Below are 109,179 nucleotides of genomic sequence, written 5' to 3' on the forward strand. Positions count from 1 at the left end.
TGGTCGTCCTCGACCACGAGCACACTGGGCATGGGCGGCACCGTACGCCATCCGGTCCGCCCGGGTGCCCCGTCCACCCGGTTCGTGGTGCAGGATGTTGATGATGCAACGAGGTCTGGTACACGCGCTGGCGTGGTCGCTCGCCACCGGCGCGGCGGTCACGGTCTCGTGGTGGGGTGTGCACTCCGTGCTCGCGGGCACGGTGTACGACCCGCCGCGCGCGGTGCCGGTCGCGGCGCCGACCACGGAGAGCCTGACGTCCTCGACGCACCGCCCGGCGCCCTCGGCCTCGCCGTCCCCCAGGCCCCGGGCCACCGCCCCGAAGCCGCCCGCGCCCTCTTCGCGTAAGCCGTCCCCGTCACACACCCCGGCTCCCAACACCCCGCGCCCGGCGTCCGGGACGACCGCCGCGGCCGGGAAGGCGCGGAGTTACGCGACCGACGGCGGCCGGGTCGTCTTCGAGATGGGGGCCGCCTCGGCGGAGCTGGTCTCGGCGACCCCGGAACCGGGCTGGTCGATGCAGGTGTGGTCCAACACGACGTGGATTCGGGTCAACTTCGCCCGGGACGACGGCACGACGGTCTCCGTCTTCTGCACCTGGAACGATCACGCGCCCCAAGTGGACATCGTCAACTCGTAGCCCGTACGGAGAAGAAGTCACCTGAAGGCGTCCGGGGGCGGCGGCGGCGACGGGCGCGCGTCCGCGTCGTGCACCGGGGCCGCGCCGCCGGTGAAGTCCGCGAGGGCGCGGCCGTGTTCGACGCGTCCGGGGTGCGGATCGGTCGCGACCCGCCGGGTCAGCTGGGCGATCTCCGGAGCGGTGTCGGAGGCGAGCAGGACGGCGTTGCCGAAGCGGCGGCCCCGCCACACCGTGGGGTCGGCGGCGAGGGCGAGTTCGGGGAAGACCGCGGCGGCGGTGGCGATCTGGGCGCGCAGGTGGGCCAGCGGCGGTCCGTCCGCGAGGTTGGCGACGTAACTCCCGCCGGGCTTCAGGACCCTGCGCACCTCGGCGAGGAATTCGGTGCTGGTCAGGTGGGCCGGGGTGCGGGCGCCGCTGAAGACGTCCGCGATGACGAGGTCGGCCCAGCCGTCCTGGATCTTCCCGAGCCCCGCGCGGGCGTCGGTGGACCTGACCCGGATCCTGGCCTGCGGGTCCAGCGGCAGTTCGCGGCGGACCAGTTGCACGAGCGCCGCGTCGACCTCGACGACCTGCTGGGTGGACCGGGGGCGGGTGGCGGCGATGTACCGGGCGAGCGTGAACGCCCCGCCACCCAGGTGCACCACGTGCAGCGGCTGCCCGGCGGGCGCGACGAGATCCGCGATGTGGCCGATGCGGCGCTGGTACTCGAAGGAGAGGTACGTCGGATCGTCGAGGTCCACGTGCGACTGCGGGGCCCCGTCGATCGTCAGGGTCCAGGCACGCCGGCGCTCCCGGTCGGGCACGAGCTCGGCGAGACCGCCGTCCACGGGCTCGGAGACATTGCTCTCCGGGGCCGCGCGGCCCGCGCGCCCCTTGCGGTCGCCGGCCGCTCCTCGACGTGCCACTGCTTCTCGCCCCTGCCCACTGCTCATCGTGTCCGGGACGGGCCGATCCGCGCGGCCCGCCGTCCGGCCATTATCGGTGCGGCGGGGGCGGCGCGGCTCAGCGGCAGTTGTCGGCGGCCTCGATCAGCCGGGCCGCCTGGTCGAGCGCGACGCGCAGCACGGCCGGGTCGGTGACCGGGGTGTCCGCGGCGGGCGGCAGCAGCCAGCCGCTGCCGGAGACCGGCGGCTCGGCGGGGATGCGCAGCCCCCGGCCGTCGGTCCGCGTACACGCGCTGCCGGGCACGTCCCAGCCCTGCGCGGTGCCCGGCGGCACCAGGAACCCGAGGGTGTCGCAGGTGCCGTCGTGGATGACCGGGCCCACGACGTCCCGCGCCGCGCCCCGGCGCAGGATGTCCACGGCTTCCAGGCCCTGCCGGGCGGGCACGGTCACCAGATCGCAGGGCTCTTCGGCGGCCGCGGTGCCGCCGTTTGGCAGATCGATGTGCAACAAGGGACCTCTCCTCTCATCGCCGGAGCCGTACTCCGTCTCCACAGGGACCAACGCCCCGACCGCGTCAAGGGCTACGGTGCGACACCGCCGCAAAGGGTGGCAGTTCATGGCGGATCGCGGCCGAGATGCCCGGTTCATCCGGAAACGCTGCGTGTGTGCTCCGTTACAGCAGGTACGTTCTTGCTCCGCCGGGACACCGGAAACAACGCCCGGCTCGCACCGAGAGGGCCATGCCATGGTGTCGACACGGGCAGTTCCCAACCTCGCCTTCCGGCGGCTGCGCGGCCCGCGCTCCGCCGGGGAGTTCGCTGCCGCGGTACGCAGGTCCGCTCGCGAGATCGGCGAGCAGGTCGCGTGCGACGCCCGCTACATCGGGCGCGTGGAATCCGGCGAGATCCGCTGTCCCAACTACGCCTACGAGCGGGTCTTCCTGCACATGTTCCCCGGGACGACCCTGGAGGACCTGGGCTTCTCGCCCCGCGCTTCGGTGCGCGGGCGGGCGGCCAGGTCCGCGGCGGACGCCCCGCCCCCCACTGCCCCGCCGCCGGACCCCGGTGGCGACGACGAGGAGAGCGACGTGCTGCGTCGCGTGTTCATGACGAGCGGCACCACCGCGGTGGCGGCCGTCTCCCTGGGGCTGGTCCCAGGCGGCCCGGCCGCCGCCCTGCCCCTGCAACGCCGGGTCGGCGATACGGAGGTGAGCGCCGTCGAACGGGCGGTGCGGCAGATCCGGGTGCTGGACGACCGGCACGGCGGCGACTGGCTCTACCGGCGCGCCTCGCAGCCCCTGCGGGCGGCGTACGCGCTGCTCGACGCGGGGACCGTGAGCCGGCGCTCCACGGCGGACCGGCTGCACTCCGGCGCCGGTGAGCTGGCCATCTCCGTGGGCTGGCTGGCCCACGACTCGGGCCGCTTCGAGGACGCCCGCTCGCATTACGCGGAGGCGCTGGCGACCGCGCGGGTCGCCGGTGATCCGGCGCTGGAGGCGCACGCGTTCTGCAATGTGTCGTTCCTGGCCCGCGACACGGGGCGGCCGCGTGAGGCGGTGCGCGCGGCGGAGGCCGGGCAACGGGCCGCCGAGCCGCTGGGCTCGCCCCGGCTGCGGGCGCTGCTCGCGCTGCGGGAGGCGGGGGGCCGGGCGGGGCTCGGGGACCGCACGGGCTGCGAACGGGCGCTCGGACGGGCGCACGCCGCGTTCTCGCTGGGACCTTCGGGGGCGGACCCGGAGTGGATGAGCTTCTTCCGCGAGGCGGAGCTGGAGATGCTGGAGGCCCAGTGCTGGGCCGCGCTCGGTGACTGGGCCCGGGCCGCGCGCCATGCGGACCTGGCGGTCCGGCTGCAGGATCCCCACTTCACCCGGAACCTCGCGCTGTACCGCGCCGAGCTCACCTGGGACCTGGCCCGCGGGGGCCGCCCCGAGGAGGCGGCCGCGGCCGGCCACGCGGTCCTGGACCTCCTGGACGACGTCCAGTCCTCCCGCATCCGCGCCATACTCCACGACACGGTGGGGGCCCTGGGGGGCCGGACGGGGGCGACTTCCCCGGTACGCGCCTTCCTGGACCGGGTCACCCCCAGCCTGTCCGGCGTGTGAGGACGGAACCCCGCGCCCCGGTCCGGGCCGACCGGTTCCGTCCTCAACCGCCGGACGGGCTGAAAGCCCTACTGCTCACCGCTCGAGGTGCCCCGTGTCGTTCCATTTCTGGATCGCCGGGGCGCCGTACGCCCAGCCCAGGACCGACAGCGACGTGGGCGCCAGCCAGATGCGCGCGCCGAAGGCGATGTCCTCGCCGAGCCAGCGCGCGCCGAGCGCCCGCAGGATGTGGCCGTGGGCGAAGACCAGGACGTCCCGGTCGGCGGAGCGCGCCCACTCCACGATCGCGTCGGCCCGGGCCGACACCTGAGCCGTGCTCTCCCCCTCCGGCACCCCGTCGCGCCAGATGAACCAGTCCGGACGGCCCGCCTTGATCTCGGCCGGCGTCATCCCCTCGTACGCCCCGTAGTCCCACTCCATCAGCGCGTCCCACCGCTCGGCACGGTCGCCGAAGCCCGCCAGCTCGCAGGTCTCGGCGGCGCGGACGAGCGGGCTGGTGCGGACCTCCAGGCCGTCGAGATCCGTCCACGGCCCCCGGTGCAGCCGCTCGCCGAGCAGCTTGGCCCCCTCGCGTCCGGCGTCGAGCAGCGGGATGTCCGTCCTGCCGGTGTGCCTGCCGTTGAGGGACCATTCCGTCTGTCCGTGCCGGGCGAGCAGGATGCGCGGTGCCATAAAAGGGTTCTCCCTGAAAAAGCTGGGACCTGGGATGCGGAATCTGAGACCTTGTTCCCATCATCCCGTATCTGCCCATGAGGCAACCCGGCGGGCCGCGACGGCGTCCCACTGAGCACAGACGAATCGACGCAGCTGAGGGGTGCCGACCACACCCCCGGGGGACACGCGCCCGACGCGCACCGTACGGTTGAACGCCCGCAGTCGGCCGCATGAACACGTGATGGAGAAGTTCCGGATGCCGCACGCCACCACCGCGCCCGCTCCGCGCCACCGGCCCCGCTGGTGGACGGAGCTGCCGCTCCTGGCCCTGGTGTACGCGGCGTACTCCGGCGGCCGCCTCCTCGCACGCGGTGACGTGTCCACCGCCGTGGACCACGGCCTGAGCATCCTGCGCCTGGAGAAGGCGCTGTTCCTGAACGCGGAGCACCCGCTCAACCGCCTCTTCACCGCGCACCCCTCCATAGGCATACCGTCCGACTTCGCGTACGCCTCCCTGCACTACGTGGTCACCCCGGCCGTCCTCATCTGGATGTTCCGCCGCCACTCGGCCGCGTACCGCAGGGCCCGCACCTGGCTGATGACCTCCACGATGCTCGGTCTGATCGGCTTCACGCTGATGCCGACCTGCCCGCCGCGGCTGCTGGACGCGAAGTACGGGTTCGTGGACACGATGGCGCAGTACAGCTCGTACGGCTGGTGGGGTGCGGAGGCGAGCGCCCCGCGCGGCATGGGCGGGATGACCAACCAGTACGCGGCGATGCCCAGCCTCCACGTGGGGTGGGCGCTGTGGTGCGGCATCCTGCTGTGGCGCCACGCCAAGCACCCCGCGCTGCGCGCCGCGGGCGTCGTGTACCCGCTGATCACCACGTTCGTCGTGATGGGCACCGCCAACCACTATCTGCTCGACGCGGTCGCCGGCTGCGCCGTGATGGGTGTCGGGGCGCTGCTCGCCCGGCCCGTGATGCGGCTCGCCGACCGGGTCAAGGCCGCGGTCCTGCCCCGCTTCTCGCGGGCTTCCGCGCCGACGGAGTCCCCGGATGTCAGTGCCGGGTGCGAGACTTCGGCGGGTGAGCGAATCCCCGGCCAGCGGACCTCCTCCGCAGAACCATCCGACGCGGCAGCAGCGGCCGGCCCGCCTGCCCGGGCCGACGGCGCCGACCGGACAGGACGCACCCCCGACGGGGACCCTGCGGCAGCGACTCGCTGAGCTGAGAGGCCCGGCGGTCGCCCCGCGTCCGCTGGATGCCCGCGCGCTCGCCGCCCTCGCCGCGAACCCGGGCTGCAAGCGCCGCGCCCTGCTCGACGGGGCCGGGGTCGACAAGGGCGCGCTCGCCTCCGCGCTGGGCTCACCGGCGCCGTTCGGCCAGTCCCAGTTCGCCTTCATGCGGGGCAACGCCTTCGAGGCCCGGGTGAAGGCCGACGGCGGTACGGAGCTGATGCGGCTGCTGCACGAGCGGCTCGGCGGCTCCGGTGAACCGCCGCGCGAGGTGGCGACGCCCGATCTGACGGCCGCCGGGCCCGAGGGCCGCGCGGCCAGGACCGCGCTGGCGCTGCGGGAGGCGACGCGGGCGGGCGGCTGGGCGCTGCTCGACCACCCGATGCTGGCCCTGGAGGTGGCGGGCTCCCCCGCCTATCTGGAGCCGGACGCGGTCGTGGTGCATCCGGACGGGACCTGGACGGTCGTCGAGATCAAGTCGTTCCCCATGATCGACGGCTCGGCGGACGCCGCGAAGGTGGGCGCGGCCGCCCGCCAGTCCGCGGTGTACGTGCTGGCGCTCGAACGGGTCGCGGAGGTCACGGACGGGGCGCGGGTGGGGCACCGGGTGCTGCTGGTGTGCCCGAAGGACTTCTCGAACCTGCCGGCCGCCTCCGTCGTGGACGTACGCAAGCAGCGCGCCGTCACCCGCCGCCAGCTGACCCGGCTCACCCGCGTCGAGGAGATCGCCGCCGCCCTCCCCGAGGGCGCCTCGTTCGACCCGGAGCGCTCCCCCGAGGACCTGGAGTCGGCGGTCGAGTCGGTCGCCGCGGCCTATGCGCCGGAGTGCCTGTCCGCCTGCGAGCTGGCCTTCCACTGCCGGGCCCGGGCCCGGTCCGAGGGCGCCGTGGAGGCGCTGGGGCGCGGGGTGCGGGGCGATCTCGGCGGCCTGACGACGGTCGCCGGGGTACTGGCGGCGGCCGCGGGCAAGGAGGGCGACCCGGCCGATCCCGCGGTCGCCGCCCTGCGCCGCGCGGCGGCCCTGCGCGCCGAGGCACTGGAGGGGCGCGCCGCATGTCGCTGATCACCACCCTGGCTCGGCTGGAGGCTGTGGAGAGCGGCCGGGCGCGGCCGACGGCCACCGTGCGCCACCGCCGGCTGACCGACCGGCCGCTCGTCCTGGTGCCGCTGACCACGGCGGGCGAGGCGGGCGCCCCGCTCGGCGCGCTCGTCGGCACGGACCGGGAGGCGCCCCGGCTGCTGGCCGTCGCCCAGCCGCGCGACCGGGACCTGCGGTTCGCGTTCCTCGCCGAGCTGGCCGAGGCGGTCCTGCCGCACATCGAGGCGTACGCGGACGTCGTCGAGCCCGCCGAGCGGGGCGAGACGGATCCGGCGACCGGGAAGCGGGTCAAGGTCGAGACGGAGCTGTGCGTGGACGCGGCGCAGATCGTCGTCCCGAGCCGGGCGGGCATCGAGTTCGTCCGGCTGCTCGGCCGCTCGATGCGCTTCCGGCGGACCGCCGAGGACGACCCGGACACGCCGTATCCGGCGCCCGCCCGGGTCCCGCTGCTCGGCCGCTGGCTGACGCATTACGGGGAGCGGGCCCGGGTCCCCGGCTCGTCCCTCCTGCAGGCCTGCACCGATCTCCTGAACCGGCACTGGGCGACCGGCCAGTCGAATCTGGAGGACCAGCACCTGGGCGCCCTGCTCGCCTGGATCGATCCGCCGGCCGGCGCGTCCGGTGCGGAGGCGGCGCTCCGGGCCGAGCTGGCCCGGGACGAGGCGGGTCAGCTGCTGTGCCCGCCGGCCGGCCCGGCCACCGACCCGGACTTCGACAACCGGCTGCTGGCCCCGGCGATCGAGAAGTACGACCGGGCGCGCGCCTCGTTCGCGGCGGCCGAGGACGGGCTCGCGGCCGATGCCCGGCTGGCCGAGCTGTCCGGGGCCGAGCGCGAGATCAGGGCGCTGCTCGCCGGGGTGCTGCTGCCGACCTGGGACGCGGTGTGGCGGGGCCTCGACCTGCTGCGGGAGCTGCCCGAGGGGTCCAGGACCGGGGACCGCTGGACCCGGGACCGCTGGTCGTTCACCGCCCAGCGCGACCGGGTGCGCTCCGGTGAGCCGCCCCAGCCGCGCCGGGACGACGCGGTGACGGCCGCCCGCAAGCTGGCCGCCCGGGAGACGGCCCAGGCGCAGCTGGAGGCGCAGGAGGCACTGGACGATCCGCTCGTGCTGGCGGGCCGGCGGCTCGCCGGTGAGGCGTTCATCGCCGAGGTCGGCGCGGTGGAGATGGCGTACAGCGAGTCGAAGCGGCCCTCGCCGCGCCCGCTGGTCACGGTCCAGACCGAGGAGCGGCCGCAGCTGGGCGCGGGGGTGAAGGTCTACCGCTCGCTCGACGGCAAACCGCAGACCGCCGAGTTCGTCGCGTACGGCCCGGCGGACGGGGAGGAGGGCGGCGCGCGCTCGCTGGTGCTGCGGATCACCGACCGGATGGGGCGCGGCAAGGAGCCGGCGCCCGGGTCGGTCCCGGAGCCGGGCGACCGGATCGCCTGGACCCTGTTCGAGCACGACCAGCGCGGCGGGCCGCAGCTGCCGGACGCGGAGGAGACGCCGTGGACCCACGGCGGTCCGCCGGGCGGCCTCGAAGCACCGGAGCTGCCCGATCCCGTGACCCCGGAGGACCTGCTGTGACGGCCGTATTCGACCCGGGCGCGGCGGCGGGCCTGGCCACCGCGAAGATCCTGGACGACACGCTGAACGGCACGGCCCGGGGCGTCGTGGTGGACTCCCCGCCGGGCGCGGGCAAGTCGACGCTGGTGGTGCGCGCGGCGCTGGAGCTGGCCGCGGCGGGCCGCCCGCTGATGGTGGTCGCGCAGACGAACGCGCAGGTGGACGACCTGGTGGTGCGGCTCGCTGAGAAGGAGCCCGAGCTGCCGGTGGGCCGGCTGCACAGCAGCGACTCCGATCCGTACGACAAAGTGCTCGACGGCCTGGCGAACGTACGGAAGTCGGCGAAGGCGGCGGATCTGGCCGGGCTCGACGTGGTCATCTCGACGGCGGCGAAGTGGGCCCACGTGAAGAACGTGGAGCCGTGGGGGCACGCGATCGTGGACGAGGCCTACCAGATGCGCTCGGACGCCCTGCTCGCCGTGGCCGGGCTCTTCGAGCGGGCGCTGTTCGTGGGCGATCCCGGCCAGCTGGACCCGTTCTCGATCGTCGGCGCGGACCAGTGGGCGGGGCTGAGCTACGACCCCTCGGCCAGTGCGGTGAGCACCCTGCTCGCGCACAATCCGGAGCTGCCGCAGCACCGGCTGCCGGTCTCCTGGCGGCTCCCCGCCTCGGCCGCGCCCCTGGTGTCGGACGCGTTCTACCCGTACACCCCCTTCCGCAGCGGCACGGACCACGGCGACCGGCGGCTGTCCTTCGGGGTCGCGTCGGACGGGTCGGCGGCGGACCGGGTGCTGGACGAGGCGGCGGAGTCCGGCTGGGGGCTGCTCGAACTCCCGGCCCGGCACACCCCGCGCACCGACCCGGAGGCGGTGCGGGCGGTCGCCCTGGTGGTGCGCCGGCTGCTGGACCGGGGCGGCGCGGCCACCAGTGAGCGGTCGCCCGGTCCGGCCCCGGTGACGGCGGACCGGGTGGCGGTCGGCACGGCCCACCGCGACCAGGCGGCGGCGGTGCGCGCGGCGCTCGCGGAGCTGGGCGTGACGGGGGTCGCGGTGGACACGGCGAACCGGCTCCAGGGCCGCGAGTTCGATGTGACGGTGGTGCTGCACCCGCTGTCGGGGCGGCCGGACGCCACCGCGTTCCACCTGGAGACGGGCCGCCTGTGCGTCCTGGCGTCCCGGCACCGGCACGCGTGCATCGTGGTCTGCCGGGAGGGCGTGGCGGACCTCCTGGACGAACACCCGTCGACGGAACCGGTCCAGCTGGGCGTCACGGTGAAGTTCCCGGACGGCTGGGAGGCCAACCACGCGGTGCTGGCGCATCTGGCGGAACACCGGGTGCCCTGGAGTTGTTGAGTGCGCCGGGGGCACGGCCGGGCGGGCACACGCCCTGGCGACGAGGACTTCTGCGCCCTTGCGGCGGACGGGACAATGAGGTGTGGCCGTCGGGCCGTCCGATGCACGACAGCCCCTAGGAGGAAGACCACATGGCACAACCCGAACAGGGCGAGCGGCGGCTGCGCCCCGCACCGCTGCTCTTCGAGCCGGCGGCCGCCGTCGCGGACCCGGAGCACTTCTTCGACCTGGAGTCGATGGACGATCCGCAGGAGCTGCTGGGCCGGGCGACGGAGCTGGCCCTGGCGTTCCGCGCCGCGACCGACCGCGCGGTCGAGTTCCAGGCGATAGCGGCGGCGCAGCTGGCGGATCCGCGCCGCTTCGACCGGCTGACCACGGCGGACATCGCGCGGCGCGCGGAGTGGACCGAGGACTACGCGAAGAAGATGGTCGAGTTCGGCCGCACCCTGATCCAGCCTGATCCAAACGAAAGGCCCTAGGGGGCGTCTTGCCGATCATGGCCGGGTCCGCGCGAGAGGCCCTGGGTACGGGCCCCGGGTACCACCGTCCGGCATATGCCCGGCGAACCATACTCCTCGCGCGGTTCTCCTGTCCCGATTTCCGGCAACTCTCGGAATCCGGTTGATCACTCCCGGTAGACCTGTGCACATGACCGCATGGCTGCCCGACGAAACGACCCTGCACCACGGCGACGGACCCTGCCTCCCCGCCGGCCACGAGGCGGACCTCTTCGCCGCCCTGCGCGAGCCCGCGCGGCACCAGACGGCTCAGGTCACGGCGGCCGGTGCCGCGTGGCTGGCCGGGGCGACGGCTTACCCGCGCAGCGCCCTGGCGCAGTGGGAGTCGCGCCCGACGGCGCCCGGGGTCCTGCCGTGCGGCACGGCGTTCGACGTGGTGAACGTGCCGACGCTGTTCGGGCGCCGGATGCTGGAGCACCTGTGGGCGGACGGTCCGGGCTCGGGCCCGGTCGCCGCGCACCGGGGCCGGATGCTGCTCTTCGCGTCCCCGGGCACGGCCCAGCGGCTGCCGTCGCTGCTGGACTGGGAGGAGTGGGGCGGCGGCCCGCAGAGCCGGAACGGCGGCGGTACGAAGGTGCCCCCGCTGCTCTGTCACGGCACCGGGGACGCGGTGACGGTCCCGCCCCTGACCTGCGACGAGAAGTACGCGGGGCCCCGCTGGCTGGTGGCCCCGGACACCCGGACGCCGTGGCTGCCGGGGCCGGACGTCCTGCTGTGGGCGTGCGTCCGGGTGGCCCGCTCGGCGCCCGCTCCGACGCCTCGTATTTCGATTTTTCCTCTCACCGATCCGGGTGCTAAGGTCTACGACGTCAGCAGGCGCCGCTAGCTCAGTTGGTTAGAGCAGCTGACTCTTAATCAGCGGGTCCGGGGTTCGAGTCCCTGGCGGCGCACAGACGGAAGAAGCCCCTCGCGCAAGCGGGGGGCTTCTTCGTGTCCCTGGGACAGGCCGGTCAGGTGCCCGTCGTGATCCGGACCGTGTACGCCCCCGAGGGGGTCCGGTCCGCGACCTCCACCGTGGCGTGCGCCCCGGGCACGGAGTACGTCTCGCCGACGCGCAGCGGTGCGTCCGCGAGCGGCGGGTAGACCGAGCGCTCCCAGCAGGCGTCGCTGTCCGGATGCGTGTCGAGCACCTCGACCGGGCCACCGCCGGACGGGGTCTCGTTGCGCACCCGGTAGAGCAGGACGCCCTCGGCGCAGGTCGAGAGGTCGTTGCCGGTGGAGCCGCGCGCCTCGACGGCCACCGCGCTGCCCTCGCCGGTCCTGATCACGGCGAGCCGGGTGCCGAGCGAGGCGCCGGGCACGGGCACGTCGGCCATCGGTTCGAGGGTCACCACGCGGTCGCTCTGGACGCAGACCACCTGCCGGTCGTCCAGCCAGCCCAGCTTCCACTTGTGCCAGCCGAAGAGGTCCGGCGCCAGGCCGAACTGGCTGCCCATGACGTCCCAGTCGCCGACATAGGTGTCCCAGTCGCCCTTGCCGTCGGTGGGCCGGTGGTAGAGGTCGGGCAGGTCGAAGACGTGTCCGGTCTCGTGGGCGAGCACGTTGTGGTCCGGCGGGTGCTGCTCGAAGACGGTGACGACGCGCCGGATGTCCGTACCGTCGGCGTGCAGCGGCCGGTCGAAGTTGACGACCTTGGTGGCGTCCGAGTCGACGCCGGGGGCGTCCGGGTCCGCGACGAGGTAGACGATGTCGTACCGCGAGAAGTCGACCCGCTTGTCGGCCACGCGGATCGCGTCGCGCGGATAGGCGCTGCGCCGGTCGCTGGCCCAGTCGCGCTGTATGCCGTACCAGGTCGAGGGCTTCGGCATCCGGATCCACTCCCGCTGCGGGTGCGGGCGCAGCGTGAACTTCCCGTACGAGGCCCGCTCGAAGAACTGCGTGGTGGCCGGGAAGTAGTCGGCGGTGAGCTCGGCGGGGGTGGTGGCCGGCCGGGCGTCCGGGAACGACAGGAAGACCATCACCGCGTCCAGGGCGCGGTCGGGGCGCGGGTAGGCGCCGTTCCAGCGGTCGACGCCGAGGGAGTGGTGCGCGGGGGTGCGGGGCAGGGCGCAGGGGGTGGCGTCCCCGGTGGCGGCGGCAGCGGGCCCTGCGACGAGGGAGGTGGCGACGAGCGCCAGCAGCGAGACGAGCCCGGCGGCCAGCCCGCGCGGACTGGGCCTCTCCACCCCTGGGGGCCCGGGCTGACGCGGCACATCGACCTCCGGTACGGGGAGCGGACACCTGGAACCCTCCCGTCCACCTTGTGGGGTTATGGCCGTTTCGTCACGCCGGACTACCCCAGTCGTGTCGGGCGCCTCGGCACCCACTCTCTTCACAGAAAGTCACAATCGATCACCTACGCAACGCGAGAGAACAGAGGTGCTCAGAATCAATCAGTCGGGGGCAAACCGGATCCGCGTCCGCATGGGCCGTGCGAGTCGTGAGCGGGGCGTCCGAGGGCCGGGCGCTGGATCGGCCCCGGGCGCTCCCTCTATGCTTCACCTCGCTTTCCCGCACGGTTTCCGCCTCCGACGACGGCACTCCACGCGGCGGGCAGTCCGGCCGGAGATGGCCGGGACAGAACTGCAGGGCGGAGCGAACGGTGAGCGCAACCTCCGAAGGGCCGGGGCCCGAGGCGCCCTCCGCACAGCGACCCGGCATCACGCAGAGTCACCGAATGGGGCCGCCCGGCGCGTCCGCCGCCGAGGCGCACGACTACCGGGCCGCGTTCCGCGCCGCGACCCTGCCGATGGCCGTGGTCGACCACGAGGGTCTGATCGTCACCGCCAACGAGGCGCTCGGCGCGCTCGCGGGCACCGGGGCGGCGGCGCTCGCCGCGCAGTCGGCGGCCGATCTGGTCGACCTCGCGGCGGACGCCCGCGCCTGGCACGCGTACCGCGAGGTGCTGCACGGCCGGCGCTCCCGCTTCCGCTGCACCCGCCGCCTCAAGCACCCCGACGGGCGCTCGCTGTGGGCCGAGATCACCGTCGTCCCGCTGTCCGACACCCGGCAGGCGCCCCGCGCCGAGGCGCCGGGCCAGGTGCTGCTCTCCGTCGCGGACGTCAGCGACCGGCGCGAACTCCAGAAGCGGCTGCGCCACCTCCAGATGCACGACCCGGTGACCCGGCTGCCCAACCGGGCGCTGTTCTTCGAGCGGCTGTCGGCGGCCCTGCGCACCCCGCCCCACGAGGACGGCGCCGGCTCCCGCGTCGGGCTGTGCTATCTGGACCTGGACGGCTTCAAGGCGGTCAACGACACGCTGGGGCACCGGATCGGCGACCGGCTCCTCGCGGCCGTCGCCGCCCGGCTCACGGACTGCGCGGAGCAGGAGGGGGCGTACCCGTCCGGTGCCCCGCTGGTGGCCCGGCTCGGTGGCGACGAATTCGCGGTCCTGGTCGAGGAGTCCACCGGCACCGAGCAGCTGACCGGCCTCGCGCGCACGGTGCTGGGCGCCCTCCAGCAGCCGTTCGACCTCGGCGGGCAGCGGCTCTCGGTGTCGGCGTCGATCGGGGTGGTGGAGCGGCCCGTCGCGGGCACGTCGGCCACCGGGCTCATGCAGGCCGCCGACACCACGCTGTACTGGGCGAAGGCGGACGGCAAGGCCCGCTGGACCCTGTTCGACCCGGAGCGCAACGCCCACCGGATGACCCGGCAGGCGCTGGCGTCCACGCTCCGACCGGCCGTGGAGCGCGGCGAGTTCACCATCGAGTACCAGCCGCTGGTGGGCCTGGCCGACGGGGTGGTGCGCGGGGTCGAGGCGCTGGTGCGCTGGAACCACCCGCAGTTCGGCATGCTCTCGCCGAATCGGTTCGTCGCGATCGCCGAGGAGGACGGCTCGATCGTGCAGCTCGGCCGCTGGGTGCTGCGCTCCGCCTGCCGCCAGGCCAGGCGCTGGCAGCTGGACCACCCGGAGCGGCCGCCGCTGTTCATCAGCGTCAATGTCGCGGTGCGCCAGGTCTGGGACTCCGACCTGGTCACCGATGTCGCGGAGATCCTGGCGGAGACCGGGCTCGACCCGGCGCTGCTCCAGCTGGAGCTGACCGAGTCGGCGGTGATGGGCTCGGCGGGCCGCCCGCTGCGGGCCCTCCAGGCGCTCAGCGACATGGGGGTGCGCATCGCCATCGACGACTTCGGCACCGGTTACTCGAACCTCGCCTACCTGAGCCGCCTCCCGGTGTCCGTGCTCAAGCTGGACGGCGCGTTCGTGCGCGGCTTCCGTTACGAGGACGGCACGCATCCCAGCCCCGCCGACGAGACGATCGTCGAGGCCATGGTCGAGCTGGCCCACCGGCTGGGCCTCACGGTCACGGCGGAGTGCGTGGAGACGGCGGGCCAGGCGGAGCGGCTGCGCCGGATCGGCTGCGACACCGGACAGGGCTGGCTCTACTCGCGCGCGGTGGCCCCGGAACGCATCGCCGAACTGATCGGAACCCGCGCCCCGGGGGCGTGATCCCTACAGCCGGGGCATGCCGTAGGCGTCGGCGATCAGGCCGTAGCTGCGCAGCCGGGCCTCGCCGCCGTGGGCGTTGGCGGTGATCATCAGCTCGTCGGCGCCGGTGCGCTTGGCCAGGTCGTCCAGGCCGGAGCGGACCTCGTCCGCGGTGCCGTGCACGATGTTGACCAGCCAGTTGTCCACGAATTCGCGCTCCATCGGCGAGAAGGCGTACGCCTCCGCCTCCTCGGGCGTCGGGACGAGACCGGGCCGCCCGGACCGCAGCCGGAGCATCGAGAGCGCGCCGGTCAGCACCTGGCGCCGGGCCTCGCGCTCGTCGTCGGCGGCCAGCGCGGCGACGCCGATCAGGGCGTACGGCGCGTCCAGCACCGTGGACGGCTTGAAGGAGTCCCGGTACAGCTCCAGGGCCGGCACGGTGTTCTGCGCCGAGAAGTGGTGCGCGAAGGCGAACGGCAGGCCGAGCACCCCGGCGAGCCGGGCGCTGAAGCCGGAGGAGCCGAGCAGCCAGATGGGCGGGCGCGCCGGGGACTGGACGCCGCCCTCGGCGGTGGCCTGGACGGGTCCGGGGACGGCGTGGATGCGGGCGTAGGGGTGCCCGTCGGGGAAGTCGTCGTCCAGGAACCGGGTCAGCTCCATGAGCTGCTGCGGGAAGTCGTCCGCGCCCTCGTTGAGCCGGTCCGTGCGCCGGAGCGCCGCCGCCGTGGCCCCGTCCGTGCCGGGCGCGCGCCCCAGGCCGAGGTCGACGCGGCCGGGGGCCATCGCCTCCAGGGTGCCGAACTGCTCGGCGATGACGAGCGGGGCGTGGTTGGGCAGCATGACGCCGCCCGAGCCGAGCCGGATGTGCTCGGTGCGGGCGGCGGTGTGGGCCAGGATCACGGCCGGGGACGAGGAGGCGACGCCGGGCATCGAGTGGTGCTCGGCGACCCAGTAGCGGTGGAAACCCCGGCGCTCGGCGAGCTGAGCGATCTCCACGCCGGTGCGCAGGGCCTGGGTCGCCGTGCGGCCCTGGCCGACGGTGACCAGGTCCAGCACGGACAGCGGCACGGGGGCGGTGCCCCGGGCCGTGCCCCGGATCTCGTCGCCCTGGATCTCGTCGCCTCGAATCTCGTCCACGTCTGGCCTCTCCGGTGGTGCGCGTCGCTGCTCGTATGTCCGGAGAGCACGAACAGGAGGATGGCTCCGTTTATTCCGGGCCCGCCCCGGCCACCGCTCCTACTGGCTCTTCTTCCCGTGCGCGTAAGCCCGTCCGCTCCCCCAGCTCACCGGGGCCGGCGGCTGCTCGCGGTGGGCGAAGAGCGCGCCGAGCCTCGGAGCCCAGGCGGGGCGGTCGGCCAGGCGCAGGGCCTCGCGGGCCGCCACCTGGTTCGCGGTGAGGACGGGCTTGCCGAGCGCCTCCTCCAGTTCGGTGAGGTGGGAGACCGTGTGCAGGGCCGTGTCGGGGATCAGCACGGCCTCCGCCTCGGGGCGGTCGGCGGCCCTGGCCAGGTCGAGCACCTGCTCCGCGCTCCAGGCGGCGGCCTCCGCGGCTTCGGTGACGCCCGCCGCGTGGGTGCCGGTCACCTCCATGCCGGTCTCCCGGAGGAACGCGGAGAACCGTTCGGCGACCGCTTCCGGGTAGGTCGCGGCGACCGCGACGCGCTCGGCACCCAGCTTCCGGACCGCGTGGACGAAGCCGATCGAGGTGCTGGAGGCGGGCACGCCCGCCGCCCGGGCGAGGGCCGCGACCTGGTCGTGGGCGCCCTGCCAGCCGTACAGGAAGCTGCCGCCGTCACACGCCCAGACGATGGACTGGACCCCGGAGCGCTGCAGCTCCTCGATGCCGGCGGCGAGCCGGCCTGGGGTGCCCAGGGCGCTCAGGGGCTCCTCGCGGTAGCCGGCGTCCGGGCTCTCGGTGTGGTGGACGACGAGTCTGATGGTGCTGTCGAGGAGGATCTCCATCCGCGGGTAGTCGTCCTCGGCGAAGTGGCCCGGGTAGAGGAATCCGACGGTCGTCATGTCCACCCTTTCTCTGCGCCTGCTGTGCGCCTGCGTCCGTGCCGCGCGGAACCGCGGCGGCACTGACCGGTTTCCCCGCTCCTGTTCCAGTATTCCGCCATCCGGCCCGGTTATCGCCCCGGGCGGCGGAGGCGCGCATGAACGGCGGCCGGACGGGCATCCGTCGCGGTACGGAGCCGGGATGCGGGACATCTCGCACAAACACTGCCTTCCGGCCCGCTCGCGGACACGGGAAGGTCACCCTCCGGCCACCGTTCGATTACATGCGCCTTCTTCCTGAATAGAAACCCCGGATCGGGCAGGCGCCAAGCCTGTCCGGACTGTTCGAACCCTTCAGGAGATTGCGAACCATGGCTGACTTCCCGAACCTGTCCCGCCGGGGATTTCTCAACCGATCGGCAGCCGTGGGCGGTCTGCTCGTCGTCCCCGGCCTCCTCGCCGCGTGCAGCAAGACCGGTGAGGGCTCCGCCGACGGCGAAGGCGCGCTGGAAAAGCTCCGCAAGCAGGGTTTCGTACGGGTCGCCTACGCGGACGAGGCGCCGTACGGCTACATGGAGGGCAAGGAACTCAAGGGCGAGGCGCCCACGTTGCACCGCGAGATCTTCAAGGCGCTGGGCGTGGACGAGCTGAAGCCCACCCTCTCCGAGTGGGACAGCCTGATCCCCGGTCTCCAGGCCGGCAAGTACGACGTGGTCAGCGCCGGTATGGCGATCACCCCGGAGCGGTGCGCCAACGCCCTCTTCTCGGAGCCGGAGTTCATCTCGCCGACCGCGATGATGGTGAAGAAGGGCAACCCGGAGAAGGTCACCGACCTCGCCTCCGCGAAGGAGGCCGGGATCACCATCGGGGTAATGGCGGGCGCGGTCGAGGGTTCGTACGCCAAGGGCGCCGGCATACCCGAGGAAAAGATCAAGACGCTGCAGAAGCCGCAGGACGGCGCGGACGCGGTCAAGGGCGGCCGGATCGACGCCTTCCTGCTGACCGGGATCTCACTGCGCTGGCTCGCCAAGACCAACGAGGGCACCGAGGTCACCGAGGCGTTCCTGCCCGAGCTGGACGGCGTCAAGCAGTACAGCCCCGGCGGCGCGGTCTTCCGCAAGGGCAACGAGGAGCTGCGCGACGCGTTCAACCGCGAGCTGAAGAAGATCGTCGCCGACAAGTCCCGCTATGTGGAGCTGCTGCGCGACTACGGCTTCGGGGCGACCGAGCTGCCCCCGGCCACGCTGAAGACGGCCGATCTGTGCAAGGGCTGACAGGGACGGTACCCACCGCATGAATGATTTCTTCTCGGCCTTCGCCGACGATCTGCCGCAGCTGCGGTCCGGCCTGTGGGTGACCCTGGAGGCGACGGTCCTCGGCGCCCTGGCGGCGCTCCTCCTGTCGTTCGTCCTCGGCCTGATGTCGCTCAGCCGGCTCATGCTGTCGCGCGGGGTCTCCCGGGTGGTCGTGGAGTTCTTCCGCGGCACCTCGCTGTACGTGCAGCTGTTCTGGCTGTACTACGCGATGCCGCAGCTGACCGGGTACGAACTGACCCCGGTGGTCTGCGGGGTGCTGGCGTTCGGCCTCAACTACGGTGCCTACGGCGCCGAGGTGGTGCGCGGCGCGGTCAACTCCGTACCGCGCGGGCAGTACGAGGCGGCGCTCGCGCTGAACATGTCGCCGCTGCACCGGATGCGCAAGGTGATCCTGCCGCAGGCGTGGGTGCAGATGATCCCGTCGTTCACCAACCTGCTGATCCAGCTGCTGAAGGCCACCCCGCTGCTCTGGCTGATCTCGGCGGCGGACCTGATGACCGCCATCGAGAAGCTCCGCAGCCGTACGGGCGAGACTCTCACCGCGTACGCGACGCTGCTGGTCTGCTACTTCGTCCTGGCCTACGCGCTGACCCTGCTCATGAACCTGCTGGAGCGGTCCGCCAAGCGGCGGCTCGGTCTGGCGGCGGGCGGGAAGAGCCTGCTGAAGAGCCGTAGCGCCGTGTCCGCCGCCCAGGCCGGAGGTACCCGGTGACCAAGGACTTCGACTGGGGCGCCGTCGGCGACGCGTTCCCCCTGCTCCTCGACGGGTTCTGGACGACCCTGCTGGCCACGGTGTTCGGCACCCTGGTCGCCGCGGTCCTGGGGCTGGCCATCGCGGTCGCCGGGCGGGCCCCGAGCCGGCTGGTGACCGTTCCGGTGAAGGCGGTGATGGAGTTCATCCGCTCCACTCCGCTGATCGTGCAACTCGTGGGCGCGGCGGCACTGTTCACCTCGGTGGAGCCGCTGACCGTCGGCATCGCGGTGCTGGGCGTCCACTACGCCACGTACACCTCCGAGGTGTACCGCGCCGGGATCGACGCGGTGCCGAAGGGGCAGTGGGAGGCGTGCCGGGCACTGTCGCTGACGCCCCGGCGGACCTGGCAGGCGGTGATCCTGCCGCAGGCCGTGCGCAACGTGGTGCCGGCGCTGGGCAACTACGCGATCTCGATGTTCAAGGAGACACCCTTCCTCGCCGTGATCACCGTGCACGAGATGGTCTTCCAGGCACGCGACTACGGCACCAAGCACTTCGTCTACACCGAGGTGTTCACGCTCGCCGGCCTGATCTTCCTGGTCGCGAGCTACCCCACGTCCCTCCTGATGAGGAAGCTGGAGAAGCGCCTTGGCCACTGAGCCCCTCCCCCTGCAGAAGAACGCGGCCACGGCCCCCGAGGACGTCGTGCCCGTCGACGCCTCCAAGGACGACGGCCATCCGCTCGTCCGCTTCGACAAGGTCGTCAAGCGCTACGGGGACCACACGGTCCTGGACGAGCTGGACTTCACCGTCGAGCGCGGCGAGCACGTCACCCTGATCGGGCCCAGCGGCTCGGGCAAGACGACGATCCTGCGCCTCCTGATGACGCTGGAGCGGGTCAGCGACGGAGTGATCTGGATCAACGGCGAACCGCTGACGCACCTGCGGGCGCCGGACGGCTCGCTGAAGCCCGCCTCCGAGAAGCACCTGCGCGCGGCCCGCCGGAAGATCGGCATGGTCTTCCAGCAGTTCAACCTCTTCCCCAACATGAAGGTGCTCCAGAACATCACCGAGGCGCCCGTCAACGTCCTCGGCATGGACCGGGACAAGGCGGAGGCCCGGGCACGGGAGCTGCTGGACCTCGTCGGGCTCTCCGGCAAGGTCGACGCGCACCCCTCGCAGCTGTCCGGCGGGCAGCAGCAGCGGGTCGCCATCGCCCGTGCGCTGGCGATGGAGCCGGAGATCCTGCTCCTGGACGAGGTGACCTCCGCGCTCGACCCGGAGCTGGTGGCGGGGGTGCTGGAGCTGCTGACCGACATCGCCAGGAACACCGACATCACGATGCTCTGCGTGACCCACGAGATGAGTTTCGCCCGGGACGTCTCGGAGAAGGTGCTGATGTTCGACGCGGGACGGGTCGTGGAGTCCGGTTCGCCGGAGAAAATATTCTCCGATCCCTCGCACGAACGCACGCGCGAATTTCTCAACGCAGTGCTGTGACCTCGGCATCCGTCGCTCGCGCATGACGCTGGCATATGCCGTACGGGTGCGCCCCTGCTGACAGCTCCGGGGCGCACCCACGAGTCCGCCGCACCCCGCCCTGAACGGCCCGTCGACGGCTATCGTGGTGGCGAGGCCGGGGCCCGCGAACCGGCCTCCGGTCCCGACTGGCAGGGGGAAGCCGTGGTGTTGAAGCCCGAACCGACCGCGCCGTTCCACTCGGTGCAGTACGCCCTTCGCGTTCTCGAAACGGTCTCCAAGCACGGCAGCGGGGTCACCGAGGCCCAGCTCTCGCGCGAGACGGGGCTGCCCGTCGGCCACCTCACCTCCCTGCTGCTGACCCTGCGCCGCGAGGGCTACGTCGAGCAGATCACCGACGGGGCGTACGTCATCGGCGCCTCGCTGCTGCTCCTCGGCTCGGGCGCGGCCCGCCGCCAGGCGCTGGAGTCCAAGCTCCAGCAGACCCTGGCCCAGCTCCGCGACTCGGTCGGCGCGGCGGTCTACATCAGCCGGTACGTCGACGGCGAGATCCGCGTGACGCAGTACGCCGACAGCCCGCTGACCCCGGCGGTCAACGAGTGGGTGGACTTCAGGTCGGCGGCGCACGCCTCGGCGATCGGCAAGTGCCTGCTGACCCAGCTCGACCAGAACGGCCGGCGCGACCACATCGCCCGGCACAAGACGCCCCGGCTGACCTCGCGGACGATCACCAGCGAGAAGGTCCTCTTCTCCAAGCTGGACAGCCAGCCGGCCACGGTCCCGGTGCTCGACCTCCAGGAGTACGCGGTCGGCACGGTGTGCGCGGCGGTGCCGCTGACCGCCGGGTCGTCGGCGGGCTGCCTGGCGCTGTCGATGCCGGTGAAGGACGCGCACCGGCTGCGCGCGGCGGCGGACACGCTGAACCGGCGCGCGGCCCCGATGCTGCTGTCGCTGGCCCTGTAGCGCGGCTGGTCATCAGCACCCCTTCGGACCAGGTATTATTTTCACGTCAGCACGCGCCGCTAGCTCAGTTGGTTAGAGCAGCTGACTCTTAATCAGCGGGTCCGGGGTTCGAGTCCCTGGCGGCGCACAGACAACGCACGAGGCGGTTTCCGTATCCACGGAGACCGCCTCGTGCGTTTTGTGCTGCCCGCAGCCATGTACGAACGTTTTACACAGACGTACTAGACAGATGTTTTAAACAGCCGTACATTCCTTGGCATGACGAACCCCACGAGCTCCACCGCCGCCCCCGGCGCACTCGCCGGCCGTCGGGAGTGGACCGCCTTCCTGGTCCTGCTCCTCCCTCTCCTGCTCGTCTCCATGGACGTCTCCGTCCTCTTCTTCGCGATCCCGTCCATCGACCGGGATCTCGCCCCCAGCGCGACCCAGCAGCTGTGGATCTTCGACGTGTACGCCTTCGCCCTGGCCGGCCTCCTCATCACGATGGGCTCGCTGGGCGACCGCATCGGCCGCCGGAAGCTGCTGATGATCGGGGCCCTCGCCTTCGGCGCCGCCTCGGTCTGCGCGGCGTACGCGAACAGCCCGGAGATGCTGATCGCGGCCCGGGCGGTCCTCGGGATCGGCGGGGCGACGCTGATGCCGTCCACCATCGGGCTCGTGCGCAACATGTTCCGGAACGAGCAGCAGCGCGCGAAGGCCATCGGCATCTGGTCGGGCGCCATGGCCGGCGGTGTGGCGCTCGGTTCGGTGCTCAGCGGCGTGATGCTGGAGCACTTCTGGTGGGGCTCGGTCTTCCTGATCAACGTGCCCGCGATGCTCCTGCTGCTGGTCCTCGTGCCGCTGCTGGTGCCGGAGTTCAAGGACCCGAACCCGGGCCGCTTCGACTTCCTCAGCGTCCCGCTGTCCATGGGTACGGTCCTGCCGGTGGTCTACGGCATCAAGGAGAGCGCCGCCCACGGGCTCGACGCCCGGCGGGCCCTGATCATCGCCGCCGGACTGGCCGTCGGCTGGGTCTTCGTCCGCCGCCAGCGCACCCGCCCCGACGCGATGATCAGCCGGGAGCTGTTCCGGGGCCGCGGCTTCGGCACCGGGATCGGGCTCAACGCGCTGGCCGCCTTCGCGATGATGGGCTCGGCCTTCTTCACCACCCAGTACCTCCAGTCGGTACTCGGCATGAGCACGATGGAGGCCGCGCTGTGGAGCCTGGCCCCGTCCCTGGCGGTGGGCGCGGCGGCGCCCACGGCGACCGCCCTCGCCCAGCGGGTCCAGCGGGCTTACGTGGTCTGCGGCGGGTTCACCGTCGGGGCGGCGGGCTTCGGGGTCTTCACGCTGGCCGGGACCGACTCGCTGGTCCTGCTGCTGATCGGCTCGGCCGTGATGAGCAGCGGCATCGTCGCGGTGATGGCGCTCGTCTCGGACATGGCGATGGCCGTCAGCCCGGCGGAGAAGGCCGGCTCGGCCGCCTCGCTCCTGGAGACCGGGCAGGAGTTCGGCGGTGCGCTGGGCATGGCCCTGCTGGGCGCCGTCGCCACCGCGGTCTACCGGGCGGACATGCCCGGCTCCGCCCCCGAGGCCGCCCGCAAGACCCTGCCGGGCGCGCTGACCACGGGCGACGACTCGCTGATCGCGATCGGCCGGGACGCCTTCGTGCACAGCATGCACTACGCCTCGGTGACCGGGTCCCTGATCCTGCTGACCGGTGCGGTGCTCGCGGCGACCCTGCTGCACCGGGCGACCCGGACGGCGCCGGCCGCCGGGGAGACGGCTGCGGCTCCGGTCCCGGCCCAGGCCTGACCGTGGCCCGGCCGGTACCGGCACAGCGAAACCCCGGAGAGTCCTCGGACTCCCCGGGGTTCGCCGTGCTGCCCGCCGGCAGCACGTCACTCACGCCGCACGGTCACCGGCGGACGCCGGAACCGCAGGTCAGAACTGCACGTCCGAGCACGCGTAGAACGCGTTGGCCGTGTCCGCGATGTTCCAGACGCTCAGGATGATGTGCTTCCCGGTCTTCTGGGTCGGGATGGTGCCCTGCTGGGTCAGCGTCGCCGGGGGCTGCTGGTTGTTGTACGGCACCGTCATGAAGGGCTGCGGCTCCAGGTCGGCCCGGGTGAGCGGCTTGGTGGGGTCCCAGCCGTTCTTGGTGATGTAGTAGCGGAAGTCCGTCGTGGCGTGCCGGGCGGTGAACTGCCAGCGGAAGCTGAAGCCCTGACCGGCGGTCACCTTGGTGGCGGGCCAGTTGCCGCCGCGCGGGTCGTCCAGCTGGGCGAACTCGCCGTGGCCGCCGGAGCAGATCTTGCCGTCGGCCGGTCCGGCGGACGGGAAGCCCTTGGGGCCCTCGACGCTCTGCGGCTCCCACTGGATGTTGCCGCAGCCGGTCACCGTGCCGTTGGCGCACAGCTTCTGACGGCTGATCGGGTTGTCCGTGTAGCCGTGGCTGCTGGCGCTGCTCGTGGCGAACATCGAGACGCCCGCTACCGCAAGACCGACCAGGGCCGCGCTTGCCTTCATACGCATGAGATGTCGCTCCTCGGATCGTGGGGGGAGTGGGGATTCCATGAGCACTGCCGCGTACACGCGTTCTGCGGTCTAGACCAAGGCTTAGATTATTGCCGTGCCTTGACCATGTCCAGACCAATGAGCGCGGTATTCCGGTTGCTCCGGAACCTCCCCCACGCCTCCTCAGTTGCCGTCGCCTCCGGTACGCCCGGTGCAGAAGGCCACCGTCAAGTCCTTGACCAGCGCCTTCCGTTCGTAGTCGTCCAGCTCCACGAGGCCCCGTTCGGTGAGCCGGCTGACGGTGTCGTCCACCGCGTCCACGACCGAGGTGAGGACGCTGTCCCGGTGCCGGGCGTCGATCGCCGCGATCCGGCGCCGCTGCATGGCCGCCGCCACCTCCGGCGCGTACTCGATCCCGGTCGGCTGGGCCGAGTACACCTCGACGCCGACCGGCTCGCAGTCCGCCTTCAGCATCCGGGTCAGCGCGTCCCCGACGGCCTCCGCGTTGCGCAGGGTGTGCGCGTCCTCGTGGAAGGCGTCGGCGGGCAGCTGGGACAGGACCCGGGCCATCGCGGCCTCGACCTGCTCACGCAGATACGCCTCGTGGTCCTCGATCCCGAGCGCCGCCCGCACGGTGTCCGTGACCCGCCACACCACCTGGACGACGACCCGCAGCGCCGTGCCGTTCGCGTCCACGGCGGGCAGCGGCTCGCTGCGCCAGTGCCGCAGCCGTACGTCGATCCGGCGGCGCAGCAGCAGCGGGCTGACCCACACCAGACCGGTGCGCCGCACGCTGCCCCGGTACTGCCCGAAGAGCGTGAGCACCCAGGCGTGCCCGACCCGCCCCCGGCCGAGGCCCCCGAGCGCGAAGAGCACGACGGCCGCCAGGAACACCAGCGCGGCCCAGGCACCGGTGGGCAGCCCTTCGTACGGGCGGGGACCGAGCCCGACCCGGGCGAGCACCGGGGCCGGGATCACGCCGGTCCACCACAGCACCGCGCCGGCCGCCGCGATCCCGCCGGATCCGGTGAGCAGCGCGGCCCAGCCGGGCAGCGCGGGCCCGGGCCGCTCGCGCAGCCGGGGGTCGGCGTCGGGGGCGGGCCGGGTGGCGGGCCGCACCTGCGGCGTCCTCGGCACGGGCGGCCGCCGCACCCCGGCCCCGGGGTCGCCACCGCCCGGCCGCACGACGGCGGGCGGCACGGCGGCGGCCCCGGTGCGCCGGTCCTCGCGGAAGAGCAGGTGCACGGGGATGGAGGCGGTGCGCTCGTTGGCGATGACCGCCTGATGCCGCCCGCTGTCCCGGACCGGGTCGGGCCCGGGCACGCGGGCCCCGGTGAGAGCGAGGACGGGCTCCGGCCGGGCAGCCTCCACCTCGGCCTCGGGCCGGGCAGCCTCCACGAGGGGAGCGGCGTCCTCGGGCCCGGCGTCCTCGGGCGCCGCGTCCTTGACGGGTTCCGGCGCGGGCGCCTTCGCAGGGCGCGCGTCCTCCGGCTCCTGCGCGTGGGTCCCGGCCGGCACCGACACCGAAGCCGAGGTGGCCCCGAGCGGGGCCCGGCGGTCCTCGTCCCCCGACGGAAGGTCGAGCACCAGATCGACGACGGAACCGGTGTCGTCACCGGCCTCCGGAGCAGCGGGCTCCAGCGGCCCCTCGACCTGCACCACCACCTCCTCCTCCGAGGGCACCGACACCGACACGGGCCTGAAGAGGGGAGGCGGCTCCGGCGCGCGGGGTGCGGCCGGGGTCGCGCCCCGCACCGGCAGCCCCTCGGCGACCGGCGGCTCGGCCGCCGCGGCCCCCGCCGCCCACGCGTCCGTGACGCTGCCCGCTCCGCCCGGGCCGACCCATTCCCGTACCGGGACCGTCCCGTACTCCGTCTCCTGGCCGTACTCCGGGTTTCCGGAGCTGTCCGACACCGTGGATCGCATTTCCGCCTCCGTCATGTCCGTCGTGTCACGCGAAGAGTCGCCGCCAGGTCTCCGGGCCCGGATAGCCGTCGGCCTCCGTCCCCCGCCAGCCCTGGGCCTTCTGGAAGGTCTCGACATTGCGCCGGTCCGCCTCGGTCCACCGGGGGCTGGGGCCCAGCCGGTAGTGCGCGCCGTACCCCTTCTTCACCAACTGTTTTCCGAGCCTGTCGACATGGCTGTTGGACTGACCCGGCCGGAAATAGCCCCGTCCGGGGAAGGCCGGAGCCGCCTTGGTGCCGCCCTGGCCCCTCGCGGCGGGGATGTCCCGGCCGGTTCCGGTCACCAGCAGCTTCCAGGTGTCGGGGCCGGGGATGCCGTCGGCCTCCGCGCCCTTCCACCCCTGGGCCTGCTGGAACGCCCGGGTGGCCCGGAGGTCGGCACCGGTCCAGACCGGGTCGGGGCCGATCTTGTAGAAGCGCTTGCCGCCCCGGGCGACGAGCATCGCGCCGAGCCGGGTCACGTACGCGTTCTTCGCGCGGGGACCGAACTTCGCCGCGCCGGGGAACGGGTCCTTCTCCGCCTCGCTGCCGGACTTCCCCGTGCTCAGGCCCTTGTAGCGGTAGGCGACATAGCTCGCGGAGTTGGTCCAGTACGCCATGGGCGTCGTCTGCCTGCGGGTGTGCGGCTTGGTCTGCTCGTACGCCGTGTAGTGGGTGTGCGCCGAGGTGGTCCAGCCGCCGAAGATCGTGACGTGGGAGCCGTTCCCGGGATCGGCGAGGTTGTGGAAGAGCAGGATGTCGCCGGGCTGGAGGTCCTCGCGGGCGATGCGGGTGCCGTACGCGGCGAGGCTGCCGGTCCACTCGTTGCCCGGCAGGTTCCAGGCCATCGACACATAGCCGGAGCAGTCCTGCCGGTATCCGTCCGTCCAGTACTTCGACATGCTGTACGGGACCTGCGCGTCCAGCCATTTCTTCGCGCGGTTGATGATCTCGGTCCGGGTCGTCGCCCGCGGCTCCGGCGCCGAAGCCTGGGCCGCCGAAGGTCCCGGCGAACCGGACCCGCGCAGCGGACCCGGCAGCCCCTGGGGGCTGTCCGGCAGCGGGCCGATGCCGGTCGGCACCCCCGTGCCAGGCGCCGGGGCGGGATCGGCGGGCGCCCCGGCGGACTCCGCGGCCCCGCCGCCGAGCACCACCCCGGCGGCGGTGACCAGCACCACCGCGCGCCGCGCGCCGTGCGCGGCCGGGTGTCCCCCGTACCGCACGGGAAGTCCCCCGGCGGCGGTCCGCCGCTGGGCGGCGCAGCCGGGACAGGGGCAGTCGATGGCGGGTACGTACTCCTCGAAGGCCGGCACAGTCATGCGATTCCCCTCCGCAGTCGTCAAGTTCCTCGGGCGCATCTGCTCGGGCGTCAGCGTGGCAAAGGCCATGACATACGTCATGACATACCGCAGTTTGACGGATAGAAGGGAAAAAACGACCATCCGACAGGCCGGGAAGGCGAGACGCCCCCTCGGGGATGGTCAGGAGCACCACTGGGGATCGGGTAGAGTTTTCCAGGTCAGCAGGCGCCGCTAGCTCAGTTGGTTAGAGCAGCTGACTCTTAATCAGCGGGTCCGGGGTTCGAGTCCCTGGCGGCGCACGCACAGCCAAGGCCCCCTCGCTTCGCGCGAGGGGGCCTTGGTCGTTCTTCCGCACCGTCCGCAACCGCTTCACCGCATGCGGAGGGTGACCGGTTATCGACGTAACGTCAGAAGGCGGCTGGGCGCACGGGGAGCGTCCCCCTACAGTGGGGGGTGCGGCGGGCCCGGACGCCACCGACCTCCCGTGTCCGCGCCGGGCCACTCCCGCGGCCCGCGCACCGCGGTCGAGGACCGGCCCGGCCGCCACCCGGGGAACGGGCGGCGGCCGGGCCGGGTACCGGGCCTCTCGTACGGATCAGGCCGCCTTCGCCGCGCCCTTCTCGGCGGTCAGGTAGGCCGAGACGACCACGTTCGCGGTGTACGAGTGGGACTTCTGGTCGTACGTGCCGCCGCAGGTGATCAGCCGCAGCTCCGCCCGCCCGTCCTTGCGGGGCCCGTACGCCTTCCGGGCGTCGAACCGGGCACGGGTGAGGACCTGCACGTCGTCGATGGTGAACTCGGCGACCGTGCCGTCCGTACGGGTCACGTCGACCTTCGCGCCGGGGCGGGCCGCGCTGAGCCCGTAGAAGACGGCGGGCTTGGTCTCGGTGTCGACATGGCCGACGAACAGGGCCGGCCCCTCGGCGCCGGGCCGGGTGCCGTCCCCGTACCAGCCGACCGTCTGGGGCGTGTCGAAGGACGGCGGCTCGATGGCGCCCTCCGCGTCCAGGCCCCGGGAGACGACGGGGGCCTCGACGCCGATGGAGGGGATGTCGACGCTCTTCGGGGCGACGCCCGCGATCGGCGCGTGTGCCGGGGGCAGCGGCACGCCGAGCGGGCGCCCGACCGCGGCGACGTCGCCGGTGGTCGGGGCCGAACCGATGCCCGAGCCGTCCGTGATCCCGCGGCCCCAGAGCCACAGGCCCAGCAGGATGACGGCCCAGGTCACTCCGGTGAGCAGCCTGCCGCGCCCCGCCGCCTCCTCCGGTGCGGACATGTCAGTCGGCCGCCGGACGGCGACGGCGCACGCTGCGGAAGGCGACGGCGACGGCCGCGACGGCGGCCAGTCCGAGGCCGATCACCTCGTGGGTGGTGCCGGGTCCGTCCTGATCGGCGGTCTCGCTCGCGAGTACGGCGGTGCCTCCGCCGCCCGCGTGGACCGGGGCGATGGGCACGGGGCGCTCGCGGTGCACGACGGTGAGGGTCGCGGTCACCCGGGTGCGCTTGTCGCAGATCGCCTGGACGTCGTAGTCGCCGGGCTCGGCGTCCGCGCGGACGCGGGCCTCGGCGTACAGCGTGCGGTCGCCGCCGGACGAGAACCGCGCCTCGGAGACGAAGGCGTCGGAGTTCGCCTTGGCTTCCTCGGCCTTGCAGCCGGTCAGCTCCAGCTCGACCTCGCTGCCCGGGGCGGCGGACGAGGGCGAGACCGACAGGGCGGCGCGGGACCGGGAGTCCTCGTGGCCGGAGCCGGATTCGGCCAGTGCCGAGGGGATCGGCACCAGGGTCGCCGCGGCCAGTGCGGCGGCACAGAACGTGAGCGGTATGGAACGCATCGTGAACCTCCTGATGGAAGGTTCACGCCTGCGGGCGCGTTCCGCATCCGCAGCGCGGGGGCGCTGGGCCGGTGGAGTGGGCCGCGCTCCCCCGCGCCGGGCGGTGTCAGCCCAGGTCGACGAGGTCGACCAGGTCCGCGATCGAGTCCACGACGGTGGACGGCCGGAACGGGTACTTGTCGATGTCGGCGACCGTGGTCAGCCCGGTGAGCACCAGGAAGGTCTGCATGCCCGCCTCCAGACCGGCCAGCACGTCGGTGTCCATGCGGTCGCCGATCATGGCGCTGGACTCGGAGTGCGCGCCGATCGCGTTCAGCCCGGTCCGCATCATCAGCGGGTTCGGCTTGCCCGCGAAGTACGGGGCCTTGCCGGTCGCCTTGGTGATCAGGGCGGCGACGGAGCCGGTCGCGGGCAGCGGGCCCTCGGCGGACGGGCCGGTCTCGTCCGGGTTGGTGCAGATGAACCGGGCGCCGGCGTTGATCAGCCGGATCGCCTTGGTGAGCGCCTCGAAGGAGTACGTACGCGTCTCGCCGAGCACCACGTAGTCCGGGTCGTGGTCGGTGAGGACGTACCCGATGTCGTGCAGCGCGGTGGTGAGCCCGGCCTCGCCGATGACGTACGCCGTGCCGCCGGGGCGCTGGTCGTCCAGGAACTGGGCGGTGGCGAGCGCGGAGGTCCAGATGTTCTCCACGGGCACGTCCAGGCCCATGCGGTTCAGCCGGGCGTGCAGGTCGCGGGCGGTGTAGATCGAGTTGTTGGTCAGGACCAGGAAGGGCAGCCCCGAGTCACGCAGCCGCTTGATGAAGGCGTCGGCGCCGGGGATCGGGGTGCCCTCGTGGATGAGGACCCCGTCCATGTCGGTCAGCCAGGACGAGATCGGCTTGCGCTCTGCCATGTGGGACTCCAGTTGCCGTACGCCAGGTGCGGGGACGCCGGCGGCACCGCGTTGTGCAGCGCCGACGCCCCCGAGTTTAGGCCGACTGTTCGACGTGGAGGTACTGGCTGACCACCTGTTGATCAGCGCTCGGCGCGGCGGGTCCGGCGGCCGGCGAGCACCATCGCGCCGCCGCCGATCAGGAATCCGGAGACGGTGAGGGCGGGCAGGGCCACGGGGACGGAGATGCCGGTGGCGGCGAGCTGCGGGACCCCCGCCGGGTCGGTGCCCGGTGGCACGGGGCGCCGGGTGGTGCCGGTCGTGCCCGGGTCCGCGTATCCCTCGTCGCCCTTGCCCTTCACCGTGCCGCTCCCCTCGTCCTCGTCCTCGCCGGTGCCGCCCACGTTCTCCCGGGCCGTTCCGTCCGCGCTCTCGCGGTCGCCGTCCGTCTCGCCGGTGCCGGTCGTGTCCTCGTCGGGCTCCTGCTCGACCACCGAGAACGGGTAGTCCCCGGACTCGCCGACCCACTCGCCGTCGCCGCCCGTGCCGCTCCCGCCGCCCCGGCGCTGGACGATCGCGGCGTTGGCCGTGATCCGGCCCGGGCTCGTGTCGGAGGTGAAGGCCAGCCGGACCTGGACGGTGACGGTACGTCCGGCGGGCACCGTGAATCCGGGAAAGGCGTCATCGCCCCTGCCGCCGAAGACGCCGATGTGCTCGTCCCGGTCGGTCGTCTCCCAGGTCACGCGGTGCTCGACCCCGGGGTGGGCGCGCTCCGAGAACTGGAGCTGGATCTGGTCCGAGGTCAGCGCCCGTTCCTCGTCGGTGAGGACGAGCACGGGGTGGATCGCCCGGCAGGACTCGGTGGTCGTGTTCGTCAGGTCCAGGAACCAGGTGCCGTAGCCGCCGCCGGACGCGTAGGTGTCCGGTCCGCCGTGGATCCGGGTGTCGATGGGGAAGTCGTCCGAAGCGGGGTTGGAGCAGGCGGGCTGCTGGTCGGCGGTGGCCGATCCGGGCGCGCCCGCCCGGATCGGCCCGCCGGCCGTCCCGGCGACCGCACTGCGCTGCGGGGCGGCGGACGCGGTCGCCCCGCCGAGGACCACGGGCATCACACTGGCGGCGGCAAGCCCGAGCGCGAGCCCGTGCCGGGTGCGCCCGGTCCCGGGGGTTTCGGTGGTCTCGCCGGGCTCGGCGGATTCGGGGGGCATGGCAGGGCAGCCTCCACTTCGTACGGCAAGGGCCGGCCGGGACGGGGCGCCGCGCACGGCACGGCTCCGGGCCCTCGGGGTGGCCGAGGCTGCCACGCGCGCGCGAGCGCCCGACGCAGGCGTGCCGGGGGGTCGCCCGGACAGCGGCGGGATTCGACCCGCCCGGCCCAGGTCTCAGGGGCCGTCCGACTCCCCGACCCGGCCGAACAACCGGCCCAGCACCAATTGCGCCGCGCCCTCCGCGACCGGGCGGTCGCCCTCGCGGTGGGCGGTGACCGGGACCGGGGTGCCCCGCACCCCCTCGCGGCGGGAGCGTTCGTCGAGGACGGCGCGCACGCCGCGTACGTACGTGTCGGGGTCGGCGGCGACCGTGCGGCCGCCCAGGACGACGCGGTCGATGTCGAGGAGCCCGACGAGGTTCGCGGCGCCGGTCCCGAGCACCCGCGCCGCCTCGGCCGCGTCGCCCCGGCGGGCGGCGGCGAGGCACAGCGCCTCCAGGCAGCCGCGGCCGCCGCAGCCGCAGCGGAGGCCGTCCAGCTGCACGGTCTGGTGCCCGAACTCGCCCGCCCCCGTCCGCTCCCCCCGGTGCACCGCGCCGCCGAGGACGAGCCCCGCGCCGAGGCCGGTGCCGAGGTGGAGGTAGGCGAAGTCGGCGGGGCCGTCCGCGCCGAGGGCGAGGCCGAGGGCGGCGGCGTTGGTGTCCTTGTCAAGGACCACGGGCAGCCCGGTCCGGCCGGCGAGCGCCGCGCGCAGCGGATAGCCGTCCCACTGCGGGAACCCCGTGACGCGGTGCAGCACCCCGCCCCGGTGGTCCAGCGGCCCCGGGGCCGCGACGCCCACCCCGAGCACCGGCAGCGCCCCGTCCCCCCGCACGGCGGCGACCGCCCCCGCGGCGGCGCTCAGCACCTCGTCCGCCGGGGCCCCGAAGTCCAGCGGAGCCGTGAGGCTTCCGGCCACGACGCCCGCGAGGTCCACGAGCACCACGGTCAGCCCGTCGCGGTCCAGGTGCAGCCCCACCGCGTGCCCCGCCTCGGGGACGAGCCGCAGCACGGTCCGGGGCTTGCCGCCCGTGGAAGCGCGGCGGCCCGCCTCGGCGGCCAGGCCCTCGGCGCGCAGCCGGGCGGTGATCTTGCTGACGGCCTGCGGGGTGAGCCCGGTGCGCTCGGCGAGTTCGAGCCTGCTGATGCCGCCCTCGCCGGCCACCCGCAGCAGGTCGAGGACGAGGGCCGCGTTGTGGCTGCGCAGGGCGGGAAGGTTCGCGCCGGTGGTGCTCCTGTTCACGGACCCATTGTGGCCCGCGCTTGCACTTTGGCAACAGCGTTGCCAAAGTGGAGGCATGACCTCCCACACCTCCGGCACCCCCTTGCGCGTCGGACTCGTCGGCTTCGGCCTGGCGGGGTCCGTCTTCCACGCCCCGCTGATCACGGCCAGCGAAGGCCTGGCTCTCGACACGGTCGTCACCCGCGACGAGCAGCGCCGCGCCGAGGCCCGTGCCGCCTGCCCCGGCGTACGGTTCGCGGATTCCCCCGACGAGCTGTGGCAGCGGGCGGACGAGCTGGACCTGATCGTCATCGCGTCCCCGAACAAGACCCACGTACCGCTCGCGCGGGCGGCGCTGGAGGCCGGGCTTCCGGTGGTCGTGGACAAGCCGGTCGCGGGCACGGCGGCCGAGGCCCGGGAGCTCGCGGCGCTCGCCGAGGAGCGCGGGCTGCTGCTCTCGGTCTTCCAGAACCGGCGCTGGGACAACGACTTCCTCACCCTGCGCGCGCTCCTCGCGGAGGGCGCCCTGGGCGAGGTCCAGCGCTTCGAGTCGCGTTACGAGCGGTGGCGCCCGCAGCTGAAGGGCGGCTGGCGCGAGTCCGGCGACCCGCGCGAGATCGGCGGGCTGCTCTACGACCTGGGCAGCCACGTCGTCGACCAGGCGCTGACCCTGTTCGGCCCGGCCGCCCAGGTGTACGCGGAGTCGGACCTGCGGCGCCCGGGCGCGGCGGCCGACGACGACACGTTCGTGGCGGTCACCCATACCTCGGGCGTCCGCTCGCACCTGTACGTGAGCGCCACGACGGCCCAGCTCGGCCCGCGCTTCCGGGTGCTCGGATCACAGGCGGGCTTCGTGAAGTACGGCCTCGACCCCCAGGAGGCCGCCCTGCGCGAGGGCGCCCGCCCGGCTCCGGGCGAGCCGTGGGGCGAGGAGGGCGAGGAGCTGTGGGGCCGGCTCGGCGCGGGCGAGTCCCCGCTCACGGGCGGCGGCACCCCGGTCCGTACGCTGCCGGGCGACTATCCGGCGTACTACGCGGCGGTCAACGACGCGCTGCGCGGGACGGGCGACAATCCGGTGACCGCGCTTCAGGCCGCCGAAACCCTTGACGTCCTGGAGGCGGCCCGCCGCTCGGCCCGCGAGGGGGTCACCGTCACCCTGCGGCCCCTCGGCGCCTCCGCCCACGTCACCGAGGAGCAGCCCGCATGAACCCCACCGCTCCGACCATCTCCGAGCTGATCGCCCAGGAGCGCCGGCTCACCCTGCCGCACTTCGGCTACGACGACGCCTACGCGCTCGGCGGGCTGCTGGTCTCGCTGGCCCGGGAGCGGCACGCCCCGGTCGCTATCGACATCCGGCGCGGGGCGCAGCAGCTGTTCCACGCGGCGCTGCCCGGTTCGAGCGCGGACAACGACGCGTGGATCGACCGCAAGCGCCGGGTCGTCGAGCGGTACGGCGAGAGCTCGTACCTGGTGGGGACGCGGTTCCGGGCCAAGGGGACGACGTTCGACGAGGCGTCCCGGCTGGACCCGGACGTGTACGCGGCGCACGGCGGCTCGTTCCCGATCGCGGTCGAGGGCGCGGGTGTCATCGGCTCGGTGACGGTCTCGGGGCTGCCGCAGGCGGAGGACCACGCGCTGGTGGTGGAGGCGCTGGAGCAGTTCGTGTCGCGGATCGACGGCTGACATACGGCGGAGGGGTGGGGTCCGTACGCGACGGCCCCCACCCCTCCGATGTATCGGGGCGCCTCTACGCGTCCTTCAGCTCCTGCCGCTGCCGGCCGAGGCCGTCGATCTCCAGCTCCACGACATCACCGGCCCGCAGATACGGCTTGGGCTCGGGCTGCCCCATGGCGACGCCGGCCGGGGTGCCGGTGTTGATGACGTCGCCCGGGTAGAGCGTCATGAACCGGCTCAGATAGCGGACGACCTCGCCGACCGGGAAGATCTGGTCGGCGGTGGTGCCGTCCTGCTTCAGCTCGCCGTTGACCCAGAGCTTCAGCGGGAGGGCCTGCGGGTCGGCCACCTCGTCGGCGGTGACCAGCCAGGGGCCCAGCGGGTTGAACGTCTCGCAGTTCTTGCCCTTGTCCCAGGTGCCGCCGCGCTCGATCTGGAACTCGCGCTCGGAGACGTCGTGCGCGACCGCGTAGCCGGCGACGTGGGCGAGCCCTTCCTCCGCCGTCTCCAGGTAGCGCGCGGTGCGTCCGACGACGACGGCGAGCTCGACCTCCCAGTCGGTCTTCACGCTCCCGCGCGGCACGAGCACGGGGTCCTCGGGCCCGACGACGGTGTCGGGGGCCTTGAAGAACAGGATCGGCTCGTCCGGGATCTGCGCCCCGGTCTCCGTGGCGTGGTCGTGGTAGTTCAGCCCGATGCACACGATCTTGCCGATGCGGGCGAGCGGCGGGCCCACCCGCAGCCCCTCGGCGTCGAGCGCCGGCAGCCCGCCGGGCGCGGCCGCGGCGGCGCGCACCCGGGCGAGCGCGTCCTCGTCGGCGAGCAGGGCGCTGTCGATGTCGGGGACGACGCCCGACAGGTCACGCAGGGTTCCGTCCTCGTCCAGCAGCGCCGGTCGTTCCGCGCCCGCCGTACCCACACGAAGCAGCTTCAAGAGTCGTTCTCCTCGGTCGGGATCAGGCCCGTCGGATGGGTGGCGGCCATCGCAGGCTTGTCCGATCCTCCAAGACGTCCGATCACTCCGCAAGACCCTGTTCACAACCTGGACCGGGCCGCCCGGTGCGGCCGTTACGCGGCCGTGGCGACCGCGGCCCCCGGCGCGGGCATGTCGCGGTACAGGAAGGCCCGCTCGATCGCGGTCCAGGTCGTGCTGGTGACCACGTACAGCGCGGCGGCCAACGGCACGAAGGCGACGGTGAAGAGGGTGAAGAAGGACATCAGCGGCATGAGCTGGTTCATCGCCCCCATGCCGGGCACCGGCTGCCCGTCCGGGCCGGCGGGCGGAGTGACCGGGTTGGCCGCCATCTGACGCTTCGTACGCCCGTAGTTGAAGGTGGCGACCGCGGCCACGATCGCGAAGAGCCCCAGGTAGACCAGGCCCTGCGCGCCGAAGAGCCCGCCGTGCGACAGGGCGTCGCGCCAGCGCTCGCCGAGGGGGGCGTCGAAGAGCTGGTGGCCGAGGAGCGAGTTGGCCTTGTCGCCGATCCTCTGGCTGGAGAAGAGGTGGTAGAGCAGGAAGAACGCCGGCATCTGGAGCAGGCTCGGCAGGCAGCCGGAGAACGGCGAGACCTTCTCCTCGCGGTGCAGCTCCATGAGCGCCTTCTGCATCCGCTCGCGGTCCTTGCCGTGCTTCTTGCGCAGCTCGGCGATCTGCGGCTGGAGCCGGCGCTGCGCCTTCTGCCCGCGTGCGGCGGCCCGCGAGAGCGGGTGCACGGCGAGCCGGACGAGCGCGGTGAACAGGACGATCGCGGCGGCGGTGGAGGCGTTCTGGAAGAGCGGGTGGAGCAGGTCGGCGAAGGCGCCGACCAGGCCGGCGAAAGCGGACATGAAGGCGGACATGGGTGAGCCCTCCGGGGTCTCGTCATGCGGGAAGCGAGGAGAACGTGCTTCGGCGTGACGGGTCCGCGTGAGGCTGGTGTGTCCCTACGCGGCCGTCGGGAGGGCGCGGCCCGGCGCTCGGGGACGGCGGCGCCCCTGGGCGTCCGGGTCCCGTTGCGGAAGGAACGCGGTGCGCTTCTCGCGGTCGCGCATGGCGGTGCGCACCCGGGTGCGGGGCACCGGGGCGGCGCAGCGGGCGCTGATGACCGAGCAGGCGACGAGCGCGGTGCCGGCGGCCGCCGTGGCGGCGAGCGCGACGGCGGCGGAGAGGCTTCCGCCCTCGGCGAGGAGGACCTCGGTGAGCAGGAAGAGGAGCAGCCCCGCGGGGCGCAGGACGCGGGAGAGACCGTCGCGTACGCGGCTCATGACGCCGGTGTCCATGGGCGGTGCCTCCCTTCCGTATCCGCTCCTGTCGGTCCATCCGTTATACACGACCGACCGAGGGGGTCAACGTACGTTGACAGCCATCCGTTCCGCCTCCACATCGTCCCGGGCCAGCACCTCGTCGTCCGGCCGCTCGTCGCGTTCGCGCGGACCGGCGTACGTCACCGCGAGCGCGACGGCCAGGTTGGCGGCGAGGGCGACGATGCCCGCGTTCACGCCCCACACCGGATCGTGTTCCGTGAAGACGAACGCGCACACCACGCCGACCCCGACGACGAGCCCGGACAGCGCCCCGAGCAGCGTCAGCCGCCGCCACATCAGCCCCAGCAGCACCATGGGGAGCAGCTGCGCCATTCCCTCGTACGAGATGAGCGAGAGGCGTACGAGGGTGTTGGGGGCGGTGTACGTGAGGAGCAGCGCCAGGGAGCCCGCGACCACGACGACCAGTTGCGCGGCGCCCTTCTGCCGGTGCTCCCAGCGGGGCACGAGCGAGAGCACGCTGCGGCCCCACATCGTGCCGATGACCAGCATGAACACGGCCATGGGCACGATCGAGGAGAGCGCGGCGGCGACCCCGATGACGCCGACGGACCAGGCGGGGAGCGAGTCCGTGACGAGCTTGAAGAGGGCGAGGTTGGACTCGGCGCCGACGAGCCCCGGCACGACGAACAGCGCCGCCATGCCGAGCAGCATGGGGACGAAGAGGAGGACGTTGTAGGCGGGCAGCCACATCGCGTTGCGGCGGAGTACGTCCGCGTTCTTCGCGCCGAGGTAGCCGGCGACGGTGGTCGGGAAGATCACGACGGTGAGCGAGTTCAGGAACGAGGTGGTGACGAACCACGCCTGCCCGAGGCCGCTGTCCCCGTGGCCGGGGAAGGTCAGCCACTCGCTCTTCTCGGTGACGAGCCGGTCGAGGAAGGGCCCGTAGCCGTCGAAGTAGTGCACGGGCACGTAGATCGCGAGGAAGCCGAGCGTCACGATGACCAGCAGGTCCTTCAGCACGGACACCCAGGCACTGCCGCGCAGCCCGCTGACCACGACGAAGCCGGTGGTGACGGCGAAGGCGATGAAGTACGCCCAGTTCAGGCTGATGGTGCCGTACGAGATCGTGGAGACGACGACGCCCATGCCGGTGATCTGGAGCTGGATGTACGGCAGCAGGAACACGGTCGCCAGGACGGCGACGAGCGCGCCGAGCCAGGGCCGCCCGAAGCGGTGCGCCACCATGTCGGTGATCCCGACGAGACCGTGCTTGCGCGCGTACGCCCACAGCATGGGCCCGACGACGTAGCCGACGGCGTACCCACAGGACATGTACGCGACGACGTAGAGGACGGGCGCCCCGTAGTTGTAGCCCCAGCCGGCGGCGCCGAGGTAGCTGAAGCTGGTGTAGCCCTCGCCGGCCATCAGCACCCAGATGAAGACCGTGCCGAGGCTGCGCCCGCCCACCGACCACTCGGCGAGCCCGCCCCCGCCGCGTCTGCCGCGCACGGCGAGCAGCCCCAGGGCGACGGTGGCGACCATGAAGACCCCGAAGACGGAGGTCGCGACGGCGGCTTTCACCGGCGGTCACCCCGCCGGGTCAGCCATACGGCGACGGGGGTCAGGAGGGTCGCCCCGAGCAGCCAGAAGAAGAGGAACGGCAGCCCGAGAACGACGGGCCGGACCCGGTTCACGAACGGCAGCACCCCGAGGTAGAGCACGTAGGGGACCAGCAACCACAACAACTGCGGACGTCGTCTGAGCACGTGGAGACACGTTAGAGGGTCGGCGGCGTGCGCAGGGCCTTGCCCGGGGAGTAGCCCCCGCCGCTCCCCCGCACAGCAGTACGGTGTGAGGCATGCGCCCCGAGACTCCTGCCGACCACATCTCCGAAGCCGAGCGCCTGCTCCGCACCGCGGCGCAGTACCCCGAGGACCACGAGCCGCTGCTCCTCCAGGCCGCGGCCCACCTGGAACTCGGCGGCGACCGCGCCCGCGCCACGACGCTCTACGACGACCTGCTCGGCGACTCCCGCACCGAGCACCCGCAGCTGGTGCGGGCGCTGAGCGCCGCGAACCTGTGGGAGTACGGCCACGAGGCGGAGGCCCGCGCGCTGATCGACGGCGTCCGCGTGGCGGCCCCGCAGGAGGCGGCCCCGTGGGAGATCGCGGCGGAGACGCTGGAGGCCCACGACGAGCTGGAGGCGGCCCACGACCTCTTCTCCACGGCCCTGCGACTGCTGATCGCGCCGGGCGAGGAGGTCCCGTACCAGACCCAGTCACTGCTGACCGGCCGGCACCGGGTGCGCCGCCTGATGGGCGTCGCGCACGACGCCTGGGACGAGCTGGCGGACACCCTGCACACGGCGGCGGTCCCGCTGGACGAGCTCCACGACCCGAAGCGGCTGTGGTCGCTCGGCTCGTCGGACCCGGGCGAGCTGCGCGCCGAGATCACCCGCCTGCGCGCCGAACTGGGCACGTACCGGACGGCGTTGTCGCGCCCGTTCCCGGTGGCGGTGCTGCACTGGCCGGCCGCCGAGTTCCGCGAACTCCTCACGGCGTATCCGAGCCTGGGCAGCGAGTACGCCTCCCACCCGGACCACCTGGCCCGCCTGGAGGCGGCGCTGCGCGACCTCCAGGCGGCGGGCACCCCGAACCTCGGCATCGTCCGCGGCACGGTCCCCTCCTACGAAGCCTTCGCCGCCTCCGAATCCGCGTCCCCGGCGGACCCGGACCTCCTCCCCCAGTACGCGACGACCCTGGCCGCACGGGGCCGCGCGGTGCCGTGGCCCCCGGCGAAGAGCGCGGAGTGCTGGTGCGGGTCGGGGGAGTCGTACCGGGGGTGCCACGGGGGGCGGGTGTAGGGGCTGAGGGGGGCTGCCCGAGCGACGAATTAGGGATGCCGGGGCGCGCCCCGGCTCCGTACTCTTCGCCCATGCCCGAACTCCAGCGCCTGCGCCCCGACCACGCCCCGGCCGTCCTCGCGTTCGAGAAGGCCAACCGCGCGTTCTTCGCGGCGTCGGTCCCGGACCGGGGCGACGCGTTCTTCGCCGACTACGCCCCTCGCCACGAGGCCCTGCTGGCCGAACAGGCCGCGGGGATCTGCCACTTCCACGTCCTGGTGGAGTCGGGCGAGATCCTGGGCCGCTTCAACCTGATGGACGCCACCGCCGGCACGGCCGAACTCGGCTTCCGCCTGGCGGAAAAGGCCACGGGCAAGGGCCTGGCGACCACCACGGTGCACCAGCTCTTCGACGTGTGCCGCACCCGGTACGCCCTGGCGACGCTCACGGCACGGGCAGCGGTACGGAACGCGGCGTCACGGGGGGTGCTGAGCCGGACGGGGTTCGTGGAGACGGGTGAGGCGGTGGCGTTGAACGGGGAGGCGGGGGTGGCGTTCGTTCGGGCGCTCGGCTAAACCTCCTGCACGCGAGCCACCCAGCGACTGCGGTGCTGCCGCACGCAGTCGGGGTCTATGTCGTGCCCGGGCAGCACATGCAGATCGCCCAACACCTTCTTGCTGAAGGCGTCGATGACCTTGAGGTCATCGGTGATGAGCCGCATGCCGTTGTCGAAGAGGACGTGACAGTTCGGACAGAGGCAGAGGATGTTGCTGCTCACGTCCTTGCCGTTGTGCGGCCGGCCCAGCGCGTGGATGTGTGCACCCTCGCTGTATCGTCCGCCCTCTGCGTCCACGACCAGGGGAATGCGGCACATCTGGCAGACACTCTTGTAAATGTTCTTAACGGCCCGAGCCTCAGCGGTGTTCCGCACGCGCCGCTGAACACTGACGTACTTCGCAGCGGCCTTCTCAAGCGGCGTGACTGGTCGAATCTCTGCGGCGCCTTGGCTCTCCGCCGGCTCCCAGGGCTCCACGGCCGTCGACTTAGCCAAACGAAACTGCCACATAAGAAAGCCACGGTCGGTGCGGACACTCCAGTAATCCTCAACGAGGTAGAGCCCGCGGTACTTGTAGCCCTCGGTCGCCTTGCGCCGCTTGATACCCAAGCCGTGTACGTATCGGATGGGCAGGCCCTCCCGATAGTTGACCAGCATTCCTTCGTTGACCTTGGTCAACTCCTGGTCTGCCGTGATGTGCCCGTCCTTGTCGGGCGATCCGCCTTGCGCGGTGTAAATGATGACGTCGCCGTGATCCTCGTCGGCAGCGTAGCCACCACTGGCCACGATCGAGTCCACGCCCTGGTATGACGTTCCGGAGATTCCCTGCCCTCGAAACCGATGCACGCCGGCAGCGTAAAGGTCATCGTGTGTACGGAACCGTGCCCCCTCCAACACATTCGGAGGGGGGCCAAAATAGATGGGCTTCGAGTTCGAGGGTGCCATGCGATCATTCTGTCAATGGCGGATGCCTTCGATCAATAGCTTTGCTGATCAGCGTCGACGTCACGAGCCTTCCCGACCGGCGGCTCCCCCGTGGTCCACACCGCCCGCACCGCCATCCCGCTGAACCGCCACCCCCGCTCCGTCCGCCGGAGCCGGCCCTCGTACACGCCGCCCACCGTGAAGAGCGGGTTGGCCCCCGCGCCCCGGGCCCGGAGGGTTGTGTCGCGGTGCACGTGGGTCATGTGGGCGTTCCACCTGACGTCGGCCGTGCGGGCGTCCGGGGCGGTGTGGACGAGGATGTCCGAGGAGATGTGGAGCGTGGCGGCGAAGCGGCCGACCGCCTCTTGCGCGAGGCGGATCGCTTCGGCGCCGTCGGCCTCGCCGACGGGGGTCGTCACGTGGAGGTCGTCGGTGAAGTAGGCGTCGGCCCAGCCCTCTTCGAAGTGGCGGTCGTCCAGCGCGCGGAAGAGGCCGCTGATGAGGGCGGCGATCTCCGCGTGGTCCTGGGGGTCCGGGGTGGTGTTCATCTGGTCCATGACCCGATCGTGCGACCTCAATCGGGCTTGAGGTCAAGCGACTTCGTCCGGGCGGTACGCTCACGCCACGCACCGCCCGCTCGCATCCGAGGGAGCCCCTTGGTGACCCGACCCCTTCTCTTCCTGGACGTCGACGGACCGCTGAACCCGTACGCCGCCAAGCCCGAACGGCGCCCCGTCGGCTACACCACCATCCGCGTCCCCCGGGACGGTCTCGCCGCCACGGAGCACGGCCTGCTCCGCTCCTCCGCGCCGCCGTTGCGGGTGTGGCTCAATCCCGCGCACGGCGAGGCCCTGTCGGCGCTCGGGTACGAGCTGTGCTGGGCCACCACCTGGATGAACGACGCGAACACCTGGATCGGGCCCGTTCTCGGGCTGCCGGAGCTGCCGTTCGTGGACTTCGGCGGCGGGCTGTTCCGGGAGCGCCCCGACGGTGTGCACTGGAAGTGCGAGGCGTTGATCGCGTACGCGGGCGGCCGGCCCTTCGCCTGGGTGGACGACGAGCAGAGCGACGCCGACCACGCCCACGTGAGCGCCCACCACCCGGGGCCGGCGCTCCTCCACCACGTGGATCCGCGCATCGGGCTGCGGGACGCCGACTTCGCCGCCCTGGCCGCCTTCGCCGCGTCCGCCGCCGGGCGCGGTCCCGCTTCCTCTTGAGCGCCGCACCAGCGACAATGCCTATGACAGTCGAGGGGTCGCGATCCGTGGCCCCTCCGGCGCAGTGGGGGAATCATGGTTCTGGTCATCGGTGTCGTCGTCGGTCTCGTCGTGGTCCTCGCCGCCATCCTCGTAGCGCTCCGCAAGCGCGGCGGATCCGGCGAGCGCGGCGCCTGGGAGCGTGGGGCGGCCGGGCAGGGGCAGGCGCAGGGCTTGGCGCACGGCCACGCGCAGAGCCAGAACATGGGGCCGTACGGCGGCTGAGCGCGGGCTAGCGGTTCACCGACACGACGAGGTACGCGAGCACGAAGACCGCCGCCAGGCACGCCACGGCGGCCACGACCGCGACGCAGCCGAGGGCGGTCACCGTGCCGCTGATCGCCGTCCAGCCGATCCGGGTCGCACGCCGCGCCCGCAGGACGGCGTCGTCGTAGGCGCTGTCGTCGTCCCAGTCGCTCTCGGCCACGCTTCCCCCGCCCCCGTGCGCCGCTCCCGGCGGCCAGGCCACTCGCCGCCACCCACCGCGCAGTCCGACCATATGCCTTCCGCACCGGTCGTCGGTCACGCCCCCGCGCCATACCCGGAGTCGGCGGAGACACCCTGCTCGCGGCGCTCCGCAACGCGGACCGGTCGCGTCACTGCCCCAGGGACGCGGCCAGCCGCTGCAGTGACCTCCGAGCGGGCGGCCCCCACGTCGGCTTCCCGTTGGGCAGCCCCCGGTCCCCGTCGTCCGCGATGAGCAGACCGCTCAGCGCGCGCAGGACCGCCCAGCCACGGGCGCGGCGAAGAGTCGCCACGTCCGGGGCCGGCCGATAGGCGGCGTGGAAGCGGTCGGCGGCGTTGTCCGGGAGCAGGATCCAGGCGGCGGCGAGGTCGCAGGCCGGGTCACCCGCGAAGAGGTCACCGAAGTCGATGACCCCACAGAACGTGCCGTCGGCAGTCAACACATTGGCGGGATGCAGATCGCCGTGGAGCCACAACGCGGGCCCGTCCCAGTCGGGGGCGGCGACGGCGTCCGCCCAGACGCGGCGAAGCGGCTCCGGATCGACGGGCAACCCCCGCTCGGCGACGGCCAGGAGCGCCCACTCGAAGTGCTGCCCGTAGGGCCCCAGGGGGCCGCCCCTCCTCCGCCCGGCGGGCGCCCCGTCCGGGGCGGGCCGGTGCAGAGCGCCGAGGAACCGGGCCAGCACGTCGGCCGCGTCCTCGGCGCGCGTGGCCGGAACCCGGTCAGCGGGCTCCCCGGCCACCCAGGTGGTGACCAGCCAGGGCCGCGGGAACCGCTCGGACGGCGCTCCGAGCCGCTGCGGCACGGGCACGGGCAGCGGAAGCCCCGGGGCAAGCCCGGGCACCCACGCGTGCTCCTTGAGCAACAGCTCATCGGCGGACTCGGTCGCCCACGGCAACCGCACGGCAAGTTCGTCCCCCAGCCGCCACAACTGGTTGTCCCAGCCGCGCGCGGCGAGGCCGAGGGGGAGGTCGGCAAGGTCGGGGTGCTGGTCGCGGAGCAGGGCGCGGATGAGACCGGGGGTCAGCTCGGCGGGGGCTCGGAGGTCGGTCATGCGAGGGGAGCGTAGCCGGGTGGGGGCGGGGCGGAGGCGGGCTCGGGTGGAGCGGCACCTGATGGTCGGTGTCCCCACGGAGGCGTGGGGGGGCCGCGCACGTCCCCGGCCCCCCGCGCCTCCGCGCATCGGGCGGCCCGCCTGGACGCGGACTACTGCGGCTGGCGTAGAACGGCAGCCGCTTCGCATGCGGGATCACCTTCCGGGCACCGGGCGCATACCTGACGTAACGGTTTCGGTTTGGGGAGGCTGCTGTGATGACGAATGTGAAGACCCGGGGGACCAGGGCGGCTGCGTACGGGGTGGCGGGGCTGCTGGCCGTTGCCGCGCTTGCCGGGTGCGGGTCGGACGACAAGGACGACGCGGCGAAGGACACGAAGCCCTCCGGGGCGGGCAGGACGGCCGACTCGTCGCCCTCGCAGGTCGTACAGGCGACCAACAAGAAGACCACCGAGGCCGGTTCCGCGCGCGTGAAGATCACGACCTCGGTCAGTGCCGGGGAGCAGAGCCAGACAGTCACCGGATCCGGTGTCATGGACTTCGAGGACGGGGAGAGCAAGCTGACCATGGAGCAGTCGGGTGAGCGGCTGGAGCAGCGGGTCGTGGACAAGATGATCTACCAGAAGCCGCCGAAGGGTGAGGGCGGCCTGCCGGGCGGCAAGAGCTGGATGAAGATCGACATGGAGAAACTGCGGACCTCCGGGGCCGCCGGAAGCAGCCAGGTGAGCGATCCGACCGATTCCTTCGCCTACTCCAAGTCGCTGTCCGAGAAGGACGTCAAGAAGGTCGGTACGGAGAGCCTGGGCGGTGTCGAGACGACCCACTACAAGGTCGGCCTGGACATCGACAAGCTGGCCAAGGGGGACGCCGCGCAAGCCAAGAAGCTGCGCGAACAGCTCGGCGAGACCGTGCCGGTGGACCTGTGGGTCGACGGCAAGGGGCTGATGCGCCGCCAGCAGATCGAGATCGCCGCGCAGCCGGCCGGGGGCGCGAAGGACTCCGGTTCGGCGAACCGGGGCAAGGCGAAGGTCGTCATGGACTTCAGCGACTTCGGAACCGACGTCGACGTCGACGCGCCCGCCGCCGGGGACACCGTCGATGTCACGGACAAGGTCGTCAAGCAGGCGGGCCGGCAGTCCTGACCGACGTGCCGCCCCGTGGAAGGGGCCCCACCGCGCTCGGGCGCGGTGGGGCCCCTTCCACGAACCGGGCGTCCCCGCAGGGTGCGGGGAGCGGGCGTCCCTCCCCCAAGCCCCGTCCCGCCCGCGTAAGGTGCCCGGATGATCGTCATCCCGGAGGAGTTCGCGCGGACCACCGTCGAGCGCGAGGGCAGCGCCGGGGCGGCCTGGCTCGCGGAACTGCCGCACATCGTCGCCGACTTGGCCGACACGTGGGGCTGCACGCCCGACGGCCCCCTCACGCACGGCGGTGTCGGCGTCATCGTCCCCGTCCGGCGCGACGGCACACCCCCCGCCGTGCTCAAGGTCTCCTTCCCGCACCCCGGAAACGACCACGAGCCCGACGCCTTCGCCGCCTGGGGTGGGCGTGGGGCCGTTTCCCTGTACGAGCGGGACGACAGCCGGTACGCGATGCTGCTGGAGCGGGCCTCTCCGGTGACCCTGGCCGAGGCCGTCGACGGGGACGACGTGGTCGTCGTCGCCGCGCGGCTGGGGCGGCGGCTTGCCGTGCCCGCGCCCGGCGGGCTGCGGCTGCCCCGGCTCAGTGAGCGGGCCGGGGAGTGGGAGGACGGACTGCGCACCGACGACGTCGAGTTCGCGCACCCCCTGCCGCGACCCGTCATCGATGCCGCCCTCGCCACCGTAAGGGAGTTGGGGCGAACGCAGCCCGACACGCTCGTCCACGGCGATCTGCACGGGCGGAACATCCTGCGGGCCGAGCGCGAGCCCTGGCTGGCCGTCGATCCCAAGGGGTACGTGGGCGACCCGGCGTACGACGCGGGGGCGTTGATGAAGTCCCGCGCGTACGCACTCGCGGGGGCGGGCGAGGACCTGGCTCGCGCCGCCCACCGCATCGTCGGCCTCTTCGCGGACGCCGCCGAACTGGATCGCGAACGCGTGCGCCGCTGGGCCCAGTTGCACGCCGTGCAGGCGGCATTCTGGGCCCGGCGGCACGGGTTCCGGGTCGCCCGGGGCGGGCCCGAGCTGGAATGGATCACCGCCTTCGCGGACCGGCTGGCGGTGTTGCTGACCGAGTCCGCCGGCTGACGCGGCCCCGCGCAGGGCGTCCCACCCCCCTGTCCGCCGGCTCGGACCCGTCCCCGGACCGCGGCGGCGCCGTCCGGCGGTGTCGTCATCTCGCCAGTGGCGTCGTATTGCTCCGGGCAGGCGCCAGGTCTAGCTTGAGGCACTGCGCGTGAGAGGCGCGGCAGTTGAGGCGTTGCAGCGGGACTCCACATTGGCCATGGTGTCGCACCCGACGAGGAGCGAGTAATGAGCGAAGTCCGCAAGATCGTGTCACGAATCGCCACAGCGAGCGCGGTTGCCGCGGGAGCGCTGGCCCTGACCGTCGCCTCCACGGGGGCGGCCAACGCGGCGAGCGGCGGCTGGTTCAAGACGTCCACCCAGTGCAACCAGTCCGGCAAGAACATCACCGCCACGAACCCCGCATACAGCTCCTGGACGTGCGTCCAGTCCTCGACGCACAACCCGCCGTGGCATCTGATCCTCAGCTAGGGCACCTCCGTGGGCGGGCCGCGCGAAATTCCGGGCGGCCCGCCCACTGCTGTCTCCACGATGCCCCCGGTTCACCGCACCCGGGCCATACAGAACAGGCGTGCCGATCGTCGGGTGGATGAGCAGCGCCCCTTTCCGGGGCGGCACCCCCTCAGAAGCGGAGAAGAACGCGTGCGCACCGCATACCTCACGGTCACCATCCTCGGCATCCTCTTCAACGGTGCCGCCGCCGTCACCTACCTCATCGGCCACGAATACCCCAAGTCCCAGGCCGACATGAAGGGCATCCCCCGCACGTACGTCCCCTGGCTCGGCATGTGCCTGGCCGCGGGGACCCTCGGACTGCTCGCCGGATTCGCCGTGCCCGCGCTCGGCACGCTCGCCGCGTGCGGGCTGATCCTCTACTTCATCGGCGCGATCATCGCCCATCTGCGCGTCGGATCGAGGAACATCGTCGGCGGGATCGTCTTCCTGGCGACGGCCGTCGCGGCCCTGATCCTGGGCGTGCGGTACCACGGGGCCTGGTGAGCGGGACGTCTACGCGCGGCTCGCGAGGTCCGCGTCCGTGACCGGCCGGACCACCCTGCACGGCGTACCGACCGCGACGCTCATCGGCGGGATGTCGCGGCTCACGACGCTGCCCGCGCCGATCACCGAGCCGTAGCCGATCCGGACGCCCGGCAGGACGACCACGTTGCTGCCGATCCACACCTTGTCCTCGATGACGATCGGCTCCGAGAAGCGGCCGAAATCCGCCCGGCGCGCGGGGTGCACGGGGTGGCCTGTCGTCGTGAGGGTCACGCTGGGGGCGATCATGACGTCGTCGCCGATGCGGATCTCCACGTCGTCCACGAACGTCAGGTTCACATTGCCGAAGAAGTCGTCGCCGATGTGCACGTTGCTGCCGAAGGCGGCGTGGAACGGCGCCTGGAGGACCGTGCGTTCGCCCACCGAGGCGAAGATCTCCGTCAGCAGCGAACGCCGTCTCTCCGTGTCACCCGGCGGGGTGTGGTTGTACGCGAAGATCTCGTCCTCGCGCCGGGACGGGGCCAGGAAGGCCGCCTCGGTCTCCGTGTAGACGAGGCCCTTCGCGATCCGGGCCCGTATCGCGTCCTCGTTCCGGTCGGTCTCAGCCATCGTGCGGTGCTCCCTTCGTCGGGCGCCCCAGGCCCGTGAGCCGGAGCGCGTATTCCGCCGCGATCGCCCCGTTGGGCGCCGCCGCCCGCGCGGCCTCGTACATCTCCGCCGCCTCCTCCGTGCGGCCGAGGCGGCGCAGCGCGTCCGCCCGGACGGCGGGGAAGGCGTGGTGGCCCGCGAGTTCCCTCGGCCTGCCCAGCGCGTCGACGGCCTCCAGCTGGGCCCCTGGCCCGTCCCGCATGCCCAGGGCCACCGCGCGGTTGAGGGCCACGACCGGGTTGGCGCGCAGGGCGAGGAGGCTGTCGTACAGGGTCACGACGGCCGCCCAGTCGGTGGCGGCGGCGTCCGGTGCCAGGGCGTGCTGGGCGGCGATCGCCGCCTGGAGGGCGTAGGGGCCGCCCGCCGGGAGCGCCCCGCGGGCCAGCGCGGCCCCCTCGGCGATCAGCGCACGGTCCCACAGCGAGCGGTCCTGGTGCTCCAGCGTGACCAGGCCGCCGTCGGCGTCGAGCCGGGCGGCGCTGCGGGAGTGCTGGAGCAGGAGCAGGGCCAGCAGGCCGCGGGCCTCCGGCTCGTCCGGAGCCTCGGCCACGACGAGGCGGGCGAGGCGGACGGCCTCCTCGGCCAGTTGATCGCGGGTGGCGCTGCCGTCGCTCGGCGCGTACCCCTCGGTGAAGATCAGGTAGAGCACGGCAAGGACCCCGCCGAGGCGTTCGGCGCGCGCACCCGGTGGCGGTACGCGGTACGGAATTCCGGCGGCCGCGATCTTCCGCTTGGCACGCAGGATGCGCTGCGACACGGTGTCTTCGCCGGCCAGGAACGCGCGGGCGATCTCGCGCGTGGTGAGGCCGCCGACCGCGCGCAGGGTGAGGGCCACCCGGGCGTCGAGCGGGAGCGCGGGGTGGCAGCAGGTGAAGATCAGCGCGAGCCGCTCGTCGCCGGGCGGCGCCGGTTCGTACGCCTCCTCCAGCGCCACCGCCTCCGCGATCTTGTCGCGCTCCGTCGTACGGCGGCGCAGCACGTCCACCGCGCGGCGCCGGGCCGCCGTCACCAGCCAGGCCCCCGGGCTGCGCGGCACTCCGTCGCGCTCCCAGGCCGGCAGGGCGCGGGCGAACGCGTCCTGCGCACAGTCCTCGGCCAGCTCCCAGTCACCGGTGAGGCGGACGAGCGTGCCGAACACGACGCCCCACTCGGCGCGGTGGGCGGCCGCGAGCGCCGCGCGCACGGCCGCCGGTGCGGTGTCACCGGCGGCCCCCGCCCCCGTACTCACCCGAAGTCCCGCCAGAACTCGCGCAGTTCCACGATCCCCCAACGGGCCATGGGGCACCGGCCCACGTACTCCAGCGCCTGTTCCCGGTCCCCGTCGACGAAGACGATCCCCGTGACCCACTCGGCCACGTCCGCGTACCCCCCGTCCGTGATCAGGAGTTCGCCCCCGCGTCGCCGTACGAGCGTCGCCTCCTCGACCCGGCTCAGGTGCTCGCCGCCCAGGTAGCGGCCGGACGCCAGGCCGTCCCGCACCCACGCGGCCACCGCCGCCGGGTCCGGGGTGTACGGCGGCGCGGCGGGGTCGGTCCGCATGATGGCGAGGAAGCGGGAGGCGGGGGCGTCGCCCTCGTGCGGGACGTCGTCCGTGTCCGGGCCGTGGTCGAGCGGTTCGACGGGGCGGATCTCGATGCGGCCCGCGGTCGCCATCGGGTGCGAGGCGGCGACCTCGATCGCCTCGTCCAGATCGGCCGCCTCCAGGAGGTCGTACCCGGCGATCCACTCGGCCGTCTCGGCGAACGGGCCGTCGGTGACCAGGACCTCGCCGGCGCGGACGCGCACCGTGGCCGTCTCCTCCACCGGCTTCAGCGGCATCCCCTCCAGCCGGACGCCGCGCCCGTTCCACTTCTCGACCCACGCCTGAGGGCTCTCGTCGGCGCGCTCCCCGGCGGGGTCCGTGGCGATGAACAACACGTACTTCATGAGCGTTCTCCTTGCTGCCGTGCCGAACGTTTCATGAAGACGACGAACGGTGTCCACCGAATCCGACAGTCCGACGAGAAAAGTTCGGGACCGGCCCCAGCAACCCGGGCCGCCGCATCTCTTGACGTGCTCCTGACTGAATGGCTTCATGGGAGCGCACATCGTGGGAGCGCTCCCATGTGAGCGTGGCCCCACCGTACGTCCGCACCTCTCCCCTCCTCCCCCCCTGGAGCCGCAGTGAGAACAGCGAGACACCCGGCGCAGCGCCCCGCCGCCGTCATCCTCACCGTCCTGGCCACCCTGCTCGGGTTCCTCGCGCTCGGCGGCCTCGCCCCCGCACAGGCCGCCGGTACCGGGCTGCACATCAGCGACGGACGGCTGGTCGAGGGCAACGGGAACGACTTCGTCATGCGCGGCGTCAATCACGCGCACACCTGGTATCCCGGCGAAACCCAGTCCCTCGCGGACATCAAGGCGACCGGTGCGAACACCGTCCGCGTCGTGCTGTCCGACGGCTTCCGGTGGACGAAGAACGGGCCGGACGACGTCGCCGCCGTCGTCGCCGACTGCAGGGCGAACCGGCTCATCTGCGTCCTGGAGGTGCACGACACCACCGGATACGGCGAGGACTCCGCCGCCGGGACGCTGGACCACGCGGCCGACTACTGGATCTCGCTGAAGAGCGTCCTCCAGGGCCAGGAGGACTACGTCGTCATCGACATCGGCAACGAGCCCTGGGGCAACACCGATCCGGCCGGCTGGACCGCCCCCACCACCGCCGCGATCAAGAAGCTGCGCGCCGCGGGCTTCGCGCACACGATCATGGTGGACGCGCCCAACTGGGGCCAGGACTGGCAGAACGTCATGCGGGACAACGCGCAGGCGGTGTACGACGCGGACTCGACCGGCAATCTGCTCTTCTCGATCCACATGTACAGCGTCTACAACACCGCCCAGAAGGTCACCGACTATCTGAACGCCTTCGTGGATGCCGGACTGCCTCTGGTCATAGGTGAGTTCGGCGGCCCCGCCGACCAGTACGGGGACCCGGACGAGGACACCATGATGTCCGAGGCGCAGCGGCTCGGGCTCGGCTGGATCGCCTGGTCGTGGAGCGGCAACACCGACCCGATCCTCGACCTGACCATCGGCTTCGACCCGGCGCGGCTCAGCTCCTGGGGCGAGCGCATCTTCCACGGCGCGAACGGCATCGCGGAGACCTCCCACGAGGCCACGGTGTACGGCGGGCCGGTCGAGCAGGACACCGAGGCCCCGACGGCCCCGGGCACCCCGGCCGCCTCCGCCGTGACCGACACCTCCGCCACGCTGACCTGGGCCGCGTCCTCCGACAACGTTGCCGTCGCGGGCTACGACGTGGTCCGCGTCAGCGGCGGTACGGAGACCAGGGTCGCCTCGTCCGCCACGACGGGCGCCACCGTGACGGGGCTCAGCGCCGACACGGCGTACTCCTTCGCGGTCTACGCGCGCGACGCGGCCGGCAACCGTTCGGCGCGGTCGGCCGCCGTGAGTGTGACCACGGACAAGGGCGCGACCACTCCGGCGGGCACGTGCTCCGTCGGTTACAAGGTGGTCGGCGAGTGGCAGGGCGGCTTCCAGGGCGAGATCACCATCCGCAACACGGGCAAGGCCGCGATCGACGGCTGGACGCTCGGTTTCGCCTTCGCCAACGGGCAGACGATCACGAACATGTGGGGCGGTACGCCCAAGCAGTCCGGCGGTTCGGTGACCGTCGCGCCGGCCTCGTACACCTCCACGATCGCCCCCAACTCCTCGGTGACCGTGGGCTTCACGGGCAACCGGACCGGTACGAACGCGGCCCCGGCCGCCTTCACCCTCAGCGGGGCGGCCTGCACGGCCGCGTGAGACGGGACCGGCCGGCGGGGGGTCACGCCTCCCGCCGGCCGGTGCCACCGGTTCAGCCTGCCGCCGGGGCACGCCGGTAGGTCAGATACGCCGCTCCGCTCCCCAGGACCGTGTGGTCGGTGAGCGTCCAGGCGGCCGGCTCGAAAGCCGCCTGCCGGCCGAAGAGCGGGATGCCCGCGCCGATCGTCGTCGGGCTGAGCTTCAGGATCAGCGTGTCGATCTCCGCGTGGAGCGAGGCGGCCATCGTCCCGCCGCCGACGAGCCAGATGTCCTTGCCGTCCTCCTGCTTCAGCTCCCTGACGCGCGCGGCGGGATCGGTCGCGACGACCTCCACCGCAGGGTCCGGACTCTCGCCCAGGGTGCGGGAGAACACCAGGTGCCGCAGATGCGGGTAGGCGTCCGTGACTCCGGCGTCGAGGCCGATCTCGTACGAGCGCCTGCCCTCCACCACCGTGTCGAAGTGCGTGCCCTCCGCCGTCACGCCGAGCGCGGCCCGTGCCGGGCCGGGCAGGGTCTCCGGGTACTCCGCGATCAGGTGCTTGAGGTAGTCCTCCGGGATGGGCCAGAAACCGCCGGGGCCGGTGGGATCGGCTCCGTCCGGGCCGGCGATGAAGCCGTCGAGGGTGGCGGCGATGAAGTACACCAGCTTGCGCACAAGGGACCCTTCGTCCGGGGGCGGCCTCCGGTACGTGGGGGCCGTCGGCCGTTCATGATCGGACGGACGCCCGTGGCAGGCAACGGGAATGACTGCGTCCGGCGTCTAGGAACCGTCCAGCGCCGGGGCGATCACCGCGAACGCGCGGTCCGCCAGCTCCGCCGGGGTCTCCGTCGAGCCGCCGGCGCTCCAGTGGTGCAGCACGGCGTCGAACGCGTCCAGCGCCATGCCCGCCGCCAGCCTCGGGTAGAGGTCCCGCTCGGCGTCCCGCCCCAGCCGCCCGGCCAGCTCCTGCGCGAGGTCGTCGCGCCACCGCGCCTGGCGCTCCAGGAAGCGGGCCAGCAGCGCGGGCGTGCGCAGGATCAGGCGTACGACGCGCAGCGCGCGCTCCCCGTGGTCCGCGCACTCACCGAGCGGCACCCAGACCGCGTGGCGCAGGGCGACGGAGGGCGGCTCGGCGGCGGGGCGGGCGGCCAGTCCGGCGCGGATGCCGGTGCCCATGTCCGCGAGGAACTGGACGACCACGTCCTCCTTGGACGCGAAGTAGCGGAAGAACGTCCGCTTGGAGACGCCCGCCGCCGCCGCGATCTCGTCCACCGTGACCGCGTCGAAGCCCTTGAGGGCCAGCAACTGCAGTGCGGACTCGGTCAGTTCGTCGGAGACCAGCCGACGCTTGCGCTCGGCCAGGGTCGTTCGGGGAATGGTCACCCTGCTCACGGTACTCCATGCCTCGCATGACACTGAATGACATGTTGACACTTGGTGTCACCCGGGGCAGCCTATGCCGTATGACACAGCGGGAGCGCTGGACCACCGAGCACATCCCCGACCAGACCGGACGCGTTGTCCTCGTCACCGGGGCCAACAGCGGCCTCGGCCTGGCCACGACGCGGGCCCTGGCCCGCCGGGGCGGGCACGTGATCCTCGCCGTACGCGACGAGGCGAAGGGGCGCCGTGCGGCGGCCGAGCTGACCGCCGCGCAGCCGGACGCCCGGCTGGAGGTGCGCCAGATCGACCTGGCCGACCTCGATTCCGTACGCGTGTTCGCGGAGAAGCTGCACGCGGACCACGCGCGCCTCGATGTGCTCGTCAACAACGCCGGGGTCATGGCGCCTCCCCGGACGCTGTCCCCGCAGGGTCACGAGGTGCAGTTCGCGGCGAACCACCTCGGCCACTTCGCGCTCACCGGGCTGCTGCTGGACCTCCTGGCGGCGGGCACCGGCCCCCGTGTCGTCACCGTCAGCTCGCCCAACCACCGCAAGGCGCACCTGTACTTCGACGACCTCACCGGCGAACGGCGGTACTCGCCGATGGGCTACTACAACCAGTCCAAGCTCGCCAATGCCGTCTTCGGCCACGAGCTGCACCGCCGGCTCACCGAGGCCGGCAGCCCGGTCCGCAGCCTGCTCGCCCACCCCGGCTACACCGCCACCCGCCTCCAGACCGGCGGCCCCGTCCCCCTGGTGTCGCTGCTGTTCGGCCGCGTGCTCAAGCCGCTCGCCCAGTCCCCCGGCCGGGGCGCGCTGCCGCAGTTGTACGCGGCGACCGAACCGGGCTTGAGCGGCGGGGAGTTCATCGGGCCGGACGGACGGGGCGAGCTGCGCGGGGCGCCGACCCGGGTGGAGCTGTCCGCCGGGGCGGCCGACGCCGCGACGGGGCGGCGGCTGTGGGAGGTGTCGGAGGAGGCGACGGGTGTGCGGTTCGCGTTCCCCGCGTCCGGCTGAACCCGGGCCCTCCCACCGCTCCGCAGCGCCCCGGGATTTGGATAAGGTGCCGTGTCTACAGCAGCGCTCTCCGGGGGAGTTACGAGTACATGAGCGGTCAGCAGCCAAGCAGAGGCGGCGCCTCGCAGGTCTTCCAGCCCCTCGCGGCAGACGACCCCACCACCATCGCCGGATACCGGCTGGCCGCCAAGCTCGGCGCGGGCGGCATGGGCAAGGTGTACCTGTCGTACACGCCCGGCGGCCGGCCCGTCGCGATCAAGGTGATCCGGCCCGAGTTCGGCGAGGACGCGGAGTTCCGGCGGCGGTTCGCGCAGGAGGTGCAGTCCGCGCAGCGCGTGCAGGGGCTGTTCACCGCGCCCGTGATCGACGCCGACACCCTGGGCGCGCAGCCGTGGCTCGCCACCGCGTACGTGCCGGGCCCGTCGCTCGCCGACGCGGTCGTCGAGCACGGCGCGCTGCCCGTCGAGGCGGTGCTGCTGCTGATCGCGGGCATGGCGGAGGCGCTGCACGTCATCCACGGCGCCGGGATCGTCCACCGCGACCTCAAGCCGTCCAACGTGCTGCTCGCGGCGGACGGGCCGCGCGTCATCGACTTCGGTATCGCCTACGCGGCCGACGCGACGTCGCTCACGGGGAGCGGGGTCACCATCGGCACCCCGTCCTTCATGGCGCCGGAGCAGGCCGCCGGGCGCAAGGTCACCGCCGCGACGGACATCTTCGCGCTCGGGCAGGTCGCGGTGTTCGCGTCGACCGGGACGCCCGCGTTCGGCGAGGGGACCTCGCACGGGGTGCTCTACCGGATCGTGCACGAGGAGCCGGACCTCGCGGGTGTGCCGGAGCGGCTGATGGAGCTCGTGGGGCGCTGCCTCGCGAAGAACCCGGAGGACCGGCCGTCGGTCGCCGAGGTGATCCGGCTCTGCCAGACCGCGAACGCGGAGACGGTGCTCCGGCGGCCGGAGGACTGGCTGCCGAAGCCGGTCGCGGCCGACATCACCGTACGGGCCGCCGCGCCGGCGCCCGTGCAGACGCCACCGCCGCCGTCGGCCGCCCCGGCGACGCCGCCGGTGGCCGCCGCGCCTGCGGCTCCGCCCACGCCGGCCGCGTACTCCCCCACCACTCCGGCGCCGAGCACCCCGCCGCCCGGATACGGGCCGCCGGTCACGCCCGCGCCCGGGCAGGGGCCCGCGCCGGTGGCGCCGAGCGCGTACGGTGCGCCCACGGCGCCCTCCGCGCAGACCCCGGCGTACGGGTATCCGGCCGCCCAGCAGCCGTCGTACGGGTATCCGGGGCCCGGGGCCGGGTACCCCGGCGGGGGCGTACCGCCGCAGCCGCACGTCACGCAGCCGGTGCCGCAGACGCCCGAGCCCCCCAAGCGGCGGCGGGGGCGGGTCGCGGCCATCGCGGTCGTGGCCGCGCTGCTGGTCGGTGTGGCGGGCGGCGGGACGGCGTACTTCCTGTCGCAGAAGGACGACGACAAGGGGTCGCAGAGCGACACCACCGCCGGGGACAAGAACTCGCCCGCGCCCAAGACGAGTTCCACGCCCAGTGCGGATCCCACCGGGGAGGCCGACGGCGGTGCCGGGCAGCCCGAGGGGCAGGCCCCCGCGACGTCGGACCCGACGCCGGAGGACTTCACCGGGATCAACCTCACCCAGGGGTACCACCTGACGTTCGGCGACGACGAGGTGCGGCCGCAGGACGGGGAGGACGACGGCTACGAGCTGACGTACGACTCCGGCGGGTACATCGAGGCGGAGAGCGAGGGCGGCAAGCTGATCCTGCTCGACCCGGGGCAGGCGGGGTCGCTGGATGTGTGCCGGGCGGAGACGCGGTTCGCGAGCAGCATCGAGACGAGCAAGCTGTCGAAGGGGCGGCAGGTGTGCGTGACGACGGGGACGGGGCATATGGCGCTGCTGACGTATCAGGGGCACTCGCCGGAGGATTCGCCGAGTGACTACATCACGCTCGACGTGACGGTCTGGCGCAACGCGCTGCGCTAGGCCGCGCCCCTTCCCGAAACCGGGGCTCCGCCCCGGCCCCCGCGCCTCAAACGCCGGCGAGGCCACAGCTGAGCCCCTCCGTCGATTGAGGGGCGGGGGTACGGGGGCAGCGCCACCGCAAGGCCTCAGCCCGTGATCAGCCGCTGGAGCACCGGCGCGTACAGGTCCGCGATGCGTTCCGGCGTCGCGGACGCCCCCGCGCCCTCCCGGTGGAGGCTCAACGTCGCGCCCAGGCCCAGCAGGTGGCCGGCCAGGAGCTCCGCGCGGAGGGCGGCGTCCTCCCCCGGGAGGCGGGCGGTCAGCGCGTCGGTGACCTGTTCGTGGAAGCGGTCGCGGAGCAGGGAGCGTTCGTCCTGGTTGCCCAGGGAGAAGACGACCCGGAGCAACGGGTCGGACTGGGCCGCGCGGCGGCGGGTCACCAGGGTGACCACCATGTGGCGGCCCAGCCCGTCGAGCGGCGCGTCGAACAGCTCAGCCGCGGCCGGCCCGAAGTCGGCCACCGTGTTGAACAGCTCCTCCTTGCGGCCGAAGTGCTTGACCACCAGCGACGCGCTGACCCCCGCGTCCGCCGCGATCCCCCGGATCGTCACCTCCGCGTACGGCCGCTGCGTGAACGCCCGCCGGGCGGCCCGCAGGATCGCGTCGCGGCCGGTCGCGGCGATGGCCTGGCCGCCGGTCATGCGCCCTCCTGGATCCCCGCCGGCCGCGCACCCCCCGTCAGGGTGCCCGGTGCCTTGCGGCTCGCCTCGACCGTACCCGCCCCGGCGGGCCCGCGGCCCGGCAGCATGAGCGTGACCAGCAGGGCGAGCAGCGCCGCCCCCGCCGCGATGACGAAGACCAGCTGGTACGCGTGCAGGGTCGGCGCGGTCCGGCCCCCCGCCCGGAAGGTGAGGCTGGCCAGCACGGCCGCCACCGTCGCGCTGCAGAACGCCTGGCCGATCGACCGCATCAGGGTGTTCAGGCCGTTCGCCGCGCCGGTCTCGCTGACCGGCACGCCGCGCATCACGAGGGCCGGCAGCGCCGAGTACGCGATGGCCGTGCCGGAGGCGACGACCGTGGCGCCCGCGACGATGAGCCACAGGCTGTGACTGGTGAAGTACCGCACCCCGTAGCCGGTGGCGATGATCCCGGCCGCGAGGGCCAGGCTGACCTTGGGGCCGTACGCGGCGGAGATCCGCGCGGACACCGGAGAGAGCGCCACCATCGACACGCCGCCCGGCAGCAGGCACAGACCGCTGACGACGAGGGACGCGCCGAGCCCGTATCCGGTCGCCTTCGGCTCCTGCACCATCTGGGCGGTGACCAGGGAGTTCGCGTAGAAGGCGAAGCCGATGAGCAGGGCCGCGATGTTGGTGAGCAGGACCGCCGGCCGGGCGGAGACCCGCAGGTCGACCATGGGCGTCGCGACGCGGAGCTCGTACGCCCCCCAGATCAGCGCCACCACGACGGCCGCCACGAGCAGGCCGACCGTGCGGCCGGAGGTCCAGCCCCAGTCGCCGCCCTGCGTCACCGCGAGCAGCAGGCAGACCAGCGCGCCGGACAGGCCGAGGGCGCCGAGTGCGTCGAAGCGGCCGCGGCTGCGCAGCGGGGACTCCGGTACGAAGGCGAGGACGAGCACGATGTCGATGAGACCGATGCCGCCGGAGACCCAGAACATCGTGTGCCAGTCGAAGTTCTCGACCACGAGCGCGGCGATCGGCAGGCCCACGGCGGCGCCGATGCCGAGCGTCGAGCTCATCAGCGCGACGGCGGACAGGACGCGTTCGGGCGGCAGTTCGTCGCGCAGGATGCTGATGCCCAGCGGTACGACGGCGATGGCGGCACCCTGGAGCGCGCGGCCGGTGATCAGCACGCCGATGTGGGAGCTCGCCCCGCAGAGCGCCGAGCCCACGACGAGCACCGTGAGCGAGGCGACGAGCACCCGCCGCTTGCCGTACATGTCGCCGACCCGGCCGAGCACCGGTGTGAACACCGCACCGGTCAGCAGCGTGACGGTCACCAGCCAGCTCGCGGCGGCCGGGGTGGCTCCGGTCAGCTCGGGGATGTGCGGGAGCAGCGGTACGACGATCGTCTGCATCACCGCGACGACCACCCCGCAGAAGGCCAGCACGCCCACCGCGAAACGCGGGTGCGGGGCCTGGGCCGCGGGGGTGGGCGGGGCGGCGGGGGCGGGTATGTCCGCGGGCATGGTTCTCCGTTGCTCGCTCGGGGGTGCACGGATGTTCACCCCCAGGGTAAACGCCTGTGCACCCCCTCCGCGACGGTGGGGCGGAAGCGCGCGTTAGCCTCGGTCCGGGCGCCGGTGCGGCGCCGGGCGCCGGGCGCGTACGAGTGCGCCGGGCGCACACCCCATGACGTGGACGAAGGCGGAGGTGACCGCGATGGCGAAGGTGCCGGCAGCGGCGATGGCGGCGGGCGGACTGGTCGGCGGTTACGCCGTCGCGCGGTGGACCCGCAAGCGTCCGCTGGGCGGGGTCGCGCTCGCGGCGGCGGGCGGCGTCGCCGCGTACGAGTGGAACCGGCAGGCGGGCCCGCGCGCGGCCGTCGCGCTGACCACCGCGTACGTGGCCGCGTTCGCGGGCTCCCACCCGCTGGCCAGGAAGGTCGGCGCCTGGCCCGCGGTCTTCACCGCGGCGGGCACGATGGCCGCCGCGTCCTGGGCGGTCACCCGCCGGTCGTCCTGAACGGGTGCGCCCTCCGGGCGCGATGACGGGGCGTCCTCGGCCCGGGCCCGCCCGAGCCAAGGCGCTCCTGGCCGGGGCGTCCTTGGCGCGGGCCTCCCATCCGGGCGCCCCTGACCCGGGCATCCTCGGGCCGGGCGTCCCGAGCCCGGGCGCCCCTGGCCCGGGCGCGAGCGCGGGCACCGCGTGGGCACCGCGGCAGCCCGCACCGAACGGCCGCCGCCCCGGGCCCCCGCCACCTCAGGCGGTCCGCCCAGGCCCCCTCACCCGGCCCCGCTCCGGGGCCCCCTCACCCCCACAGCGCCCACGACACCGTGTAGATCGCCAGCCCCGCCAGCGCTCCCACCACCGTGCCGTTGATGCGGATGAACTGCAGGTCGCGGCCGATGTGGGCCTCGATCTTGCGGGATGTCTGGTCCGCGTCCCAGCCGGCCACCGTGTCGCTGATCAGCGACGTGATCTCCGTCCGGTACGTCGTCACGACGTACGCCGCCGCGTCCTCCAGCCAGCCCTCCAGCTTTCCCTGGAGCCGTTCGTCCGTGGCCAGCCGGGCACCCAGCGACATCAGCGAGGCCCGGGCGCGCAGCCGCAGCTCGCTCTGCTCGTCCTCCGCCGCCGCGATCACCATCGCGCGCACCGACGCCCAGGCCGAGGCGATGACGTCCTGGACCTCGCCGCGCCCCAGGATCTCCGACTTCAGCCGCTCCACCCGGTCCCGGGTCTCCGAGTCGGTCTGCAGGTCGGCCGCGAAGTCCGCGAGGAACGTGTCGATGGAGCCGCGCGCCGGGTGCCCCGGCATGTCCCGCATCTCGGTGACGAAGCGCAGGAGCTCCTTGTAGACCCGCTCCCCGACCCGCTTGTCCACGAACCGGGGCGTCCAGCCCGGCGCCCCGCCCTGCACCGCGTCCATCACCGAATCGCCGTGCAGCACCAGCCAGTCGTGCGCGCGGGCGCAGACCAGGTCGACCAGCTTGCGGTGGCCGCCGTCCGCGACGACCTTCGCCAGCATCTTGCCGAGCCCCGGGCCGATCTCCGCCGCGTTGGCCCGCCGGGTGATCGCCTCGCCGACGACCGCCTGGACGTCCGCGTCCCGCAGAACGGTGAGCGCGCCGCGCAGCGCGGTCGACAGCTCGGCCGTGACCCGGTCCGCGTGGGCCGGGTCCGCGAGCCAGCCGCCGACCCGGCCACCGATGCCCAGCGAGTGAATCCGGTCACGTACGACGTCCCCTGAGAGAAAGTTCTCGCCGACGAAGGAACCGAGGGAGGCCCCCAGCTGGTCCTTCTTGGTGGGAATGATGGCGGTGTGCGGAATCGGCAGACCGAGCGGACGCTTGAAGAGGGCCGTGACGGCGAACCAGTCGGCCAGCGCACCCACCATGCCCGCCTCGGCGGCCGCCGCGACGAAGCCCGGCCAGCCGCTCACCCCCTCGTTCTTCGCCCAGGTGGCGAGGACGTACACCAGCGCGACCAGCAGAAGGAGGCCGGTGGCCGTGGTCTTCATCCGGCGTACGCCACGACGCTTCTCCTCGTCCGCCGCGGTGTACGCGAACGAGGCGAGCCCCCCGGGTCTCGCCCTCCCACCGGGCCCCGGAGGCAGTGCGCCCCGCTCGGTCCGCCCGGTCCCGTCGATCCGTTCCATCCGCTCCACCCGTCCGCGTACGCACAGCCCCAGGCGTCCGCTACGCATTGTGCCTACCTGACCTACTCCCGGCCCGCACTTCGAGTTCCCCGCGCCCTGCCGCATCATGGGAACCGGTCCACTTCCCCCGCTTTTCCTCATTTCCGCAAGGAGACACACCGCCCATGCCCAGGCGCCAGGGGTACGCCCTGCTCATAGCCCTCGTGGCGGGTACCGCCGCGCTCGCCGCAGCCGTGGCGTTCGCCGGTTCCCTGCTGTTCAACGGGGACAGGGCGACGGCCGCAGCCGCGACGGCCCCGCAGGGCGTGGCCCACAGCCCGGCCGCCCCGGCGCACTCCTCCGGGCACTGGCTCGCCACCTGGGCGGCCGCGCCCGTGGTGGGCGTGGCCGACCCGGCGCAGGCGGCGGACCAGAGCCGCCGCGTCATCCGCAACGTCGTGCACACCAGCATCGGCGGCACCGAGGCCCGCGTGACGCTGTCCAACCTGTTCGGCACGCGGCCCCTGCTCATCGACCGCGTCACCGTGAACACCCGCCCCGTGACGTTCCAGGGGGCCTCGTCCGTCACGGTGGCCGCCGGCGGGCAGACCGTCAGCGACGCCGTCGCCGTCCCCGTCGACGCGGACGCCGACCTCGTGGTCACCCTGCGCACCCCGACCGCCGACGGGCCGGTCACCGCGCACCCCAACAGCCACCAGACCTCGTACACCGAGGACGGCCGGGGCACCTGGGCCACCACGCAGTGGCGCTACCTCACCGCCGTCGACGTGCGGGGCGGCGACACGAAGGCGACCGGGACGCTGGTCGCGTTCGGCGACTCGCTCACCGCCGGCTCCGGCTCCACCACCGACGCCAACACCCGCTGGCCGGACGCCCTCGCCGACCGGCTGCACGACGGATACGCGGTGGTCAACGAGGGCATCGGCGGCAACCGCCTGCTGCACGACGGCATCGGCCCGCGCGCCCTCGACCGCTTCGAGCGCGACGTCCTCGGCGTCTCCGGCGCCAAGACCGTCGTCATCGCGCTCGGCATCAACGACATCCAGGCGCTCCCGAGGGAGACCGACCCCGAGCGGATCACCGACGCCCTGCGCGACCTCACCCGGCGCGCCCACGCCCGGGGCCTGAAGGTCATCGGCGCGACCCTCATGCCGTACCGGGGCTCGGCGGTCTGGACGGCCGGCGGGGACAAGGTGCGGCAGCACGTCAACGCGGAGATCCGGGCGGGCCGGATCTTCGACGAGGTCATGGACTCCGACCTCGCCCTGCGCGACCCGGCCCACCCCCAGCGGCTGCGCCCGGCGTACGACTCCGGCGACCACCTGCACCTCAACGACGCCGGGTACGCCCGCCTCGCGTCGCTGCCGGACGTGGTCGCCCTGACCGCGGACAGGCCGAAGGTCGACGCGCTCTGAGCCGGGACAACACAGCTGGGGGGCGTCTTGCCGATCATGGCCGGGTCCGCGACGCCTGGCACGGCCTGATCCGCCCCTGATCGACAAGACACCCCCTAGCGCCCCTCGCCCTTCTCCAGGCGGCCCCGCCCGCCCTCCGCGTCCCGCAGCCGCTGCTTCTCCGCCTTGCTGCGCTTGTGCTCCACGCCGACGCCGCCCATGAGCGCGAAGCCGGTGATGCGGACCCGGGGCGCGTCGGGCGCGGGGGCCGACTCGTCCTTGACGTCCTCCCCGAAGCCGCCCATGATGCCGATGCCCCGGACCTCCACGTCGAGGTCCGGCGGGACCGTCACATGGAGGCCGCCCATGATCGTGAAGCAGCGGATGACGGTCTCGCGGGACTCGAAGTTCGCCTCGCGCAGGTCGATGTCGCCGCCGCCCCACATCGCGAACGCGGTGAACACCCTGCCGACCGTCCAGTTGCCCCGGCGGCGGAAACCGCCCCAGAACGCGAAGCCGCCGGTCGAGGTCGCCGGCCGCCCGATCCGCTCGGACCAGCGGGCCGCCGAGCCCGCCCGGGGCCGAACGGCGGCGGGCACCGACGAGGAGGAGCCGACAGCCGGCAGGTCGCGGACGAGCGGTTCCAGCTCGCCGTGCGTCCGCGCCTTGTAGGCGGCGTCCAGGCGCTGGTCGAACTCCTCCATCTCCAGGCGCCCTTCGGCGACCGCGTCACGCAGGGTCTCGGCAACACGTTCACGCTCGGCGTCGGATGCCCGCATCTCCGGGAGTTCGCTCGTCATGGAACTCAGCCTATTGAACGCGCCCGCTCACGTCACCGGCTCCCCGGGCCGCTCGCGCGCGTACATCTTCGCGATCACCGCCTCGATGTCCGGCTCCCGCACCGAAAGGTCCGCCAACGGGTACTCCGCGGCGATCCGCGCCACCAGCGGGGCCGCCGACGCGGACGCCGGGAAGGCCAGCCACTGGCGCGGCCCCTCCACCTTCACCGTCCGCACCGAGGGCTCCGACTCCAGCCGGATCGGCGGGAGTTCGCGCTCCAGGTCGACCACCAGCGTCCGCTCGCTCTCCCCCACCTCGTGCAGCCCGGCCGGCGCACCGTCGTACATCAGCCGGCCGTGGTCGATCACCATCACGCGGTGGCACAGCTGCTCGATGTCCGTGAGGTCATGGGTCGTCAGCAGCACCGTCGTCCCGCGCTCCGCGTTCAGGTCCCGCAGGAACTGCCGCACCCTGGCCTTGGACACCACATCGAGGCCGATCGTCGGCTCGTCCAGATACAGCACCTCCGGGTCGTGCAGCAGCGCCGCCGCGATGTCCCCGCGCATCCGCTGCCCCAGCGACAGCTGACGCACCGGCACGTCCAGCAGCTCGCCCAGGTCGAGGAGTTCGACGCACCGGTCCAGATTCGCCCGGAAGCGCGCGTCCGGCACCCGGTACATCCGGTGCATCAGCCGGTACGAATCGCGCAGCGGCAGGTCCCACCAGAGCGTCGTACGCTGGCCGAAGACCACACCGATCCGGTGCGCCAGCCGCGTACGCTCCCGCGACGGATCGATGCCCGCGACGCGCAGGGAGCCGCCGCTCGGTGTGAGGATGCCCGTCAGCATCTTGATCGTGGTCGACTTCCCGGCCCCGTTCGGCCCGATGTAGCCGACCATCTCGCCGCGCTCCACCCGGAAGCTGATCCCGTCGACCGCCCGCACCTGGCGCCGCTCACCGCGCAGGAAGCCTGTCCTGCGGCGGACGTCGAAGACCTTCTCCAGCCGGTCCAGCTCGATGAACGCCGCCCCGGCGCCCGTATGCCCGGCCGTGCTCGTATCCGTGTCCGTACTCATGCCGCTCCCTCTCCCGTCCCGCTTCAACTTCCCGTACTCCGGTACGCCCGCAGCCCCGCCCGCCACGCCAGGCCCGCCCCGGCCGCACAGACGGCGGCCACCACCGGCGGCAGGAACGCCACCCCGTCCGGCAGCCCCAACGGCAGCTCCCGGCCCAGCACGTACAGCGCCGGCAGCCAGTTCACGAAGGCCAGCGGCACCACGAAGGTCACCCCGCGCACCAGGTCCTTCGCGAAGATCGTCGGCGGGTACTGGAGCAGCGTGTTGCCCCCGTACGTGAACGAGTTCTGCACCTGCGAGGCGTCCTGCGCGATGAACTGGAACGCCCCGCCGGCCACGAACACCGCCCCGAAGATCACCGACCCGCTCAGCAGCATCAGCGGCAGCACGACCGCCTTCGCCGGGGTCCAGTCGATGTCCGCCGCCACCAGCCCGTAGCCGAGGACCAGCAGCCCCTGGGTGATCCGCCCCAGCCTGCGCAGCGCGAAGCGGTCGGCCGCCACCTGCGCGAGGACCGGTACCGGCCGCACCAGCAACGTGTCCAGCGTGCCGTCACGCACCCGGCGGCCCAGCCGGTCCATCGACCCCATCAGCAGGTCCGCCAGGCCGAACGCCGTCCCCGAGGCCCCGTACAGCAGGGCGATCTCCGGGAGCGAGTAGCCGCCCAGCGCGTCGACGTGCGCGAACATCAGCATGATCGTCACGAAGTCGAACGCCGTCGCCGTGAAGTTGCCGACCGCCGTCATCAGGAACGACGCCCGGTACGCCATCGTGGAGCGCAGCCACATCGACACGATCAGCCCGTACGCCCGCACCCCCTCGACCAGCCGCGGCCGCGGGGCGAACACCGCACCCGGCGCCTCCGGCACCGCCGTCTCCGTCAGCTCAGCCACCCTGGACCACCACCCTCCGCGTCGCCACGCCCTGCACCATCCGCCCCACCAGCAGCAACACCGCGGCCCAGGACGCCTGGAACACGTACACCCGCACCAGCCCCCAGCCCGTGTGCTTGCCCAGGAACACATCCGCCGGCATCTGGAGCAGCGCCGACCACGGCATCAGCCGCGCCACCTCGCCCAGCAGCCCCGGAAACAGGCTCAGCGGCAGCAGCATCCCCGAGAAGAACAGCCCCGCCAGGAAGGCGATCTGCGCCGCGCCCGCCCCGTCCATCAGCCAGAAGGCGGACAGCGCCACCAGATAGCGGATCCCGAAGCTCACCACCACGCCCAGCGCCACCGAGACGAGGAACGCCAGCCACGGCCCCGCCGACCCCGGCAGCGCCAGGTCGAACGCCAGCCCGCCGAGCACCATCGGCACGATGCCGCGCCCCAGCAGATGGAAGGCCGCCCGGCCCAAGTCCTGCGCCAGCCACCACAGCTGGAGGTCGACCGGGCGGTAGAGGTCCACCGCGATGTCGCCCGTGCGGATGCGCTCGATCAGCTCGTCCTCGAACCCGCCGCCCATCATCACGCAGGTCATCAGCAGCGCCTGGCCCAGCCAGACGAAGGTCAGCGCCTGCGGCATGTCGTAGCCGCCGAGCCGGGGCCGCTCGTCCCACAAGGCCATGTACGTGTAGGCGAGGATGAAGCCGAAGACGGTGTTGGTGAACACCCCCGCCGCCGTCTCGATCCGATAGGTGGCGTAACGGCGGAAACCGCCCGCCGCCACCACCGCGTAGACCCGCACAGCAACCGCCTCCCCGTCAACGGGTGCCGCACCGTGCGTGGACACCAAAGCGCAGGAGCCTAGTCCAGCCGGGACGGCCGCCGCGAGCGCTTTTCGGCCGTCGATCCAAGGGATATGCGCCAGAAAAGGGCACTATGGGGGAACTGACCGCGGCCGAGGAGTCTGCACCGACATGAGCGACGAGCCACAGCAGCAGAACGGGGACACCGACCCCCCGGGCTGGGCCCCCAGGGACCTGCCTGCCGACGCCGCCGCCCAGGGACCGGCCCCCGAAGACAAGGCCCCCGAAGCCACCGGCGCGAACAAGCCCAAGCGCCCCAAGCGCACCGGCTGGCGGCGGCTGATCCCCACCTGGCGCATGGTCCTCGGCGGCATCCTCCTCATCGCCCTGCTCCTGGTCGGCGGGTTCATCGCCGGCTACCAGCTGGTCGACATCCCCGCCGCCAACGCCAGTGCCACCGCCCAGTCCAACGTCTACCTGTACGCCGACGGCACGGTCATCGCCCGCGACGGCCTCGTCAACCGCGAGAACATCAAACTGGCCCAGGTACCGCGCACCGTCCAGCACGCGGTCCTCGCCGCCGAGGACCGCGACTTCTACTCCGAACGCGCCGTCGACATCAAGGCGATGTTCCGGGCCGGCTGGAACACCGTCACCGGCAAGGGCAAGCAGGGCGGTTCGACCATCACCCAGCAGTACGTCAAGAACTACTACCTGGGCCAGGAACAGACCGTCGTCCGCAAGATCAAGGAATTCTTCATCTCGATCAAGCTCAACCGGGAGCAGTCCAAGGACCAGATCCTGGAGGGCTACCTCAACACCAGCTACTTCGGCCGCAACGCCTACGGCATCCAGGCCGCCTCCCAGGCCTACTACGGCAAGGACATCGGCGACGTCACCACCGCCCAGGGCGCGTACCTCGCCTCGCTGCTCAACGCCCCCAGCGCCTACGACGTCGTCGCCTACCCGGAGAACAAGCCCGCCGCCGTCGCCCGCTGGAACTACGTGCTGGACGGCATGGTCAAGGAGAAGTGGCTCGACCCCGCCGAGCGCGCCGCGATGACCTTCCCCGTGCCCGGCCCCGTCAAGCCCGCCAACAGCCTCTCCGGACAGCGCGGCTACATCGTCAAGGCCGTCGAGGACTACCTCGTCGACAACGACATCCTGGACGAGAAGACCCTCGCCACCCGCGGCTACCGCATCACCACCACGCTCCAGCGCAAAAGGCAGGACGCCCTCGTCGAGGCGGTCGAGGGCAAGGTCATGTCCAAGACCGACGACGACCGCGAGGCGGACCGCAACGTCCGTGTCGGCGGCGCCTCCATCGACCCCGCCACCGGCCACGTCGTCGCCATGTACGGCGGCGTCGACTACACCCGGCAGTACGTCAACAACGCGACCCGGCGCGACTACCAGGTCGGCTCGACCTTCAAGCCGTTCGTCTTCACCTCGGCCGTCGCCAACGACTCCACCACCCAGGACGGCCGCCGCATCACCCCCGGCACCATCTACGACGGCACCAACAAACGCATGGTCGAGGGCCCCGACGGACCCACCGGCTACGACCCCGCCAACGAGGACGACCGCAGCTACGGCCCCATCACCGTGTCCACCGCCACCGACAAGTCCGTCAACGCCGTCTACGCCCAGATGGCCGAGGACGTCGGCCCCGAGAAGGTCCGGAACACCGCCGTCTCCCTCGGCATCCCCAAGGACACCGCCGACCTCACCCCCACCCCCTCCATCGCGCTCGGCGTCGCCACCGCCAGCGTCCTCGACATGACCGAGGCGTACGCGACCCTCGCCGCCCACGGCAAGCACGGCGCCCACGTCCTGGTCAGCGAGGTCACCAAGGACGGCGAGGACGTCACCCTGCCCGGCCGCACGGTGAAGCAGGCCGTCAGCCGCGAGGCCGCCGACACCACCACGTCGATCCTCCGGAGCGTCGTGGAGGGCGGCACCGGAACCGCCGCCCGGGGCGCCGGCCGGCCCGCCGCCGGGAAGACCGGCACCGCCGAGGAGGACCGCGCCGCCTGGTTCGCCGGCTACACCCCGGACCTCGCCACCGTCATCGCGGTCATGGGCCAGGACCCCTCCACCGGCGCCCAGGAATCCCTCTACGGCGCGCTCGGACTCCCCCGCATCAACGGCGGCGGCGCACCCGCCGAGACCTGGGCCCAGTACACCGGGGCCGCCCTGAAGGGCACCCCCGCCCGTGCCTTCGACCTCGACGTGGAGGAGGACACCGGAGACACCGCACTGCCCACCGCCGAGGACACCGCCCCCGGCGAGACCGGCCGCCGCACCCCCTCGGCCACTCCCCGGCGCACCCCGCCCACCACTCCGTCCCGGACCCCGTCCGCCCCTCGCACCACCCCCGGCACCACGGACAACCCGGCCGGAGGCACGGGCACCGGCGGCGCCACGGACGGCGGGGCGGACACGGGCGGCGGGGACGGCGGCGGGGACACCGGGGGCGGGGACGGCGGCGACATCGGCGGCTTCCTCGAAGGCCCGCGCGGCACCCGGGCACCCAGCACGCGGCCGTGAGCCCCTGAAGCCCCGAAGCCCCTGACGGGTCAGTGCCCCGACGTGGCCTTCAGCCCGACCACCGCCACCAGCAGCAGGCACACGAAGAAGATCCGGGCTGCCGTCACCGGCTCGTGCAGCACCACCATGCCCAGGACCGCAGCACCCGCCGCGCCGATCCCGACCCACACCCCGTACGCCGTGCCGATCGGCAGTGTCCGGGCCGCGTGCGACAGCAGCATCATGCTCGCCACGATCCCCAGGCCCGTGAACACGCTCGGCCACAGCCGGGTGAACCCCTCGGTGTACTTCATCCCGATCGACCAGGCCACTTCCAGCAGACCGGCGACGACCAGCAGAACCCACGCCACGACAGCACCTCCGACGAGACAGAACACGCGAACAACACGGGTGCGTCGTCTTTGCGGAACCCGGTACGGCGCGTCTCGTCGGGTGTCTCCACCGTAGCAAAGGACGGGCAAAGGGCCCGGTGACAACGGTCACCGGGCCCTTTGCCCATGCCACAGCCCTACAGATACAGCCCGGTCGAGTCCTCCGAGCCCTCGAAGCGGTCCGCCGCCACCGCGTGCAGGTCGCGCTCGCGCATCAGCACGTACGCCACACCCCGCACCTCGACCTCCGCCCGGTCCTCCGGATCGAACAGCACCCGGTCGCCCGGCTCGACCGTCCGCACGTTCTGCCCCACCGCCACCACCACGGCCCACGCCAGCCGGCGGCCGACCGCGGCCGTCGCGGGAATCAGAATGCCGCCGCCGGAACGCCGCTCGCCCTCGGGCGACTCGGACCGGACCAGCACTCGGTCGTGCAGCATCCGGATGGGCAGCTTGTCGTCGGTGTTCTCGCTCACGCCCCGCAACCTACCGGGCAGCGCGCCCGCCACGCGCGAGGGGTCAGCGCTTGCGCCGCGAGGAGACGACGACCAGGCCGACCACGCCCGCCGCGAGCAGCGCCGCCGGGATCACGCGCTCCAGCCGCGGGCTGCCCGTCTCCGACACGAACTGGGCCTTGACGTCCGACACCGCGCGGTTCACCGCCACGTACGCCCGGCCGGCCGTCCGGTCCACGGTCCCGGCGACCTTCGCCTTCGCGTCGCCGATGATCGTCTTCGGGTGCACCCGCACCCCGATCTCATCGAGTACCACCGCAAGCTGCTCGCGCCTGCTGATGATGTCCGCCTCGATCTGCGCAGGGGTCCTGGCATCCGACACCGCGCCGCCTCCGTGGTCCTCGTCCGGTAAACCTTCATCGACAGTCTGTCAGTTCCGCCGCGTCCGCACCCGGCGGCACCCCCATTACGCTCGGTCCCTTAGACCCCACGTACCAACGAGGAGAACCATGAGCGAGCGCCTCACCCCCGGCGACACCGCCCCCGCCTTCACCCTGCCCGACGCGGACGGCAACGACGTCTCGCTCGCGGACCACAAGGGCCGCAAGGTCATCGTGTACTTCTACCCCGCCGCTCTTACCCCCGGCTGCACCAAGCAGGCGTGCGACTTCACGGACAACCTCGACCTGCTGGCCGAGGCCGGCTACGACGTCATCGGGGTCTCGCCGGACAAGCCGGAGAAGCTCGCGAAGTTCCGCGAGAAGGAGAACCTCAAGGTCACACTGGTGGGCGATCCGGCCAAGGAGACTCTTGAGGCGTACGGCGCGTACGGCGAGAAGAAGCTCTACGGCAAAACGGTGACGGGCGTCATCCGGTCCACGGTCGTCGTGGACGAGGAGGGGAAGGTCGCCCACGCGTTCTACAACGTGAAGGCCACCGGCCATGTCGCCAAGATCATCAAGGACCTCAAGATCTGAGGCACGACGGGACGGCCCGCAAGCCGCACGGAACGGCCCGAAACGGGCCATCCTCTGAGCCGAATGGCCGAAATCATGTGATGGACATCCCAATCCTTCGCTGAACCGGTTTGCGGTCGCCATGTCCGCGCAGAAGCCTTTCCTGTAACAGTTGCCGAGGAAAGGAACCGGCCATGGCGGCCTCCGACCCCCACCAGGTGGCCGACCCTGAAGCGGTCAAACGTCACCCCGCGCTGTTCCGTGCGATCCGGAAGCGTCAGAACCCCAAGCTGCGGCGCACGGACATCACCGTCACGGACGACCAGGCGGTCAAGCGCGCGGTCAAGGCGGCCTCACTCGGCAACGCGATGGAGTGGTTCGACTTCGGCATCTACTCCTACCTCGCCGCGACCCTGGGTCACGTCTTCTTCCCGTCCGGGAACGACACGACCCAGCTCCTCTCCTCCTTCGCCACCTTCGCGGTCGCCTTCCTCGTCCGCCCCCTCGGCGGCATGTTCTTCGGACCGATGGGCGACAAGATCGGTCGCAAGAAGGTCCTCGCCCTCACGATGATCCTGATGGCGACCGGCACCTTCGCGATCGGCCTCATCCCCTCGCACGCCACCATCGGCGTCTGGGCCGCGGTCCTGCTGATCTTCTTCCGCATGCTCCAGGGCTTCTCGACGGGCGGTGAGTACGGCGGTGCCTCGACCTTCATCGCGGAGTACGCCCCCGACAAGCGGCGCGGCTTCTTCGGCAGCTTCCTCGAGTTCGGCACGCTCGCCGGTTACGTGGGCGCCGCGGGCCTGGTGACGCTGCTCTACGCGCTCCTCAACGACGCCCAGATGGAGTCCTGGGGCTGGCGCGTGCCCTTCCTCGTCGCCGGGCCGCTCGGCCTGGTCGGCCTCTACCTGCGACTGCGCCTGGACGAGACCCCGGCCTTCCAGAAGCTGGAGGGCGGCACGGCGCACGCCACGGAGGCGGCGGACAGCGTCGAGACGACGGCGAAGGGGGACCTGGCGAAGATCTTCCGCGACTACTGGCCGACGCTGATCCTCTGCATCTGCCTGGTCGGCGCGTACAACATCACCGACTACATGCTGCTGTCCTACATGCCGACGTACCTCTCCGACGAGCTCGGCTACAGCGAGACGCACGGTCTGCTGATCCTGCTCGGCGTGATGGTGTTCCTCATGCTGATCATCAGCCAGGTCGGCAAGCTCTCGGACCGCTTCGGCCGCAAGCCGCTCCTGATGACCGGCATGCTCGGCTTCCTGATCCTCTCGCTGCCCGCCTTCCTCCTCATCCGCCAGGGCAGCATCCCCGCGATCATCATCGGCATGGCGATGCTGGGCCTCTCCCTGGTCTGCATGCTCGGCACGATGTCGGCGGCGCTCCCGGCCCTGTTCCCGACGAACGTTCGCTACGGCTCGCTCTCGGTGGGCTACAACCTCTCCGCGTCGATCTTCGGTGGTACGACTCCGCTGGTGATCACGGCCCTGATCAGCGTCTCCGGCTCCAACCTGATGCCGGCGTACTACGCGATGGCGGCGGCTCTGGTGGGCGTGATCGCGGTGGCCTGCATGAAGGAAACGGCGAACCGCCCCCTGGCGGGCTCCCCGCCCTCGGTGGAGACGACGGCGGAAGCGGAAGAGCTGGTCCACGCCCAGACCCCGGACCCGAAGTTCTGACCCCTCCCCCCCTGCGGCCCGTACAGCTTCCCCCCGAAGCGGTGCGGGCCGTTCCGCATCTTGTCGGATATCGGACGCGAAACTCCGATAGTCGGTTCGTTACTTCGCACGAGGCCGCGAACGGAGGGCCGGATGCGGAGGGGAAACGTGCCGAGGAGTCCGTACACACACGAGCGGCCTTCAGGGGTCGTCTCGTCGTCGCGAACGCTGTCTGAAGCGTTGATGAAACTCGGGGTCGACCCGCAGAGCGGCACCCGGGGCCATCTCCGCGAACGGATCGGGACAGCACCGACCTGGCGGGGCCATCCGCTCACGTTGGAGGTGGACCACATCAACGGCGACTGGCGCGACAACCGGCTGGAGAACCTGAGGCTGCTCTGCCCCAACTGCCACTCGACGACCGACGCATACCGAGGCCGCGGCAAGGGTCGGCGCACACCGACGCGGAGTGAGAAGCGATGAGTTCGGGCAGCCGCCACACACGGGAGCTACTGGCCGAAGCAGCGGACAGATGCGCCGACATCCAGGAGGTCATCGACTTCCTGGGCACTCGTCCCTACGGCCGACTCGGTCGCTATCTGCTCGGCCGCTTCAAGCACTTCGGGATCGACGTGTCCCACTTTCCAGGCCGTGGCTACCGCAGAACGGGGAAGCGACCCTCGCCAACGGAACTCGCGGCCGCCGTGGCCTCAGCCGTCTCCATCGCCGACACTTTCAGGCGACTGGGCCCCCCGGACAACGCGAGCCAGCGGAAGCAGTTGCACGCCTGGCTCGCCGAGGACGGGCTCACCATCACGCACTTCCTGGGGCAAGGACATCAGCGGGGACGGGCCGGAACCACCCCTCTGAAGCCCGCCGACCGCATCTTGGTGAAGCACGACGGCCGACACCGCGCGAAGACCGCGCTCCTGCGACGCGCCCTGCGCCAAGTCGGCGTCTCCGAAGAGTGTGCCGAGTGCGGAGCCGGCACGGTATGGATGGGCAAACTCATGACACTGGAGGTTGATCACGTCAACGGGGACTGGAGTGACGATCGCAGAGAGAATCTGCGGCTCCTCTGCCCGAACTGCCACGCCGTGACCAGGACGTGGTGCAGAGGCAGCACCGGCGCGAGGCGTTGAGAAGAGTGCTGATACCCGCTGCGTTCTCTCCGCAGAGGGCAGTAAGCTGAGATCAGCTGCGCGGCCGTAGCCAAACTGGTATCGGCGGGTGTTTTAGGGGCATCTGGGAGAAATCCTGTGTGGGTTCGAATCCCACCGGCCGCACACCGCGATGGGCCGCCTTCCGGGGCGGCCCATCGGCGTGTCAGCCCACCAGCTCCCGCACCACCGGCACCAGCGCCCGGAACGCCTTGCCGCGGTGACTGATCGCGTTCTTCTCGTCCGGGGTCAGTTCCGCGCACGTGCGGGTCTCGTCGTCCGGCTGGAGGATCGGGTCGTAGCCGAAGCCGTAGCCGCCGGCGGGGGCGTGGCGGAGGGTGCCCGTCAGGCGGCCCTCGACCACGCGTTCCGTGCCGTCCGGGAGGGCGAGCGCGGCAGCGCAGGCGAAGTAGGCCCCGCGATGGGGGTCGGAGATGTCACCGAGCTGGGCGAGGAGCAGGTCCAGGTTGGCGCGGTCGTTGCCGTGGGTGCCGGCCCAGCGGGCGGAGAAGATGCCGGGGGCGCCGCCGAGGACGTCCACGCAGAGGCCGGAGTCGTCCGCGATCGCGGGGTGGCCGGTGGCCTGCGCGAGGGCGTGGGCCTTGAGCAGGGCGTTCTCCGCGAAGGTGACGCCGGTCTCCTTGACGTCGGGGACCTCCGGGTACGCGTCGGCGCCGACGAGCTCGTACGTGAGGCCCGCGTCGGCGAGGATCGCGTGGAGTTCGGTGATCTTCCCGGCGTTGCGGGTGGCGAGGATGAGGCGGGTCATGCGACCAGTATCGCCGGACCCGCCCTCATGCCTCGGGCAGGCGGGCGGCCAGCGCGCGGATACCGGCCAGCACCTCGTCGGCGGTGGGCGCCGACTCCGGGTCGGTGATGTGCTGCATCATCAGCCCGCCGAGCAGGGCGAGCTGTACGGAGCCGAGGGTGCGCACGGTCTCCTCGGAGAGCTCGTTCTCCGGCGTCCCCGTGACCTCGTACGCCATGCCGCTGCGCCCCTGCCGCAGCCCTGAGGCGACCTGCTCGCGGAGTTCCGGGTCGCGCTGGGCGCGCAGGATCGTCTCCAGATTGGCCAGCCAGAACGTCCTGTTCGCCGAGAACGCCTCGATCAGGCGCTGCCAGAGCGCCCCGAGGTCGCCGTCCCCCGCCGACGGGCCCAGCGCCTGGCCCCCGGAGTCGAGCGCCTCGAAGAGCGCCTGGTTGAGCAGGGCCTCCTTGGAGCCGAAGTGGTAGCCGATGGCCGCCATGCTGACGCCCGCCGCCGAGGCGAGGTCGCGGACGGTGGTGCGCTCGTACCCCTTCTCGAAGAGGCACTTCCTGGCCGCTTCCAGCAGCTTCTCCCGGTTTCCCATACCCATGCGCCGCATCCTAAGCCGCCCGGGACGGATACCTTGCACGATCGATCCATACAAACGTATTGCGCGATCGCCCAATTCCCCGTTACGTTGATGCCGTTGGCGCACGCACCGAAGATCACATCGAGCTCTGGAGTCCGAAATGGGTCCCGTGAAGTCCCGTGTCACCGCCCTCGCCGCCACCACCGTCGCCACGGTCCTCGCCACGGCCGCCCTCACGCCGGCCGCCGAAGCGACGGAACGCCCGGGCAGCTCCCGCCTCCCCGCCCGGGTGGTGACCGCCGAAGGCCCGGTGCGGGGGGCGGTCACCGGCGCGGTGCGCACGTTCCAGGGCATCCCGTACGCGGCTGCGCCAACCGGTGAGCGCCGCTGGAAGAAGCCGCAGCCGGTCCGGCCGTGGTCGGCGACGCTGGACGCCCGCGCCCCGGGGAGCGCGTGCGCGCAGCCGACGGATCAGCCGATCGCCATCGCGGGCGGGGGCAGCGAGGACTGCCTGTACTTGAACGTGACGACGCCGGCCGGGCGGTCGGCGCGGCCCCGGCCGGTGATCGTGTGGATCCACGGCGGGAGCTTCGCGTACGGGGACGGGGCGAGCTACGGCGCGGCGAAGTTGGCGGCCGCGCGGCAGGGCGCGGTGGTGGTGACGGTCAATTACCGGCTGGGGGTGTTCGGCTTCCTCTCGGCGCCCGGTCTGCGCGCTCCGGCGAATCTGGGGCTGCTCGATCAGCAGGCCGCGTTGCGGTGGGTGGCGCGCAACGCGGGTGCTTTCGGCGGGGATCCGGGCAACGTGACGCTCATGGGCCAGTCGGGCGGGGGCTACAGCGTGTGCGCCCAGCTGGTGTCACCGGGGGCGCGGGGGCTGTTCCACAAGGCGATTGTGCAGAGCGCGGGGTGTGTGGGGCCGGACGGTTCGTTCACGCGGGCGCAGGCCGAGAAGCAGGGCGGCGACGTCGTCGCGGCTGCCGGGTGCGGGGGCACGGACGCGGTCGACTCCTGCTTGCGGTCCATGTCGACGGCCGATCTGGTCGAGGCGTCCGCGTCCGGTCACGACGGCTACCGCCCCGTGGTGGACGGTGAGGTGGTGCCGGAGGCGCCGGCGGAGGCGATCGCGGCGGGGCGGTTCGCGCGGGTGCCGGTGCTGCACGGTTCGACGCGCGACGAGATGAGCGGGCTGGCGGGCATGGACGAGCTCACGACGGGTCGGCCGCTGACCGCCGAGGGATACGCGGAGAAGGTGACGAACCGGTTCGGGGCGGATGCTCCGGCGGTGCTGGCCGAGTATCCGGTGGAGCGGTATCCGGCTCCGGGTGCGGCGCTGTCGGCGGTGCTCACGGACTCGGAGTGGTCGACGGCGGCCCTGGACACGCAGCGAGCGCTGGCGCGGCACACGTCGGTGTACGCGTACGAGTTCGCCGAGGCGTCGGCGCCGTACTTCCGGGGCGTGCCGCGGCCGGCGAGCTTTTCCCTGGGTACGGGGCACATGACCGACCTGGCGTACCTGTTCGAGAACGAGCTCTTCGAGTCGCTGGACTCGGCACAGGCGGAATTGTCGGACACGGTGGTCGGCTACTGGAGCCGGTTCGCGAGCACGGGCCGGATGGACGGTCCGGGGCTGCCGGTGTGGGAGCCGTTCACGGACGAGGAGCGGTATGTGCAGCGCCTGGCGTCCGGGGACATCGGCCGGACGGACTTCGCGGCCGGCCACCACTACGCGTTCTGGAAGCGGTTCGTGTAGGGCCGTGCCACGCCCCGCGAGCCCAGCATGATCCGAACGAAAGGCCCCAGGGTCTTTGCGGTGCCCCGGCGGTCGTGCCGCCGGGGCACCCGTGCGTCACGGGGTGCAGACCTTGGCGATCTCGCCGGCCGCGTCGGTGACCGGGGTGATGTCCGGGGTCGCGTCGCCCTTGTCGATGGAGTCGCGGACGTTGGTGACGCCGGAGCGGAGGTCGTCCACGGCCTTGGAGAGGTCGGCGTTGTCCGTCTTGTCGCCGAGGTTGCCCAGCTCCTCCTGGATCTGGTCCAGGGCCTCGGACGCCTGGGTGGGGTCGTTGGAGGCGTTGGAGACCGCCTGGCGGAGGTTGTCGACGCTGGTGGCGATGGCGTCGGCGGTGCGGACGCAGTCGAGCGTCTTGTCGAGGGCGCCGCAGCCCGCCGCCGCGGCGGCGGTGATCAGTACGGCGGTGACGGCCAGTGCGGTGCGGTGGAGCCGGTGGCGCGCGGCCATGGTGTGGTCCCTCCCCGGGGTGCGGATACGCGGACGGGCGCACGGTTCGACCCGTGCGCCCGTATGCGTATCGACGCCGCTGGGCGGGACTTGGTTGCCTCTTTACCTTCGCGGTTTGCCGTTCAGGCGCCGAGGGTGGTGGCCAGTGCCTCGTTCTGGAGCCGGGCGAGGTCGACGCAGCCGGCGGTGGCGAGGTCGAGGAGCGCGTTGAGCTCGGTCCGGTCGAAGGGTTCGGCCTCGGCGGTGCCCTGGACCTCCACGAAGCGGCCGTCGCCGGTGCAGACGACGTTCATGTCGGTCTCGGCGCGGACGTCCTCCTCGTAGCAGAGGTCGAGGAGCGGGGTGCCGTCGACGATGCCGACGCTGATGGCGGCGACGGTGCCGGTCAGCGGCTTGCGGCCGTGCTTGATGATCTTCTTGCCCTGGGCCCAGGCGATGGCGTCGGCGAGGGCGACGTAGGCGCCGGTGATGGCGGCGGTGCGGGTGCCGCCGTCGGCCTGGAGGACATCGCAGTCCAGGACGATCGTGTTCTCGCCGAGCGCCTTGTAGTCGATGACGGCGCGCAGGGAGCGGCCGATGAGCCGGCTGATCTCGTGGGTCCGGCCGCCGATCTTGCCGCGTACGGATTCGCGGTCGCCGCGGGTGTTGGTGGACCGGGGCAGCATCGAGTACTCGGCGGTGACCCAGCCCTCGCCGCTGCCCTTGCGCCAGCGCGGCACGCCCTCGGTGACGGAGGCGGTGCAGAAGACTTTGGTGTCACCGAAGGAGATGAGCACGGAACCTTCGGCGTGCTTGCTCCATCCGCGTTCGATGGTGACGGGACGGAGCTGGTCGGCGGTGCGGCCGTCGATACGAGACATGGCGCCGAGCCTATCGGGTGACGGGGGCTCCGATTTCCGGGTGCGGAGGGGGTGGGCGCCCCGGCGCGGAGGGGGTGAGCGGGGCGGCGTCCAGGACGTGCCGCAGGCCCCGCCCGGGGTGGGCGGGGCCTGCGGCGACGGGTTCAGGCGGTCGTCACATCATGTCTTCGATGTCGGCCGCGATCGGGTCCGCGTCGGTGCCGATGACGACCTGGATCGCGGTGCCCATCTTCACGACGCCGTGCGCGCCGGCGGCCTTGAGCGCGGCCTCGTCGACCTTGCTCGGGTCGATGACCTCGGTGCGGAGGCGCGTGATGCAGCCCTCGACCTCTTCGATGTTCTCGATTCCGCCGAGCCCGGCGACGATCTTCTCAGCCTTGCTGGCCATGGCCTTCTCCCTGGTTCCTCATGTGCGTGCGGCGGCCCACCCTGGGTCCTTTTCGTCACGGTAACGCACGGTTGGCCCAACTTCTCGGGCGGGCAACCGCACGGTCCCCAATGATGACGATCACCGGCGCCCCGCCTTCCGGGCCGGGCTCCGCACCGTATCGCGACTGGTCTACACCAGTATGCGACGACCGCCAAACCAGGCGTGTTCCGGGAGGATGCCGATGAGTTCGAACGCGGCCGCGCTACCGCAGCGGAAGTGGTGGAACGGGCCGGTCCAGGGCCTGCAGAAGGTCGGCCGCAGCCTGCAGCTGCCGGTGGCCGTCCTGCCCGCGGCGGGCCTGCTGGTCAGTCTCGGCAACCTCTTCGACTCCTCCCTGCACGGACGCTTCTGGGACAAGTTCGCGAAGGTCCTGCTCAATGGCGGAACCGCGATCCTCGACGGCGAACTGGGCCTGCCGCTGCTGTTCTGCATCGGCGTCGCGATCGGCTTCGCGAAGAAGGCGGACGGCTCGACCGCGCTCGCGGCCGTCGCCGGCTTCCTGGTCTACCGGGGGGTACTGACGGCGTTCCCGGTGGACGGTTCGGTGACCAAGGACGTCCCGGACGGGGTGCCGCAGAACCCGGGCGTGCTGGGCGGGATCATCATCGGCCTGCTGACGGCCGTGGTCTGGCAGCGCTACCACCGGACGAAGCTGGTCGACTGGCTCGGCTTCTTCAACGGCCGCCGGCTCGTCCCGATCCTGATGGCGTTCCTCTGCGTGATCCTGGGCGTGCTGTTCGGCCTGCTGTGGCAGCCGGTGGGCGACGCGCTGACCTGGTTCGCCAAGCAGCTGATCAACCTCGGCGCCTGGGGCGCGGCGATCTTCGGTTTCGCCAACCGGCTGCTGATCCCGATCGGCATGCACCAGTTCCTGAACACGTTCTTCTGGTTCCAGGCGGGCGAGTACACCGGCAGCGACGGCGGCACGGTCCAGGGCGACATCTCGCGGTTCTTCGCCGGGGACCCGTCGGCCGGGCAGTTCACCTCGGGCTTCTTCCCGATCATGATGTTCGGGCTGCCGGCGGCGGCGCTTGCCATCGCGCACACCGCGCGGCCGGAGCGGCGCAAGGAGGTGGCCGGCCTGATGCTGTCGGTCGCGCTGACCTCGTTCGTCACGGGCGTGACGGAGCCGCTGGAGTTCTCGTTCCTCTTCGTCGCACCGCTGCTGTACGGGGTGCACGCGCTGCTGACCGGCGCGTCGATGGGCATCACCTGGGCGCTGGGCGTACACGCCGGGTTCAGTTTTTCGGCGGGGCTGATCGACTACGTCGTCAACTGGCACCTGGATACGAAGCCATGGCTGATCCTGCCCATCGGCGCCTGCTTCGCGGTCGTCTACTACGTGATCTTCCGGTTCGCGATCACGAAGTTCAACCTTCCGACACCCGGGCGGGAGCCCGAGGAGGTGGAGGAGGACATCGAGAGGAACCTCACGAAGTAGCCTTTACGCAAGGTCACTGACCTTGTGAGCGCGGCCCCCGGACCAAGCGGTCCGGGGGCTTTTCGCATGTCACGGTGCGTATGCGGTAGCTGCTGCGAAGTAGTCGCAAATTGCAGGTTCCTTATCTAACCCTCACCGTGCTACAACTGGTCTACACCACTCAGTGGTCCAGACCACGTGAAGCTTCGCGCGACACGTTTCTCGAGTCGTCGCCCACCCAAAACCCCCTGTCCCCGGCGGCGCCTTGCTTACTGGAGGAAGTTGATGAGTACGGCCACCGCTACGGCGGCCCCCGCGAAGAAGCGGGGCTCCGGCCTGTTCCAGGGCCTGCAGAAGGTGGGTCGCAGCCTGCAGCTGCCGATCGCGGTGCTGCCGGCAGCCGGTCTCATGGTCCGGCTGGGCCAGCCGGACGTGTTCGGCAAGGACGGTCTCGGCTGGGACAAGGTCGCAGCCGTCTTCGACAAGGCCGGCGGCTCGATCACCGGCGCCCTGCCGCTCCTGTTCTGCGTCGGTGTCGCCATTGGGTTCGCCAAGAAGTCGGACGGCTCGACCGCCCTCGCCGCCCTCGTGGGCTTCCTGGTCTACAGCAAGGTGCTCCAGGCGTTCCCGGTCACCGACGCGGTGGTCAACACGACGGCCAACAAGGGTGTCGACGTCGCCGCGACGTACAACGATCCCGGCGTCTTCGGCGGCATCATCGTGGGGCTGCTCGCCGCGGTCCTGTGGCAGCGGTACCACCGCAAGAAGCTGGTCGACTGGCTCGGCTTCTTCAACGGCCGCCGTCTGGTCCCGATCATCATGGCCTTCGTCGGCGTCATCGTCGGTGTCTTCTTCGGCCTGATCTGGGAGCCGATCGGTGACGGTATATCCAACTTCGGCGAGTGGATGACCGGTCTCGGCTCCGGCGGCGCCGCGCTGTTCGGCGGGATCAACCGCGCCCTGATCCCGATCGGTATGCACCAGTTCGTGAACACCGTCGCCTGGTTCCAGCTCGGTGACTTCACCAATGCGGCCGGCGAGGTCGTCCACGGTGACATCCCGCGCTTCCTGGCGGACGACCCGACCGCGGGTATGTTCCAGTCCGGCTTCTTCCCGATCATGATGTTCGGCCTCCCGGCCGCCGCGATCGCCATCGCGCACACCGCCCGCCCCGAGCGCCGCAAGGCCGTGATGGGCATGATGGTCTCGCTCGCGCTGACCTCGTTCGTCACCGGTGTGACCGAGCCGATCGAGTTCTCGTTCATGTTCATCGCGCCGGTCCTGTACGTGCTCCACGCCGTACTGACCGCGGCCTCGATGGCCATCACCTGGGGCCTGGGCGTCCACGCGGGCTTCAACTTCTCGGCGGGGTTCATCGACTACGCGCTGAACTGGACCCACGCCACCAAGCCGTGGATGATCATCCCGATCGGTCTGGTCTTCGCAGCGATCTACTACGTGACCTTCCGCTTCGCGATCGTCAAGTTCAACCTCACCACCCCGGGCCGTGAGCCCGAGGAGGAGGTCGAGGACCTGACCAAGTAGGTCCGGCCCGACAGCTCGAAGCCCTCACCTTCCCGGCGGAAGGTGAGGGCTTCGTCGTACGCGTCCGGGCGCCCGGCTCAGAGTTCGTACACCGCGCCCGGCGCCGCGAGTTCCGTCGGGCCGGTGAACATCTCGCGGGCGTCGGCGAGGTTGCGTTCGGCGTCCGTCCACGGCGGGATGTGCGTCAGCACCAGGCGTCCGACGCCCGCCCGGGCCGCCAGCTCGCCGGCCTCGCGGCCGTTGAGGTGGAGGTCCGGGATGTCCTCCTTGCCGTGCACGAAGGACGCCTCGCAGAGGAAGAGGTCCGCGCCCTCGGCCAGCTCGTCCAGGGCCTCGCAGGTGCCGGTGTCACCGGAGTACGTGAGCGAGGAGCCGCCGTGCTCGATGCGGATGCCGAAGGTGTCGACGGGGTGGCAGAGCTTCTCCGCACGCACCGAGAAGGGACCGATCTCGAACCAGCCCGGCTTCAGCGTGTGGAAGTCGAAGACCTCGCTCATCGCGTGGTCGGACGGGGTGTCCGCGTGCGCGGTGGTGAGCCGCTGCTCGGTGCCCTCGGGGCCGTAGACCGGGATGCGGGCGGGGCGGTCGCCGCCGTGCGGGTAGTACCGGACGACGAAGTACGCGCACATGTCGATGCAGTGGTCGGCGTGCAGGTGACTGAGGAAGATGGCGTCGAGGTCGTAGAGACCTACATGGCGCTGCAACTCGCCGAGGGCGCCGTTGCCCATGTCGAGGAGCAGCCGGAAGCCGTCGGCCTCTACGAGGTAGCTCGAGCATGCCGATCCCGCGGAGGGGAACGAGCCGGAGCAGCCGACGACGGTGAGCTTCATGGAGCGTGAACCTCCGAGACGTGGGAACGGGGAGGGTTCGTGCGGTTCTCGCGGTGCGGTTTGTTGAGCGTAAGGCGCGAAAGTGCGGGTCGCTCCTTCGGGGTGGCTCGTTGTGGGGGAACTCACCTGCGCTGTCACCGGTTCGGGTGGCGTTCCCCGCCCCGCGTCTTCCCGAAACCGGGGCGCCGCCCCGGACCCCGCTCCTCAAACGCCGAAGGGGCTGGATCCGGCCGCAGCCGGATCCAGCCCCTTCGGGGAGACGGGTTATGCCCAGAGTTGTCCGTGCAGCGTCTCGATCGCCGCCTCCGTGGTCGGCGCGGTGTACACGCCCGTGGACAGGTACTTCCAGCCCCCGTCGGCCACGACGAACACGATGTCCGCCGTCTCCCCGGCCTTCACCGCCTTGTTGCCCACTCCGATCGCGGCGTGCAACGCCGCCCCTGTGGAGACGCCCGCGAAGATCCCCTCCTGCTGGAGGAGTTCGCGGGTGCGCGTCACCGCGTCCGCGGAGCCGACCGAGTAGCGCGTGGTGAGGACCGAGGCGTCGTACAGCTCGGGGACGAAGCCCTCGTCGAGGTTGCGCAGGCCGTAGACCAGGTCGTCGTAGCGCGGCTCGGCGGCGACGATCCTGACGCCCTCGACGTGCTCCCGGAGGTAGCGGCCGACGCCCATCAGGGTGCCCGTGGTGCCGAGCCCCGCAACGAAATGGGTGACCGACGGGAGGTCCGCCAGGATCTCCGGACCGGTCGTCGCGTAGTGCGCACCCGCGTTGTCCGGGTTGCCGTACTGGTAGAGCATCACCCAGTCCGGGTGCTCGGCCGACAGCTCCTTCGCGACGCGGACCGCCGTGTTGGAGCCGCCCGCCGCCGGCGAGGAGATGATCTCGGCGCCCCACATGGCGAGCAGGTCGCGCCGCTCCTGGGAGGTGTTCTCCGGCATCACGCACACGATGCGGTAGCCCTTGAGCTTGGCCGCCATCGCGAGCGAGATGCCGGTGTTGCCGCTGGTGGGCTCCAGGATCGTGCAGCCGGGGGTGAGCCGGCCGTCCTTCTCCGCCTGCTCGACCATGTGGAGCGCGGGGCGGTCCTTGACCGATCCGGTGGGGTTGCGGTCCTCCAGCTTGGCCCAGATGCGGACGTCGTCCGACGGTGACAGCCGCGGCAGGCGGACGAGCGGGGTGTTGCCCACCGCGGCGAGCGGGCTGTCGAAGCGCATCAGTTCATGCCGCCGGCGACGGCCGGGAGGATCGTGATGCTGTCGCCGTCGCTGAGCTTGGTGGAGATGCCGTCCAGGAAGCGGACGTCCTCGTCGTTCAGGTAGACGTTGACGAAGCGGCGCAGCTGGTCGCCGTCCACGATCCGCTCACGGATGCCCGTGTGGCGGGTCTCCAGGTCCGTGAAGAGGTCGGCGAGGGTGTCCCCCTGGCCCTCGACGGCCTTGGCGCCGTCGGTGTAGGTGCGGAGGATGGTCGGGATGCGGACCTCGATGGCCATGGCGTGGGCTCCTGTCGAAGCGGAGTGGTGGCGGTGGGCGTGGGGCGTGCGGCTCTGCCCCCGCGCGGGGTGGGTACGTGCTGCGGTGGGCGCCCGGCCGGTCGGCGGCGCCCGGGTGCGGCCCGCTCAGGCCGCGCGGCCGGCGGACCGGTGGTTCGTACAGATCGCGCTGGAGAGGCGGCACAGGTCGACGTGCAGGCGCGCCACGAGCAGCGAGCCCGGCGTCTTGTCACTCACGTCATGGGGAACCATGCGGTCATCGTATCGATTCCCGGTCGGGGATTCGGAGTGTGATCTCACCTGGTGGATGTTCGGCGTTCGGCAGGTGGACAGGGCCGGGGTCCGCGCGGCCCTGTCCACCGCCGCCGGGGTGGTCAGGCCGCCGGGTACGCCTCGACGACCGCCACCTCCTCCTCGGTGATCCCGCCGTCCACGATCCGGTACGAGCGGAACTGGAAGGGTCCCGCCTCGTCGGTGTCCGCGGTGGAGACCAGCACGTAGTGGGCGCCGGGCTCGTTGGCGTACGTGACGTCGGTGCGCGAGGGGTACGCCTCGGTCGCCGTGTGCGAGTGGTAGACGATCACCGGCTCCTCGTCGCGGTCGTCCATCTCGCGGTACAGCTTCAGCAGGTCGCCGGAGTCGAACTCGTAGAACGTGGGTGAGCGCGCGGCGTTGAGCATGGGGATGAAGCGCTCGGGGCGGCCGCTGCCGGCGGGTCCGGCGACGACGCCGCACGCCTCGTCGGGGTGGTCGGCGCGGGCGTGCGCGACGATCTGGTCGTACAGCGTCTGGGTGATGGTCAGCATGGCGCCCAGGATAGGACGACGGGCCCCCGCGTACCGAGGAGTGGTACGCGGGGGCCCGCATCGTGAAACATCGCTGGTCGGAGGCGTACGCCTCAGCGCTTGACGCGCTCCGCGAACGCCTTGCCGTCCGGGTTCCTGGACTTCAGGACCAGGTACGAGACGCCGAGGATCAGGGCCCACAGCGGGGCGCAGTAGAGCGAGATCCTGGTGTCCTTGTCGATGCCCATCATGACGATGACCACAGCGATGAAGGCGAGGGCGAAGCCGCTGGTGTACGGGGCTCCGGGGGCCCGGAAGGAGGACTGCGGGAGCAGTCCGCGCTCGGCGAGGCGGCGGTAGCGGATCTGGCTGATCAGGATCATGATCCAGGCCCACATGCCGGAGATGGTGGCGAAGGAGACGACGTAGGTGAAGGCGTCGCCGGGCCACTGGTAGTTGACCCACACGCCGACGAGCATGAGCGCGGCGGAGAACGTGGTGCCGACGAGCGGGGTGCCGCTGCGGGTGAGCCGGGTGAAGAACTTCGGGCCCTGGCCGTTGAGCGCGAGGTCGCGCAGCATGCGGCCGGTGGAGTACATCCCGGAGTTGCAGGAGGAGAGCGCGGCGGTGAGGACGACGAAGTTGACGATGCCGGCGCCGACGCCGAGGCCCATCTTCTTGAAGGCTTCCACGAACGGGGAGACGCCGGGCGAGAACTCGGTCCAGGGCACCACCGAGAGGATCATGATCAGCGCGCCGACGTAGAAGACGGCGATGCGCCAGGGCACGGTGTTGATCGCCTTGGGCAGGACGGTCTTAGGGTCCTTGGACTCACCGGCGGTGACGCCGACGAGTTCGACGGCGAGGAAGGCGAACATCACGATCTGCAGGGTCATCAGGGTGCCCTTGATGCCGTGCGGGAAGAAGCCGCCGTCGGACCACAGATGGGTGACGCTCGCGGTGTCCCCGGCGTCGGAGAAGCCGAGGGTGAGGATTCCGGCGCAAATGAGGATCATGCCCACGATGGCGGTGACCTTGACCATCGAGAACCAGAACTCCAGCTCGCCGAAGAGCTTTACGGAGATGAGGTTCACGCCGTACAGAATGAACGTGAAGACCAGGGCCGACACCCATTGTGGAATGTCGAACCAGAACGTCATGTACTGGGCGGCGGCGGTGACTTCGGTGATTCCGGTGACGACCCAGAAGAGCCAGTACGTCCAGCCGGTGACGAAGCCCGCGAAGGGGCCGATGAATTCGCGTGCGTACTCCGAGAACGAGCCCGAGACCGGGCGGTACATGAGGAGTTCGCCGAGTGCGCGCATGATGAAGAAGATGACCAGGCCCGCGATGGCGTAGGCCAGGATGAGGCTGGGTCCGGCCTTGGCGATGGCCTTTCCGGCGCCGAGGAAGAGCCCGGTGCCGATGGCCCCGCCGATCGCGATCATCTGGATCTGGCGGGCGCCGAGTGCTCTCTGATAGCCCTCGCCGGAAGTCGTGGCATCCGCGGCCGCGGCGTGCGGGCCGTCGGGCCCCTTGTCGTCGATCTGCGCCGATGTCATGTGGTTGCGCCTTTCTCCACGCCGATCCGCGCCTTTCGGCCGCGGATCAGGTCCTGATCCCCCCGGATACGGATGGAGTGCCGCCGGTGGTTACCGGCTGATAGCGCCTACCCGGGAACAGGGGTGGCGTTCCCGGGCGGTCGTGAAGATTTATCACGGGCGTGACGGCGATCCGGCGGACGATGTGTGGCGCACACCACAAGTAAAAGCGGACAAGGCGGAACGGGCGCTGCAAAAAAGACCGTTCAGGTGACGCGATCGTTATTCGGATTTGAGTGTCCGTTGAGCGAACACCGTGACCGGGCGCCCACCCGGGGTCACGGCATCATGGTCTCGACCAGGGTCTCCTGGAGCGCGCCGAGCCAGAGATAGGCCATGACCATGGGCTTTCGGGGGTCGCTGTCCGGGAGCCGGTAGAGCGAGCCCTCCTCGCCCTCGTCCTCGTCGCTGACGTCGAGGCGGGTACCGATGGTGAGCCGGAGGTCGTTGAGCGAGCCGAGCCAGTTGCGGCACTCGTCGGCGGTGAGCGTCAGCACGGCCGCCCCGTCACCGGCGGGCGTGAGCGCGTCGAGTGTGCGGACGACGACGAGCGCGTCGTCGCGCTTGCGGGTGCGCAGGTCGTTCTCGGTGAAGCGGCGGAACTCGGCGGACGCGGCGCGCAGTTCGTCGTCCCCGTCGCCGTACGCCTCGGGGAAGAGGCGGGCCAGGGCCGGGTCGGTGGGCGGCTCGCTGGGGCCCTCGGCGAAGAGCGCGGCGAGCGGGTCCTCCCCCTCGGCGGGCTCGTCGCCGGGGCCGATGAGTTCGAGCAGCTGGACGGCGAGGGAGCGCAGGATCGCGATCTCCACCTCGTCGAGCGCGACGGCCGCGCCGCCGCCGGGAGTGGCCTCGAAGTGGCCGGCCATGGGTTCTCTCCGATGATGGTCGGGCGATGCGGGTGGGCCGTGCGGTGCCGTGCGGTGCTAGTTGCGGTCCTGGGTGAGGGTGGCCCACAGCCCGTAGCCGTGCATGGCCTGGACGTCGCGTTCCATCTCCTCGCGGCTGCCGCTGGAGACGACGGCGCGGCCCTTCTGGTGGACGTCGAGCATCAGCTTGTGCGCCTTGTCCTTGGAGTAGCCGAAGTACGCCTGGAACACATACGTCACATAGCTCATGAGGTTGACCGGGTCGTTGTGGACCAGCGTCACCCAGGGGACGTCGGGCTCGGGGACGACGAGGTGGTCCTCGGCCGATTCGGGACGTTCGATCTCTGTAGGGGCGACGCTCACCTGTCCCATGCTGCCACCCGCAGGGGTCCCTCGCACAAACGGCCCCACCCCGGCACCCCCATCTCGTCACTCTGACGAAATAGGGGTAGCATCCCCGGCATGAACTCTGCGGACCTCGGGCGACGGGTCGGCGTGCCGTCGACAGCGCTCTTCACCGACCAGTACGAGCTCACGATGGTGCAGGCCGCGCTGAAGGCCGGGACGGCCGGGCGGCACTCGGTCTTCGAGGCGTTCACCCGCAGGCTGCCGGAGGGGCGGCGCTACGGCGTCGTCGCGGGCACCGGGCGCGTCCTGGACGCGGTGGAGAACTTCCACTTCGACGACGAGATGCTCGGCTTCCTGCGCGACCAGGCGATCGTGGACGGGCCGACGCTGGACTACCTGGCGGACTACCGGTTCGGCGGCGACATCTGGGGCTACCCGGAGGGCGAGGTGTACTTCCCGGGCTCACCGGTGCTGCGGGTGGAGGGCTCCTTCGCCGAGTGCGTGCTCCTGGAGACGGTGATCCTCTCGATCCTCAACCACGACTCGGCCATCGCCGCGGCGGCCTCCCGGATGTCGGCGGCGGCGGGCGGGCGCGGGCTGATCGAGATGGGCGCGCGCCGCACGCACGAGCTGTCTGCGGTCGCCTCGGCCCGGGCCGCGTACATCGGCGGCTTCGACACCACCTCGGACCTGGCCGCCGGCTTCCGCTACAACATCCCGACGGTCGGCACGAGCGCCCACGCCTTCACCCTGCTGCACGACTCGGAGCGGGACGCCTTCCGGGCCCAGGTGGACTCGCTGGGGCGCGGTACGACGCTGCTGGTGGACACGTACGACGTGGCCGAGGCGGTCCGTACGGCGGTCGGGATCGCCGGTCCCGAGCTGGGTGCGGTACGGATCGACTCGGGCGATCTGCTGCTCGTCGCCCACCGGGTGCGCCAGCAGCTGGACGAGCTGGGCGCCACGGAGACGAAGATCGTGGTGACCTCGGACCTGGACGAGTACGCCATCGCCTCGCTGGCCGCCGCGCCGGTGGACGCGTACGGGGTGGGCACGCAGCTCGTCACGGGCAGCGGGCACCCGACGTGCTCGATGGTCTACAAGCTCGTCGCCCGCGCGGGGTCCGGCGACCCGGCCGACGAGCTGCGGCCGGTCGCGAAGAAGTCGATGGGCGCGAAGTCCTCGAAGGGCGGCCGCAAGTGGGCCGCGCGCCGGCTGGACGAGGAGGGCGTGGCCGAGGCGGAGGTGATCGGCACGGGTCCGGTCCCGGCGGAGCTGGCCGGCCGGCAGCTGCTGGTGGAGCTGGTGCGGGGCGGCGAGGTGGTCGCGCGGGAGCCGCTGGACGCGGCGCGGGACCGGCACATCGCGGCGCGGGCGGGGTTGCCGTTGTCGGCGATGCAGTTGTCGCGCGGCGAGGCGGTCATCCCCACGGAGTACGCGTGACGGGGCGCCGCAGGGCCCGGGTGCTCCGGGGCGCCGCTCCGTCCTCCATCGCCGGACGGGCTGATCGCGCGTGAAGGGCTTGATTGTGCGTGACGGGCGCGCTTGATTGGACCGCTGGAAACTCTAGGCTCGGGATCGTCCCCCCGTACCGCTCCCCCACTCCCCGAAGGACAGCCACCATGCACCGCGCCTTGATCGTCGTGGACGTTCAGAACGACTTCTGTGAGGGCGGGAGCCTCGCCGTGGCGGGGGGTGCCGATGTCGCCGCCGCCATCACCGACCTGATCGGCGAGAGCCGGCCCGCCTACCGGTACGTGGTGGCCACCCGGGACCACCACATCGATCCGGGGGACCACTTCTCGGCGACCCCCGACTTCGAGCACTCCTGGCCGCCGCACTGCGTGGCCGGGACCGAGGGCGTGGGCTTCCACCCCAATTTCGCCCCCGCGGTCGCCTCCGGGGCCATCGACACGGTGTTCGACAAGGGCGCCCACGCGGCGGCGTACAGCGGCTTCGAGGGGCTGGACGAGAACGGCACCGGCCTCGCCGAGTGGCTGCGCGAGCGGGACGTCCGCGAGGTCGACGTGGTCGGCATCGCGACCGACCACTGCGTGCGCGCGACCGCGCTGGACGCCGCCCGCGAGGGCTTCGCCACGCAGGTGCTGCTGGATCTGACCGCGGGCGTCGCCGAGGCGACGACGGAGCGGGCCCTGACCGAGCTGCGCGACGCGGGCGTGACGCTGACCGGCAAGCCGGTCGTCTGAGCGGCAAGACGCCCCTAGCTCCGGCCGGCCGGGACCGCCGGCGTGGCGGGGTTCAGCAGGGCGCGGATCGGGTGCCAGAGTTCCTGCGCGCAGCCGGGTCTCGCGCGCCACAGGACGCCGTCCGGGTGGTGCAGGACGGCGGTGATCTCGTCCGGCGTGGGCGGCTCGGCGTTGCCCCGGAGGTAGACGGCGCGCAGGCCCAGATTGCGCAGCCGGGTCAGGGCGCGGGCCCGGTTCGCCGCGTGCACCAGGACCCGGACGGGGGCGCCCGGACCGGGCCCCTCCGCCGGGGCCGGCAGGGTGATCGCGACGACCACACTGCCGTTCGGCAACTTGCTGAATCCTCCGCCTGCCATGCGTACGAGCTCCCCCGTGAGACATCGTGTCAATAAGAAAGTGAACAGAGGCACCTAAACACGATCGGCCGCCGCCCGCTAGAGGGCGACGGCCGATCATGCTGTGACCTGCGGTGATGCGGTTCTACTTCTTCGAGGCACCGACCTGGACGGTCATCGTGTCGCCGCTGAGCGGCTCGCTGACGATCGTGATCTTGGTGTTGGTGTCAGGAACCTTGACGCTTCCGGTCGGGTTCTCCTTGTACCAGTAGGTGCCCGTGTGGTCGTCGAAGGACGGGATGCCGAGCTGCGGCTTGATCTTCACGGCCTGGTCGGCCAGGTGCAGCGTGAAGCCGTCCGTCGGGTACCAGCTGAACGGCGCGTCGAAGGGCTGGATCTTGTTGCGGATGATCGAGCCGTTCGCCCACTTCAGCGGCTTGGCGTGCGCGTCCACCGGCAGGATCAGGCCCTGGCCCGGGTGCTGCGAGACGTTGTTGTCCTTCTGGGAGGTGTCCCAGAGCCAGACCAGCAGACCGTTCTGGTACGGGAAGTGCTCGACCCAGTCCGGACGGGTGGTGGAGAACCCGAAGTTGTACGGGCCCGTCTTCAGCGTCTCGTCGTAGCTGACGTACTGACGGTTCTCCGCGAGGTAGTACTGCGGGTAGTCCTTCTCGAACGACTTGCCGACCCGCGAGAAGCCCTTGCTGGTCCAGCCGTTGTCGTCGCCCTCGGCGTTGTCCGTGAAGAGCGCGGTGCCGTCGGCGGTCACCGAGATGGTGTCGGCCGCGAAGCCCACGCCGCCCGCGCCGCCGTCGGTGGCGTAACGGAAGCGGATGTCGATCTTCTGGCCCGCGTAGGCGTCCAGCGAGTACGACAGCTTCTGGTACTTGCCGGAGACGTCGGTCAGGGCCGGCTTGTCACTGGCGTCGCGCGGGATCGGCTGACCGTCGGCGGTGCCGTCGATCGCGGTCCAGCTGGTGCCGCCGTTGGTGGACACCTCGGTGTAGAGGTAGTCGTAGTCCTTCTCGATGTCCCACCAGCCCTGGAGGTCCAGGGACGCCTTGGACTTGCCGGTGAGGTCCACGGGGCGCGACAGCGTGTTGCTGAGGTTGTCGCCCATGTCGCTCCACCACTGCTTGGCGCCCTCGGCGGGCGTCGTGACGGCGGTGGTGACCGGCTTCTTCGGCAACTCGACGACGAGCGCCTGCTTGTCCTTGGTGTTGTACTCGGACACGCCCAGCTTGTGGGTGGACTTCGTCGCGGCCTTGGCCTCGGCGTAGTTCAGCCAGCCCAGCTGGAGCTTGTCCCAGGCGGTCATGTCACCGGGCATGTCCCCGATGCTGTTCTTGCCGGTGCCGAGCCAGGAGCCCGCCGACATCAGCGACCAGAAGCCGACCGAGTTCTCGGCCGTGTTGGTCGTGTCGTAGAGGTCCGGGAGGCCGAGGTCGTGGCCGTACTCGTGGGCGAAGACGCCCAGGCCGCCGTTCTCGGGCTGCGCGGTGTAGTCGCCGACCCAGATGCCGGTGTCGCCGATCTCGGTGCCGCCGGCCTTGTTGTCGGCCGGTCCGGTGGCGCCGGCGTTGGTGCCGTACGCGTACCAGCGGTGCGCCCAGATGGCGTTGGTGCCCTCGACGCCGCCGCCGGCGGACTCGTCCTCACCCGCGTGCACGATCTGGAAGTGATCGATGTAGCCGTCGGGCTCGTTGAAGTTGCCGTCGTTGTCGTAGTCGTAACGGTCCCACTGGTCGTACTGCGCCAGGTCCGCCTTGATCTGCTCCGGCGTACGGCCCTTGGCCTTCTGGTCCGCGGCCCAGGCGTTGACGCCGTCCTTGATCATGTCCCAGGCGTTGGCGCAGTTGGTCGAACCGCAGTAGTTCGAGCCGTAGCGCGCCTCGTTGTACGGGACCTTGACCCAGTCGGAGACCTCACCGTCGACCGAGTAGCGGCCGGACGAGGTCTTCTCGTAGTACGTCTTCAGGGAGTGCTTGCCCGCACCCGTGCCGAAGTACAGCTCCTGGAAGTGGGCCTGGTTGTAATCGGCCTGCCAGGCGGTGCTGTTGTCCTTCTTCGGGTCCGGCTTGGCTATCTTGTTGTGCAGCGGACCCGGCGTGCCGCCGTACTTCTTGACGGGGGGCTTGGGGCCCGCGCCGTCCGGGTCGTACGTGGTCGTGTCGTCGACCTTGTCACCGAACTCCACCAGCACGGTGAAGATCTTGTCGGTCTTCTCACGGCCGAGCTCGACGTACTTGTTGCTGTCGAGCTTGACGACCTTGGAGCCTCCGCGCGACGACACCTTCTTGTCGCCGGATATGACCTGTTCCAGGGCAGCCTGGCGCTGAGCGGCCTGCTGCTTGCTGAACGGGCCCTCCAGGTCGTGGTCGTTGCCCTTGGCCGACCCCGGGTCCCGGCGGTCGACGGAGGCAGCGGTGCCTGACGCCTGGTCATCTGCCTGAGCGGTGGCGAAGGCGGATGCGGTCGCGGCGGTCGCGGCCATGGCCACGACAACCGCTCCGGTCCGAAGCGCCCGTCTCTTAATGATCACGTGATGCAGTCCTCCCCGGCGCCCGCGGCGACGGCCCGGGAGTGTGGAGAGGCCGCGCGCGGAAACGCGTCACAAGTGACGACATTCGACCGGAGTTACGGAAGAAAAGACAGACCTTGACTTGGGCGGAGCAAGTGCACTATGCAGGAGCACCGTTCCGCTATGCGGACGAGGCGTTCGCCGCCCACCGGCGCGTCAACCCGCCCCAGGGGCGCGGAGGATGACTCCGTGCGCCCCCCATGCACCGGTACTGTGGGTTAGGTTACGCTTACCACCCGTTCCTCCAGGGCATCCACCGTCATAGAGTCGCTTGACAGCGCGACCGTGTTGAGAGACCGCCCATCCGACGTCCCGAGGACGGAAAACGCCATGCCGCGTCCTACTGCCGCACAGCTCTCCTACGGTTCGGTCACCGTCGTCTTCTCGACCCTGGCCATGTTGCTGCTGTTCCGCACCAGTTCGGGCCTCGGTATCGCCGTCGTCGGCACGGTCGCGCTCGCCCTCGGGCTCGCGGTGTCCGTCACCGTACCCGCGAAGTCGCGCCGGTACGCGGCGAAGGCGGCGGGCACGGCCGGCCCGGTGTCCGCGCACCGTGGCACCGCACCCGCCGCCCGCGACGAGGACCGCGCGCCGGTCTCCGCGCAGAGCCTGCGCTGAGTCCGGGCCGGGCCCGCGTCGAGCCCGCTTCGAGGCTCAGTTGACGGTGACCACCACCGTCTTGGCCGCCTTGTCCTGGAGCCCCTGGCGGTAGGGCTTGTCCGTGAACATCAGCACGATGTTGATCAGCCACCACAGGCAGGGGCAGCACAGCAGCGCCGGCAGCCACAGCACCACGGCCCGCAGGAAGGCCGCGCCGGTGTCCGGCACCCTGCCGTCGTTGAGCATCGCGACCCGCATCTTCAGCAGCCGCTTGCCGAGCGTGCGGCCGTCCTTGTGCGTGAAGTACGTGTCGTACGCGACGTAGCAGACGAGTCCGATCAGGGACCAGAGCAGCTGATGACCGCTGTAGGTCTGGGCGAAGACGTCGCCGACGTCGTCGTTGCCGTTGCTGTCCGACACCTCGACCGCGCCGCCCCAGGGCAGCGAGATCAGGTACAGCGGGATCGAGATGATCAGGAAGTCGATCAGCCGGGCCAGGATGCGCTTGCCGGGTTCGGCGAGTGGCGGCATGCCCGCCAGCGGGTCCGCACCGCCGTAGGGACCGCCTCCCCCGTAGGGTCCCGGGTCGTACGGCGGCGGAGGCGGCGGTGCGCTGCCGTAGGGCGAGCCGGACGACGGCGGCGGCTGGTCCCCGGGCGGCTGCTTCCTGAACGGGTCGTCCTCGGGCGGCTGTCCGGGCGGCGGCTGATCGTTGCTCATGGGGGCAGTGCATCGCGGGGCCCGGGGCCCCGCAACGGCTCAGGTGCGTTCGGGGGACGCCGTTCGGCGGATGGTGTCAGCCCGCGACGAAGGTCCGGGCCGCCTTGTCGTGCCAGCACTGGCGCCAGGGCCGGTCCACCAGGCACCACAGCACGTCGGCGATCCCGACGACCAGGAGGCCCAGCACGCCGTACACCAGCCACCGGCGCAGGGCGGCACCGAAGCCGGGGGTCTCGTGGGACTCGATGTCCCGTACGTCGATGCCGCACAGCTTCTTGCCGAGCGTACGGCCCCACTTCGCGGTCGGCAGCGCGTCGAGGAGGACGCCCAGGACGAGGAACACGCCGAGCAGCGCGCCGCCCAGCGCGGCCGTGGTGGAGTCCAGCAGCCAGACCGTGACCGTCTCGCCGGTCTGCCTGGCGGCGTCGATCTTCGCGTCGATGTGGTCCGCGGCGCGGCCGGCGAGCGGCACGGCGGCCGCGGCGGTGAGCGCGCCGAGCACGAGGGTGTCGACGAGCCGCGCGAGGAACCGCTTGCCGAGCGGGGCGGGGCGGCCCTGGGTCCGCGCGGCGACGAGGTCCTGGAAGGGGTCGGGCGCGGGGGGCTTCCACGGGGTGACCGCTGGGGGCCGCGTGCGGAGGGTCAACGTGCCTTCAGCCGGGCCCGGCTCACCGGTTCCGTCCTCCATCGCCGGACGGGCTTGAACGGGCTGCTGCGGCCCGGCGGGCCCGGGCGACCCACCCGGTCCGGCGTTCGAGGACGGAGCCCTCTGCGCGGGGGGCGTCGCGTCCTCGGGGGCCGCGGTCTCCGGGCCTCCCCAGGAGACACGCTCCCCGGCGTAGCCGGACTGGTGGGAGGCGTCGGCCTGCCACGCGGTGGCGGGCTCGGGGCGGCCGTCCTCGGGGCCCTCCTCGTCCAGGAACACCGGCCCGGTCTCCTCGACCACGGCCGGCTCCTCCTGTTTGGGGGCCGGGCGGCTGCTCCCGGGCACCCAGGAGGCGCCGTTCCAGTAGCGGACGTATCCGGGGATGGACGGGTCGGGGTAGTACCCCTCTCCTGGGCTGTCGTCACCGGGTGCCGGGGTTGGGGCGCTCATCACCGTGGTCCCGTATCTCTTCGCGGCCTCAATACAGGGGTCCACATCTACCAGACAGGCGCGTACTCCCGGGCCGGTCCTGACGTTTGGCCCACTTTCCGGTCACGCGAACTTTTTCTGGGAAGTCGCGTAATGGATGGCGTGCAAGGCGCTCTCACTCGTGCGGGCCGGTCGGTGGGACCGGTCCCGGACAACGGAAGGACGCCGTCATGCACACCGTCGTGGAGCGCGAGCTGGAGCTCAAGCTGGTCCTGTCGCCCGAGCGCAGCATCCCCGTACCCGCCAGGCTGACGTACCGCACGGAGGACCCGTACGCGGTGCACATCACCTTCCACATCACCTCGGACTCGCCGGTGTACTGGACCTTCGCCCGGGACCTGCTGGTGGAGGGGGTGTTCCGGCCGTGCGGGCAGGGGGACGTGCGGATCTGGCCCACCAAGGTGGACGGGAACCACGTCATCTGCGTGGCGCTGACGTCCCCGGACGGCAACGCCCTTCTGGAGGTGCCGTCCGCGGCCGTCTCGGTGTGGGTGGAGCGGACGCTGCGCGTGGTCCCACCGGGCACGGAGACCGCACGGCTCGGCATCGACGAGGGGCTGGCCGAACTCCTCGCGCCGCTGCCGGCGGACGATCTGTGGATGAGCGACCCGTGGCCGTCGGACGAGTCGCAGGACGGGGAGGGTTGAGGAGCGCGGGCCGGGTCCGGGGCCGGTCAGAACACCTTGCCCGGGTTGAGCAGCCCGAGCGGGTCGAACGCCTGCTTGATGCCCCGGTGCATTTCCACGCCGGTCTCGCCGAGCTCCCGGGCCAGCCACTCCTTCTTCAGCACGCCCACCCCGTGCTCGCCGGTGATCGTGCCGCCGAGGGCGAGGCCGAGCTCCATGATCGCGTCGAAGGACTCCCGGGCCCGCCGGGACTCGTCGGCGTCGGCGGGGTCGAAGCAGACGACGGGGTGGGTGTTGCCGTCACCCGCGTGGGCGCAGACCCCGATGGTGAGGCCGTACTTGCCGGCGATCTCCGCCGTGCCCGCCAGCATCGCGCCGAGCCGGGAGCGCGGTACGCACACGTCGTCGATCATCGTCGCCGGCTTGACGGTCTCCAGCGCGGTCAGCGACATCCGCCGGGCCTGGAGGAGCATCTCGGACTCGGCCGCGTCCTGTGCCGGGACGACGTCCGTGGCACCGGCGGCGGTGCACAGGGCGCCGACGGCGGCGAGGTCGGCGGCCGGGTCCGGGGTGTCGAAGGCGGCGAGCAGCAGGGCCTCGGTGGTCTCGGGGAGGCCCATGTTCGCCATGCGGTTGACCGCCTGGACGGTCGTACGGTCCATCAGTTCGAGGAGTGACGGGGTGTGGCCGCTCTCCATGATCCGGCAGACGGCGTCGCAGGCGCTCGCCGCGTCGGCGAACTCGGCGGCCAGGGCGAGCTGCCGGGGCGGGCGGGGCTTCAGCGCGAGGACGGCCTTCACGACGATCCCGAGGCTGCCCTCGGAGCCGACGAAGAGGCGGGTGAGGTCGTATCCGGCGACGCCCTTGGCGGTGCGGCGGCCGGTGCTGAGCAGGCGCCCGTCCGCGAGGACGACGTCGAGGCCGAGGACGTATTCGGCGGTGACCCCGTACTTCACGCAGCACAGCCCGCCGGACGCGGTGCCGATGTTGCCGCCGATGGTGCACATCTCCCAGCTGGACGGGTCCGGCGGGTAGTACAGGCCGTGCTCGTCCACCGCGCGGGACAGCACGGCGTTGACGACCCCCGGCTCGACGACGGCGACCCGGTCGACGGGGCTGATCTCCAGGATGCGGTCCATCTTCACCAGGGAGAGCACGATGCAGCCGTCCGTGGCGTTGGCGGCGCCGGACAGGCCCGTGCGGGCGCCCTGCGGGACGACCGGGACGCGCAGTGCGGTGGCGGTGCGCATGACGTGCTGGACCTGTTCCACGGTGCGCGGGAGCACGACGACAGCGGGCGCGCCGGCCTCGCAGAAGCTCGCCATGTCGTGGGCGTAGGAGGCGGTGACGTCCGGGTCGGTGATCAGGGCCTCGGCGGGCAGGCCCGCGCGCAGCTGTTCGAGGAGATCGTCCATGATCCAAGCGTGACACCCGGGCCCATTGGTGTGAACCCGTCTGCGGTGGCGATCCCAAGACTCGGTGTGATCTTCATACTGACGCACAGTGAACGGCATGGATCTCACGCCTCAGCAGCCCCCGGGGGCCTCCGGGCCCGAGTACTCCTTCGACACCGACTGGTCCGCCCCGGACGCGTCCGCGCAGGGCTCCGCGTCCCTGGCCGAGCCGCCTCCCCCCACGATGCGCACCACGCTGCGCCGGGCCGCCTTCGGCATGGTGGCGGGCGCGGTCCTGGTGACGGGCGCGGTGGTCGCGGTGCCCGACGACGACAAGGACGCGGCACCGCCGGTGGCCGGCCCGGTCTCGCGCGCGATGTCCGCGACGGCCGCCGGCTCCCCGGCCGCGCTCGCCGATCTGACGGCCCTCATCGGGGACCGGCAGAAGTGGGTGGGCACGCACCCCTCGGACGCGGATTCCTGGGCGGTGCTGGGTTCGGCGTACGTGGAGGTGGGGCGGCGGGCCGCCGACCCGGCGTACTACAGCCGCGCCGAGCAGGCGCTGAAGCGGTCGCTGGACGTGCGGCCCGGCGAGAGCGGCAACACGGCCGCCTGGGTGGGCCTCGCATCCCTGGCCAACGCCCGGCGCGACTTCGTGACCGCCAAGAAGTGGGGTGAGACGGTCCGGGCGCGGCAGCCCAAGGAGTGGACGGTCTACCCGCAGCTGATCGACGCCTACAACGGCCTCGGCGACCAGAAGTCCGCGATCACGGCGGTGGAGCGGTTCACCGAGCTGCGGGCCGGTGTGCCCGCGCTCGGCCGGGCCGCCGAGATGTACCGCGACCGGGGCTGGCGCGAGGACGCGCTGGCCACCGCGCAGGACGCGGCGAACCGGGCGAAGACACCGGCCGAGAAGGCCGCCTGCCTGTCCCGGCTCGGCGACCTGGCCTGGGAGCGCGGCGAGCCGAAGGAGGCCGTGGCGCAGTACGGGGCGGCGCTGCGCGTCGAGAAGGGCCACCAGCCCTCGCTCGCCGGGCGGGCCCGCGCGCTGGCGGCCCTCGGGCGCACCGACGAGGCGGTGCGGGACTACCAGGCCGCCCTGGCGAAGTCGCCGCGCCCGGCCTACCTCCTTGAGCTGGGCGAGCTGTACGAGTCGCTGGGGCTCGACGGCGATTCGGTGGGCCAGTACGAGAAGCTGCGGGCGGCCCTGGACCGGGGCAAGGCGCGCGGGGTCGACGAGTCGCTGATCCTGGGCCGCTTCGAGGCCGCGCACGGCGATGTGGACGCGGCGGTGGAGCTGCTGCGGGCGGAGTGGCGGCGAGGCCACCGCAGCGCGGCGGTGGCGGACGCGCTGGGCTGGGCGCTGCACCGGTCGGGCGACTCGGACGGTGCGCTGGAGTACGCGCAGCGGGCGGTGGACTCGGGCGGGCAGAACGCCTCGTACGCCTACCACCTGGGCATGGTGCAGCGCGCGCTGGGCGATTACGGTTCGGCGCGCCGCCGGCTGGAGGGGGCGCTGCGGACGAACCCGAAGTTCTCGCCGCTGGACGCGCCGCTGGCCCAGGAGGCGCTGGACAACCTGGGTGAGCCCCCGGCGGGCGGTCCGGCGGACATGCAGCCTCCGCCGGCTCCGGAGCCCCCGGCCCCGCAGGCGCCCGCACCGCAGTCCCCGGCACCCCAGGCCCCGGCACCGCAACAGCAACAGCAACAGCAACAGCCCGACGGTCCGGCACCCGCGGCGGCCGTCGCGCAAGCCCCCGTACAGGCGTCAGCGGCACCGGCGGCGGCCGTTCGCTGACGTATGAGCGGTGTGCGGACGAAGGGGCGGGCCGGCATGCGGCCCGCCCCTTGGTCATGCCGGACGCGTCACAGGTTGCCGCGCTTCTCCTGCTCGCGCTCGATCGCCTCGAACAGGGCCTTGAAGTTGCCCTTGCCGAAGCCCATGGAGCCGTGGCGCTCGATCATCTCGAAGAAGACGGTCGGACGGTCCTGGACCGGCTTGGTGAAGATCTGGAGCAGGTAGCCGTCCTCGTCGCGGTCCACGAGGATCTTCAGCTCGCGCAGGGTCTCGACCGGCACCCGGGTCTCACCGGCCCACTCGCCGAGCGTGTCGTAGTACGAGTCCGGGGTGTCCAGGAACTGCACACCGGCGGCGCGCATCGCCTTCACCGAGGCGACGATGTCGTTCGTGGCGAGCGCCATGTGCTGGACACCGGCGGCACCGTAGAACTCCAGGTACTCGTCGATCTGCGACTTCTTCTTCGCGATGGCCGGCTCGTTGATCGGGAACTTGACCTTGAGCGTGCCGTCGGCGACGACCTTGGACATGAGCGCGGAGTACTCGGTGGCGATGTCGTCGCCCACGAACTCCTTCATGTTCGTGAAGCCCATGACCTTGTTGTAGAACGCCACCCACTCGTTCATCCGGCCGAGCTCGACGTTGCCGACGCAGTGGTCGATGGCCTGGAAGAAGCGCTTGGCCGGCGGCTCGACGATCGGATTGGCGGCGACGTAACCCGGCAGGTACGGGCCGTCGTAGCCGGAGCGCTCGACCAGGGTGTGGCGGGTCTTGCCGTACGTGGCGATGGCGGCGCGCACGACGGTGCCGTGCTCGTCCTTCGTCTCGTAGGGCTCCTCGATGCCGGTGGCGCCGTGCTCGACGGCGTAGGCGTACGCCGCGCGGGCGTCCGGGACCTCGATGGCGAGGTCGATCACGCCGTCGCCGTGCGCGGTGACGTGGTCCTCCAGGAAGTGGCCCCAGTCGGAGGACGCCTTCACGACGGAGGTGAGGACGAAGCGGGCGGAGCCGCTGGTCAGGACGTAGCTCGCGGTCTCGCGGCTGCCGGTCTCGGGGCCGGAGTAGGCGACCAGCTTCATGCCGAAGGCGGTCGAGTAGTAGTGCGCGGCCTGCTTGGCGTTGCCGACGGCGAAGACGACGGCGTCCATCCCCTTGACGGGGAAGGGGTCGGCCTGCCGGGACGTCTCGGGGGTGCTGTGCATCGTCTCTGTCATGCCCAGAGGTTCCCGCCACTCCGCAAGGTGCGCAACAGTTCGCGTAATCGCTGGTCAACCTGTACAGCGGTTGGCCATGATGGCCGGACCATCTGTACATGGTGCCCATCACACCGACCCCGGAGGCCGGCATGGCGATCGACCGACTCGACGGACGGCTCATCGTGCTGCTCGCGCGTGAACCCAGGATCGGCGTCCTGGAGGCGTCGCGCAGGCTGGGCGTGGCACGCGGGACGGTGCAGGCCCGTCTGGACCGCCTTCAATCGAATGGCGTCATCCGCGGATTCGGCCCGGACGTCGATCCGGCGGCCCTCGGCTACCCGGTCACCGCGTTCGCCACGCTGGAGATCAAACAGGGCCAAGGCGCCGACGTACGGGCGTACTTGAGCGGCGTACCGGAGGTCCTGGAGCTGCACACCACCACCGGGCACGGGGACATGCTGTGCCGGCTGGTGGCCCGGTCCAACGCGGATCTCCAGCGGGTGATCGACCGGGTTGTCGGATTTGATGGCATCGTCCGGGCCTCCACGGCCATCGTCATGGAGAACCCGGTGCCGCTGCGCGTCATCCCGCTCGTGGAACAGGCGGCGCGCGACACCGACTGAGCCGAGGAGGACGGGTGAGCTTCTGGGAGTACGTGGCCAACCGTCATCAGCAGTTGCTCACCGACGCCTTCCAGCACGTCAGCGCGGTCTTCCAGTGCATGGTCATCGCCACCGTGCTCGGCGTCCTGATCGGGGTCGTCAGCTACCGCAGCGGCTGGGGCTCCTCGGTGGCGATCACCTCGACGGCGACCGTCCTCACCATCCCGTCGCTGGCCGCCATCGGTCTGCTCATCCCACTGGTCGGTCTCGGCGTCGCCCCCACGGTGATCACGCTGACGCTGTACGGGCTGCTCCCCGTCGTCCGCAACGCGATCGTGGGCCTGCGCGGCGTCGACCCGGCGCTGGTGGACGCGGCGAAGGGCATCGGGATGTCGCGGACGGCCCGGCTGTTCAAGGTGGAACTGCCGCTGGCCTGGCCGCCGATCCTGACCGGCATCCGGGTCTCCACGCAGATGCTGATGGGGATCGCCGCCATCGCCGCGTACGCCTCCGGACCCGGCCTCGGCAACGAGATCTTCCGGGGCATCGCCTCGCTGGGCAGTGCCAACGCGATCAACCAGGTGCTCGCGGGCACCCTCGGCATCGTCATCCTCGCCCTGCTCTTCGACGCCGCGTACGTCCTGCTGGGCCGGCTCACCATCCCGAGGGGGATCCGTGTCTGAGACCGCCACCGAGATCGTGCCTGAGCCGACGGCCACCTCCGGCGCCGCCATCCAGCTGGAGAACCTGTCCAAACGCTACCCGGGCAACCCGAACCCGGCCGTGGAGAACGTCTCCATGGAGATCAAGGCCGGCGAGACCGTGATCTTCGTGGGCCCGTCCGGCTGCGGGAAGTCCACCACGCTGAAAATGATCAACCGGCTGATCGAGCCCACCTCGGGCCGGATCCGGATCGACGACGAGGACGTCACCGACATCGACCCGGTGAAGCTGCGCCGGAAGATCGGGTACGCGATCCAGTCCTCCGGGCTCTTCCCGCACATGACGGTCGCCGAGAACATCGCGCTGGTCCCGAAGATGGTGGGCTGGTCCAAGTCCCGGGTGAAGGACCGGGTGGAGGAGATGCTCGACCTGGTCGGGCTGGACCCGCGCGAGTTCCACGGCCGCTATCCGCGCGCCCTCTCCGGCGGGCAGCAGCAACGCGTGGGCGTGGCCCGGGCGCTGGCCGCCGACCCGCCGGTGCTGCTGATGGACGAGCCGTTCGGCGCGGTCGACCCGATCACCCGCGACCACCTCCAGGACGAGCTGATCCGGCTCCAGCACGAGCTGCACAAGACGATCGTCTTCGTCACCCACGACTTCGACGAGGCGATCAAGCTGGGCGACCGGATCGCCGTGCTGCGCGAGCGCTCGCACATCGCGCAGTTCGACACCCCGGAGGCCATCCTCACCAACCCGACCGACGACTTCGTCTCCGGGTTCGTCGGCGCGGGCGCGGCCCTGAAGCGGCTCAACCTGACCCGGGTGCGCGAGGTGGAGATCGCCGACTTCCCGACCGTGACCGTGGACGACCCGCTCCAGTCGATCTTCAACAAGCTGCGCAGCGGCTCGCACAACGAGCTGCTGATGCTGGACCGCCGGGGCCGCCCCTACAAGTGGCTGCGGCGCGGCGACCTGATGCGGGCCCGGGGCTCCCTGGCCCGCGCCGGGCAGCTGGTGCACGACACGGTGACCCGGGACGCGACCCTGCACGACGCGCTGGAGGCGGTGCTCACCGACAGCGGCGGGCGGGTCGCGGTGACCGGGCGGCGCGGCGAGTTCACCGGGGTCGTGGACATGCACACCCTGATGAACTCGGTGCACGAGCTCCTGGAGGCGGACCGGCTGGCCGCCATCGAGCACCAGCACGACCTGGAGGAGCTGCGGGTCCACCAGACCGCCGAGGAGCTGGAGGGCGGTGCGGGCGCATGACTCCCGACTCCCCCTCCGGCTCCTCCCGCGCACCGGGGCGCGACCGGCCGCCGGGCGAGCACGAGGTGAAGGGGCACGCCTTCCGCGACGAGGAGGCGGAGGAGCGGCCCGCCCCGCGGGCGGAGAAGCCGGCGCGCCGGATCACTTGGCGCAAGCTGGTGGTGCTCCCGGCGATCCTCGCGGTGGTGCTGGTGGTCACGTACGTCTGGATCGAGAACGTGCACCTGGACTCGATCGCGGAGAACTCGATCGCCGGTGACACGGTCGAGGTGCGCTGGTGGCAGCACGTGAAGCTGACCGCGATCTCCACCTTCTGGGTGCTGATCATCGCCATTCCGCTGGGCATCGCGCTGACCCGGCGCGGCCTGACGAAGGCGGCCCCCGTGGTGACGGCGATCGCCAACATCGGGCAGGCGACCCCGGCGATCGGTCTGCTGGCGCTGCTGGTGATCTGGCTCGGCATCGGCCCGTCGACCGCGATCACCGGCATGGTGATCTACGCGGTGCTGCCGGTGCTCTCCAACACGGTCGCCGGCCTCAAGGCGATCGAGCCGAACATGGTGGAGGCCGCGCGCGGCATCGGCATGTCGGCCATGGGCACCCTCACCAAGGTCGAACTCCCCCTCGCCGTCCCGCTGATCCTGGCCGGGGTCCGGACCGCGCTCGTCCTGAACGTGGGCACGGCGACCCTGGCGACCTTCGGGGGCGGCGGCGGGCTCGGCGACCTGATCACCTCGGGCATCCAGACCCAGCGCATGCCGGTCCTGATCCTGGGCTCGGTGCTGACGGTGGTCCTCGCGCTCCTGGTGGACTGGCTGGCCTCGCTGGCCGAGGTGGCGCTGACCCCGCGCGGCCTGGAGGTGGGGCGATGAGGACGCGGATGCGCGGGGCGCTCGCGGCGGGGGCCGCGCTCTCCCTGGTGCTGGCCGGGTGCGGGCTGAAGAGCGGGTCGCCGATGGTGGACGACGTGGTGCCCGGGTCGGTCGGGCAGGGGCAGCCGCTGGACGGCGCGTCGCTGACCGTCACCTCGAAGAACTTCAGCGAGAACATCATCCTGGGCCAGATGATCGGGCTGATCTTCAAGGCGGCCGGGGCGGAGGTCCTGGACCGGACGAACCTGCCGAGCTCGATCAGCGCCCGCGAGGCGGTGATCCAGGGCGACGCGGACGCCGAGTACGAGTACACGGGCACCGGCTGGATCACGTACCTCGGGCACGCCAAGCCCATCGTCGACCCGATGGAGCAGTGGCGGGCGGTGCGCGACGCGGACCTGAAGAACGGGGTGACCTGGCTGCGGCCGTCCACCCTCAACAACACGTACGCGCTGGCCATCAGCCGCAAGAACAACGCCAAGTACCACCTGCGGACGCTCTCCGACGTGGCCGCCCTGGCGAAGAAGAACCCGTCGGCGGTGACGGTCTGCGTCGAGAACGAGTTCGCCTCGCGCGACGACGGGCTGCCCGGCATGGAGAAGGCGTACGGGATGTCCCTGCCGGCGTCCAACATCCAGAAGATGGACGCGGGCATCATCTACACCCAGGTCTCCAAGTCCGACTCCTGCCTGCTCGGCGAGGTCTTCACGACGGACGGCCGCATCAAGGCGATGAACCTGGAGGTGCTGGAGGACAACAAGCACTTCTTCCCCAACTACAACGCGGCGCCCGTGGTGCACACGCCGACGCTGGAGAAGTACCCGGAGATCGCGGGCCTCCTCGATCCGCTCAGCAAGCGGCTGAACACGGAGGTCGCCCAGGACCTGAACGCCCGGGTGGACGTCGACGGGCAGGACCCGCACGAGGTGGCGAAGGACTGGCTGATCAAGGAAGGGTTCATCAAGGAGGGCTGACGTTTCCGGTCAGCAGCTGGGGATCCTGCCGCCGTGGTCCAGGGCCCGCAGGGAGTTCACCGCGTCCTTCAGCGTCGTGACCGGGATCAGCCGCAGGCCCTTCGGCAGCTCGGACTTCGCCTCCGAGCATTCCGCCTTCGGTACGAGGAAGACGGTCGCCCCGTCCCGCCGGGCCGCCTGCGTCTTGAGCGAGACCCCGCCGACCGCGCCGACGTCGCCGTCCGCGTCGATCGTGCCGGTGCCCGCGACGGTGCGGCCACCGGTGAGGTCGCCGCCCGAGCCGTCGCCGTCCAGCTTGTCCACGATGCCGAGCGCGAAGAACAGCCCGGCGCTGGGGCCGCCGATGTCCGCCAGGTGCAGGGTGACGTCGACAGAGCCGGGCTTGCGGCCCAGGTAGTTCAGGGCGGCGTCGACGGCGGCGTCCTGGGACTCCGCCATGTCGTCCAGGTTGTGCTTCTCGATCTCCTTCTCGGAGCCGCCGGTCGGGTAGACGGAGTCACGGGGCAGCACGGCCCGGTCCGTACGGAACCAGCTGTCCACGACGTCCTTGACGCCGACGTCCGCCTTGGGGCCCGTCGCCACGATCGTCGTCATCCGCAGCTCGCCCCTGGTGGCGCGGGTGGGCGCGCCCTCGATGCTGATCACGGGGGTGCCGTGGTCGTCCCCGAGCACGTCCGCGGTCGTCCCGGGCTGCGCCAGCGTGAACGGCAGCGGCGCGAAGGCGGCTACGCCGAGGAGGGCGACGACGGGGAGGGCGGCGAGGGCGAGGCGCTGTCTGGACACCGGTCCAATCTAACGTCCGGCGTCCCGGACCGGGTCGGCCGGGCGATCCAGCCCGTCCGGCGTTCGAGGACGGAACCGGCTCGCCGGGAGCCGGGACCCCGCGGTGGGCCCCGGCGCGCCGTACTCGCGGCGGCGCAACGGGTCAGCGAAGCGCGTCAGCGACTTCCCGGGCCGCGTCCACCACGCGGGGTCCCACCCGCTCGGGGACGGAGTCCGCCAGCATGACGACGCCGACGCTCCCCTCCACCCCGGTCACGCCCATGAGCGCCGCCGCCGCCCCGCTCGCCCCCGCTTCGAGCTCGCCGTGGGTGAGGGTGAAGGCGGTCTCGCCCACCGGCTTCTGGCGGGCGGCGAGGATCGCCCGGCCCGCGGCGCCCCGGTCCAGCGGGTGGCGGAAGCCCGCCCGGTAGGCGACGTGGTAGTCGGTCCAGGTCGGTTCGACCACGGCGACCGCCAGCGCGTCGGAGCCGTCGACCAGGGTGAGATGGGCGGTGGCCCCGATGTCCTCGGCCAGCGAGCGCAGCGCCGGAAGGGCCGCCTCGCGGACCAGCGGGTGGACCTGGCGGCCCAGGCGCAGAACGCCGAGGCCGACCCGCGCCCGGCCGCCCAAGTCCCGGCGTATCAAAGCGTGTTGTTCCAGCGTGGCGAGCAGACGGTAGACCACGGTGCGGTTGACGCCGAGTTTGTTGGACAACTCGGTGACCGTCAGGCCGTGGTCGGTGTCGGCGAGCAGTTTGAGGACACGCAGTCCTCTGTCGAGCGTCTGGGAGGTCTCCGCGGTCACGACGCCCTCTCCTCCGTGGTGAGCGGCCGCGGCTGTCCCGTGGAATGTGCGCCACCGGTCCCGGGGCGACGCACGGAGAGGCCGCCGGCCTGGCCAAGGCACCGGCTGCGCTCCGCGGCCACATTGCCACGGGGCGTTCACATTTTTTGGACAGTAGCGAGGGAGTCCGCTCAGCGGAAGCCCTCGTCCAGAATCCGGTCGCCCTTGAAAACCCGGTTGCGCCGTACGAGCATAAGTGCCGGTCAGCGGCGCGCGGACCGTTCATCGCCCATCTACGCGCGTCCAGGTCGGCCGACTCTCCCGCGACGCTCCGTAGACGGGATGTGAACCGTGGTTAACTCACCGTGAAAATTTTTTCGTCCGGATCACTGATCGACAAGGCCCCGGCCCCCTCCGGGCGAGGGTGCCGGGGCCCGTGGTGCCGTACGCGGGTCACCGCATCCGGGTCGCCCACTCCTGGACCTTCTTGATCCGCTGCTCGATCTGCCCGGCGGTGGCCTCCGCGCTCGGCGGTCCGCCGCAGACCCGGCGCAGCTCGGTGTGGATCACGCCGTGCGGCTTGCCGCTCTGGTGGGTGTAGGCGGAGACCATGGTGTTCAACTGCTTGCGCAGGCCGAGGAGTTGCTTGTGGGTGACGACCGGGCGGTCCTGGGCGGGCTTCTCCAGGAGGTCGGCCTCGGAGGCGGGCTTCTGCCGGCTGTGCGCGATCTGCCGGGTCTGCCGCTTCTGGAGCAGCAGCTGGACCTGGTCCGGTTCGAGGAGCCCGGGGATGCCGAGGTAGTCCTGCTCCTCCTCGCTGCCGGGGTGCGCCTGCATGCCGAACTCGGCGCCGTCGTAGAGCACCCGGTCGAAGACCGCGTCGGACTCCAGGGCCTCGAAGGGCAGTTGCTCCTCGGTCTCCTCGTCCTCCAGCCTCTCGGCGTCGGCGAGGAGCTTGTCCTCCTCGGCGAACGGGTTCTCCTCGTCGCTGCCCTTCTTGGGCTTGTCGAGGACGTGGTCCCGCTCGACCTCCATCTCGTTGGCGAACTCCAGGAGCATCGGGATGGTGGGCACGAAGACGGACGCGGTCTCACCGCGCCTGCGGGAGCGCACGAAGCGTCCGACGGCCTGGGCGAAGAAGAGGGGGGTCGAGATGGTGGTCGCGTACACCCCGACGGCCAGGCGGGGCACGTCGACGCCCTCGGACACCATGCGGACGGCGACCATCCAGCGCGAGTCGTCCTGGCTGAACTTGTCGATCTTCTTCGACGCGGCCTTCTCGTCGGAGAGGACGACGGTCGCCGACTCGCCGGTCACCTTCTTCAGGATCTTGGCGTACGCGCGTGCCGACTCCTGGTCCGTGGCGATGACGAGCCCGCCCGCGTCCGGGATGCCCTTGCGGACCTCGGTGAGGCGCTTGTCCGCGGCGCTCAGCACATTGGGGATCCAGTCGCCGGTGGGCGCCAGGGCGGTGCGCCACGCCTGCCCGATGGCGTCCTTGGTCATCGGCTCGCCGAGGCGGGCCGCGATCTCGTCGCCCGCCTTGGTGCGCCAGCGCATGTTGCCGCTGTAGCTGAGGAATATCACCGGGCGCACGACGCCGTCGGCCAGGGCGTTGCCGTAGCCGTAGGTGTAGTCGGCGGAGGAGCGCCGGATGCCGTCGTTGCCCTCCTCGTACACGACGAAGGGGATCGGGTTGGTGTCCGAGCGGAAGGGGGTGCCGGTGAGCGCGAGCCGGCGGGTCGCCGGGTCGAACGCCTCCTGGCAGGCCTCGCCCCAGGACTTGGAGTCACCGGCGTGGTGGATCTCGTCGAGGATGACGAGGGTCTTGCGCTGCTCGCACCGGTTGCGGTGCAGCATCGGGCGGACGCCGACGCCCGCGTAGGTGACGGCGACCCCGTGGTACTCCTTGCTCAGCGGACCGGCGCTGTAGTCGGGGTCCAGCTTGATCCCTATCCGGGCGGCCGCCTCGGCCCACTGCTTCTTCAGGTGCTCGGTGGGCGCGACGACGGTGACCTGCTGCACGACGTGGTGGTGCAGCAGCCAGGAGGCGAGGGTCAGCGCGAAGGTGGTCTTCCCGGCGCCGGGGGTGGCGACGGCGAGGAAGTCGCGCGGCTGCTCCTGGATGTACTTCTCCATGGCCCCCTGCTGCCAGGCTCGCAGCTTGCCGGCCGTGCCCCAGGGGGCGCGGCCGGGGAAGGCGGGTGAGAGGTGGTGGGAGGCGGTAGTAGTCACGGTCTCCGGTTCGGGTCTCTCGGGTACGTGGGCGCTGTCCGCACGGGCCGGACCGGCTCCGCACGCGATACGACAACCGGGCCACCCTACCGGGGCGGCTGCTCCGCACCACCGTGTACCGCACCACCGGACACGTAAGTGCGACGGCTCTCACACGGCGGCTCCGGTACGGCGCCGGACCGGCGCCCGCTCACCGTTCCCGCACCCGCGCCGCCACCCAGGCCCCCGCCAGGGCCACCGCCGCCATCGGGAAGAAGACGACCGCGAAGGCGGCCGGGTGGGAGGTGGTGGCGGCGGATTCCGTGGCGTCCATCGTGCCGCCGCCGAGGGCCGCGAAGGCGGCGCCGCCCGCGGCCAGCAGGAGGACGTTGGAGAGGCCGTCGGAGATCTGGAGGGCGGCCGAGTTGGCACCGGCCTCCTCGGGGGCGGACAGCTTCAGGAGCAGCACGCTGGTGGAGGCGATCACCACGCCCATGCCGAAGCAGCCGAAGGCCCAGGCGACGGCCACGGTCCAGACCGGCACGGAGCTGATCAGTACGGCCGGGGCCGCCGCGATGGAGAGGGCGACCAGGACCATGGCGCCGACCATCAGGGGCTCGCGGTGCGGTTCCAGGCGGGGCCGGGACTGCACGTAGGAGCCCAGCGCCCAGGTGCCGCCGCCCGCGGCCAGGGAGAGGCCGGCCAGGGTCGGGGACATCCCGCGCTGGGTGACCAGCATCAGCGGGACGAACGATTCGGCGGCGATGAAGGACCCGGCCGCGACCCCGCGCAGCAGCACCACCGCGGGCAGCCCGCGCGCCGCGCGCCAGGTGCCGTGGGGCAGCAGGCCCCGGATCGCGGGGACGAGCAGCGCGGCCCCGGCGGCGGCCGGCAGCAGCGAGAGCCAGTTCCGCTCCTGGCCGGCGTACTGGAGCAGTCCGGCGCCCAGCGAGATGCCCAGCGCGAGCGCGATGCGCCGGCGGTCGTACGCCTCCACCGGCGCCGCCGGGTCCGCCGGTCCGGACGCCATGCGCCGGATCTCGGGCAGCGCGAGGGCGAGCGGGAAGACGATGAGGACCGGGATGCCCACGAAGACCCAGCGCCAGCCCAGGTGCTCGGTGACGCTCCCGGCCGCCAGCGGCCCGACGACCGAGGGGATGACCCAGCTCGCGGCGAACGCGGCCAGGATCGCCGGCCGCAGGTGCTCCGGGTAGGCCCGGCTGATCACCACGTACAGCGCGACGATCACCAGCCCGCCGCCGAGCCCCTGCACGGCGCGGCCCGCGATGAACATCCACATGGAGCCCGCGGTCCCGGACAGCAGCAGCCCCGCCGCGAAGGCGCTGATCCCGGTGGCCAGCGGCGCGAGCGGGCCGCGCCGGTCGGCCCACTGCCCGGACAGCACCATGGCGAAGAGGCTGGTGGTGAAGTACGCCGAGAACGCGTACGCGTACATCGGGATGCCGTGCAGCTCCCGCGCGGCGACCGGCATCGCGGTCCCCACGGCGGTGGCCTCGAACGCGATCAGGAACACCACGGAGACGATGCCGATGCTGAGCGCCCGGTACGTCCGCCCGAGGATCCCCTCCGGCAGCACGGGCCCCTCCGGGGCGGGGGGGTCGACGTCTTCGATGAGGCGCGGGACATCGGCGTCACGCGGTTCCAGGGCGGTCATGAGCCAAGAGTAAGGGGCGAAACCCCCGATGAACCCTGTCGGTGGTCGCCCCTGCGCTCGGCCCTTGGACCTAGAGCCTGTCGTTTGGATCGTGAACGGCGTATGGCAGTCCCGTTGCACGGCCCCCGAAACCCTTGAGCCCCCCTCCGCCCGGCCCTACGGTCGGTACAGCGACACCACGCAGGACCGTGTGCCCGAGAGGCTCAGGGGCTCGACTGCAACTCGAGTTACACCGGTTCGAATCCGGTCACGGTCTCCACGCAACCGCCCGCCCCCGGTCCGGGGGCGGGCGGTTTCCGTGTGCGGGGCCTCAGCCCTTCGGGGCCGCGACCGCTGCCTGGGGGCGGATCGGGAGGCGGTTGACCGGGCGGCCCGTTGCCGCGCGGACCGCCGCGGCGACCGCGGCCGGGGACGTCACGACCGGGACCGCCGAGGCGGGCTTCGCGCCGAACGGGGCGACCACGTCGCGCTCCTCGACCAGTTTCACGATGCGGATCTCCGGCGCGTCCAGCGAGGTCGGCAGGGCGTAGCCGGTGAGGTCCGGGTGGCGGACCAGGCCGCGGGCGGTGCGGAGGTTCTCGGTGAGGGCGGCGCCGATGCCCTGGGTGACGCCCGCCTCGATGCGGGTCGCCAGCTGGGACGGGTTGAGGACGCGGCCGACGTCCTGGGCGACGGCCATCTCGACCACCCGGACCGAGCCCAGCTCGATGTCGACGTCCACCACCGCACGGACCGCGCAGAACGCCATGCCCACGAAGGCGTCCCCCTGCCCGGACTCGTCCAGCGGCTCGGTGGGGTGCGGGCGGCACTGCGCGGTGGCCCACAGCTCCTTGCCGTCCAGCGCCTCCGACACGGTCGTGGAGAGCACCCCGTCGTACGAGGTGATCTTGCCGTCCGTGATCTGGAGCAGCTCCGTGGACATCCCGAACTTGTGCGCCAGGGGCTGGAGTAGCTGGGTGCGGACCATCTTCGCGGCACGTTCGACCGCCCCGGCGGAGACCCAGGTGTGGCGGCCGTGCGTGGCCGCGCCCGCCGGGGGCTGGTCGGTGTCGACCGAGGCGACGTGCACCTCCTCGACGCCCAGGGTCTCCTGGACGACCTGCCGGGCCAGCGTGGAGAAGCCCTGGCCCGTCTCGACGGCGGCGCAGATGACGGTGGCGACCGAGTCGTGGACCCGGACCGTGGCCGTGGACACCTCGTCGGCGCCCTCCGCGCCGAGCATGTGGACCATGCCCAGCGCGTAGCCGACGCCCCGCCGCACCGCGCCCGGTTCGCCCGCGCCCTCGGGGCCGCCCGGCAGCAGCCAGTCGTCCTCCGGGGCGTCCTTGGGCAGGGCGGGCAGCGGGTGGTCCCGGACGGCGGTGAGCAGTTCGGCGACGGGCGCGGGGCAGGTCACCGTCTGCCCGGTCGGCAGGATGTCGCCGGTCGCCAGCACGTTGCGCATGCGCAGCTCGGCCGGGTCGATCCCCAGCTTCGCGGCCAGCTTGTCCATCTGGCCCTCGTAGGCGGCGCAGACCTGCATCGCGCCCTCGCCGCGGACATGGCCGGACGGCGGGTTGTTCGTACGGACGGCCCAGCCCTCGATGAAGGCGTGCGGGACGACGTACGGGCCGCAGGCGAAGGCGACCGCCGCGGCCAGCGACTCCGACGAGGCGTCCGCGTAGGCGCCCGCGTCCAGCAGGATCTGGGCCTCCACCTTGACCAGGCGGCCCTCGGCGTCCGC

General features: G+C 72.0%; 110 protein-coding genes, 5 tRNA genes, 1 pseudogene and 1 riboswitch (2 of these 117 running past the window's edge). Of the genes and pseudogenes, 53 read left to right on the plus strand and 63 right to left on the minus strand.

The genetic code is table 11. The features are described 5' to 3' along the window. On the minus strand, window positions 1–32 hold the start of the coding sequence (locus ACFZAT_RS27620) for a response regulator transcription factor (RefSeq protein ID WP_073965070.1). It extends 673 nt beyond the left edge of the window; the window shows 32 of its 705 coding nt (coding positions 1–32); it begins with the start codon at window positions 30–32; the stop codon falls past the left edge of the window. A 68-nt stretch (window positions 33–100) separates the two neighbouring features. Between ACFZAT_RS27620 and ACFZAT_RS27625 the strand changes: the two genes are divergently transcribed. Beyond that, window positions 101–640, plus strand: a complete 540-nt coding sequence (locus ACFZAT_RS27625; RefSeq protein ID WP_391268267.1) for a hypothetical protein — start codon at window positions 101–103, stop codon at window positions 638–640. A gap of 17 nt (window positions 641–657) precedes the next feature. Here the strand turns inward: ACFZAT_RS27625 and ACFZAT_RS27630 are convergent, their stop codons facing one another. Together ACFZAT_RS27630 and ACFZAT_RS27635 are read right to left on the minus strand one after the other, a co-directional pair. Then, window positions 658–1,545, minus strand: coding sequence for a fused MFS/spermidine synthase (locus tag ACFZAT_RS27630; RefSeq protein WP_391268268.1), 888 nt, complete (start codon window positions 1,543–1,545; stop codon window positions 658–660). 97 nt (window positions 1,546–1,642) lie between these two features. Further along, entirely contained in the window at window positions 1,643–2,032 is a 390-nt protein-coding gene (locus ACFZAT_RS27635; RefSeq protein ID WP_391268399.1) for a hypothetical protein, read from the minus strand. Between the two features lie 238 nt (window positions 2,033–2,270). On the opposite strand from ACFZAT_RS27635, the gene ACFZAT_RS27640 reads away from it, so the two are divergent. After that, a complete protein-coding gene (locus ACFZAT_RS27640) occupies window positions 2,271–3,626 on the plus strand; it encodes a tetratricopeptide repeat protein (protein ID WP_391268269.1) in 1,356 nt (451 codons plus the stop codon). A gap of 75 nt (window positions 3,627–3,701) precedes the next feature. Here ACFZAT_RS27640 and ACFZAT_RS27645 read toward each other — a convergent pair whose 3' ends face one another. Then, window positions 3,702–4,298, minus strand: coding sequence for a histidine phosphatase family protein (locus ACFZAT_RS27645; protein ID WP_391268270.1), 597 nt, complete (start codon window positions 4,296–4,298; stop codon window positions 3,702–3,704). 238 nt (window positions 4,299–4,536) lie between these two features. Between ACFZAT_RS27645 and ACFZAT_RS27650 the strand changes: the two genes are divergently transcribed. The 7 genes from ACFZAT_RS27650 (at window position 4,537) to ACFZAT_RS27680 (ending at window position 10,923) form a co-directional block, all read left to right on the plus strand. Next, window positions 4,537–5,508 (plus strand): phosphatase PAP2 family protein, encoded by a 972-nt coding sequence (locus tag ACFZAT_RS27650; RefSeq protein WP_391268400.1) that lies wholly within the window; start codon window positions 4,537–4,539, stop codon window positions 5,506–5,508. Then, window positions 5,489–6,580 (plus strand): hypothetical protein, encoded by a 1,092-nt coding sequence (locus tag ACFZAT_RS27655; protein WP_391268401.1) that lies wholly within the window; start codon window positions 5,489–5,491, stop codon window positions 6,578–6,580. Before ACFZAT_RS27650 ends, ACFZAT_RS27655 begins: the two co-directional genes overlap by 20 nt. Continuing rightward, entirely contained in the window at window positions 6,571–8,184 is a 1,614-nt protein-coding gene (locus ACFZAT_RS27660; protein WP_391268271.1) for a hypothetical protein, read from the plus strand. Before ACFZAT_RS27655 ends, ACFZAT_RS27660 begins: the two co-directional genes overlap by 10 nt. Next, window positions 8,181–9,515, plus strand: a complete 1,335-nt coding sequence (locus ACFZAT_RS27665; RefSeq protein ID WP_391268272.1) for an AAA domain-containing protein — start codon at window positions 8,181–8,183, stop codon at window positions 9,513–9,515. Before ACFZAT_RS27660 ends, ACFZAT_RS27665 begins: the two co-directional genes overlap by 4 nt. 131 nt (window positions 9,516–9,646) lie before the next feature. After that, window positions 9,647–9,994 (plus strand): hypothetical protein, encoded by a 348-nt coding sequence (locus ACFZAT_RS27670; protein ID WP_391268273.1) that lies wholly within the window; start codon window positions 9,647–9,649, stop codon window positions 9,992–9,994. Between the two features lie 169 nt (window positions 9,995–10,163). Continuing rightward, window positions 10,164–10,859, plus strand: coding sequence for a bifunctional DNA primase/polymerase (locus tag ACFZAT_RS27675; protein ID WP_391268274.1), 696 nt, complete (start codon window positions 10,164–10,166; stop codon window positions 10,857–10,859). After that, a tRNA-Lys gene (locus ACFZAT_RS27680) sits at window positions 10,850–10,923 on the plus strand. Before ACFZAT_RS27675 ends, ACFZAT_RS27680 begins: the two co-directional genes overlap by 10 nt. Before the next feature lie 60 nt (window positions 10,924–10,983). Here the strand turns inward: ACFZAT_RS27680 and ACFZAT_RS27685 are convergent. Then, window positions 10,984–12,198, minus strand: coding sequence for a M6 family metalloprotease domain-containing protein (locus ACFZAT_RS27685; RefSeq protein ID WP_391268275.1), 1,215 nt, complete (start codon window positions 12,196–12,198; stop codon window positions 10,984–10,986). Window positions 12,199–12,689: 491 nt separating this feature from the next. Here ACFZAT_RS27685 and ACFZAT_RS27690 point away from each other — a divergent pair, with 491 nt between their 5' ends. Next, window positions 12,690–14,462: an EAL domain-containing protein gene (locus ACFZAT_RS27690; protein WP_391268276.1), complete on the plus strand. Its 1,773-nt coding sequence runs from the start codon at window positions 12,690–12,692 to the stop codon at window positions 14,460–14,462. Between the two features lie 3 nt (window positions 14,463–14,465). Here the strand turns inward: ACFZAT_RS27690 and ACFZAT_RS27695 are convergent, their stop codons facing one another. Both ACFZAT_RS27695 and ACFZAT_RS27700 read right to left on the minus strand, forming a co-directional pair. Beyond that, a complete protein-coding gene (locus ACFZAT_RS27695; protein ID WP_391268277.1) occupies window positions 14,466–15,578 on the minus strand; it encodes an MsnO8 family LLM class oxidoreductase in 1,113 nt (370 codons plus the stop codon). A gap of 99 nt (window positions 15,579–15,677) precedes the next feature. After that, complete coding sequence (locus ACFZAT_RS27700) at window positions 15,678–16,460, minus strand: decarboxylase (protein WP_391268278.1); 783 nt, start codon at window positions 16,458–16,460, stop codon at window positions 15,678–15,680. A gap of 350 nt (window positions 16,461–16,810) precedes the next feature. Between ACFZAT_RS27700 and ehuB the strand changes: the two genes are divergently transcribed. From ehuB to ACFZAT_RS27735, 7 genes are all read left to right on the plus strand, one after another. Next, window positions 16,811–17,713 carry an ectoine/hydroxyectoine ABC transporter substrate-binding protein EhuB gene (gene ehuB, locus ACFZAT_RS27705; RefSeq protein WP_391268279.1) on the plus strand — a complete coding sequence of 301 codons (903 nt, stop codon included), beginning with the start codon at window positions 16,811–16,813 and terminating at the stop codon, window positions 17,711–17,713. A 19-nt stretch (window positions 17,714–17,732) separates the two neighbouring features. Then, window positions 17,733–18,467, plus strand: coding sequence for an ectoine/hydroxyectoine ABC transporter permease subunit EhuC (gene ehuC / locus ACFZAT_RS27710; RefSeq protein WP_391268280.1), 735 nt, complete (start codon window positions 17,733–17,735; stop codon window positions 18,465–18,467). Continuing rightward, a complete protein-coding gene (ehuD, locus tag ACFZAT_RS27715; RefSeq protein WP_391268281.1) occupies window positions 18,464–19,108 on the plus strand; it encodes an ectoine/hydroxyectoine ABC transporter permease subunit EhuD in 645 nt (214 codons plus the stop codon). The genes ehuC and ehuD overlap by 4 nt, the downstream gene beginning before the upstream one ends. Further along, window positions 19,098–19,949, plus strand: a complete 852-nt coding sequence (gene ehuA, locus ACFZAT_RS27720) for an ectoine/hydroxyectoine ABC transporter ATP-binding protein EhuA (RefSeq protein WP_391268282.1) — start codon at window positions 19,098–19,100, stop codon at window positions 19,947–19,949. The genes ehuD and ehuA overlap by 11 nt, the downstream gene beginning before the upstream one ends. 183 nt (window positions 19,950–20,132) lie before the next feature. Then, window positions 20,133–20,891: an IclR family transcriptional regulator gene (locus ACFZAT_RS27725; RefSeq protein WP_026171865.1), complete on the plus strand. Its 759-nt coding sequence runs from the start codon at window positions 20,133–20,135 to the stop codon at window positions 20,889–20,891. 53 nt (window positions 20,892–20,944) lie between these two features. After that, window positions 20,945–21,018 (plus strand) — tRNA-Lys (locus ACFZAT_RS27730). A 131-nt stretch (window positions 21,019–21,149) separates the two neighbouring features. Next, window positions 21,150–22,685 carry an MFS transporter gene (locus ACFZAT_RS27735; protein ID WP_391268283.1) on the plus strand — a complete coding sequence of 512 codons (1,536 nt, stop codon included), beginning with the start codon at window positions 21,150–21,152 and terminating at the stop codon, window positions 22,683–22,685. A gap of 129 nt (window positions 22,686–22,814) precedes the next feature. Here ACFZAT_RS27735 and ACFZAT_RS27740 read toward each other — a convergent pair whose 3' ends face one another. The 3 genes from ACFZAT_RS27740 to ACFZAT_RS27750 all read right to left on the minus strand — a co-directional run bounded on the left by ACFZAT_RS27740 (window position 22,815) and on the right by ACFZAT_RS27750 (window position 26,649). Next, window positions 22,815–23,405 (minus strand): lytic polysaccharide monooxygenase, encoded by a 591-nt coding sequence (locus ACFZAT_RS27740; RefSeq protein ID WP_391268284.1) that lies wholly within the window; start codon window positions 23,403–23,405, stop codon window positions 22,815–22,817. 165 nt (window positions 23,406–23,570) lie between these two features. Continuing rightward, window positions 23,571–25,313 carry an SPFH domain-containing protein gene (locus tag ACFZAT_RS27745; protein ID WP_391268285.1) on the minus strand — a complete coding sequence of 581 codons (1,743 nt, stop codon included), beginning with the start codon at window positions 25,311–25,313 and terminating at the stop codon, window positions 23,571–23,573. Between the two features lie 25 nt (window positions 25,314–25,338). Beyond that, window positions 25,339–26,649, minus strand: a complete 1,311-nt coding sequence (locus ACFZAT_RS27750; protein ID WP_391268286.1) for a peptidoglycan-binding protein — start codon at window positions 26,647–26,649, stop codon at window positions 25,339–25,341. Between the two features lie 207 nt (window positions 26,650–26,856). Here ACFZAT_RS27750 and ACFZAT_RS27755 point away from each other — a divergent pair. Further along, window positions 26,857–26,930: transfer RNA gene (locus ACFZAT_RS27755), tRNA-Lys, on the plus strand. Window positions 26,931–27,226: 296 nt separating this feature from the next. On the opposite strand, the gene ACFZAT_RS27760 is transcribed toward ACFZAT_RS27755, so the two are convergent. From ACFZAT_RS27760 to ACFZAT_RS27780, 5 genes are all read right to left on the minus strand, one after another. Continuing rightward, window positions 27,227–27,907: a class F sortase gene (locus ACFZAT_RS27760; protein WP_391268287.1), complete on the minus strand. Its 681-nt coding sequence runs from the start codon at window positions 27,905–27,907 to the stop codon at window positions 27,227–27,229. 1 nt (window position 27,908) lies between these two features. Next, window positions 27,909–28,463, minus strand: a complete 555-nt coding sequence (locus ACFZAT_RS27765) for a hypothetical protein (RefSeq protein WP_391268288.1) — start codon at window positions 28,461–28,463, stop codon at window positions 27,909–27,911. Between the two features lie 106 nt (window positions 28,464–28,569). Further along, window positions 28,570–29,358, minus strand: coding sequence for an HAD-IIA family hydrolase (locus tag ACFZAT_RS27770; RefSeq protein WP_018518008.1), 789 nt, complete (start codon window positions 29,356–29,358; stop codon window positions 28,570–28,572). Window positions 29,359–29,480: 122 nt separating this feature from the next. After that, window positions 29,481–30,542: a hypothetical protein gene (locus tag ACFZAT_RS27775; protein ID WP_391268289.1), complete on the minus strand. Its 1,062-nt coding sequence runs from the start codon at window positions 30,540–30,542 to the stop codon at window positions 29,481–29,483. A 174-nt stretch (window positions 30,543–30,716) separates the two neighbouring features. Further along, the gene (locus tag ACFZAT_RS27780; protein WP_391268290.1) at window positions 30,717–31,880 is read right to left on the minus strand and encodes an ROK family protein; all 1,164 of its coding nucleotides are present in this window, start codon (window positions 31,878–31,880) and stop codon (window positions 30,717–30,719) included. Between ACFZAT_RS27780 and ACFZAT_RS27785 the strand changes: the two genes are divergently transcribed. Together ACFZAT_RS27785 and ACFZAT_RS27790 are read left to right on the plus strand one after the other, a co-directional pair. Then, window positions 31,879–33,009 (plus strand): Gfo/Idh/MocA family oxidoreductase, encoded by a 1,131-nt coding sequence (locus tag ACFZAT_RS27785; RefSeq protein ID WP_391268291.1) that lies wholly within the window; start codon window positions 31,879–31,881, stop codon window positions 33,007–33,009. The two genes, ACFZAT_RS27780 and ACFZAT_RS27785, sit on opposite strands and share 2 nt — an antisense overlap. Next, entirely contained in the window at window positions 33,006–33,485 is a 480-nt protein-coding gene (locus ACFZAT_RS27790) for a heme-degrading domain-containing protein (RefSeq protein WP_391268292.1), read from the plus strand. Before ACFZAT_RS27785 ends, ACFZAT_RS27790 begins: the two co-directional genes overlap by 4 nt. A 64-nt stretch (window positions 33,486–33,549) precedes the next feature. Here the strand turns inward: ACFZAT_RS27790 and ACFZAT_RS27795 are convergent, their stop codons facing one another. The 5 genes from ACFZAT_RS27795 to ACFZAT_RS27815 form a co-directional block, all read right to left on the minus strand. After that, entirely contained in the window at window positions 33,550–34,410 is an 861-nt protein-coding gene (locus ACFZAT_RS27795; protein WP_391268293.1) for a fumarylacetoacetate hydrolase family protein, read from the minus strand. A gap of 134 nt (window positions 34,411–34,544) precedes the next feature. Then, window positions 34,545–35,315: a membrane protein insertase YidC gene (locus tag ACFZAT_RS27800; protein WP_391268294.1), complete on the minus strand. Its 771-nt coding sequence runs from the start codon at window positions 35,313–35,315 to the stop codon at window positions 34,545–34,547. 84 nt (window positions 35,316–35,399) lie between these two features. After that, a complete protein-coding gene (locus tag ACFZAT_RS27805; protein WP_391268295.1) occupies window positions 35,400–35,735 on the minus strand; it encodes a DUF6412 domain-containing protein in 336 nt (111 codons plus the stop codon). A 66-nt stretch (window positions 35,736–35,801) separates the two neighbouring features. After that, complete coding sequence (locus ACFZAT_RS27810) at window positions 35,802–37,301, minus strand: sodium:solute symporter (protein ID WP_391268296.1); 1,500 nt, start codon at window positions 37,299–37,301, stop codon at window positions 35,802–35,804. Next, entirely contained in the window at window positions 37,298–37,456 is a 159-nt protein-coding gene (locus tag ACFZAT_RS27815) for a DUF3311 domain-containing protein (protein WP_073965037.1), read from the minus strand. The genes ACFZAT_RS27810 and ACFZAT_RS27815 overlap by 4 nt, the downstream gene beginning before the upstream one ends. 122 nt (window positions 37,457–37,578) lie before the next feature. On the opposite strand from ACFZAT_RS27815, the gene ACFZAT_RS27820 reads away from it, so the two are divergent. Continuing rightward, the gene (locus tag ACFZAT_RS27820) at window positions 37,579–38,583 is read left to right on the plus strand and encodes a hypothetical protein (RefSeq protein WP_391268297.1); all 1,005 of its coding nucleotides are present in this window, start codon (window positions 37,579–37,581) and stop codon (window positions 38,581–38,583) included. 71 nt (window positions 38,584–38,654) lie between these two features. Continuing rightward, window positions 38,655–39,137: a GNAT family N-acetyltransferase gene (locus tag ACFZAT_RS27825; RefSeq protein WP_391268298.1), complete on the plus strand. Its 483-nt coding sequence runs from the start codon at window positions 38,655–38,657 to the stop codon at window positions 39,135–39,137. Here ACFZAT_RS27825 and ACFZAT_RS27830 read toward each other — a convergent pair. Then, the gene (locus tag ACFZAT_RS27830; protein ID WP_391268299.1) at window positions 39,134–40,063 is read right to left on the minus strand and encodes a YDG/SRA domain-containing protein; all 930 of its coding nucleotides are present in this window, start codon (window positions 40,061–40,063) and stop codon (window positions 39,134–39,136) included. The two genes, ACFZAT_RS27825 and ACFZAT_RS27830, sit on opposite strands and share 4 nt — an antisense overlap. Before the next feature lie 32 nt (window positions 40,064–40,095). Next, the gene (locus ACFZAT_RS27835; RefSeq protein ID WP_391268300.1) at window positions 40,096–40,599 is read right to left on the minus strand and encodes a nuclear transport factor 2 family protein; all 504 of its coding nucleotides are present in this window, start codon (window positions 40,597–40,599) and stop codon (window positions 40,096–40,098) included. A 102-nt stretch (window positions 40,600–40,701) separates the two neighbouring features. Here ACFZAT_RS27835 and ACFZAT_RS27840 point away from each other — a divergent pair, with 102 nt between their 5' ends. After that, window positions 40,702–41,259: a hypothetical protein gene (locus ACFZAT_RS27840; RefSeq protein WP_391268301.1), complete on the plus strand. Its 558-nt coding sequence runs from the start codon at window positions 40,702–40,704 to the stop codon at window positions 41,257–41,259. Window positions 41,260–41,334: 75 nt separating this feature from the next. Next, window positions 41,335–41,523 carry a hypothetical protein gene (locus ACFZAT_RS27845; RefSeq protein WP_391268302.1) on the plus strand — a complete coding sequence of 63 codons (189 nt, stop codon included), beginning with the start codon at window positions 41,335–41,337 and terminating at the stop codon, window positions 41,521–41,523. A gap of 7 nt (window positions 41,524–41,530) precedes the next feature. Here the strand turns inward: ACFZAT_RS27845 and ACFZAT_RS27850 are convergent, their stop codons facing one another. Together ACFZAT_RS27850 and ACFZAT_RS27855 are read right to left on the minus strand one after the other, a co-directional pair. Continuing rightward, window positions 41,531–41,725, minus strand: coding sequence for a hypothetical protein (locus ACFZAT_RS27850; RefSeq protein ID WP_391268303.1), 195 nt, complete (start codon window positions 41,723–41,725; stop codon window positions 41,531–41,533). 169 nt (window positions 41,726–41,894) lie between these two features. Continuing rightward, window positions 41,895–42,818: a phosphotransferase gene (locus ACFZAT_RS27855; RefSeq protein WP_391268304.1), complete on the minus strand. Its 924-nt coding sequence runs from the start codon at window positions 42,816–42,818 to the stop codon at window positions 41,895–41,897. A gap of 257 nt (window positions 42,819–43,075) precedes the next feature. On the opposite strand from ACFZAT_RS27855, the gene ACFZAT_RS27860 reads away from it, so the two are divergent. The 4 genes from ACFZAT_RS27860 to ACFZAT_RS27875 all read left to right on the plus strand — a co-directional run bounded on the left by ACFZAT_RS27860 (window position 43,076) and on the right by ACFZAT_RS27875 (window position 46,039). After that, window positions 43,076–43,960: a hypothetical protein gene (locus tag ACFZAT_RS27860; RefSeq protein ID WP_391268305.1), complete on the plus strand. Its 885-nt coding sequence runs from the start codon at window positions 43,076–43,078 to the stop codon at window positions 43,958–43,960. Window positions 43,961–44,098: 138 nt separating this feature from the next. Continuing rightward, window positions 44,099–45,043 (plus strand): aminoglycoside phosphotransferase family protein, encoded by a 945-nt coding sequence (locus ACFZAT_RS27865; RefSeq protein ID WP_391268306.1) that lies wholly within the window; start codon window positions 44,099–44,101, stop codon window positions 45,041–45,043. A 225-nt stretch (window positions 45,044–45,268) separates the two neighbouring features. Beyond that, window positions 45,269–45,511 carry a hypothetical protein gene (locus ACFZAT_RS27870; protein ID WP_391268307.1) on the plus strand — a complete coding sequence of 81 codons (243 nt, stop codon included), beginning with the start codon at window positions 45,269–45,271 and terminating at the stop codon, window positions 45,509–45,511. 171 nt (window positions 45,512–45,682) lie between these two features. Next, the gene (locus tag ACFZAT_RS27875) at window positions 45,683–46,039 is read left to right on the plus strand and encodes a DoxX family protein (protein ID WP_391268308.1); all 357 of its coding nucleotides are present in this window, start codon (window positions 45,683–45,685) and stop codon (window positions 46,037–46,039) included. 9 nt (window positions 46,040–46,048) lie between these two features. Here the strand turns inward: ACFZAT_RS27875 and ACFZAT_RS27880 are convergent, their stop codons facing one another. From ACFZAT_RS27880 to ACFZAT_RS27890, 3 genes are read right to left on the minus strand one after another with little or no spacing between them, the layout of a single operon-like run. Continuing rightward, window positions 46,049–46,648 (minus strand): DapH/DapD/GlmU-related protein, encoded by a 600-nt coding sequence (locus ACFZAT_RS27880; RefSeq protein ID WP_391268309.1) that lies wholly within the window; start codon window positions 46,646–46,648, stop codon window positions 46,049–46,051. Next, window positions 46,641–47,915, minus strand: coding sequence for a sigma-70 family RNA polymerase sigma factor (locus ACFZAT_RS27885; RefSeq protein WP_391268310.1), 1,275 nt, complete (start codon window positions 47,913–47,915; stop codon window positions 46,641–46,643). Before ACFZAT_RS27885 ends, ACFZAT_RS27880 begins: the two co-directional genes overlap by 8 nt. Further along, entirely contained in the window at window positions 47,912–48,613 is a 702-nt protein-coding gene (locus ACFZAT_RS27890; protein WP_391268311.1) for a YciI family protein, read from the minus strand. Before ACFZAT_RS27890 ends, ACFZAT_RS27885 begins: the two co-directional genes overlap by 4 nt. A 237-nt stretch (window positions 48,614–48,850) precedes the next feature. On the opposite strand from ACFZAT_RS27890, the gene ACFZAT_RS27895 reads away from it, so the two are divergent. Further along, entirely contained in the window at window positions 48,851–50,497 is a 1,647-nt protein-coding gene (locus ACFZAT_RS27895; RefSeq protein ID WP_391268312.1) for a cellulase family glycosylhydrolase, read from the plus strand. Window positions 50,498–50,549: 52 nt separating this feature from the next. On the opposite strand, the gene ACFZAT_RS27900 is transcribed toward ACFZAT_RS27895, so the two are convergent. Next, window positions 50,550–51,152 carry a dihydrofolate reductase family protein gene (locus ACFZAT_RS27900; protein ID WP_391268313.1) on the minus strand — a complete coding sequence of 201 codons (603 nt, stop codon included), beginning with the start codon at window positions 51,150–51,152 and terminating at the stop codon, window positions 50,550–50,552. 105 nt (window positions 51,153–51,257) lie between these two features. Beyond that, on the minus strand, window positions 51,258–51,860 hold the full coding sequence (locus tag ACFZAT_RS27905; RefSeq protein ID WP_391268314.1) for a TetR family transcriptional regulator: 603 nt from the start codon (window positions 51,858–51,860) through the stop codon (window positions 51,258–51,260). An 80-nt stretch (window positions 51,861–51,940) separates the two neighbouring features. Here ACFZAT_RS27905 and ACFZAT_RS27910 point away from each other — a divergent pair, with 80 nt between their 5' ends. Continuing rightward, window positions 51,941–52,876, plus strand: coding sequence for an oxidoreductase (locus ACFZAT_RS27910; RefSeq protein ID WP_391268315.1), 936 nt, complete (start codon window positions 51,941–51,943; stop codon window positions 52,874–52,876). Window positions 52,877–52,965: 89 nt separating this feature from the next. Continuing rightward, a complete protein-coding gene (locus tag ACFZAT_RS27915) occupies window positions 52,966–54,876 on the plus strand; it encodes a protein kinase (RefSeq protein ID WP_391268316.1) in 1,911 nt (636 codons plus the stop codon). 125 nt (window positions 54,877–55,001) lie between these two features. Here the strand turns inward: ACFZAT_RS27915 and ACFZAT_RS27920 are convergent, their stop codons facing one another. Beyond that, window positions 55,002–55,556 carry a TetR family transcriptional regulator gene (locus tag ACFZAT_RS27920; protein WP_391268317.1) on the minus strand — a complete coding sequence of 185 codons (555 nt, stop codon included), beginning with the start codon at window positions 55,554–55,556 and terminating at the stop codon, window positions 55,002–55,004. Further along, window positions 55,553–57,064, minus strand: a complete 1,512-nt coding sequence (locus ACFZAT_RS27925) for an MFS transporter (protein WP_391268318.1) — start codon at window positions 57,062–57,064, stop codon at window positions 55,553–55,555. The genes ACFZAT_RS27920 and ACFZAT_RS27925 overlap by 4 nt, the downstream gene beginning before the upstream one ends. Window positions 57,065–57,227: 163 nt before the next feature. Between ACFZAT_RS27925 and ACFZAT_RS27930 the strand changes: the two genes are divergently transcribed. After that, window positions 57,228–57,560, plus strand: a complete 333-nt coding sequence (locus tag ACFZAT_RS27930; protein ID WP_391268319.1) for a hypothetical protein — start codon at window positions 57,228–57,230, stop codon at window positions 57,558–57,560. Between the two features lie 286 nt (window positions 57,561–57,846). Here ACFZAT_RS27930 and ACFZAT_RS27935 read toward each other — a convergent pair whose 3' ends face one another. After that, window positions 57,847–59,058, minus strand: coding sequence for a DUF445 family protein (locus ACFZAT_RS27935; RefSeq protein WP_391268402.1), 1,212 nt, complete (start codon window positions 59,056–59,058; stop codon window positions 57,847–57,849). A gap of 302 nt (window positions 59,059–59,360) precedes the next feature. Here ACFZAT_RS27935 and ACFZAT_RS27940 point away from each other — a divergent pair, with 302 nt between their 5' ends. After that, window positions 59,361–60,611 (plus strand): GDSL-type esterase/lipase family protein, encoded by a 1,251-nt coding sequence (locus ACFZAT_RS27940; RefSeq protein WP_391268320.1) that lies wholly within the window; start codon window positions 59,361–59,363, stop codon window positions 60,609–60,611. 95 nt (window positions 60,612–60,706) lie between these two features. Here the strand turns inward: ACFZAT_RS27940 and ACFZAT_RS27945 are convergent, their stop codons facing one another. Genes ACFZAT_RS27945 through ACFZAT_RS27960 form a run of 4 tightly spaced genes read right to left on the minus strand, consistent with a single transcriptional unit; the run spans window position 60,707 to window position 64,132 of the window. Continuing rightward, entirely contained in the window at window positions 60,707–61,369 is a 663-nt protein-coding gene (locus ACFZAT_RS27945) for a DUF1707 domain-containing protein (RefSeq protein WP_391268403.1), read from the minus strand. A 48-nt stretch (window positions 61,370–61,417) separates the two neighbouring features. Further along, window positions 61,418–62,446 carry an ATP-binding cassette domain-containing protein gene (locus ACFZAT_RS27950; protein ID WP_391268321.1) on the minus strand — a complete coding sequence of 343 codons (1,029 nt, stop codon included), beginning with the start codon at window positions 62,444–62,446 and terminating at the stop codon, window positions 61,418–61,420. 23 nt (window positions 62,447–62,469) lie between these two features. Beyond that, complete coding sequence (locus tag ACFZAT_RS27955; RefSeq protein WP_391268322.1) at window positions 62,470–63,339, minus strand: ABC-2 family transporter protein; 870 nt, start codon at window positions 63,337–63,339, stop codon at window positions 62,470–62,472. Then, window positions 63,332–64,132, minus strand: a complete 801-nt coding sequence (locus tag ACFZAT_RS27960; RefSeq protein ID WP_391268323.1) for an ABC-2 family transporter protein — start codon at window positions 64,130–64,132, stop codon at window positions 63,332–63,334. Before ACFZAT_RS27960 ends, ACFZAT_RS27955 begins: the two co-directional genes overlap by 8 nt. Window positions 64,133–64,304: 172 nt before the next feature. Here ACFZAT_RS27960 and ACFZAT_RS27965 point away from each other — a divergent pair, with 172 nt between their 5' ends. Next, window positions 64,305–66,683 carry a transglycosylase domain-containing protein gene (locus ACFZAT_RS27965; protein ID WP_391268324.1) on the plus strand — a complete coding sequence of 793 codons (2,379 nt, stop codon included), beginning with the start codon at window positions 64,305–64,307 and terminating at the stop codon, window positions 66,681–66,683. A 29-nt stretch (window positions 66,684–66,712) separates the two neighbouring features. Here the strand turns inward: ACFZAT_RS27965 and ACFZAT_RS27970 are convergent, their stop codons facing one another. The 3 genes from ACFZAT_RS27970 to ACFZAT_RS27980 form a co-directional block, all read right to left on the minus strand. Then, window positions 66,713–67,033 (minus strand): multidrug efflux SMR transporter, encoded by a 321-nt coding sequence (locus ACFZAT_RS27970; RefSeq protein ID WP_018105629.1) that lies wholly within the window; start codon window positions 67,031–67,033, stop codon window positions 66,713–66,715. A gap of 39 nt (window positions 67,034–67,072) precedes the next feature. Then, window positions 67,073–67,140, minus strand: a riboswitch (guanidine-III (ykkC-III) riboswitch). 51 nt (window positions 67,141–67,191) lie between these two features. Further along, a complete protein-coding gene (locus tag ACFZAT_RS27975; RefSeq protein WP_018105628.1) occupies window positions 67,192–67,530 on the minus strand; it encodes a co-chaperone GroES in 339 nt (112 codons plus the stop codon). Window positions 67,531–67,573: 43 nt separating this feature from the next. Further along, on the minus strand, window positions 67,574–67,891 hold the full coding sequence (locus ACFZAT_RS27980) for a DUF3618 domain-containing protein (protein ID WP_073965000.1): 318 nt from the start codon (window positions 67,889–67,891) through the stop codon (window positions 67,574–67,576). A 127-nt stretch (window positions 67,892–68,018) separates the two neighbouring features. Here ACFZAT_RS27980 and bcp point away from each other — a divergent pair, with 127 nt between their 5' ends. The 5 genes and pseudogenes from bcp (at window position 68,019) to ACFZAT_RS28005 (ending at window position 71,421) form a co-directional block, all read left to right on the plus strand. Further along, the gene (gene bcp / locus ACFZAT_RS27985; protein WP_073863676.1) at window positions 68,019–68,486 is read left to right on the plus strand and encodes a thioredoxin-dependent thiol peroxidase; all 468 of its coding nucleotides are present in this window, start codon (window positions 68,019–68,021) and stop codon (window positions 68,484–68,486) included. Window positions 68,487–68,659: 173 nt separating this feature from the next. After that, window positions 68,660–70,156: a glycine betaine/L-proline transporter ProP gene (gene proP, locus ACFZAT_RS27990; protein ID WP_391268325.1), complete on the plus strand. Its 1,497-nt coding sequence runs from the start codon at window positions 68,660–68,662 to the stop codon at window positions 70,154–70,156. Between the two features lie 279 nt (window positions 70,157–70,435). Beyond that, window positions 70,436–70,618: pseudogene (locus tag ACFZAT_RS27995) on the plus strand (HNH endonuclease); the annotation flags it as partial. Beyond that, window positions 70,615–71,277 carry an HNH endonuclease gene (locus ACFZAT_RS28000; protein WP_391268326.1) on the plus strand — a complete coding sequence of 221 codons (663 nt, stop codon included), beginning with the start codon at window positions 70,615–70,617 and terminating at the stop codon, window positions 71,275–71,277. The pseudogene ACFZAT_RS27995 and the gene ACFZAT_RS28000, both read left to right, overlap by 4 nt. 60 nt (window positions 71,278–71,337) lie before the next feature. Next, window positions 71,338–71,421 (plus strand) — tRNA-Leu (locus ACFZAT_RS28005). A 40-nt stretch (window positions 71,422–71,461) separates the two neighbouring features. On the opposite strand, the gene rdgB is transcribed toward ACFZAT_RS28005, so the two are convergent. Further along, window positions 71,462–72,064: an RdgB/HAM1 family non-canonical purine NTP pyrophosphatase gene (rdgB, locus tag ACFZAT_RS28010; RefSeq protein ID WP_391268327.1), complete on the minus strand. Its 603-nt coding sequence runs from the start codon at window positions 72,062–72,064 to the stop codon at window positions 71,462–71,464. Between the two features lie 25 nt (window positions 72,065–72,089). After that, window positions 72,090–72,647 (minus strand): TetR family transcriptional regulator, encoded by a 558-nt coding sequence (locus ACFZAT_RS28015; RefSeq protein ID WP_391268404.1) that lies wholly within the window; start codon window positions 72,645–72,647, stop codon window positions 72,090–72,092. A 145-nt stretch (window positions 72,648–72,792) separates the two neighbouring features. Between ACFZAT_RS28015 and ACFZAT_RS28020 the strand changes: the two genes are divergently transcribed. Next, window positions 72,793–74,385 carry a carboxylesterase family protein gene (locus ACFZAT_RS28020; RefSeq protein WP_391268328.1) on the plus strand — a complete coding sequence of 531 codons (1,593 nt, stop codon included), beginning with the start codon at window positions 72,793–72,795 and terminating at the stop codon, window positions 74,383–74,385. Window positions 74,386–74,481: 96 nt separating this feature from the next. On the opposite strand, the gene ACFZAT_RS28025 is transcribed toward ACFZAT_RS28020, so the two are convergent. The 3 genes from ACFZAT_RS28025 to ACFZAT_RS28035 form a co-directional block, all read right to left on the minus strand. After that, window positions 74,482–74,874 (minus strand): hypothetical protein, encoded by a 393-nt coding sequence (locus ACFZAT_RS28025; protein WP_391268329.1) that lies wholly within the window; start codon window positions 74,872–74,874, stop codon window positions 74,482–74,484. A gap of 122 nt (window positions 74,875–74,996) precedes the next feature. Then, complete coding sequence (gene rph, locus ACFZAT_RS28030; protein ID WP_391268330.1) at window positions 74,997–75,734, minus strand: ribonuclease PH; 738 nt, start codon at window positions 75,732–75,734, stop codon at window positions 74,997–74,999. Between the two features lie 154 nt (window positions 75,735–75,888). Then, entirely contained in the window at window positions 75,889–76,122 is a 234-nt protein-coding gene (locus ACFZAT_RS28035; RefSeq protein ID WP_018517946.1) for a glucose PTS transporter subunit EIIB, read from the minus strand. 223 nt (window positions 76,123–76,345) lie between these two features. Here ACFZAT_RS28035 and ACFZAT_RS28040 point away from each other — a divergent pair, with 223 nt between their 5' ends. Then, window positions 76,346–77,605 (plus strand): PTS transporter subunit EIIC, encoded by a 1,260-nt coding sequence (locus tag ACFZAT_RS28040; protein WP_265870554.1) that lies wholly within the window; start codon window positions 76,346–76,348, stop codon window positions 77,603–77,605. Between the two features lie 264 nt (window positions 77,606–77,869). Then, entirely contained in the window at window positions 77,870–79,129 is a 1,260-nt protein-coding gene (locus ACFZAT_RS28045; protein ID WP_391268331.1) for a PTS transporter subunit EIIC, read from the plus strand. Window positions 79,130–79,206: 77 nt separating this feature from the next. Here the strand turns inward: ACFZAT_RS28045 and ACFZAT_RS28050 are convergent, their stop codons facing one another. From ACFZAT_RS28050 to clpS, 8 genes are all read right to left on the minus strand, one after another. Beyond that, entirely contained in the window at window positions 79,207–79,959 is a 753-nt protein-coding gene (locus ACFZAT_RS28050) for an MBL fold metallo-hydrolase (RefSeq protein WP_391268332.1), read from the minus strand. A 264-nt stretch (window positions 79,960–80,223) separates the two neighbouring features. Next, window positions 80,224–81,174, minus strand: coding sequence for a cysteine synthase (locus ACFZAT_RS28055; protein ID WP_391268333.1), 951 nt, complete (start codon window positions 81,172–81,174; stop codon window positions 80,224–80,226). Continuing rightward, window positions 81,174–81,452 (minus strand): MoaD/ThiS family protein, encoded by a 279-nt coding sequence (locus ACFZAT_RS28060; RefSeq protein WP_143616195.1) that lies wholly within the window; start codon window positions 81,450–81,452, stop codon window positions 81,174–81,176. Before ACFZAT_RS28060 ends, ACFZAT_RS28055 begins: the two co-directional genes overlap by 1 nt. A 126-nt stretch (window positions 81,453–81,578) precedes the next feature. Beyond that, window positions 81,579–81,704, minus strand: coding sequence for a putative leader peptide (locus ACFZAT_RS28065; RefSeq protein WP_265547502.1), 126 nt, complete (start codon window positions 81,702–81,704; stop codon window positions 81,579–81,581). 122 nt (window positions 81,705–81,826) lie between these two features. Then, window positions 81,827–82,258, minus strand: a complete 432-nt coding sequence (locus ACFZAT_RS28070) for a Mov34/MPN/PAD-1 family protein (protein WP_391268334.1) — start codon at window positions 82,256–82,258, stop codon at window positions 81,827–81,829. Between the two features lie 92 nt (window positions 82,259–82,350). Next, window positions 82,351–83,799 carry an amino acid permease gene (locus ACFZAT_RS28075; protein ID WP_391268335.1) on the minus strand — a complete coding sequence of 483 codons (1,449 nt, stop codon included), beginning with the start codon at window positions 83,797–83,799 and terminating at the stop codon, window positions 82,351–82,353. A gap of 317 nt (window positions 83,800–84,116) precedes the next feature. Further along, complete coding sequence (locus tag ACFZAT_RS28080) at window positions 84,117–84,701, minus strand: DUF2017 family protein (RefSeq protein ID WP_391268336.1); 585 nt, start codon at window positions 84,699–84,701, stop codon at window positions 84,117–84,119. Window positions 84,702–84,758: 57 nt separating this feature from the next. Further along, window positions 84,759–85,073: an ATP-dependent Clp protease adapter ClpS gene (clpS, locus tag ACFZAT_RS28085; protein ID WP_073964985.1), complete on the minus strand. Its 315-nt coding sequence runs from the start codon at window positions 85,071–85,073 to the stop codon at window positions 84,759–84,761. 90 nt (window positions 85,074–85,163) lie between these two features. On the opposite strand from clpS, the gene ACFZAT_RS28090 reads away from it, so the two are divergent. After that, a complete protein-coding gene (locus tag ACFZAT_RS28090; protein WP_391268337.1) occupies window positions 85,164–86,492 on the plus strand; it encodes a nicotinate phosphoribosyltransferase in 1,329 nt (442 codons plus the stop codon). Between the two features lie 179 nt (window positions 86,493–86,671). Further along, window positions 86,672–87,256 carry an isochorismatase family protein gene (locus tag ACFZAT_RS28095; RefSeq protein WP_391268338.1) on the plus strand — a complete coding sequence of 195 codons (585 nt, stop codon included), beginning with the start codon at window positions 86,672–86,674 and terminating at the stop codon, window positions 87,254–87,256. Window positions 87,257–87,270: 14 nt separating this feature from the next. Here the strand turns inward: ACFZAT_RS28095 and ACFZAT_RS28100 are convergent, their stop codons facing one another. Together ACFZAT_RS28100 and ACFZAT_RS28105 are read right to left on the minus strand one after the other, a co-directional pair. After that, entirely contained in the window at window positions 87,271–87,612 is a 342-nt protein-coding gene (locus ACFZAT_RS28100) for a hypothetical protein (protein WP_391268339.1), read from the minus strand. Window positions 87,613–87,736: 124 nt separating this feature from the next. Further along, the gene (locus ACFZAT_RS28105) at window positions 87,737–90,133 is read right to left on the minus strand and encodes an immune inhibitor A domain-containing protein (protein WP_391268340.1); all 2,397 of its coding nucleotides are present in this window, start codon (window positions 90,131–90,133) and stop codon (window positions 87,737–87,739) included. A 369-nt stretch (window positions 90,134–90,502) separates the two neighbouring features. Here ACFZAT_RS28105 and ACFZAT_RS28110 point away from each other — a divergent pair, with 369 nt between their 5' ends. Next, entirely contained in the window at window positions 90,503–90,790 is a 288-nt protein-coding gene (locus tag ACFZAT_RS28110; RefSeq protein WP_391268341.1) for a hypothetical protein, read from the plus strand. Between the two features lie 36 nt (window positions 90,791–90,826). On the opposite strand, the gene ACFZAT_RS28115 is transcribed toward ACFZAT_RS28110, so the two are convergent. Together ACFZAT_RS28115 and ACFZAT_RS28120 are read right to left on the minus strand one after the other, a co-directional pair. Then, window positions 90,827–91,492 carry an RDD family protein gene (locus ACFZAT_RS28115; RefSeq protein WP_391268342.1) on the minus strand — a complete coding sequence of 222 codons (666 nt, stop codon included), beginning with the start codon at window positions 91,490–91,492 and terminating at the stop codon, window positions 90,827–90,829. A 76-nt stretch (window positions 91,493–91,568) separates the two neighbouring features. Then, complete coding sequence (locus tag ACFZAT_RS28120; RefSeq protein WP_391268343.1) at window positions 91,569–92,588, minus strand: RDD family protein; 1,020 nt, start codon at window positions 92,586–92,588, stop codon at window positions 91,569–91,571. Window positions 92,589–92,797: 209 nt separating this feature from the next. On the opposite strand from ACFZAT_RS28120, the gene ACFZAT_RS28125 reads away from it, so the two are divergent. Continuing rightward, a complete protein-coding gene (locus ACFZAT_RS28125) occupies window positions 92,798–93,274 on the plus strand; it encodes an SsgA family sporulation/cell division regulator (protein ID WP_391268344.1) in 477 nt (158 codons plus the stop codon). Between the two features lie 26 nt (window positions 93,275–93,300). Here ACFZAT_RS28125 and ACFZAT_RS28130 read toward each other — a convergent pair whose 3' ends face one another. Then, a complete protein-coding gene (locus ACFZAT_RS28130) occupies window positions 93,301–94,668 on the minus strand; it encodes an FAD-linked oxidase C-terminal domain-containing protein (RefSeq protein ID WP_391268345.1) in 1,368 nt (455 codons plus the stop codon). A 97-nt stretch (window positions 94,669–94,765) separates the two neighbouring features. Between ACFZAT_RS28130 and ACFZAT_RS28135 the strand changes: the two genes are divergently transcribed. Further along, window positions 94,766–96,445 carry a tetratricopeptide repeat protein gene (locus ACFZAT_RS28135; RefSeq protein WP_391268346.1) on the plus strand — a complete coding sequence of 560 codons (1,680 nt, stop codon included), beginning with the start codon at window positions 94,766–94,768 and terminating at the stop codon, window positions 96,443–96,445. 68 nt (window positions 96,446–96,513) lie between these two features. Here ACFZAT_RS28135 and hppD read toward each other — a convergent pair whose 3' ends face one another. Next, window positions 96,514–97,659: a 4-hydroxyphenylpyruvate dioxygenase gene (gene hppD / locus ACFZAT_RS28140; RefSeq protein ID WP_161210500.1), complete on the minus strand. Its 1,146-nt coding sequence runs from the start codon at window positions 97,657–97,659 to the stop codon at window positions 96,514–96,516. 131 nt (window positions 97,660–97,790) lie between these two features. Between hppD and ACFZAT_RS28145 the strand changes: the two genes are divergently transcribed. The 5 genes from ACFZAT_RS28145 to ACFZAT_RS28165 are packed head-to-tail and all read left to right on the plus strand — an operon-like array spanning window position 97,791 to window position 102,021. Continuing rightward, a complete protein-coding gene (locus tag ACFZAT_RS28145) occupies window positions 97,791–98,264 on the plus strand; it encodes an Lrp/AsnC ligand binding domain-containing protein (RefSeq protein ID WP_391268405.1) in 474 nt (157 codons plus the stop codon). A gap of 14 nt (window positions 98,265–98,278) precedes the next feature. Then, window positions 98,279–98,926, plus strand: coding sequence for an ABC transporter permease (locus tag ACFZAT_RS28150; RefSeq protein ID WP_018100766.1), 648 nt, complete (start codon window positions 98,279–98,281; stop codon window positions 98,924–98,926). Continuing rightward, on the plus strand, window positions 98,919–100,175 hold the full coding sequence (locus tag ACFZAT_RS28155; protein WP_391268347.1) for a betaine/proline/choline family ABC transporter ATP-binding protein: 1,257 nt from the start codon (window positions 98,919–98,921) through the stop codon (window positions 100,173–100,175). Before ACFZAT_RS28150 ends, ACFZAT_RS28155 begins: the two co-directional genes overlap by 8 nt. Beyond that, window positions 100,172–101,047, plus strand: a complete 876-nt coding sequence (locus ACFZAT_RS28160) for an ABC transporter permease subunit (protein WP_391268348.1) — start codon at window positions 100,172–100,174, stop codon at window positions 101,045–101,047. The genes ACFZAT_RS28155 and ACFZAT_RS28160 overlap by 4 nt, the downstream gene beginning before the upstream one ends. 8 nt (window positions 101,048–101,055) lie before the next feature. Then, window positions 101,056–102,021, plus strand: a complete 966-nt coding sequence (locus ACFZAT_RS28165) for a glycine betaine ABC transporter substrate-binding protein (protein WP_391268406.1) — start codon at window positions 101,056–101,058, stop codon at window positions 102,019–102,021. Window positions 102,022–102,030: 9 nt separating this feature from the next. Here ACFZAT_RS28165 and ACFZAT_RS28170 read toward each other — a convergent pair whose 3' ends face one another. The 4 genes from ACFZAT_RS28170 to ACFZAT_RS28185 all read right to left on the minus strand — a co-directional run bounded on the left by ACFZAT_RS28170 (window position 102,031) and on the right by ACFZAT_RS28185 (window position 107,456). Next, on the minus strand, window positions 102,031–102,804 hold the full coding sequence (locus ACFZAT_RS28170; RefSeq protein WP_391268349.1) for a S16 family serine protease: 774 nt from the start codon (window positions 102,802–102,804) through the stop codon (window positions 102,031–102,033). Window positions 102,805–102,946: 142 nt separating this feature from the next. After that, complete coding sequence (locus ACFZAT_RS28175) at window positions 102,947–103,588, minus strand: IclR family transcriptional regulator (protein ID WP_018100771.1); 642 nt, start codon at window positions 103,586–103,588, stop codon at window positions 102,947–102,949. A gap of 432 nt (window positions 103,589–104,020) precedes the next feature. Beyond that, complete coding sequence (locus tag ACFZAT_RS28180) at window positions 104,021–105,802, minus strand: DEAD/DEAH box helicase family protein (protein WP_391268350.1); 1,782 nt, start codon at window positions 105,800–105,802, stop codon at window positions 104,021–104,023. 190 nt (window positions 105,803–105,992) lie between these two features. Beyond that, window positions 105,993–107,456 (minus strand): MFS transporter, encoded by a 1,464-nt coding sequence (locus tag ACFZAT_RS28185; protein ID WP_391268351.1) that lies wholly within the window; start codon window positions 107,454–107,456, stop codon window positions 105,993–105,995. 184 nt (window positions 107,457–107,640) lie between these two features. Here ACFZAT_RS28185 and ACFZAT_RS28190 point away from each other — a divergent pair. Further along, window positions 107,641–107,715, plus strand: a tRNA-Cys gene (locus ACFZAT_RS28190). A 51-nt stretch (window positions 107,716–107,766) separates the two neighbouring features. Here the strand turns inward: ACFZAT_RS28190 and ACFZAT_RS28195 are convergent. Continuing rightward, window positions 107,767–109,179: the 3' portion of a molybdopterin cofactor-binding domain-containing protein gene (locus ACFZAT_RS28195; RefSeq protein ID WP_391268352.1), read on the minus strand. The gene runs 924 nt beyond the window's last position; the window shows 1,413 of its 2,337 coding nt (coding positions 925–2,337); the start codon falls outside the window, past its right edge; its stop codon occupies window positions 107,767–107,769.

The organism is Streptomyces sp. NPDC008163 (genome assembly GCF_042956885.1).
GTDB classification, from domain to species: Bacteria; Actinomycetota; Actinomycetes; order Streptomycetales; family Streptomycetaceae; genus Streptomyces; species Streptomyces drozdowiczii_A.

What these genes read in the sequence shown, in the direction of transcription:
- ACFZAT_RS27625 (WP_391268267.1), top strand. Translation starts at nt 101, where the DNA reads ATGATGCAACGAGGTCTGGTACACGCGCTGGCGTGGTCGCTCGCCACC.
- ACFZAT_RS27640 (WP_391268269.1), top strand. Translation starts at nt 2,271, where the DNA reads ATGGTGTCGACACGGGCAGTTCCCAACCTCGCCTTCCGGCGGCTGCGC.
- ACFZAT_RS27645 (WP_391268270.1), bottom strand. Translation starts at nt 4,298, where the DNA reads ATGGCACCGCGCATCCTGCTCGCCCGGCACGGACAGACGGAATGGTCC.
- ACFZAT_RS27650 (WP_391268400.1), top strand. Translation starts at nt 4,537, where the DNA reads ATGCCGCACGCCACCACCGCGCCCGCTCCGCGCCACCGGCCCCGCTGG.
- ACFZAT_RS27660 (WP_391268271.1), top strand. Translation starts at nt 6,571, where the DNA reads ATGTCGCTGATCACCACCCTGGCTCGGCTGGAGGCTGTGGAGAGCGGC.
- ACFZAT_RS27670 (WP_391268273.1), top strand. Translation starts at nt 9,647, where the DNA reads ATGGCACAACCCGAACAGGGCGAGCGGCGGCTGCGCCCCGCACCGCTG.
- ACFZAT_RS27675 (WP_391268274.1), top strand. Translation starts at nt 10,164, where the DNA reads ATGACCGCATGGCTGCCCGACGAAACGACCCTGCACCACGGCGACGGA.
- ACFZAT_RS27690 (WP_391268276.1), top strand. Translation starts at nt 12,690, where the DNA reads ATGGGGCCGCCCGGCGCGTCCGCCGCCGAGGCGCACGACTACCGGGCC.
- ACFZAT_RS27700 (WP_391268278.1), bottom strand. Translation starts at nt 16,460, where the DNA reads ATGACGACCGTCGGATTCCTCTACCCGGGCCACTTCGCCGAGGACGAC.
- ehuB (WP_391268279.1), top strand. Translation starts at nt 16,811, where the DNA reads ATGGCTGACTTCCCGAACCTGTCCCGCCGGGGATTTCTCAACCGATCG.
- ehuC (WP_391268280.1), top strand. Translation starts at nt 17,733, where the DNA reads ATGAATGATTTCTTCTCGGCCTTCGCCGACGATCTGCCGCAGCTGCGG.
- ACFZAT_RS27735 (WP_391268283.1), top strand. Translation starts at nt 21,150, where the DNA reads ATGACGAACCCCACGAGCTCCACCGCCGCCCCCGGCGCACTCGCCGGC.
- ACFZAT_RS27740 (WP_391268284.1), bottom strand. Translation starts at nt 23,405, where the DNA reads ATGCGTATGAAGGCAAGCGCGGCCCTGGTCGGTCTTGCGGTAGCGGGC.
- ACFZAT_RS27745 (WP_391268285.1), bottom strand. Translation starts at nt 25,313, where the DNA reads ATGCGATCCACGGTGTCGGACAGCTCCGGAAACCCGGAGTACGGCCAG.
- ACFZAT_RS27750 (WP_391268286.1), bottom strand. Translation starts at nt 26,649, where the DNA reads ATGACTGTGCCGGCCTTCGAGGAGTACGTACCCGCCATCGACTGCCCC.
- ACFZAT_RS27760 (WP_391268287.1), bottom strand. Translation starts at nt 27,907, where the DNA reads ATGTCCGCACCGGAGGAGGCGGCGGGGCGCGGCAGGCTGCTCACCGGA.
- ACFZAT_RS27765 (WP_391268288.1), bottom strand. Translation starts at nt 28,463, where the DNA reads ATGCGTTCCATACCGCTCACGTTCTGTGCCGCCGCACTGGCCGCGGCG.
- ACFZAT_RS27770 (WP_018518008.1), bottom strand. Translation starts at nt 29,358, where the DNA reads ATGGCAGAGCGCAAGCCGATCTCGTCCTGGCTGACCGACATGGACGGG.
- ACFZAT_RS27775 (WP_391268289.1), bottom strand. Translation starts at nt 30,542, where the DNA reads ATGCCCCCCGAATCCGCCGAGCCCGGCGAGACCACCGAAACCCCCGGG.
- ACFZAT_RS27785 (WP_391268291.1), top strand. Translation starts at nt 31,879, where the DNA reads ATGACCTCCCACACCTCCGGCACCCCCTTGCGCGTCGGACTCGTCGGC.
- ACFZAT_RS27780 (WP_391268290.1), bottom strand. Translation starts at nt 31,880, where the DNA reads ATGCCTCCACTTTGGCAACGCTGTTGCCAAAGTGCAAGCGCGGGCCAC.
- ACFZAT_RS27790 (WP_391268292.1), top strand. Translation starts at nt 33,006, where the DNA reads ATGAACCCCACCGCTCCGACCATCTCCGAGCTGATCGCCCAGGAGCGC.
- ACFZAT_RS27800 (WP_391268294.1), bottom strand. Translation starts at nt 35,315, where the DNA reads ATGTCCGCCTTCATGTCCGCTTTCGCCGGCCTGGTCGGCGCCTTCGCC.
- ACFZAT_RS27805 (WP_391268295.1), bottom strand. Translation starts at nt 35,735, where the DNA reads ATGGACACCGGCGTCATGAGCCGCGTACGCGACGGTCTCTCCCGCGTC.
- ACFZAT_RS27820 (WP_391268297.1), top strand. Translation starts at nt 37,579, where the DNA reads ATGCGCCCCGAGACTCCTGCCGACCACATCTCCGAAGCCGAGCGCCTG.
- ACFZAT_RS27825 (WP_391268298.1), top strand. Translation starts at nt 38,655, where the DNA reads ATGCCCGAACTCCAGCGCCTGCGCCCCGACCACGCCCCGGCCGTCCTC.
- ACFZAT_RS27830 (WP_391268299.1), bottom strand. Translation starts at nt 40,063, where the DNA reads ATGGCACCCTCGAACTCGAAGCCCATCTATTTTGGCCCCCCTCCGAAT.
- ACFZAT_RS27835 (WP_391268300.1), bottom strand. Translation starts at nt 40,599, where the DNA reads ATGGACCAGATGAACACCACCCCGGACCCCCAGGACCACGCGGAGATC.
- ACFZAT_RS27845 (WP_391268302.1), top strand. Translation starts at nt 41,335, where the DNA reads ATGGTTCTGGTCATCGGTGTCGTCGTCGGTCTCGTCGTGGTCCTCGCC.
- ACFZAT_RS27855 (WP_391268304.1), bottom strand. Translation starts at nt 42,818, where the DNA reads ATGACCGACCTCCGAGCCCCCGCCGAGCTGACCCCCGGTCTCATCCGC.
- ACFZAT_RS27860 (WP_391268305.1), top strand. Translation starts at nt 43,076, where the DNA reads ATGACGAATGTGAAGACCCGGGGGACCAGGGCGGCTGCGTACGGGGTG.
- ACFZAT_RS27865 (WP_391268306.1), top strand. Translation starts at nt 44,099, where the DNA reads ATGATCGTCATCCCGGAGGAGTTCGCGCGGACCACCGTCGAGCGCGAG.
- ACFZAT_RS27870 (WP_391268307.1), top strand. Translation starts at nt 45,269, where the DNA reads ATGAGCGAAGTCCGCAAGATCGTGTCACGAATCGCCACAGCGAGCGCG.
- ACFZAT_RS27880 (WP_391268309.1), bottom strand. Translation starts at nt 46,648, where the DNA reads ATGGCTGAGACCGACCGGAACGAGGACGCGATACGGGCCCGGATCGCG.
- ACFZAT_RS27890 (WP_391268311.1), bottom strand. Translation starts at nt 48,613, where the DNA reads ATGAAGTACGTGTTGTTCATCGCCACGGACCCCGCCGGGGAGCGCGCC.
- ACFZAT_RS27910 (WP_391268315.1), top strand. Translation starts at nt 51,941, where the DNA reads ATGACACAGCGGGAGCGCTGGACCACCGAGCACATCCCCGACCAGACC.
- ACFZAT_RS27915 (WP_391268316.1), top strand. Translation starts at nt 52,966, where the DNA reads ATGAGCGGTCAGCAGCCAAGCAGAGGCGGCGCCTCGCAGGTCTTCCAG.
- ACFZAT_RS27920 (WP_391268317.1), bottom strand. Translation starts at nt 55,556, where the DNA reads ATGACCGGCGGCCAGGCCATCGCCGCGACCGGCCGCGACGCGATCCTG.
- ACFZAT_RS27925 (WP_391268318.1), bottom strand. Translation starts at nt 57,064, where the DNA reads ATGCCCGCGGACATACCCGCCCCCGCCGCCCCGCCCACCCCCGCGGCC.
- ACFZAT_RS27930 (WP_391268319.1), top strand. Translation starts at nt 57,228, where the DNA reads ATGACGTGGACGAAGGCGGAGGTGACCGCGATGGCGAAGGTGCCGGCA.
- ACFZAT_RS27935 (WP_391268402.1), bottom strand. Translation starts at nt 59,058, where the DNA reads ATGAAGACCACGGCCACCGGCCTCCTTCTGCTGGTCGCGCTGGTGTAC.
- ACFZAT_RS27940 (WP_391268320.1), top strand. Translation starts at nt 59,361, where the DNA reads ATGCCCAGGCGCCAGGGGTACGCCCTGCTCATAGCCCTCGTGGCGGGT.
- ACFZAT_RS27945 (WP_391268403.1), bottom strand. Translation starts at nt 61,369, where the DNA reads ATGCGGGCATCCGACGCCGAGCGTGAACGTGTTGCCGAGACCCTGCGT.
- ACFZAT_RS27950 (WP_391268321.1), bottom strand. Translation starts at nt 62,446, where the DNA reads ATGAGTACGGACACGGATACGAGCACGGCCGGGCATACGGGCGCCGGG.
- ACFZAT_RS27965 (WP_391268324.1), top strand. Translation starts at nt 64,305, where the DNA reads ATGAGCGACGAGCCACAGCAGCAGAACGGGGACACCGACCCCCCGGGC.
- bcp (WP_073863676.1), top strand. Translation starts at nt 68,019, where the DNA reads ATGAGCGAGCGCCTCACCCCCGGCGACACCGCCCCCGCCTTCACCCTG.
- proP (WP_391268325.1), top strand. Translation starts at nt 68,660, where the DNA reads ATGGCGGCCTCCGACCCCCACCAGGTGGCCGACCCTGAAGCGGTCAAA.
- ACFZAT_RS28000 (WP_391268326.1), top strand. Translation starts at nt 70,615, where the DNA reads ATGAGTTCGGGCAGCCGCCACACACGGGAGCTACTGGCCGAAGCAGCG.
- rdgB (WP_391268327.1), bottom strand. Translation starts at nt 72,064, where the DNA reads ATGACCCGCCTCATCCTCGCCACCCGCAACGCCGGGAAGATCACCGAA.
- ACFZAT_RS28015 (WP_391268404.1), bottom strand. Translation starts at nt 72,647, where the DNA reads ATGGGAAACCGGGAGAAGCTGCTGGAAGCGGCCAGGAAGTGCCTCTTC.
- ACFZAT_RS28020 (WP_391268328.1), top strand. Translation starts at nt 72,793, where the DNA reads ATGGGTCCCGTGAAGTCCCGTGTCACCGCCCTCGCCGCCACCACCGTC.
- ACFZAT_RS28025 (WP_391268329.1), bottom strand. Translation starts at nt 74,874, where the DNA reads ATGGCCGCGCGCCACCGGCTCCACCGCACCGCACTGGCCGTCACCGCC.
- rph (WP_391268330.1), bottom strand. Translation starts at nt 75,734, where the DNA reads ATGTCTCGTATCGACGGCCGCACCGCCGACCAGCTCCGTCCCGTCACC.
- ACFZAT_RS28035 (WP_018517946.1), bottom strand. Translation starts at nt 76,122, where the DNA reads ATGGCCAGCAAGGCTGAGAAGATCGTCGCCGGGCTCGGCGGAATCGAG.
- ACFZAT_RS28040 (WP_265870554.1), top strand. Translation starts at nt 76,346, where the DNA reads ATGAGTTCGAACGCGGCCGCGCTACCGCAGCGGAAGTGGTGGAACGGG.
- ACFZAT_RS28045 (WP_391268331.1), top strand. Translation starts at nt 77,870, where the DNA reads ATGAGTACGGCCACCGCTACGGCGGCCCCCGCGAAGAAGCGGGGCTCC.
- ACFZAT_RS28050 (WP_391268332.1), bottom strand. Translation starts at nt 79,959, where the DNA reads ATGAAGCTCACCGTCGTCGGCTGCTCCGGCTCGTTCCCCTCCGCGGGA.
- ACFZAT_RS28055 (WP_391268333.1), bottom strand. Translation starts at nt 81,174, where the DNA reads ATGCGCTTCGACAGCCCGCTCGCCGCGGTGGGCAACACCCCGCTCGTC.
- ACFZAT_RS28060 (WP_143616195.1), bottom strand. Translation starts at nt 81,452, where the DNA reads ATGGCCATCGAGGTCCGCATCCCGACCATCCTCCGCACCTACACCGAC.
- ACFZAT_RS28065 (WP_265547502.1), bottom strand. Translation starts at nt 81,704, where the DNA reads ATGGTTCCCCATGACGTGAGTGACAAGACGCCGGGCTCGCTGCTCGTG.
- ACFZAT_RS28070 (WP_391268334.1), bottom strand. Translation starts at nt 82,258, where the DNA reads ATGCTGACCATCACCCAGACGCTGTACGACCAGATCGTCGCGCACGCC.
- ACFZAT_RS28075 (WP_391268335.1), bottom strand. Translation starts at nt 83,799, where the DNA reads ATGACATCGGCGCAGATCGACGACAAGGGGCCCGACGGCCCGCACGCC.
- ACFZAT_RS28080 (WP_391268336.1), bottom strand. Translation starts at nt 84,701, where the DNA reads ATGGCCGGCCACTTCGAGGCCACTCCCGGCGGCGGCGCGGCCGTCGCG.
- clpS (WP_073964985.1), bottom strand. Translation starts at nt 85,073, where the DNA reads ATGGGACAGGTGAGCGTCGCCCCTACAGAGATCGAACGTCCCGAATCG.
- ACFZAT_RS28090 (WP_391268337.1), top strand. Translation starts at nt 85,164, where the DNA reads ATGAACTCTGCGGACCTCGGGCGACGGGTCGGCGTGCCGTCGACAGCG.
- ACFZAT_RS28095 (WP_391268338.1), top strand. Translation starts at nt 86,672, where the DNA reads ATGCACCGCGCCTTGATCGTCGTGGACGTTCAGAACGACTTCTGTGAG.
- ACFZAT_RS28100 (WP_391268339.1), bottom strand. Translation starts at nt 87,612, where the DNA reads ATGGCAGGCGGAGGATTCAGCAAGTTGCCGAACGGCAGTGTGGTCGTC.
- ACFZAT_RS28110 (WP_391268341.1), top strand. Translation starts at nt 90,503, where the DNA reads ATGCCGCGTCCTACTGCCGCACAGCTCTCCTACGGTTCGGTCACCGTC.
- ACFZAT_RS28115 (WP_391268342.1), bottom strand. Translation starts at nt 91,492, where the DNA reads ATGAGCAACGATCAGCCGCCGCCCGGACAGCCGCCCGAGGACGACCCG.
- ACFZAT_RS28120 (WP_391268343.1), bottom strand. Translation starts at nt 92,588, where the DNA reads ATGAGCGCCCCAACCCCGGCACCCGGTGACGACAGCCCAGGAGAGGGG.
- ACFZAT_RS28125 (WP_391268344.1), top strand. Translation starts at nt 92,798, where the DNA reads ATGCACACCGTCGTGGAGCGCGAGCTGGAGCTCAAGCTGGTCCTGTCG.
- ACFZAT_RS28130 (WP_391268345.1), bottom strand. Translation starts at nt 94,668, where the DNA reads ATGGACGATCTCCTCGAACAGCTGCGCGCGGGCCTGCCCGCCGAGGCC.
- ACFZAT_RS28135 (WP_391268346.1), top strand. Translation starts at nt 94,766, where the DNA reads ATGGATCTCACGCCTCAGCAGCCCCCGGGGGCCTCCGGGCCCGAGTAC.
- hppD (WP_161210500.1), bottom strand. Translation starts at nt 97,659, where the DNA reads ATGACAGAGACGATGCACAGCACCCCCGAGACGTCCCGGCAGGCCGAC.
- ACFZAT_RS28145 (WP_391268405.1), top strand. Translation starts at nt 97,791, where the DNA reads ATGGCGATCGACCGACTCGACGGACGGCTCATCGTGCTGCTCGCGCGT.
- ACFZAT_RS28160 (WP_391268348.1), top strand. Translation starts at nt 100,172, where the DNA reads ATGACTCCCGACTCCCCCTCCGGCTCCTCCCGCGCACCGGGGCGCGAC.
- ACFZAT_RS28165 (WP_391268406.1), top strand. Translation starts at nt 101,056, where the DNA reads ATGCGCGGGGCGCTCGCGGCGGGGGCCGCGCTCTCCCTGGTGCTGGCC.
- ACFZAT_RS28185 (WP_391268351.1), bottom strand. Translation starts at nt 107,456, where the DNA reads ATGACCGCCCTGGAACCGCGTGACGCCGATGTCCCGCGCCTCATCGAA.